Consider the following 115,343-nt stretch of genomic DNA (forward strand, 5'->3'; position numbering starts at 1 on the left):
TACGACAACGTCTTCGAGGACCACAGCACCGCCGCCATCCTCTATATCAGCTATGAACTGATCGACGGTCCAGGGCAAACCGCCGACAAGAAACTGGATCCCTATACCGAAGGGCTGCACATCCACGACAATGTTATCCGCAACTCCGGTTACAGCCTGCCGCCACCGGATCTGGAGGCGGCCGCGAACGGTGATGTCCAGACTCTGTTGCCGATGATGATCGGTCTGAAAAATCTGCCGACCATCAATGATCCTTCCGAACTGCTCGGCAGTCTGGGGAATCTGTTTAATCTTGGCCGTGGCGCGCACATCATTTGGGATGGTCTGCTCGATGACCTGGACACGGACTGTCCCTATCCGGTGGACGCCAACGGTGACCCGGTGCCCGCCGATGCAAACGGCAAACCGATCCACACCAACCAGCATCCCAATCCGTCCTGCCATTACAACGCCTACAAGTTCGACGATCAGGGGCAACGGAAACGGCCAAAATGGGGCTCGTGCATTCATGACAACCAATTCGATGAAGACAGCGTGCCGTACCTGAATTTCCACGGTACCGATGGGCTCGAAGTGGTGATGGCTCTGGCCGGGCAGGATCTGTCTCTCCTTGATCCCGCTGAGCTGCTGGAGGTCATCCAGGGCCTGTTGAATCTGCCCAGCGATCGCAAGCTGGAGGATCACGACTGCCAGGCCCGCTTCGGCAAGCTGCTGGCGCCGCTGCCAAGGGTGATGATCCCGCCGTTCGAGCCCAGCGGCGAACACGATCCGGCGGTGTCCGAGGAATACGTGAAATTCCTTTGCGAGGCGGAAACCGCACAGGATGCCATCAATCGTCCGGCTTTGGCGGTGGACTGTCCGCGTCTGGATCAGTACAACCTGTTCGCCGATCCTGAAAATCCGCGTAGCCTGCCCCATGAAGGGGGCGTGCCCTTTGTCCTTAACACCAAGCTGTTTTCCGACTACGCCACCAAGTATCGGGTGGCCTTTATTCCGCCCGGAGAGCAGGCGGTGTATCAGGACGGTCAGGGCGGAGCCAATCCCAACGGCGCCATTGAGTTCCCGTTGGGGACGGTACTGGCGAAGACCTTCGCCTTCACCGACGAGGAGCAGGGCACCGAAACACTGGTGGAGACCCGTCTGCTGATCAAGCGGGAAAACAGCAGCGGCAATGCCTACTGGGCCGGCTTGCCGTACATCTGGGATGAGGATGGCGTGGCCCGGCTGGCCATGGGCGGCGGCGCCCGGGCGGTAAGCTGGCATTACCGTGACGTGGACAGCGGCGCGGTGATCAGCGGCGACACCGAGCGCTACAACATCCCCAATGCCAACCAGTGCATCACCTGTCACGGCAATGACGATCAGGCCACCGGCAGCCCGCCCATCGGGCCCAAGCCGCGCAATCTGAATCTGGCCTACCGGCCGGAAAGTACCTTCATGGGGGAGCAGGGGCAAGGCGGCTTCCCGCGCGTGAATCAACTGCAGTACTGGGTGGCGCAAGGGCTGCTGGCCGGTGCGCCGCAATTGCAGATCGATAACCGTGGCGTGGCTACCAACGTGCCTCGGTTGCCGCATTGGAACGTGGCTGGCGACGGCGGCGAGGCGGCCCATTCTCCGGCGGATATCGAGCAGCGGCTGCGGGCCTATATGGAAGTCAATTGCCAGCACTGCCACAACGACAAGGGCGCCGCGTCGAACACCGGTTACTATTTGGATCATTTCCGCGATGTCGATGCCGGCTACGGCATTTGCAAGAAACCCACCGCCACCGGCGGCGGCTCCTGCGGCCGACAGCATGTCGTGGTGCCCGGCAACAGCGAGGCTTCCATCGTCACCTGCCGGATGGAAGCGGAACACGATCCGCAACGGATGATGCCTCCGATCGCGCGCAGCGTGGCCGATGACGAAGCGGTGGCCTTGCTGCGGCAGTGGATTGATACCGTGGTGGATGACAGTTATACCAACGCGGGGGCCTGTCAGTAGAGCATCCCTGTTCGCCAGGGAAGGAGAACCGGCGGGCAGCGTTCCAGGGCACCGGAGAAGCACGGTCCTGGAACGCTGCCCGCCGGCTCTCCACGAGTTCTGAAAGCGCCGCTTTCCAATCGAACTAGAGACATAAATTCGAAGGCAGCTACAACGCCGCTGTGGGAAGCTTGCTTGCAAGCGAATCTTGGGGTCCGGAAGCCCATTCGCTTGCAAGCAAGCTTCCCACGGTCGCTTCGTAGCCCCTTCTGTGCCAGCGGTCGACGGTATTGGAGCCCAGGCCCTGCTTGAACCGGGAGTCTTGGGACGTATTCACGGCGTTCCCGGAAGGCCTTCGTACAGACCCGTGCCCTCGATGCAGACACTCGCATCTGGAGTTTATGGGGTGTCAGCGATCCCCTCATACAGAAGTCCTCTCCATACAGAAAAGGACTGCGATCAGGTTCACCGGTTACCGTTCCGTCATATTGAATCTCTATCCTTCCTTCTTCCTGGGTTTTGAGTAAGGGGAAAGAATGAAATGGCTCGACGACATGACGGTGAAGCGCAGTTGGGACTGGGTGCTGCTTGGCTTCAGCGTGATGATTCTGGTGCTTGGCGGGGTGAGTCTGTACGCCTCCCATTTCAGCCGCCAGGCGTTCGGCACCCTGGAGCAGATTCATGTCCGTCAGACCAGTGCCCTGAACCGGACCTACATCGATTTGCTGCAGGCCCAGGTGGCCATGGATCGGGCGGCGGAGTTGATCCGCGTGCCGTCCTTCGATGAGCCGGAGCCGGTGATCGACGAGGCCGAGTCCTTGATGAAGGACGCTCGGCAGGCGTTCCAGCGCTTTTTGGAAATCCCCCCGCAACCGCAACAGCAGGAGGCCATCGATGCGTTGTCCGAGCAGTTATACGCCTTGCTCAATGTTGGCCTGAGTTTGCAATTGACGGTGCTCAAGGAGGGGGACTTCGCCAGTTACCGCTCCGGCCGTGGCCGGGTCAGCGACATGAACTACGCCTTCGCCACCGGCGCGGACGCTTTTCTGGAGGCTTCGGAGGAAAGCGCCCGGCGTCTCACTGAAGGTTTCGAGGGACTGGTGCGGCAGGGCGTGGCGGTGTTGGCGGTGACCGTGGCGGCGGCGCTGCTGCTGGTTTTGCTGGTGCGCTGGGGGGTAACGGTGAACGTGATCCGGCCGCTGCAGCGTTTGCTGACCCATTTCGAGCGCATTGCCGAAGGGGATCTGTCCGCCCGTCTGGAGCGCCGCGGCGGCAATGAAATCGGCCAGTTGTACGCTGGCCTGGGCGCGTTGCAATCGGGGCTGGCCAACATCGTCGGGCGGGTGCGCAAAAGCTGCGAGACGCTGCATCGGGGCAGCGCCGGTATTGCCAACGGCACCGGCAATCTGTCCTCCCGCTTCGAGCAACTGGCCACTTCATTGGAAGAGACCGCCTCCAGCATGGAGCAGCTTACCGCCACGGTGCGGCGCAATGAGGACCACGCCCGCCAGGGGCATGGCTTGGTCCGCGATGCTCACCGGGTGGCGTCCGAGGGTAGTGAGGTAATGGGCGCGGCGGTGGATCGCATGGAGCGCTTGCGGGCCGCCGCCGGGCAGATCGCCGAAACCACCAGCGCGATCCAGGGCATTGCCTTGCAGACCAGTATTCTGGCGCTCAACGCCTCGGTGGAGGCGGCCCGGGCCGGGGAAGAGGGCAGTGGTTTCGCGGTGGTGGCAAAGGAGGTGCGGGATCTGGCGCGGCGCAGCGCCACTCTGGCCAAGGATATCGAAACCCGTATGGAGCAAGCCCTGGTGGAAGTGGACGACGGCGTGGCTTTGGTGGGCAAAGCCGGCGGCACCATGGAGCATATTGTCGAGGCGGTGACCCGGGTCACCACCATCATGGATGACGTGGCCGTGGCCTCCACCGAGCAGGCCCGGGGGATCGAGCAGATCGGCGAAGCGGTGGCGAGGATGGATCAGGTCACCCAGCAGAACGTCTCGGTGGTGGCCCGCGCCGCCGACCACGCGGACCATTTGCGCCGCCAGGCGGATGAGCTGATGGCGGCGGTGGCGTCCTTCACCCTGACATCCGATGGCCCGGCGTCACCCCCGGGCGAGCTGGAGCAGCCGCGCCTCGGTGTCCGCCCAGCCCAGGCAGGCATCGGTGACGGAAACGCCGTAGCGTAGCGATTCGGAAAGGGGCTGGTTGCCGCCGTTGAGGTGGCTCTCCAGCATTACCCCGACCACCGTGCTGTCACCCTGGCGTCGCTGGCGCAGCACCTCTTCCAGCACCAGCGGCTGGCGGGCCGGATCCTTGCCGCTGTTGGCGTGGCTGCAATCGACCACCAGGCGCGGATTGAGGCCGGCGCTTTCAAGGGCGTCACGGGCGGCCAGCACCTGTTCTTCCTGGTAGTTGGGGCCCTGATGGCCGCCGCGCAGCACCAGGTGGGTGTCGGCGTTGCCCGGTGTTTGCACCAGGGCCGGATGGCCATGGAGGTCCAGCCCCAGGTGGGTGTGGCCGTGGGCGGCGGCGCCGATGGCGTCGCGGGCCACGGTGACGCTGCCGTCGGTGCCGTTCTTGAAGCCCACCGGCAGCGGCAGGCCGCTGACCATCTCCCGGTGGATCTGTGATTCGGTGGTGCGTGCGCCGATCGCCGCCCAGGCCAGCAGATCGCTCAGGTAAGAGGCGGCCAGCGGATTCAACAGTTCCGTCGCCAACGGCAGACCGAGCCCGGCCAGGTCACGCAGCAACTCTCGCGACAGTCGCAGCCCGGCGGCCAGATCGTGGCGGCCATCCAGGTGCGGATCGTAGAGCAGCCCTTTCCACCCCACCGTGGTGCGTGGTTTCTCCACGTAAGCGCGCATGACCAGCAGCAACGAATCGCCCACCTGCTCGGCGAGGCCGGCCAGCCGCTGGCCGTATTCAAGGGCGGATTCGGGATCGTGCAAAGAGCAGGGGCCGGTGATCACCAGCAGGCGATCGTCCTCGCCGTTGAGAATGGCGCGGATGGCCTGACGTTGCTGGCGGATGCGGGCTTGTAATGCCGCGTCCAGAGGCAGCGCTTCCCGCAGGGCGACAGGGCTGGGTAGACGTTGGTGGCGGGTTTCCTGGTCCTGGGCTTCGCCGGTTTCGGCCAGGGTGGCGACGGAGGCGTTCATAATCCTTTCCTTGAGCAATCAGGCGCCGATCATCGGCGCAAGGGTGTCGATGGTGGTGTCGAGTCGTGGCGGCGGCCGGCGGTCAGGCCGGCGCCGCTAAATCGCCAGTAGCAAAACAACGCGAAGTCACGGTAATAGCGGGTCATGATGTTTCTCCGTCCTGATCTCAATAAAAGTTCATGAAAATGTCGCGCCCAAAATGAAAAACCCCCGGTTGGGAAGCCAACCGGGGGTTCAGGGGTTCGGCAGGCGTCCCGGATCCGGGCGCCTGGGCGGGAGGGCTCAGGCGCTCGAGCGGCTAAACCAATACCCGTAAAAATAACCGGCGCACGCCATCACCACCGGGCTACCGGCGGTGTACAAAGCGTTGTCAGGACGTGCGATGGTCATGGGAATCTCCAAAACAATGGACGAAGAGTACCCCAGCCACGGTGGGGCCGCAATCCCCGGGGAGATTTCCCCGGGGGGCCGGCTTCCACTCAGGCGTGGATTCAGGCATTGGACTCCGCCGGCTCCAGAGCGGGAGCGCGGGCGCCGAACAGCACCCCGGAGACCACCTGCCAGGCCACCGCCAGGGCGCCGATGATGAACACCACATCGCCGAAGGTGCGCACCCAGCGCAGTGTTTGCAGCAGGTCTTGTTGCATGAACGCTTCGCTGCGGGCATACCACATGCCTTCGCTGACGCTGGCGTGGAACTGGATCAGCCCCACCGGCAGCAGGCTGGTGGCGATCATCAGCACCAGGCCGATATTGAGCAGCCAGAAGCCATTGCGCATCAGACGGTCACTGAATTGCAGCCGCGGCCGGATGTAGCGCAGCACCAGCAGCGTGAAGCCCAGGGCCAGGAAGCCGTAGACGCCGAACAGGGCGGCATGGGCATGCACCGGTGTGGTGTTCAGACCCTGGATGTAATACAGGGAGATCGGCGGGTTGATCATGAAGCCGAACACCCCGGCGCCGAGCATGTTCCAGAACGCCACCGCCACGAAACAGGCCACCGGCCATTTCATCTGCCCCATCCACGGAGCCCGTTCACGCAGTTTGCTGTGTTCCCAGGCCTCGTAGCCGAGCACCACCAGCGGCACCACTTCCAGAGCACTGAATGTCGCCCCCACCGCCATCACCGGTGTGGTGGTCCCGGCGAAGTACAGGTGATGGAAGGTGCCGGGCACGCCGCCGAGCAGGAACAGGGAGGCGGAGGCCAGGCTGGCGCCGGTGGCGACGGTACGGGATACCAGGCCCAGGTTGTAGAAGATGAAAGCCAGGGCAGTGGTGGCGAACACCTCGAAGAAGCCTTCCACCCACAGATGCACGATCCACCAGCGCCAGTACTCCATGATGGAAAGATGAGTGCGCTCGCCATAGAAGAAGCCGGCGCCGTAGAACAGGCCGATGGCGGTCACCGAGGCGGTGAGCAGCACCAGCAGGTGTTTGTCGCCGGGTTTGCGCAGGGCCGGGCCGATACCGCGCAACATCAGCACCAGCCAGAAGGCGACGCCGGTGAATTTGCCGATCTGCCACAGCCGGCCCAGATCGACGTATTCATAGCCCTGATGACCGAGCCAGAAGTTCAGGTTCTCCGGCATGATCTGGGCGATGGCCAGGTAGTTGCCAACGAAGGAACCGACCACCACCACCACCAGCGCCCAGAACAGAACATCGACGCCGAGCTTCTGGAACTTCGGGTCCTTGCCGCCATTAATGATCGGCGCCAGGAACAGACCGGCGGCGAGGAAGCCGGTGGCGATCCAGAACAGCGCACTCTGGATATGCCAGGTGCGAAGCAGTGAGTAGGGGAAGTATTGAGACAACTCGAAGCCGTAGAAATGCTGACCTTCCACGGTGTAGTGCGCCACCCCGCCGCCGAGGAACACCTGGAAGGTGAACAGGGCCACCACCAGGAACAGGTATTTGCCCAATGCTCTTTGTGATGGCGTCAGAGAGACCAGACTGAGCGGATCGCGGGCGGGGGCCGGTGGCTCGCCTTCATCGTGGCGGCGCAGGAAGGCCCAGCCCAGAATCAGGAAGCCGACGCCGGCGATCAGCAGGATGATGCTGATGATCGACCAGACTATGTTCTCGGCGGTGGGCAGGTTATCGATCAGTGGCTCGTGAGGCCAGTTGTTGGTGTAGGTGGCGTCGCCGTCGGGGCGTTCGGTGGCCGCCGCCCAGGCGGTCCAGAAGAAGAATTGAGTGAGCGCCCGCCGGCGGTTCTCACTGGGTAGAGTGCCTTCCTTCATGGCGTAGCTTTGCCGCGTGCCACGCAACTCTGGCGCGTCACCGAACAGCCGGGAGTAATAGTCGGCGGTCAACGCCATGGCTTCGGCACGCCGGTTGCTTACTGTCAGCGTGCCGTCGCTTTCTCCGAAGGTGTTGGTGCGGTAGGCGTCGCGCAGCGCCCGTTGCAGCATCGCCTGATGTTCGTTGTCCAGAGCGTCATAGGGCTGACCGTAGCGTTCCCGGGCCGCCAGATCGAGCCAGTGGATCAACTCCCGGTGCAGCCAGTCGGCGGTCCAGTCCGGCGCTTGATAGGCGCCGTGTCCCCAGATCGATCCCAGTTGCATGCCGCCCACGGATTGCCAGGCGGTTTGGCCGTCGAGAATGTCATCCCGGGTCATCAGTACGGTGCCGTCCTCGGTCACCACCCGATCCGGGATCGGTGGCGCCTTGCGGTAGACCTCGGTACCGAAGTAACCGAGCAACGCGAACGTGACCGCCAGAACGGCGATCAGCGTCCACCAGAGTTTGCGGTAGTGGGCCATGGTCGGGTCCTCCTGTTGATCCATGGGCATGGGGTTGGCGAACAAGTCTTAAAGGTGCATATAAAATATATCTTTAAAGATGCATTCACAATACATGTTAAGGATAATTTTCCATGCTCAGTGGTCTTGCTCTTCCGTGGAGCAGGAGCAGCAGGGTCAGATAGGCGAGACTCCAACAGAGAGAGGCCGCCGGCAGCAGCCATGACGGCGCTATCTCCGCGCCCCAGCGGGCCGCCGTGGCGGCGTTAAGCAATACCATCACCACCATGACCGGGCGGTGCGGCGGAACCCGGCCGCGATGGCGCGGCCCGGCCTGACGGGCCATGACGCCGCAGGAGAGTGAGCCAAGGGCGCCCACGGTGATACCGTGCAGTGGCGTGGTGATGGCATGACCGTTGATCAAGGCAAGCCCCATGCCACTGAGCCCCAGCGCCAACCAGCCGTAGCCCTGGCCGAGCAGCCACAAATCCGGCCGGGGCACTGACCACAAGCGCCAACGCCAGAGGCGCGCCAGCACCAGAGTGCCGAGAGCGCTCAGCAATAACCCGGTGAGTACGGGGTTGCGCCAGGCGCTGCCCCAGGCCAGTCCGAAGGTGACCAGTAACAGGCCCTCCAGACGGGGCTGCACTCGTGCGTGCAACTCCTTTCCCTGTCGTTGCCAGGCCGCCGCGGCCAACGGCGCGATGATGCGTCCGCCCATGTAGGTGAGTAGCGCGGCGAGGGTGAGCACGGCAGGTAAACGAGGCCAGGGTGACGGCAGCCACCACACCAGAAGCGGTGTCAGACACAACCAGGGAACCAGACCCAGGCCAACCCGGTTACGCCATTTTCTGGCGTGACGCAGGCGGGGTAGAAGCAGTGCGGTCAGCAGTACGCCGGTCAACGGATCCCAGCCAGACAGCATAAACGGCGCGTCGGCAAACAGTCGTTGCCAGCGGCCCAGGCCCCAGAGCAGCGTCAGCCCCCATCGCCGTGCTGGCGGCTGCGGGCCGAGCAGATAGCCGGCGATCAACATCGGCGCCAGTCCGAACAGCATCTCCATGCCATGACCGGCACCCAGCAGGCCGGGGGGAGCGCCATTGAGGTAAGCCCAGGTGGAGAGCGGCACCATCACCGCGGCCTCAACGCAGGCGAGAGAAAAGAACAGCCGGGAGCAAGGCCGCCGACGCGGTGGGAAAGAGGCGGGAGTGGACATGGGCTGGTATTTCCTTTAAAGATGCATTTGTAATACATCTAAAATATTGTCATCACCCACTGTCGTGCCGGTGGTATCGAGGAACCTTGTCATGGATCAAACATTGCGATCACCAAGACGGCCATGGGTGGTGTTGTTCGCTTTCCCGTTTCGTATTTTTTTCGTTTCCACGGGTGTTGCCGCGGTACTGTTGTTGCCGCTGTGGCTGTGGTGGCTGCTCGGCGGCGGCGGGCCGGCGATGTCGGCGTTGCTATGGCATCAACATGAGATGACGGTGGGGCTGCTTAACGCGGCCATCGCCGGCTTCCTGCTTACCGCGGTGTGCAACTGGACCGGCACCGCGCCAGTTTCGGGGCGCGCGTTGCTGGTTCTGTGGGGGCTGTGGTTGTCGGCCCGTCTCGGATTGTTATTGGGGGACGCCTGGCAGCTGCTGGCGGTGTTGCTGGATCTGGCTTTCCTGCCCGTGGTGGCGATACTCGTCGCCAGGCGCGTCTGGTCCGCGCGCCAGGCGCGTCAAGCGCCCTTGATCGGAGTGCTGCTCGCCCTGTGGGGATTGGACGTGGCGTTTCACTGGAGCGGAGATCCCCGTTTCCTACATGGGCTGGTGCTGCTGGGCGCGTTGCTGATCCTGATGGTGGGCGGCCGCATTACCCCGGCTTTCACCGCCAACTGGCTGCGTCTGCACGGCGATGATCCGGGGCGGGTCCGGCGTCGGCCGGCGCTGGATATTGCGGGGCTGGTCTGCGGATTGGCCGTGGTGGTGCTGGATTTGACCGCGTGGCGGGGGCTTGCGGTGGCCCTGGTGGGGCTGCTGGCGGCACTGATCACCGCCGCGCGGCTGGCAGGTTGGGCCGGCTGGCGGGTCCGGCGTGAGCCATTGCTGTGGATTCTGCATCTGGGACATCTCTGGGTAGGGCTAGGATACGGGCTCTGGGCGGCGGCCAAGGCTGGCCTGCCGGTGGCTCCCACGGCCTGGGTGCATGCCTTGGGCGCTGGCGCCATCGGCACCATGATCCTGGGTGTGATCACCCGTGTCGCCATGGGGCATACTGGCCGCCCCATGTGCCTGTTGCCGGGCATGCGATGGGGGTTCCTGGCGATACTGGCGGCGGGTCTGGTCCGGGTGCTGGCCGGACTGGGCGTGTTGCCCTGGCTGCCGGGGCTGTGGCTGGCGGCGGGGTTGTGGTTGCTGGCCTGGTTGTTGTTCCTGTGGCTTTATACCCCGGTGCTGGCGGCGCCGAGGGCGGATGGGCGGCCGGGCTGATGCGGATTACCCGCTATACCGACTACGCCCTGCGCGTGCTGATTCAACTGGCGCTGCAACCGCGGCGTCTGACCATAGCCGACATGGCCAGGGCTTACGGCATCTCCCGCCACCACCTGACCAAGGTGGTGCATCAACTGCAGCGTCTGGGTTATGTGGAGACCCAGCGTGGACAAACCGGCGGCGTCCGCTTGGCTTGCCCGGCGGAGGATATCCGGGTGGGCAAGGTGGTGCGGGACATGGAGCCGGACCTGGCTCTGGTGGAGTGCTTCCATGGCGAGGACCGCTGCGCGATCACGCCATACTGTCAGCTGCGGGTGGTGTTCGAGCAGGGGCTGAGATTGTTTCTGGAAACGCTGGACGGTTATACCCTGGAAGACATGGTTCGCGGGGAGCGCCGGCAATTGATCCGGATTCTGGAACCGCCATCCTTCGGTTGACCGGTCGGCTCAGGCGCTCCGCTCGGTGACGGTCGGCAAAAGCCGCTTATGCAGCGCCCGCCGTGGTTCGATGAGATCGGCCAGGGTGTAGCCATCAAGGACGTGCAGGAACGCGTTCAAGGCTTCATTGAGGGCACTGCGCAATACGCAATTGGGAGTAAGGACACAAGCATTCTGGTCCCCGAAGCACTCCACCAGACTCATGTTGGCCTCGGTGTAGCGAATCACCTCGCCCACATTGATGTCTTCGGGGCGATGAGCCAGGCGCAGCCCGCCGTTCTTGCCGCGCAGGGTTTCCACATAGCCCAGTTGGCCGAGCTGATGCACCACCTTGACGATATGGTTGCGGGAAATGCCGTAGCTTTCCGAAATAGCGCTGATGGTGCTCAGCGTCTCTCCCCGCAGGCCAAGATAGATCAGTACGCGCAAGGAGTAGTCACTGTATTGGGTCAGCTTCATGGTCCCGGTTCCAAACGATGAACAATGGATTAGCCGGCAGTATAACGGAGTCTCGCAATGATGTTGGATTACCTGTTGATCAAGCACCTGCACATGACCTTGGCGGCGTTGAGTCTGGGGCTGTTCGTGCTGCGTGCGGGTTGGTCGGTGACGGAGTCGCCGATGTTGCGACGGCGTTGGGTGCGTGTCACCCCTCATCTGGTGGACACGCTGTTGCTGATTCTCGGGGTCACGCTGATGGTTCTGTTGCGGGCCTGGCCTCACCAGACCCCTTGGTTGGCGGCCAAACTGCTGGCACTGGTGGCCTATATCGGTCTGGGCACGATGGCGATAAAGCGAGGAACCACGCCGGCGCGGAGGGCTGGATACGCGCTGGCGGCGGTGTTGATCTTTCTCTATATGGTGGGGGTGGCGGTTCGGCATCATCCCGGGTCCTGGCTGAGCTGAGACGATGATAAATAAGACAATGAAGTTGACATGGGGCGATGGTGTTAGAAAGTGTTTTTTTTGAGGAGAATAATTTTACTCAGGTTGGTCGATAAGACCGGAGATAAAGCTTTTAAAGCCAATAGGAGCTTTTTTATTTTTTGAACCATGCCTTTTTTTATAAACAAAAAATCGACTTTTACCTTTTGTTACTTGAGCTTCCCGATAGCTGATTTAATGATGCCCTCATCTGGGACCTGTCGCGTCTCCAGTTCGTCAGATTGCACGAGGAGCGAAATATGAAAAAGCACTGGATGTTGGTACTGGCTTCCACGGCGGCCCTGAGCAGCCAGGTAGCCGTGGCGGATCTGTCCGCTGGCGTGAATGCCGCGGTAAATGCAGAGGCCGCTGGTGTCAATGCGGCGGTGAAGGCCGACGCCGATGCCAAAGCCGCCGAGAAAGCTCTGCGTGACAAGCGCGACGCCGCCAAGGACAAGGCCGAAGCTACCCTCGAAAAAGCCAAGGCCGAGAAAGACGCCGCCGTGGAAGACGCGGAGTCCAGGAAGGAAGCCGCTAAGAATCGCATGGAAGACGCCAAAGCCGAGGCCAACGCCCGGGCCGAAGCCGGCAAAGCCAAGGCCGAAACCAAACGTGAGGAAGCCATGAAGAAGGTGGACGCCGCTCGGGACAATGCCTCGGTGGAGGCGGAAGCCAACGCCAATGCCAGCGTGAAAGCGGAAGAGAAAGGCAAGCCCTGGTACAAATTCTGGGATTGATAGTGCCTCCGCCGATAAATCACCCCGGTCGCCGTCTTGGGCGCCCGGGGTTTTTTGTGCCCAGCGGGAACGGCCGTCCTCACAGTCGTAAGAAAGTCCGCTTATACGCAACACGCTGATTCGCTGCCAAGGCAGCTTCCCACAGCGACTTCGTAGCCCCCCGTCGTGGGAAGCTGCCTTGGCGGCGAATCGGCGCGTTTTTATATCGCCTGGACCAATAGAGGGCCACGGCCATGGATTCCGCGGTCAAGCGTCAGAATCATCAGAACTTGTGAGGCAGCCGTTGCCTCTGGCGATTTTTTGGGCTTGCCTTATTACACCAATGGGCTATGGTCATGGCTTCCATTGGTGCTGAATCCTGATTAGCTCAACGCAAATGACTCTCTTCTTTCGTTTTACCTCTCTGACCTTTCCGGTTTAAGCCGGACGGCCTCTGGCTGTTCCGGCATCCCTCGTTTTATTTCGACAACTGTCTGTCGTTAACCGACTTTCCATGATGACGTGGAGGCGCGCTGGTGAAGCCTGTTCGTGGTTCATGGCTGGAAAAGCGATTTGTACCCATGGTTCGAAAGTATGCGGTGAGGAACCCGTGTTGCTTCCCTCCTGGTCCCGGAGAAATCAGCGCCGTACTCGGCAAGCTGGAAGCACTGAGGCAGGCTGGGGGAGAGGCCCGGGTTGGCGTCGGTACCGTCGTGCGGATGGAAGATCTGCTCAGTGGTGAGCAGGGGAGCTTTCAATTGGTATGGCCGGACGAAGCGGCCCCGGAACAACGTCGTCTTTCGATTCTATCGCCACTGGGCGCTGCTCTGCTGGGAGCCCATCGCGGTGATGAGGTGACGGTGACCTTGTTCGGATGCCGCTGTGAATTTCGAGTTCTGGCCCTGCGGGAGGCGGAGCCTCGGGAGGGTAGCGCCGTGCGGTTATGAGTGCGCCGGGCGGGATACCGCGAATCGCCGAGCCCTGTTCCGGGGCCCTGTGACCCACCTCCCGTCATTGGCGGCGCGGCGGGGGGACGTCTCGTTCACCATGGGTGAGATCATGAGTAAAGAGAAACCCAAAAAGAAGGCGCAAAAATCCCTCAAGGAAAAACGCCGCGACAAGCGGGAGAAGCGGTAGGGGATGCCTGGCGGGGCCATTATGGCCCCGTTTTCCCTGTTCACATGAAAAACCATTTGAAAGCCGAGAGGGGCGGTGTGGGGCCGGAATTTGAGCTACATCATGATTCTCGGGGGCGCTTCTTGATTCAATAAGGTCCGAGCCGGTCCATTTGCCGGTGGATCGTCAACCATAATCAAAGAAGAGAGGACGATGTCAGCGATCATTGATGTATTGGCGCGGACGGAGCTGTTCTCGACCCTGAAACCAAACGCCTTACGGGCGCTGTGTGAGGGTGGCCGGACCATCAATCTGCCAGATAACGGTCATTTGTTTGAAGTGGGGGAGATGGCGAACGCCTACTACCTGATGACCAGTGGCGTGATGCGTTTGTACCGGCCGGGTCTGGATGGCGAGGACAAAGTATTCCAAGTGGTCGCCGAGGGGGACCTGGTGGCGGAAACCGCCATGTTTTCCGAGCCTTGTATATATCCTTTGTCGGCCGAAGCGGAGAGCGCCAGCACCCTGATCCGCCTGCCTCGACCTGGCTTGCTCGGTCTGGTCCGGGTACAGCCGGATTTCGCCCTGCGCTTACTGGGAGAGATGTCTCACCGGCTTTATCAGGCGGTGAACCGGTTGGACCAGCTCACGGTGACCAATGCCGGACAAAGGGTGGCGATGTATTTGCTGGAGTTGACCGAGTGGCGGCCAGAGCATTGGGTGGTGCTGCCGGTAAGCGCCAAGGTGCTGGCGAGACAGCTGAATGTAACACCGGAAACGCTGTCGCGTCTGCTCACCCGTTTTCGCCAGAGCGGCCTGATCAGCGGGCGCGGACGTCGCTGGATGATCCTTGATCCCACGGAGTTATGCCGGGCCGCCAATCTGCCGTTACCGGACGCTCAGTGCCATTGTGCCGGCTCGCAGTTTTTTCGCTGTTGTAATTTCAGTCACCGATCCTGCTCATAGGCGTATTCGTCGCTTAGTGGTCCAGGGTATTGATCAGGGTGACGACCTGATCGATCACCTGTTCAATGTCCTCCTCACCATAACGCCGCCCGCGTCTTTTTCGCAGTCCGTTCTGATAAAGACGAACGTGGTGGTCCGGTCGTACATCCGCGCGTTTGAGACAGTGCTCGGCGCAGTGCATCTGGCAGCCGTCGATGGCGATGATCACCCGCCCGGAGCGGGCCTTGCGTACCAGACCAGGCACGCCGCCGCCGACGCCGGCGATACAGGACATTTCGGCGTGCCCGGCGTGGTCCAGACGCACCGCCACTTCGTTGGCGAGCTGAGCCACGTCGGAGCAGCCGGAACAGGAATACAACAAGGGCGGTTTGCGTGAACGCTGGCCGGTCATGAATCCTCCTCGAGGCGGAATCCGCGCACGCCGATATCGTTCTCCAGCGCCAGAAGATACTGGTGCAGGGCGCGTCGGCTGGCTTGCTCGAGCAGTTCGTGACGCACGCGTTCATTGACGTGTTCATAGGGCAGGGGGCGCGCTGGCCGCAGCTCTCTGATGTGTACCAGATGCCAACCGTAACGGCTGGCCAGTGGCCTCCCGTGCAGCCCCGCCGGCAGGCGCGCCAGCACTCGGTCCAGCTCGGCGACGGTCTGCCCTGGCCCCAGCCAGCCCAGTTCGCCACCCTGATCCCGCGAGGGGCAGTCGGAGTAACGTTGGGCCAGTTCGGTGAAACGATGTTCCGCCGTCTCCAGTTGGCGAAGCAGTTTCTGTCCCAGACGATACTGTCGGTCCCGCGTCCGGGCGTCGTCCGGCGCGGCGGCCAGCAGGATGTGTTGCAGGTGCCAGCCGGGCGGGGTTTGGAAGCGCTCGGGGTGACTGTGGTAATAACGCCGGCAATCGTCCGGCTGCGGTTCAGGGACCTTCAGTTCCTGCTCCAACAGAGCACTGATAGAGGCTTCCTCGTTGTTCAAATCCAGCCCGCATTGGGCTGCCCGTTGTAGTAGCAGCTGACGAACGACCAGAGCGCGCGCCGCCCGCCGCCGGGCCTGGTTCAGATCAGTGGCGGGATGGTGCTGGGTTTCCCGGGCGATCTCGCTCTCCTCGATGAGGACATCGCCGACCTGAATCACACCGCCGCCGGGGCGTTCCACCATATCGATGCGTTGCATGGCTCAGGCCCGTCTGCGGACGATTTGATAGCGACGGAAAAGATAGCCCAGGGGCAGGCTCCAGACGTGCACCAAACGGCTGAACGGAAACACCAGGAAAATGGTCAGGCCGATGAAAATGTGCACCTTGTAGATCCAGCCCACGCTTTCCAGGTAAGCGGCGGCGCCACCCTGGAAGAAAGCGATGGCCTGGGCCCAGTGCGCCAGCTGCAGCATCAGGCCACCGTCCAGATGCCCGAGGGCCGGGCCGATGGTGGCCAGCCCGAGGGTAACCTGTACCACCAACAGAGCAATGATGAAGGTATCCATGGCACTGGAACTGGCCCGCACGCGTGGATTGAATAGGCGTCGCCACAGCAGCATGACACCGCCAATAAAACAGAGCACGCCGGCGATGCCGCCCACCAGGATCGCCATGATCTGTTTGGCCCCCGCGCTGATAATCCAGGCGTAGGCCCAGTGCGGCGTCAGCAGTCCCACCAGATGGCCGAAGAAAATCACCAGAATGCCGATGTGGAAGCAATTGCTGGCCACACGCATGTGCCGTGACGACAGCATCTGGCTGGAGCCGGTTTTCCAGGTGTACTGGCCGTGATCGAAGCGGATCAGGCTGCCCACCAGAAAGACGCTGACGGCGATATAGGGATAGATGCCGAACAGCAATATGTGCAGATGATGCGACAAGGATTCCATCAGCTCACTCCTTGGCGCGACCGCTGACGGCCGCCGCTGTGGGTGGGACGAAACGGACCGGTTGTTCCTCGGCCCGTTGCCGTTGTCGGGTCCGGTGACGGCCTTGGGCGGATTGCAACTGACAGTCCTGATCGGATTCGGCGGAGAAGCGCACGGCTTCCTCTTCCCACACCGCGTCCAGGGCCTGGGGAGTGTGGTCCGGTGCTTCCCGGGATACCTCGGGCCGATGCGCCTGGATTTCCGATTCCGCGCCGATCAGAGCCAGTAAAGCGGTGATCGCCAGGGCCTGGGGCGCCTGCCGGCTTTCCAGCCGTGCCGCCAGCCGGGCCAGAATGGCACGGACTTCGCCGAGCCAGCGGCCGATTTCCGCTTCCCGGCGGGTCGATAGAAACTCCAGAAACAGGGGCAGGTAGTCGGGTAGCTCCCGGGCTTCCAGTCGGAAGCCGGCCTGTTGATAGTGGTCGAGCAAATCCACCATGGCCTGGCCCCGGTCCCGGGACTCACCATGGACATGCTCGAACAGCAGCAGTGACGTGGCGCGGCCACGGTCGAACAGGGCCACGTATTCGGCTTGCAGGTCCAGCAAATCGGCGGTGGCAATCCGTTCGCACCATTGGCCAAGCCGGTCCCGCATCGACAGGGTCCAACGTCGTTCGGCGTTCAGGGCGGCGGCCAGTTCCGGCACCGCCTGTTGCAAGTCGGCTTCGGGATACTCCAGCAGGCGAGCGAGGGCGCGCAGGCTTCGTTGGGTGATCTCAGTCATGACGCGCCTCCTGCTGACCCGGTTCGAAACGCTGTGGCTTTACCAGGGTGGCGGTTTGTTTGTGCCCGCCGAACAGGCTGGTGTCGTCATCGCCGCCCTGGCAACCATTGCCGAAGGTGAAGCCGCAGCCGCCGCGTTCCGGAAACGCCTCGCGGGCCAGTTCGCGATGGCTGGTGGGGATGACGAAACGGTCCTCGTAGTTGGCGATGGCCAGATAGCGGTACATTTCCATGACCTGGGTTTCGCTGAGACCCGCCTGGTCGAGCACGCTGGTATCGGTTTCGCCATCAATCTGCTTGCCACGCATATACAGGCGCATGGCGAGTAGCCGTTTCAATGCCAGCACCACCGGTTCTTCCTCGCCGGCGGTGAGCATGTTGGCCAGATACTTCACCGGGATACGCAGGGATTCGATTTTCGGCAACATGCCGTCGAATTCCAGATGGCCCGCCTCGGCGGCGGACTGGATCGGCGACAGCGGCGGCACGTACCAGACCATGGGCAAGGTGCGATACTCCGGGTGCAATGGCAGAGCCAACTGCCAGTCCACCGCCAGTTTGTACACCGGCGAGGCCTGGGCGGCGGCGATGACGTTGTCGGGAATGCCATCGGCCCGCGCCTGTTCGATAACGTCCGGGTCATGAGGATCGAGAAAGATGTCCCGCTGGCGGTGGTACAGATCCCGCTCGTCCGGGCTTTCCGCCACTTCCTTGATGCGGTCCGCGTCGTAGAGCAGCACTCCCAGATAACGGATGCGGCCGACACAGGTTTCCGAACACACGGTGGGCTCGCCGGCTTCGATGCGCGGGAAACAGAAAATGCACTTCTCGGATTTGCCGCTTTTCCAGTTGTAATAAACTTTCTTGTACGGACAGCCGGACACACACATACGCCAGCCGCGGCACTTGTCCTGGTCGATCAGGACGATACCGTCCTCCTCGCGTTTATAGATGGCACCGCTGGGACAGGAGGCCACGCAGGTCGGGTTAAGGCAGTGTTCACACAGACGCGGCAAATACATCATGAAGGTGTGCTCGAACTGCCCGTAGATGTCAGCCTGTATCTGGTCGAAGTTGCTGTCCTTGCAGCGCCTGGCGAACTCGGTGCCGAGAATTTCCTCCCAGTTGGGACCCCATTCGATTTTCTTCATGCGCTCGCCGGAAATCAGCGAACGGGGACGTGCCACCGGCTGATGTTTACCGGGTTTGGCCTGGTGCAGATGTTGATAATCGAAGTCGAAGGGTTCGTAGTAATCGTCGATTTCCGGCAGATCCGGATTGGCGAACAGATTGGCCAGCACCCGCCATTTGCCGCCGATGCGGGGCTCGATGCGGCCGTCCTTGCGGCGCAGCCAGCCGCCCTTCCATTTGTTCTGGTTCTCCCATTCCTTGGGGTAGCCAATGCCGGGTTTGGTTTCGACGTTGTTGAACCAGGCGTATTCCACGCCTTCGCGGCTGGTCCAGACGTTCTTGCAGGTCACCGAGCAGGTGTGGCAGCCGATGCATTTGTCCAGATTGAGGACCATGCCGACCTGGGATCGAATAGTCATTTCGCGGCCTCCTGAACGAAGTCCTGGCCTTCACCGTCCAGCCAGTCGACGTGTTTCATGCGCCGGACCATGACGAATTCGTCACGATTGGAACCGACGGTGCCGTAATAGTTGAACCCGTAGGCGAGCTGCGCGTAGCCGCCAATCATATGGGTGGGCTTGGGACACACCCGGGTCACCGAGTTGTGAATGCCGCCCCGGGTGCCGGTGACCTCCGAGCCGGGCACATGCACGTTGCGTTCCTGGGCGTGGTACATCATCGCCATGCCCGGTTTCACCCGCTGGCTGACCACCGCCCGGGCGGCGATGGCGCCGTTGGCGTTGTACAGCTCGATCCAATCGTTGTCGGCCACGCCGAGATCGGCGGCATCGGATTCCGACAGCCACACCACCGGTCCACCCCGGTTCAGCGTCAACATCAGCAGATTGTCGCTGTAGGTGGAATGAATACCCCACTTCTGATGCGGGGTGAGAAAGTTCAACGCTTTGCTGGGATAACCGTTGTCCGCCGGCGGCGTGACGCTGCTGGCGGCACGAGTATCGATGGGTGGACGGTAAACCAGCAGGCTTTCGCCGAAGGCGCGCATCCAGGGGTGGTCCTGATAAAGCTGCTGACGGCCGCTCACCGTGCGCCAGGGAATCAGTTCGTGCACGTTGGTGTAGCCGGCGTTGTAGGACACATGTTCGTCCTCCAGGCCGGACCAGGTGGGGCTGGAAATGATTTTGCGCGGCTGGGCGACGATATCGCGGAAGCGGATTTTCTCCTCTTCCTTGGGCCGAGCCAGATGGCCGTGGTCGCGCCCGGTGAATTTCGACAGCGCCTGCCAGGCCTTGACCGCCACCTGGCCGTTGGTCTCCGGCGCCAGGCTGAGAATCACCTCGGCGGCGTCGATGGCGGTTTCGATGCAGGGGCGATCCTTGGCCGGGCCCGCTGTCTTGCGGCGGTTAAGCTGGCCAAGAAAAGCCACTTCCTTATCCGTGTTCCAACTGATGCCCTTGCCGCCATTGCCGAGTTTCTCCAGGGCCGGGCCCAGGGCGGTGAAGCGTTCGTAGGTGGCTGGATAGTCCCGTCGCACCTCGATCAGCGAGGGCATGGTTGTTCCCGGCACCGGTTCGCATTGGCCTTTTTTCCAGTCCTTCACCCGCGGCTGTGCCAGCTCCGCCGGAGAATCGTGTTGCAGGGGCAGGGTGACCAGATCGGTTTCCTCACCCAGGTGGCCTTCACAGACATGGGAAAACGCTTTGGCGATGCCTTTGTAGATATCCCAGTCACTGCGTGATTCCCAGGCCGGATCGGTGGCGGCGGTGAGCGGATGAATGAACGGGTGCATGTCCGAGGTATTGAGATCGTCTTTCTCATACCAAGTGGCGGTGGGCAGCACCACGTCGGAGTAGAGGCAGGTGGTGGACATACGGAAATCCAGCGTCACCAACAGGTCGAGCTTGCCCTCCGGGGCGTCGTCGCGCCAGGTCACTTCCCTGGGGCGTTCATCACCACTGGCGCCAAGGTCCTTGCCCTGAATACCGTGGCGGGTGCCGAGCAGGTACTTGAGCATGTACTCGTGGCCCTTGCCGGAGCTGCCCAATAAATTAGAGCGCCACACGAACAGATTGCGTGGGAAGTTTCGCGGATCGTCCGGATCTTCAGCGGCGAATTTCAGCGCACCGGATTTCAATTGCGATACCGCGTAGTCCGCGGTGCTCTGTCCGGCCTGCCGCGCGGCTTGGGCCAAACGCAGCGGGTTGGTGTTCAATTGTGGCGCCGAAGGCAGCCAGCCCATGCGTTCGGCGCGCACATTGAAATCAATCAGGCTGCCACCGTAGTCCTCCGTCTTGGCCAGGGGAGAGAGCAGGCTCTTCACGTCCAGTTTTTCGTAACGCCATTGGGAGGAGTGGGCATAGAAAAACGAGGTACCGTTCATTTGGCGTGGCGGCCGCGACCAGTCCAGAGCAAAGGCCAGAGGCAGCCAGCCGGTTTGCGGCCGCAGCTTTTCCTGACCCACGTAATGAGCCCAGCCGCCACCGCTTTGTCCCACGCAGCCGCACATCACCAGCAGGTTGATCAGACCCCGGTAATTCATGTCCATGTGGTACCAGTGGTTCATACCGGCGCCGACGATGATCATGGACCGGCCGCGGGTCTTGTCGGCGTTGCTGGCGAATTCCCGGGCGATACGGAGGCACTGGTCCGCCGGCACGCCGGTGATTTTTTCCTGCCAGGCGGGAGTGTAGGGGCGCAGTTGTTGGTAATCGGTGGCGCCCTGGTCCTCTCCGAGCCCCCGGTCGATGCCGTAGTTGGCGCAGAGTAGATCGAATACCGTTACCGCCAGAATCTCGTCGCCATCGGTGCCGGTGAATACTTTTACCGGCAGGCTGTGGGTGAGAGTGTCATCACCGTCACTTTTCACATGGGGAAAGTGTTCGTGGGGGATGCCGCCGAAATAGGGGAAGGCGACCTTCTCCACCCGGTCGTGATCGCCGGCCAGGCTGAGTCGGGGCCGGATCTCCTGGCCATCGGCGTCAACAGGTTCCAGATTCCATTTGCCCTGTTCGCCCCAGCGGAAGCCGATGGAACCGCGCGGTACCGCCAGCCGCTCTCCGCTCTCATCCCAGACCAGGGTTTTCCAGTCCGGATTGTTGTCCTGGCCCAGGTTGTCGGCGAAGTCGCCGGCGCGCAGCTGCCGGCCGGGCACATAGCGGCCATCGTCACGGCGTTCCAGTGCTACCAAACAGGGCAGGTCGGTATAACGCCGCACGTAGTCAGTGAAGTAGGCGCTGGGGGAATCCAGGTGAAACTCCTTGAGGATCACATGGCCCATGGCCAAAGCGAGGGCGGCATCGGTGCCCTGCCTGGCGCTGACCCACTCATCGGAGAGCTTGGCCACCTCGGCGTAGTCCGGGGTGATCGCCACGGTCTTGGTGCCCTTGTAACGCACTTCGGTGAAGAAGTGGGCATCAGGGGTCCGGGTCTGCGGCACGTTGGAGCCCCAGGCGATGATATAGCCGCTGTTGTACCAGTCCGCGGATTCCGGCACATCGGTCTGCTCGCCCCAGGTTTGCGGCGAGGCCGGCGGCAGGTCGCAGTACCAGTCATAGAAGCTCAGGCAGACACCGCCGATAAGGGAAAGGTAACGGGCGCCAGCGGCGTAGGACACCATGGACATGGCCGGGATGGGCGAGAAACCGATGATGCGATCCGGTCCATACTGTTTGGCGGTGTAGACGTTGGCGGCGGCGATCAGTGTATTCAGTTCATCCCAGTCAGCACGTACGAAACCGCCCATGCCCCGGTTTTTCTTGTATTGGGCGGTCTTGTCCGGATCCTCCACCAGGCTGGCCCAGGCATCCACGGGATCGGTATGCCGGGCCAGCGCCTCGCGCCACAGCCGCCACAACGATTGCCGCACCAGCGGATACTTGAGCCGGTTGGCGCTGTACAGATACCAGGAATAACTGGCGCCACGGGGACAGCCCCGGGGTTCATGATTGGGCAGATCCGGACGGGTACGGGGGTAGTCGGTCTGCTGGGTTTCCCAGGTCACCAGGCCGTTTTTCACGTAGATCTTCCAACTGCAGGAGCCGGTACAGTTCACCCCATGGGTGGACCGCACGATCCTGTCGTGTTGCCAGCGGGCCCGATACCCGTCTTCCCAGTCTCGGTTTTCGTCGCGGGTTTCACCATGGTGGTCGGAAAATTCGGTTGGCTTCTTTCCGAGATACCTCAGGCGATCCAGAAAGTGGCTCATGGTGTTGCTCCTAACAGGGAATCACCGCTTTTCTGCGGGTGTAGTAAAACCAGGTCAGTCCCAGACACAGGACATAGAACAGCAGGAAGCCGTACAGTGCCGGCTCGGCGCCGCCGGTGAGCTCCAGGGCCGTGCCAAAAGCCTTGGGAATAAAGAAGGCACCGTAGGCGGCGATGGCGGACGTGAAGCCGACCACGGCGGCGGCTTCGCGGTCGCTTTCCAGTTGTTGTTGCCGGGCATCCCGATCCGGCATCAGCCGGGCCACTTCGTGGCGGAAGATGGCGGGCACCATTTGGAAGGTGCTGGAGTTGCCCACCCCGGAGACCAGGAACAGCCAGAGGAAACACACGAAGAAGCCGACGAAGGCGCCGGGTTGATCGCGCTGATCGAGGAACCAGAGCAGGCCGATCACGCCGGCGATCATGCCCGCGAACACCCAGAAGGTGACGCGGCCACCGCCGAGCCGGTCCGACACACCACCGGAGAAGGCGCGGCTCAGCGCACCGAGCAGCGGACCGAGGAACGCCAGCTTGAGAGCGTCCACCTCGGGAAACAAATGGGAACTGAGCAACGGGAAGGCGGCGGCGAAGCCGATGAAGCTGCCGAACGTGCCGGTGTACAGCACGCACATCAGCCAGTTGTGTTTACGCCGGAAAATCACCGCCTGATCCTGGAACGAGGATTTGGCGCTGGCGATGTCGTTCATGCCGAACCAGGCCGCCACGGTGGCGGCAACGATGAAGGGCACCCAGACGAAGCCGGCGTTCTGCAGCCATAGGCGTTCGCCGTCGGCGGTGGTCTGCGGATCACCGACCACGAAAGTGAACACACCGGTGGTGATCACCAACGGCACCACGAACTGCATCAGGCTCACGCCAAGATTACCGAGGCCGGCATTGAGTCCCATGGCGGCACCTTTTTCTTTTTTCGGAAAGAAAAAGGATATATTGGCCATACTGGAAGCGAAGTTGCCGCCGCCGAAACCGCACAGCAAAGCGAGCACCAGCATCACCAGATATGGGGTATCCGGGTTGCGTACCGCGAAGCCGATCCACAACGCCGGCAGCAACAGCGACGCGGTGGAAAAAGCAGTCCAGCGGCGGCCACCGAAAATGGGTACCATGAAACTGTAGAACACTCGCAGGGTAGCGCCGGACAGGCCCGGTAACGCCGCCAGCCAGAACAGTTGGTTGGCGCTGTAGTTGAAGCCCACTTGCGGCAGCCGTGCCACCACCACCGACCACACCATCCAGACGGAAAAGGCCAGTACCAGGTTGGGAATGGAAATCCACAGGTTACGGCGGGCGATGGCGCGGCCTTGGTGCTCCCAGAAATCGACGTCCTCCGGCCGCCAGTCCTGTAGCACCAGCTTGCTCGGTGTGGACAGCTCCGGCAGGTCGCCGGTTTCACGCTGTTGCGTCCATTCCACCCGGCTGGCCTTGATAATGGCGTAATGCATCCAGGCCAGCGCCCCGGCCACCAGCACGAACAGCAGCATGAAGCAGCTCTGCCAGATGCCCACCACGTCATTGAGCATGCCGAAAGTCAGCGGCAGGAAGAAACCGCCCAGGCCGCCAACCATGCCCACCACGCCGCCGACGGCGCCCACGTGTTCGGGGTAGTAGGTGGGAATGTGTTTGAAGACCGCCGCCTTGCCCAGAGACATAAAAAAGCCCAGCACCATGATCAGCAGCACGAAGGGCGGCAGGCCCATGTTCAGAGAGAAACGCAGTTCGCCCTCGATGCCCTGGATACGGTATTCGGTGGGGGGATAACTGAGCAGGAAGGTGCAGACCAGACAGGCGATGAAGGTCCAGTACATCACTCGCCGGGCGCCGTACCGGTCGGAGAGCCAGCCGCCGAGAATGCGGAAGAGGGAGCCGGGCAGGGTGAACAAAAGCGTGATCATGCCGGCGGTGGTGAGACTCACCCCGTAGGCTCTCATCAGGTAGTGGGGCAGCCACAGGGCCAGGGCGACGAAGGCGCCGAAGACGAAAAAATAGTAGAGCGAGAAACGCCATACCCGAAGGTCCGCCATGGGCGCGAGACGCTGACCCAGGGTCAGGGACCGGGCCGGGCGTTGCGGGTCCCGTGCGAACACCAGGAAGCCCAGTCCCATCAACGCCAGCACCAGCGCATAGACCTGGGCGGTGCCTTGCCAGCCCAGTGCCACCAGCAGCAGGGGCGCGGCGAAGTTGGTCAGCGAGGAGCCCATGTTGCCGGCGCCGAATACGCCCAGAGCCGTGCCTTGACGGTCACCGCCAAACCAGCGTGAAACGTAGGCGGTACCGACGGCGAAGGCGCCGCCGGCCAGCCCCAGCCCCAGTGCCGCCAACAGCAGCATCGGGTAGCTGCGCGCCAGAGTCAGGAGGTAGACGCAACTGGCGCTGACCAGCAGCAGGACGCCCATTACCGGACGCCCGCCGAAGCGGTCGGTGAGAATGCCGAGAACTGGCCGGCTGACGGAGCCGGTGAGCACCGGCGTGGCGATCAACAGAGCCAGCTCGGTGTCGGTGAGATTGAGTTCTTTGCTGAGCGGGATACCGATGATGGACAACAGCGTCCATACAGCGAAACACAGAGTGAATGCCAGGGTGGAAAGGAACAACGCCTGCCCCGAGCTGGGGTGTGAGACCGGTTCCGTTGATGCCACGGTGCCTCCTTGAGGTATGGGCCGTCCGTGCGTGGCAATCTGTCAGAATCAACTGTCAGGCGTGTTGATGCGGGTCAATATCCCTCCGACCAATGGCATGGAGTATGGAGATCCGGTCATGACAGCCTGGAGACTGCCCAATGTCATTCCCCTTCACGCCGCCCAGGCCACCGTCGCCGCTGGCGGTGTTTCGCCATATCGATGCTCATGCTCCGGTGCCACTGAAGCGTCCTTTTCTGGAACCGCTGATGAATCGTTTGCTGGCGGAACCGTTGGCGGCGGGGGAGTTCGAGCCCTTGCAGGGCCGCTATCTCACGCTTGATCTGGCCGATGGCGCGCCGCGTTTTACCGTGACGCTGCAAGCAAACCGGCTGCGGTTAAGTGAGCGCCCCGGCGAGGCGTGCATTCGTGGTGGTTGGCGTGAGTTCCTGCAGCTTCTTGGCAGAGAGCAGGATCCGGACACCCTGTTTTTCCAACGTCGTTTGTTGGTGGAAGGAGATACCGAATTGGGGTTGTGGGTGAAGAACCTGCTTGATGGCCTGGACCAGAGCGGCTGGCCGGGGCCGGTGCGGGAGGGGGTGCGGTTGTTGGCGTGGGGGCTTCGCTGAATCACCTTTCCGCTTGCACGCAACACGCTGATTCGCTGGCAAGCCAGCTTCCCACAGCGGCTTTGCCGCTTTTTCTGTGGGAAGCGGCCTTGGCCGCGAATCAGCGTGCTGGCGTGTCAGCGCTTTTTGAACATCAGCGCACGCTGAGCGTTTCAAATAACGGTCGCAGTCGGTCCGCCAGGTCGGGCAGGGGATTGGCTATCGGTGACGGTTGCTGGTAGGACGGTGACAGACACTGTTGTGGCCGTGCCCATTGCAGGGCGTAGTGGCGCACGCCTTTAGCGGCCAGCCAGCGTGCCAGCCGTTCCAGGGCGTCCTCATCGAAATCCCGCCAGTGCACGGTGGTGCGGCACTCCAATGCCAGATCGGCGGCCAGCAACTGATCCAGACTATCGCACTGTTGCCGCCACTGCCGGCTGCGTCCGGTGATGCGATCGATCTGGTTCGCATCCCCTTTTACATCCAGGCCCACCCAGTCCAGCTCCGGTATCAGCGTGGCCAGACGCCGGGGGTAACTGCCGGCGGTGTGCAGACCGATGCCGAAACCCCGCTCGCGGGCACGTCGTACCGCCAGCGGCAGGTGCGGATGACGGGTGGGCTCGCCGCCACTGAAGACCACCGCTTCCAACAGGCCGCGCCGTGTGTCGAGAAAGGATTCGACCTCGAGCCATTCCCGTACATGACCGCGTCGGGGCGGAATCATGTGTGGGTTATGGCAATAGCCGCAACGCAGCGGGCAACCCTGCACGAACACGACGCAGGCCAGATAACCTGGATAATCCAGGGTCGTTAGCGGTGTCAGCCCCGCCACGGGCAGGGCCGGACCGGGACCGATATCAGCCATTCAGGCACGCCTGGTCTTCGCGGAAATGACGGCGGTGCCGGTGTTCGGATTGTTTGCCGGGATTGAATTGACTCACCGGCCGGTGGTACCCCATGACCCGGGTCCAGACCTCGCAACGTTGCCGCTCTTCTGCGGGCAGAGTGTCACGGGGATTCAGGGAAAGAGTCGCGTTCATGGTCAGTCTCCTTTTATGGGCTTAATGAGAATCGAAATGCGGGAAAATCAGGCGATGCTTCTGTTGCGTTGCGCCGTCTGGCGTGCCAGCAAGGCGTCGTCGCAGTGCGGGCAGAACTCGTGTTCGCCAGCCAGATAGCCATGTACCGGGCAAATGGAAAAAGTCGGCGTCACGGTGATGTAGGGCAACCGGAACCGGGACAAGGCGGTGCGCACTAACTGACGACAGGCCCGGGCGCTGGAGAGCCGCTCGCGCATGTACAAGTGCAGAACGGTGCCGCCGGTATAACGGGTCTGCAGCGGGTCCTGGTGCATCAGCGCTTCGAACGGGTCCTCGGTGTGGCCCACGGGCAGTTGGCTGGAGTTGGTGTAATAGGGCGCTTCGGGCGTACCCGCCTGGAGGATGTCGGGATAACGACGGGCGTCTTCCTTGGCGAAACGATAAGTCGTGCCTTCCGCGGGCGTGGCTTCCAGATTGTAGAGATGGCCGGTTTCCTCCTGGAATCCCCGCATCCGATCGCGCACGTGTTCAAGCAGGCGCAGCGCCATATCGCGGCCCGCCTGCGTGGCGATGTCCTGCTGGTCGCCGGTGAAATTGCGCACCATCTCATTGAGGCCATTCACCCCCAGCGTGGAAAAATGATTGCGCAGGGTGCCCAGATAGCGGCGGGTATAGGGGTAAAGACCGGCGTCCATCCAGCGCTGAATGCAACCGCGTTTGATTTCCAGGCTGTCGCGGCCCAGTTCCAGCAGCCGGTCCAGTTCCCGATAGAGTCCTCTTTCGTCGCCGGCGAAGCGGTGACCCAGCCGCGCGCAGTTGATCGTCACCACGCCCACGGAGCCGGTTTGCTCGGCGCTGCCGAACAGGCCGTTACCGCGTTTGAGCAGCTCGCGCACGTCCAGCTGCAGGCGGCAGCACATGGAGCGCACCATGTGCGGCTGCAGATCGGAATTGAGGAAGTTCTGGAAGTAGGGCAGACCATACTTGGCGGTCAGCGCGAACAGCCGCTCCGTGTTGGGCGCGTCCCAGTCGAAATCCTCGGTGATGTTGTAAGTGGGGATCGGGAAAGTGAAAACCCGACCGCGTTGGTCACCGGCTTCCATCACTTCCAGATAGGCGCGGTTGATCAGGTCCATCTCCGCCTGCAGCTCGCCATAGGTGAACGGCTGCTCCTCGCCGGCGATCACCGGCACCTGCTCGCGCAGATCCTCCGGGCAGGTCCAGTCGAAGGTCAGGTTGGTGAAGGGCGTCTGGCTACCCCAGCGGGACGGTACGTTCAGGTTATAGATGAACTCCTGGATGGCCTGATGCACCGCCGGATAATCGAGGTTGTCGCGGCGCACATAAGGGGCCAGATAGGTGTCGAAGGAACTGAAGGCCTGAGCGCCGGCCCATTCGTTTTGCAGCGTGCCGAGGAAATTGACCATCTGGCCAAGCGCGCTGGAGAGGTGCCTGGGCGGACCGCTCTCGGCGCGGTCGGCGACGCCGTTGAACCCTTCCATCAGCAGGCTGCGCAGGGACCAGCCGGCGCAGTAGCCGCTCAGCATGTCCAGATCGTGCAGGTGAAGATCGCCTTCCCGGTGAGCCGCGCCGACGTCCGGCGGGTAGACCTGATCAAGCCAGTAGTTGGCGATCAGCTTGCCGGAGATATTGAGAATCAATCCGCCCAGGGAGTAGCCCTGATTGGCGTTGGCGTGCACGCGCCAGTCGGCGCGACTGAGGTATTCCTCGACGGTGGTGCTCACTGCCACCGTGCTGTCCGGGCGGGGTGTGGTCATGGCGCTGATTCCCATATTTGGTATATTTTTCGTGTTCTGGTACAAGATATGGTGGTCAGGGTAAAGGCGGGGTGGAAGGAAAAGGCTGATCTGAGTCAAAGAAAGAGAGAGTGGGAAAAGTTTCAAAGGAAAAGAATCCCGGCCGTGAGCTGCTGCTGTCTCACAAGTTTTGGGCCAGCCCGCTTACACGCAAAAGCGCCGATTCGCTGCCAAGGCCGCTTCCCACAGCGGCTCCGTAGCTCCCTTTGTGGGAAGCTGCCTTGGCAGCGAATGCAGCGCGAATTCATGTATCCAAGGCAACAGACTGACCACGGCCGCGATTAGCGCGCTACCGCCGGTCCATCCCCGGGGCACCGTGCCAGTAGCCGTCACAGCGCGCTTCGTCCACCAGGGCAAGCGGGTCCCGGTGGTCCGGCTGGCCTCGGCGCACTTGATCAAAAGCCGCCACTATCTCCGCCATCGGCTCGTCGGCGACTACCAGGCGCGCGGTGCTTACCCCCATTTCGGCCATCACCGGCAGCTCCCGACGCAGGTCCTGTGGCCAGGCGGAGAGGGTCTGGATGCCGTTGAGCGTGAACAGCCGGCGGCCGTCCTGGCTGAACAAGGGCAGGCCTTGCGGGTCATCCCGGCAGACAAACTGGCAGCGGTCCTTGGGGAGGCCCCGCCGTCGGGCGGTAAAACAACGGGCGGACCAGGCCAGTGCCAGATGACCGTAGGCATGCACCTCGCAAGGCAGCGCCAAACCCTGCCGCCGCAGGGCCGTCATCAGGGTGGTAAGCGCCTGCCGGGACAACTCCAACGGCGCATGCCAGCCCTGCATGCCGGAAGCGGCCAACAGGCGGATGGCTTCCACGTTATAAAGGTTGAGAGAGGCGCCGCCGATAAAGGGAATGCCCGCTTCGCTGAGCAAATGGACGGCGCTCATATCATTGGCTTCCACCGGCAATTCGCCGTTGTCGCAGAGGCGACGCAACGCGCGCAGGTCGGCGCCGGCCTCGATCAGGGTCTGCGAGGACAGCACCACGGCCTTGCCCTGGGCGCGCAGTTCCCGGGCCAGTCCGAGCCAGTGATCCAGTTTCATATCCCGCCGTCGCCCGCACACGGTTTCGCCCAGATAGACCCGTTCCAGCGGCCAGCCCGCGGCCTGGGCGTAGAAGGTCTCATAGTCTTTCTGGTGCCAGTAAAACGGCACCGGTCCCAGGGCCAGATCCAGCATGCCCGTGTCTCCTATTTCCAGCGGCGCTCGTAAGCACCCAGAGTGGTGGTGGAGCCTTCGGACAGGGCGCCCAGAGTGTCTTGCCAGGCCGGGTCGGATCGGAATGCGGACGGTGTCCGGGAGAGATGATCCAGCGCCTGGCGCCATACACGGGTGACCTCCCGTACATAAGCGGGACTGCGTTGCCGGCCTTCGATCTTCACCGCGGCGATGCCGAGGGCCTGCAACTCCGGCAGCAGCTCCAACGTGTTCAGGCTGGTGGGTTCCTCGATGGCGTGATAAAGCTCGTCATCGACCCGGAAGCGGCCTTTGCACAACGTCGGGTAACCGGCCTTTTCGCCGGGGCCGTAACGATCGATGAGCACGCCGTTGAGGCGGGAACTGAGACCGCCGTCCTGTTCTTCCCAACGTACGTGGGCGGCCGGTGAGCAGGCGCCGTGGGTATTGGGAGATTCGCCGGTGAGATAAGAGGAAAGATAACAGCGCCCCTCCACCATGATGCACAGGCTGCCGAAGCCGAACACTTCCAGAGCCACTGGAGACGCGGCAGCCAGTTGTTTGACCTGATCCAGTGACAGCACCCGGGGCAGTACCGCGCGTCGAATATCAAAATGACAATGATAGAACCGCAAGGCTTCGGCACTGGTGGCGGAACCCTGCACGGAAAGATGTCGGGGCAGGTCCGGGTGGCGGCGGCTGGCGTATTCGAGCAGACCCAGGTCCGCCAGAATCAAGGCGTCCACGCCCAGGTCGGCGGCCTGGTCCACGGCCCGGGTCCACAGTGGCCAGCCGTCGTGTTGCGGATAGGTGTTGATGGCGCAGAAGACTTTGCGGTTTCGCTGGTGAGCGTAGTCGATGCCTTCCCGGGCCCGTTCCGGGGTGAAGTTGAGACCGGCGAAACGGCGCGCGTTGGTGATGTCCTTGAAGCCCATGTAAACCGAGTCGGCGCCTTCATCCACCGCGGTTTTCAATGCCGGCAGATTGCCGGCGGGACAGACCAGTTCCGGGGACCCGCTCATCTCTCCTCCCGTGCCAGATGTGTTGGCCGGTCAGGATAAAGCCGCGGGGTCGCATCGGGCTGACCTGGGTCAAGGGGGAAACCGGACGCTGGACGCTTTAGAATGGCGCACCGTCGAACATTGCGAATATAAATGACCGCTTCCAATGCCTGCCGGGGGCAGTCTGCTTACACGCAACACGCAACACGCAACACGCAACACGCCTGTTCGCTGCCAAGGCAGCTTCCCACAAGCGGCGTCACGAAGACGCTGTGGGAAGCTGCCTTGGCAGCGAATACTGCGCGGATTCATGTCACCAAGGTCAATAGATAAACCTTCGCCATGGGGGCAACGCTCAAGCGCTGGAGCAGTCCCAATTTGTTCGGTTGCGGCAGGCCCGGTTTTTCCTTATCGGCGTCAGACCTCAAGAACCAACCGCTTTTCCATCCGTTCGGCGTGGCGTCGGTCATGGGTGACCATGATCAAGACCCGGTCGTTCAGGGTGGCATGGAGAATGTCGAACAACGCGTCGGCGGTGGCCGGCTCCAGACCGGTGAAGGGCTCGTCCAGCAGGACGACCGGACTGTCCCGCAGCAGCACCCGGGCCAGCGATAAACGCCGTCCCTGTCCGCCGGAGAGGTGCATGCCGTTGGTGCCGATCCAGTGATCGAGGCCACCACGTTGCCGTACCAGATCCGCCAGCCGGGCCTGTTCCAGCACCCGCCAGAGTTGTTCGTCGGTGACCTCCGGTCTGGCCAGGCGCAAGTTATCCCTCAGGGTGCCGGTGAACAGCTGCTGTTGCTGCAATAACAGGGCGAAACAGTGACGCCAGGCGTCGCTGTCCGCCCGCGCCTGGCTGACACCGCCGAAACGGATCTCGCCAGCGCTGATCCGTTGCAGGCCCATCAGACAATGCAGCAGGGTGGATTTACCACTGCCGCTTGGGCCGACGATGGCCAGTGGGGCGCCGGCTCGCGCTTGCAGATCAAGACCGCTGAACAAAGCCGGTTGCCCAGGCCAGGCGAAACTCAGTCCGGAGACCATCAAATCACCGTCGGCCCGGGGAATCTCGCTGCCACTGGCGGCTGGCGGCGGGATCGGCGTGCCGGTCAGGGTGTCCAGGCGTGTCACGGTGGCACGGGTGTCCGGCCAGCCCTGCCAGGCCTGGGCCAGGGGCAGGGTCACCTCGGCGGCGGCCAGAACCAGCAACATCAGCGCCAGCGCCATGGGCGCGTCGATCATTTCCTGCCGTACCGGCGCGATCAGGATCAGCAGCATCGCCACCGCCAGCCATTGCATCAGACTCTGGATCAGGGTTTGAGTGATGGCGTGCTGCAGCGCCAGCCGGTGTTCGAGCCCGGCCAGATCGGCCAGCCGGCGGCGCCACTGTTCGAGTAATGACGGCCGCAGACCATAGGCGAGCACATCGGGCAGTCCGTTGAGGGTTTGCACCAAATCCCCACGAAGCTGTTCGCGTTGCCAGGCCCGTTGTTCCAATGGTTCGGCGGAAACTTTCGACAAGTGCCGCAGTAGCAGGAACATCGTGATAAAACCGGCCAGCATGGCCAGGGCCGCCGCCGGTCCGGCGATCCAGAACCCGGCCAGCAGCAATACCAGGGCGGTGGCGGCGGCCACCAGGGCGGGTTGTCCCTGTCCCAGCCAGGCGTTTTCCAACCGTTCCACATCGCCCAGCAGACGTTCCAGTAAATGGCCGCTGCTCAGCGACGACAGAGGGCCGGGGATGCGCGGCAGAATCGCCGCGAACAATCGCGTGCGCAGCCGCTGCATCACGTGGAAGGTGGCGTCATGGCTGACCAGCCGTTCGAAATAGCGGGATACGGTACGGCCCACTGCCAGGGCGCGAATGCCGGAACTGGGTACCAGCATGTTGAACGCCACCGCCGGGCCGCCGGCGGCCATCCCGGCCAGGGCGGCGGCACTGATGAACCAGCCGGACAGCCCCAGTAGCGCCATGGCGGCGAGCGCGGTGATCAGTGCCAGCACCGCGGCGTTGCGCAGCCGCGCGCCTTCTCCTTTGAACTGATGACGAAGCCAGGTGATGTGGTCAGCCATGCGCGGCTCCTTCCATGGACTCGGCTGAAGGGCCGAGCCACAGACTTTGATCGGCCAGGGTGGCGAAAGCCGGGGAATGGGTGGCGATCACCAGGGTGCGTCGTCCCTTGCGGGCTCGCAGCGCTGTGATGATTCGTTGTTCCAGCGCATCGTCCAGTTCCGCGGTGGGTTCATCGAGCAACAATAGCGGCGCCGGGCTCAACAGGGCCCGGGCCAGTGCCAGCCGGCGTCCCTGGCCACCGGAAAGACCGCCGCCGTTCTCATCGAGGCGTGTGTCCAGTCCGGCGGGCAAGTGCTCCAGACCGCACTCGGCCAGTACCTGATGGAGGGCGGCGTCATCGGCGTCCGGGGCGCCCAGGCGCAGATTGTCGGCCACCGTGCCATGGATGAACCACGGATGTTGTCCGGCCCAGGCCAGGTTGCCGGTTGTTTGTGCCAGCAGCGGGGCGGGCCGGCCGTCATGGCGCACCTCGCCGGTGTCCGGCGCCAGCAGACCCGCGATCAGCTTCAAAAGGGTGCTTTTGCCGGTACCGCTGTCCCCTCTGAGCACCAGACAGGTTCCTGCTTGAACGGTCAGATCGCAGTTACTCAGCAGTGTGTCCTCGCTGTCGGGGTAAGCAAACGAGACCTGATCCAGAGTCAGGGCGGTGGCGGTGGTGGAGACGGCGTTGGAGCCGGATACGGATTGACGTTCCTCAAGCAGTGGCGCCAGCGCCTCGGCGGCGGCGTGGGCGGCGGCGCGATCATGATAGCCGGCCGCCAACTGACGCAACGGCTGATAAAACTCCGGTGCCAGCAGAAGGAGCCAGAGCCCGGTGGCGAAATCAAGCCCCGGGCCGGGACCAATGGCAATCAGATTGAGCAGGTGCAAGCCCACATACAACGCCACCAGGGCTACCGATAGCGCGGCGAATAGTTCCAGCACGGCGGAGGTAAGGAAGGCGATCCGCAGAACCTTCATGGTGCGTTTGCGGTATTCGACGTTGACGCGATCCACCGCCTGCTGCTCCGCGGCTTCACGGGCAAACGCGCGCAGCGTCAACACGCCGCGCAGACGATCAAGAAAATAGCCGCCAAGAAAGCGCAGGCTGTCCAGTTGCCGATCCGCCGCCCGCTGCGCGCCACTGCCCACCAGCATCATGAACACCGGGATCAGTGGCGCGGTGCACAGAAAAATCAGGCCGACGACCCAGTCCACGCTGAACGCGGCCAGCAGGAACAGCACCGTGGCCACGCTGGCCACCCGTCGTTGTATCGCGAAACCAGCATGATAGCGCCCCACCGCCCCGGCTTGTTCCAGCAGCGCGGTACTGGCCTCCCCCGCCGTCAAAGTGCCACCGGCGCCACGCAGCAGCGCCTCCGCCACGTCGCGCCGTACCGCCTGGCTGATATCAGCACCGGCGCCGGCGCTGAAGCGGGCACGGGCGGCGCCGGCCAGGGCCCGCAGCGCCAGCGTCAGCACCAGCAGGGCCGCCGGTAACCATAACGAAGGCGCGCCGTTGAGCAGAGCCGCGGCGAGCCAGGCCAACAGTCCCGCCTGAACAATAGCCAGTGGTGTATCCGCCAGCGCGCTCAGGTACAACCAACGCACCATGATCCTGGCGTGATGTCCCTGGCTATTCAGCCAGAGCCGGGGATCGGTCGGGACTTGCGTGGACGACGAGGCGGAATCTTGATGTAAATCAATGGGCATGCCGGTTTTCAACTCTTCTCTGGAGCGCTGACGTGAACGAGGGCAGGGCCGGTGCTATGCTTATAACGGTTTCACAAGCGCGAACAATAATGGGGAACAATGGTAGACCCGATTGCTCAGGCTTTCACCCGCGGCCTTTGCTCGCGGAGGTGGAAGTCGGCTGGCGGATTTTTATCTTGAATCGTTTCTTCGTTGACGCGGAAACGTTTCCCCCATCGTATTCGTGCACTGGTAAATGAGGGCCACGGAAGGTCTTCCGCAGGGAATGGCGTGCCGTCTATGCTCCCGCTGAAACGGAGTGGACCGAATGATCCGGTCTGATTGGCGGCCCGCCAGGGTGTATTCAGGGGAGAAACGCAGATGATCGACGCTACTCTGGTTGAGTTGTCGCGGGCGCAATTTGCCCTGACAGCAATGTACCATTTCCTTTTTGTACCTCTGACTCTGGGACTGTCCTTCATGATCGCCATCATGGAGAGCGTCTATGTCATGACCGGGCGCACCATCTGGCGTGACATGACCAAGTTCTGGGGGTTGCTGTTCGGCATCAACTTCGCCATGGGCGTGGCCACCGGTATCGTCATGGAATTCCAGTTCGGTACCAACTGGGCCTATTACAGTCATTACGTCGGTGACATCTTCGGTGCGCCCCTGGCCATTGAAGGTCTGATGGCGTTCTTCCTGGAAGCTACTCTGGTGGGCCTGTTCTTCTTTGGCTGGGACAAGCTCGGCAAAGTGCAGCACCTGGTGGTGACCTGGCTGGTGGCGCTGGGGTCCAACCTCTCGGCGCTCTGGATTCTGGTGGCCAACGGCTGGATGCAGAATCCGGTGGGATCTTTCTTCAATCCCGACACCATGCGCATGGAGGTCACGGACTTCGCCGCGGTGATCTTCAATCCGGTGGCGCAGGCCAAGTTCGTCCACACCGTCGCCGCCGGCTACGTCACTGGCGCGGTCTTCGTGCTGGCGATCAGCGCTTACTATCTGCTGCGCGGCCGTTACCAGGCGCTGGCCAAACGTTCCTTCACGGTCGCCGCCTCGTTCGGCCTGGCGGCGGCACTGTCGGTGGTGGTACTCGGGGACGAATCCGGTTACGCCATTACCGAAAACCAGAAAATGAAACTGGCGATGATCGAGGGCATGTGGCACACGGAAGAAGCGCCGGCGTCGTTCTCCCTGTTTGGTATCCCTGACCGCGAAGCTCAGGAAACGCACTATGAGCTGAAGATTCCCTGGGTCATGGGGCTGATCGCCACGCGCAGTTTCAGCCAGGAGATTCCCGGCATCATGGAACTGGCGGCACTCTCGGAGATGCATATCCGCGATGGCCTGCTGGCTTACGACGCGTTGGAGACGTTGAAGGTTGACGAGGCCAACGCCGAGGCCCGCGAGGCGTTTGTTCAGAATCAGGAATATCTGGGCTACGCACTGCTGTTGAAAAAGTACGTGGAGGATCCTCGCGAGGCCAGCGATCAGCAGATCGTCATGGCGGTGCAGGATTCGCTGCCGAATGTCTTTGCGTTGTTCTGGTCATTCCGTTTCATGGTGGCGATCGGGTTCTACATGATCGCCTTGTTCGGCCTGGCGTTTTATCTGATATCGCTACGGCGCCGGGTGCCGCGCTGGTTCCTGAGAGTGTCGTTCTACACTTTACCCTTGCCCTGGCTGGCGGCGGAACTGGGTTGGCTGGTGGCGGAATACGGTCGGCAGCCCTGGGTCATCGAAGGCGTATTACCGACTTTCCTCGGAGTCAGTTCCATTGGCATCAGTGACATTCTGATTTCCCTGGGTGGCTTCATGGTGTTGTACACGGTGCTGGCGGTGATCGAGATCCGCCTGATGCTCAAATACATCCGCAAGGGGCCGGAAGAGGAAAGCGGTGACGATCCCGCCAAACTGGACGCCGGCTTGTCACCGGCCTTCGCCAAGCCCCAGGAATGAGGGAGGAAACGCCATGATTTTCGATTACGAAGTGTTGCGTTTGATCTGGTGGGCCTTGCTCGGTGTCCTGCTGGTGGCCTTCGCCGTCACCGATGGCTTCGATATGGGCGTGGCCGCGCTGCTGCCGGCGGTGGCCCGAAGCGACGGCCAGCGCCGCCAGGTGATCAATACCGTGGGACCAGTATGGGAAGGCAATCAGGTCTGGTTCATTCTCGGTGGCGGCGCCATTTTCGCCGCCTGGCCGGCGCTCTACGCAGTCAGCTTTTCCGGGTTTTATCTGGCCATGTTCCTGATTCTGTCGGCGCTGATTATCCGGCCGGTGGCGTTCAAGTTCCGCTCAAAAAGGGACGAGCCGGCCTGGCGTGCGCGCTGGGACGCGGCTTTGTGCTTCAGTGGCGTGGTGCCGGCACTGATTTTCGGCGTTGCCGTTGGCAACGTGCTGCAGGGGGTTCCCTTCCACTTTGACAGCGATCTGCGGCCGTTCTATACCGGGTCCTTCTTCGGGCTGCTGAATCCATTCGCGCTGCTGTGCGGGCTGGTGTCGCTGTCGATGCTGATTCTGCACGGCGCTACCTGGTTGCAGATCAAGGCGGACGGTGAGCCGGCCGAGCGGGCCCGAAAATACGGCATGATCGCCGCCGTGGTGGTGATAGTACTGTTTGCCATCGGCGGTATCTGGATCAGCAATATGGAAGGGTACCGGATCGCAACCGCGCTGGATCCGAACGGCCCCAGTAACCCATTGCGCAAGGAAGTGCTTCAGGAGGCGGGTATCTGGCTGAGCAACTATCGGGCTCAGCCGATTCTGTGGCTGGTGCCGCTGATCGGGTTCGGCGGAGCGTTGCTGGCGTTGTTGGGGCTGTTCTCGCGCATCGGTGCACTCAGCTTCCTTGGATCCAAGTTGTCGGTTGCCGCCATCATCACCACGGTGGGGGTAGCCATGTTCCCGGTCATCCTGCCAAGCAGCTCGGAGCCCGGCCACAGCCTGACGGTCTGGGACAGTTCGTCCAGCCATTACACGCTTGGCATCATGCTGGTGGCGACCGCGATTTTTCTGCCAATCATCCTGCTGTATACCGCCTGGGTGTATAAGGTGCTGTGGGGCAAGGTCAGCGAAAGCGACGTCAACAAGGACATGTACTGAGGAGAATAGAGTATGTGGTACTTCAGTTGGATTCTCGGCGTGGGCCTGGCTTGTACGTTCGCCATCCTCAACGCCATGTGGTTCGAGTTGTCCGAAGTGGATGAGCGGGCCCGTGAGGTCGAAGACAAGGAGTGATCGACGGCAACCGCGGGGCGGCCCTTTTCTGAACAAGAGGGCCGCCACCATGCCCTTCGCTGCCAAGGCAGCTCCCACAGCTGCCTCGCAGCTTTCTCCGTGGGATGCTGCCTTGGCAGCGAAGGGCGTTTAAGTGTGTCTCCCGACAGCGGGGGAACAGCACCAACCCTGGAACCGTGATGTCTTTTCGTGTAAGGGAAATACCGGAAAGGAGAAGCGGAAAGGAAAAATGGAAAGGCGGGAAGAATAAGTGCCGCCGCCGAGCCCCCCAACGACCGGACGGAGCGCGAACCAGGGGACGGGGAGTGGCGACGGCGAGTTCAGGCTACCGGTTCACCGTTTCCGCGGTCTTGACCTGGATCAAGGGAATACCGCTTAGTGCGAGCGGTGCTTTTTCTGCTGTGCTTGCAGATGGTTTTTCAGCGCCACGGCGTTGTTGTGGCGGGTATCTCGGGCCGCGTAGAGCAATGTCAAAGTGTGGTCCGCGCTGGATTGTAGCAGGCCCTCGACGAGCTCGGGGTTGGCATCCAGTTCTTCGTGATAACGTTTCTGGAATTCCTCCCAGCGTTGCGGGTCGTGGTCGAACCATTTGCGCAACGCGGTGGAGGGGGCCAGCTTTCGAAACCAGCCATCGGCAGCCACCTGTTCTTTCTTCATGCCGCGCGGCCAGGCACGGTCCACCAGCGCGCGGTAGCCGTCGTCGTCGTCCCGATCGTCATAGACACGTTTGCATTGAATCCGGGCAGGACCTTGCATGTTGGAACCTCATGGGGCGCTGGTTAACCGGGTCAGGGTTTCGGCGGCCTCCTCGATGATGTGGTTCAGACGTTGCTTCGCGCTCAGCAGTTGCTGAATCTGTCCGCAGGATTGTCCGGCGTACAACGCCATGTCATCGACTTCACCGCGGGCATCGGCCAGTGGCGAGTCGGTGGAGAACAGATAAACCGGCTGCCCGTCCTGCTCCCCGATGATCTCGGAAATCCGCGCATGCCGCAAATCGTCGTATTCCCCCCGGGTAACGCGGCTACGCAGCACCCTTACCGGGGCCGGCTCATGCCAGTTGCGGGTAAAATGGCGGCAGTGCACGGTATCACCGGCTTCCGCGTTGAGCAGTCTTTGTTGATGGTGACGATGGGCATTGGCCTCTTGCGTGGCCAGGAAGGCGCTGCCCAGGCTCGCGCCTTGGGCGCCGAGGGCAAGGGCCGCCACCAGGGACCGGCCATTGGCGATGCCGCCGGACGCCACCACGGGCACCGGACAGAATGGAACGAGTTCGGCCAGCAGGCTCAAGGTACCGATCTGGCCGCGTACGTGACCGCCGGCCTCCCAGCCCTGGGCGATGATGATTTCAGCGCCGGCGTCGATGGCCAGCTCGGCGTCCCAGCGACTGCCGACCTGGTGAATGACACCAATGCCTTCGCTGACCAGGTGGCGTATCAGGGCGCTGTCCACGTCCCAGAACAGCACCACGAACGGCACCTGAAGGTTCAGACAAGTATGCACTTGCTGATGGAGCAGAGCGGGATCGGTAGCCGCGGGGATCAGATTGACCGCGAACGGTTTATCAGTGAGGTGTCGTAACGCCAGGACTTCATCGCGGATTCGTTCCACCGGCTCGCGCACCATGCCCAGCACGCCGAAGCCACCGGCCTGGCAGACCGCCGCGGCCAGCCGGTGCCGGGCGACGCCGCCCATGCCGGCCAGCAAGATCGGGTAAGCGCAGCCCAATTGCTGGCAAAGCGGGGTGCGTAGTGCCGATGGTGCTACCACTGCCATATTTGATCGGCCTGCTGGTACAGATCCACCAGTCCGGTCTGGCTCACCAGTTCCACGCCGGCTTGCAGGGGCAGGTTGGCGAGGCCGCGCTCCTCCAGATCCTCACGTACCACGAAGATGGGAACGCCGCTTTCGGTGAGATCGGTCAGGTCACGCAACAGTTCCGCCGGTTGGCTTTGTTTCCAGTTACCCAGCTCCAGCGGTGGTTGGCGTTGACTCAGCACCGCGTAGTGCACGCCATGGCCGCTGAGCAGCACTTGCAAATCGCCACCGGCGCCGCGCATGGACCGTGTCAGCCAGAGAATGGTGTCGTCCTGTTCTTCCACCGTGGTGCGGAAGGCTTGATCGATAACCTGCAGTACTTTCATGGCGCTTACCTCGTGCCGATGGTCAGGGTATTGAAGGCGTCACTGGCGTAGCGCCACAGGTCCGGCGGGCCGCCCCGGCCGCAGCCGTCGATCACCTCATTGACGCCGCGTTCGTCCACGCACAGACCGCAGTTTATCCACTCGAAGCTCAACGTTTTGGCGGCGGCTTTTTCTTGCAGCGCCCGGATCCATTCCCGGGTCAGCGGATGATCTTCTTCCGCCGCGTCACGGCCGTGCACCGCGTTGCCGTGAGGGGACTGTCTGGCGAAAGCCAGGGCCACGGCCCCCTCATAAGCGAAGACTCGCAGCGAAGCGCCACGCTCCAGAGCGGCATCCAGCAGGCGGAAGAAGGTCACCGTGCGTTCGCTTTCGAAGGGTGGATCCATGAAGGCGAAGGTCAGGGTTTTCGGGTTGTTCATGGGTCCTCCTAGTTCCAGATCACTTTGGCGCCGGCCAGCAGCGCGTCGATGGCATCGCCGACATCGCCCACCGCCACGTCGGCTTTCAAATCCGAGGCTTCGATTTCCCGTTGCTTTAATGAGAAGCCATCGGCGCTGACCGCGACACCGCTGGCGATCAAAGTGTCAAAAGCGCCATCGCGGGCATCCCGGCGGGCGGGCACGACGCCGTTCTGCACCAATAGAACGGCAACTTGATGGCCAGCCTCGCGGAGCTGACGGGCCAATCGGTATTGCGCCGCGCAGCGGACCTCGGTAAACGGGTCCTGGCTTTGGATGAACAGATAGTCGGACATGGACGTCTCCAGGATCAGGAAGAAAGGGAAGTCAGCGGACGTTCTTCCAGCAGCTGCTTGCGCAGCAGGAAGTCACCGAAATGTTCGCCATCACGGCGTTGGCCGGCATAGCGTTCGAACATGGGCGCGAGCAACGCGAGGAAGCGTTCTTCGTCCACGTTGCCGGCGTACAGTTGCGCCAGCCGGTCGCCATGAAAGCTGCCGCCCAGATACAGGTTGTACAGCCCTGGGGCGCGGCCGGTGAGGGCGATCTCGGCCAGATAAGGCCGGGCGCAGCCGTTGGGGCAGCCGGTCAGACGCAGGGTGATGGGTTCCTCGCGCAGTCCGTATTGGCCCTTGAGCCGCTGGAAGCGCTCCAGAAACGTGGGTAAGTAACGTTCCGCCTCGGCCATGGCCAGGCCGCAGGTCGGCAGTGCCACGCAACTGAGGGTATGGGCGGCCTGCGCTTCCGGATCGAGGCGCCAATCCAGTCCCAGGTCTTCAAGGCGCCATTGCACCTGTTCCAGCTCGTGCGTCTCGATATGGGTCAACTGCAGGTTCTGGTTGGTGGTTAGCCGCAGGCGGCCGCCATACTGTTCCAGAAAGCCGCCCAGTTGGGTGCGCAGGGCATCGTCCACGCGGCCGCTTTCCACATAGAGCGTGGCGTGCCAGAGGCCATCGTCGCCCTGCTGCCAGCCAAGTCGATCGCCGTTGTGGTCGAAGTGGACGCCGAGGGCCGGCTCCAGCGGGCGGCCACGACGGCGTTCCAGTTCTTCCAGGAACCAGGGCAGGCCGAGACGATCCAGGGTGTATTTGAAACGGGCCCGGTGGCGATCCTGACGATCACCGAAGTCGCGCTGGATGCTCATCACCAATTCGGCGAAGGCGGGGGCCTCGTCCGCCTCGATAAAACCGATTTCCTCCGCCAGACGGGGATAGCTGTCCTCGCGGTTGTCCAACTGACCCATGCCGCCGCCGACACAGACGTTGAAGCCGATCAGATCGCCTTTGTTCACCACCGCGATATAGCCCAGATCCTGGCCGTGGATGTCGACGTCGTTGACTGGCGGCAGCACGAAGCCGACCTTGAATTTGCGTGGCAGGTACAGCTTGCCATAGACCGGCTCCTCGCCGTCGCTCACCGGCGTTGGCTGTTGATGCCAGATGTCCGCATAGGCGCCGGTTTTCGGAATCAGACGGTCACTGGTGATCCGCGCCAGCTGCTGCACCCGCTCGTGAGCTTTGGACAAGTACGGATTGGCGCCGCACACCACGCCGCGGCTGTCGTCGCCGCAGGCGGCGATGGTGTCCAGCCCTAACGGCCGCAGTCCTTGAATCAGCGAGCGCAGCTGCGATTTGCGCACACCATGCAACTGAACGGTGCCCCGGGTGGTGATGCGCAGGCCCCGTTCGGCGTAGAGACGGGAAAGACGGTCCAGACCCTGCCATTGGCGCTTGTCCAGCACACCGCCGGGAATACGCAGGCGCACCATGAACTGGTAAGCCGGTTCCAGGCGGCGCTGGCGGCGATCGGCGCGGCGGTCGCGGTCGTCCTGCTGATAGATGCCATGGAACTTCATCAGCAGTGGGTCTTCCCCGGGCACCGCGCCGGTGAGCAGGTCGTCGAGCCCCTCGGCGATGGTGCCGCGCAGATGGCGGCTGCGGGCTTTCAGTTGTTCGTTCTCGTGCAGTCGTTCCACCGGCTGACTGAGATCGGGACGGGAATCGCTCATCACGGTCTCCTCAATACAGGTTGCGGTGCAGGCGCTTGTTGCGGCCCAGTTGCTTCCAGGCGCCGTCTCCCTGGCGCTGGTCCAGAGCGGTTTTCAAGCTGTTCTCCAGGTCGCTCAATCGACCCTTGTCGCCACACAGGTAGAGATGCGCGCCTTGTTCGATCCAACTGGCCAGACGATCGATCTGGTTGAGCAGCGGATCGATCAGGCTGGCGCCGGGGCGGTCCTGGTAAAACACCGTATCCACCTGTTCCAGCACGCCATCCGCGTGGGCCTGCTGAATATCCAGCTGATAAAGAAAGTCCTCTTCGAAACGCTGCTCAGCGAACACCAGCCAGCACGGCGGGCGTTGAGGCCGCTGTGACAGCGCTTGCAGGAAAGCGCGATAAGGGGCGATGCCGGTGCCTTCGGCAATCAGGATCAGCGGAGCGTCGTCATCCGGCAGACGGAAACGGGTGTTGCGATGCGGGTACAACCGCACCGGGTCGCCGGGCTGCAAATCCAGCAGATAGCGGGAGGCGATACCCTGTTCGTGCCGTTCCCGGAACGGATAGCGGAACGCCTTGATGGTAAGGTGCAACTCGTCGTCCAGCTCCGCCAGGCTGTTGGCCACGTCATAGAGCCGGGGTTGCAAGGGACGCAGGGCGTTTACCAGAGCCTGGGCCGGCGCATGTGCCGGATACTGGCTGAGCAGATCGAGCAGTTGATGCTGGCGGAGAAAGGCCCGCTGCTCCCGGCTCTCCGCTTCGCACAGCGTTTTCAGCGCCGGGGCATTGCTGTGTTCCGCCCAGAAGGTGAGAAAACCGGTGCCGACGATGGTCAGATCCCGGGATTGGCGCAGGGCCTGCACCAGGGGCTGGGCGTCGCCGTCCAGGGTCACCGGCTGCTCGCCGGACAGCTCGCAGGCGTCCAGCACCGCCGCCACCAGCTCGGGCGGGTTGTCGGCGAGAATACCGACGGCGTCGCCGGGGAGCAGGTCCGGAATTGCTTGATCCAGGGCCAACTCCAGATGGTGTATCGGCTGGCGGCGATCAGCGGCGCTCAGGTTCTGGTTGACCAGCACCTCCACCGTCAACGGATGGTGTTTGTCGTAGCGAAAAGGGCTGGAGGCCGGGGCCGGCGATGGGCCCGGCGCCGCGTCCGTGTTTCCGGTCTTGGGCAATGCTTCCAACAGGCGGGCGATCCAGTCCCGGGCCAGCTGTTCGAAGTCCACGTCACAGTCTTGCCGGGCGATCAGCCGTTCGCCGCCCAGCGCCTCCAGACGCTGATCGAACTCCTGACCGGTGACACAGAAGCGCTCGTAGCTGCTGTCTCCCAGGGCCAATACGGCGAATTTGAGGTTGTCCAGCTTTGGAGCATCGTCGCTCATCAGGCCCTGATAAAACGCCTGGATCGGTTCCGGCGGGTCGCCGTCGCCGTGGGTGGCGGTGATGATCACCAGGTGATCGCGCCGTGCCAGTTGCCGGGGCCGCAACCGGGCCAGATCAATCACTTCCGTGGCGATGCCCGCGGCTCCGCAACGTTCGCTCAACAGCCTGGCCAGTTGCCGGCAGTTATCGGTTTCCGTGCCGTAGCCGATCAGCACCGGATGCGGAGCGTCCGTCCTGGCCGCGGCGGTGTCCGGCGCTGTGCCGGTGGCGGTGAGATAGCCGCTCAGCCACCAGCGTTGCCGCTCGTCCAGGGCGCCCAGTAATTGTCGGACCTGGCGCCATTGAGGGTCGGAAAAAGGGGGCGGTGTGGCGTGCGCCGTCATCTCCGGCTCCGTACTTCAACGTGGACCGACAGTATGGGGACGTATTTTGAATAGAAATAATGAAATAGAATGCGGTTTAAATTCAAAGAAGTTGATATAAATCATGGATATCGATCTGGCCCGAACGTTTCTGGAGATTGTCCGTACCGGCAGTTTCATGGCCGCCGCCGAGCGTCTGCACATCACCCAGACCACGGTGACCGCCCGCATCCATAACCTGGAAGGGCAACTGGGTTGCCGGCTGTTCGTGCGCAATCGGGCCGGGGCCCGGCTCACGCCCCATGGTGAACGCTTCACCCCGCATGCCAGTCAGTTGGTCCGTACTTGGGAAGCCGCGAGGCGGGAGTTGCCGTTGCCGGATGGGGCCGAGGATATGCTGGTGCTGGGTGGTGAAACCAGTCTGTGGAATCCGCTGCTGCTGAACTGGGTTACCCGCTTGCGTCAGCACCACCCGAATGTCGCCACTCGTGCCGAAGTGCACGACGGCGAAGCGTTGCAGGAACGCCTGGAAAGGGGGGTACTGGACGCGGCGCTGGTGCACCGGCCCGCTTACTGGCCGGGGTTGCAGGTGGAGCAACTGCTGGAAGAAAAACTGATCCTGGTGCGGTCGGTCCGCACCGAGGAGCCCTATGTCTACGTGGACTGGGGGGCGGATTTTCGCAAGCAGCACGACGTCGCTTTGCCGGAGCGGGCGCGCTCGCCGGTGTCCGCGAATTTCGGTCCGCTGGCGATTCAGTTTCTGCTGCAGCAAGGGGGCAGCGGCTATTTTCGTACCCGCGTGGCCGAGCCTCATCTGCGCGAGGGGACGCTGGAACGGGTCGCCGATGCGCCGGAATTCACCTATCCGGTGTACCTCGCCCGCGCCCGGGGGAAACACGGCCCGCTGCTGGATCAGGCCTTTCGGGTGTTGCGGGCGGTGGCGGAGGAAAGCGCCGAGTGGTCAGCGTAACCTCCGTGGGAGCGATCCTGGCCGCGAATGGCGTCATGGCACGCGCAATCGCAACGGATCCACCAGCCCGGCGGCCACCGCCATGCCGACCAGATCCGGCAGGCGTTCGGCGCCCATTCGCTTCATCACCCGCGACCGGTACAGATCCACGGTTTTGACGCTGACGTCCAATTGCGCGGCGATCTCGCGGTTGGTGTAGCCCTTGACCAGTGGCAGCAGCACGTCCCGCTCACGGGGTGTGAGAGTGTCCAGTTTTTCATCCACCTGTTGCCGGCCGGTGGCCTGTTTATCCTCTTTGCGTTCACTATTGAGCGCCTGCTGCACGCTGTCCAGCAACAGTTGTTCGTTGTAGGGCTTTTCGATGAAATCCACGGCGCCGGCCTTGAACGCTCGCACCACGATGGGCACGTCGGCATGGCCGCTGACGAAGATGATGGGGTAGTCCAGCCCGCGATCCTTCATCGCCTGCTGTACATGCAGTCCGCCCAGGGTGGGCATGCGGACGTCCAGCAGCACACAGGCGTTGGCTCCCGATACGCAGGCTTCGAGAAAGTCGCCGCCGTTGGTGAACGGGCGGGCGTCCAGACCGACCGACTCCAACAGCCAGACGGTGGACTCCAGCATGCCGGGGTCGTCGTCCACCACGTAAACGATTTGTGTGCCGGTGGTCATGGGGTCTCCTCGTTATGGGCCAGCGGCAGCCGGCAGTACAGCTCCAGTCCGTGTTCGAGCAAACGGGCATTCAATTCACCGCCGAGCCCTTCGATGACTGAACGGCTCATGGACAATCCCAGCCCCAGGCCGTCGGGTTTGCTGGTATAGAACGGCGTGAACATATGCTTGAGTGTCTCGGGGTCGGCACCGGCGCCTTGATCAATGACGCGGATCACCAGGAAGTTGTCGGGTGCGCGCAGGGTGGCGACGGTGATTTCGGAGGGTTGCTCCGGCCAGCGTTCGCGATTGGCGTCGAGCGCGTTACGCAGCAGATTTACCAGCACCTGTTCCAGCAGAATACGGTCCGCGTACAGTGGCGGCAGGTCCACGGCAAACTGTCTGGCGATGGTAATACGATGGCTCTCCGCTTCCCAGGCGCAAAGGTGAATGGCTTGATTCGCCACCGTGTTGATATCGAGCGCTTCCAGGCGCCGCTGACCTTTGCGGAGAAACGCGCGCAGCCGCCGGATCACTTCCGAAGCATGGTGGGCGTGTTCGCTGATACGATTCAAACCCTGGGCGACTTTTTCGATTTTCGGCCCGGCAGCGGACGCCGGGTCGTATTCGGTTGGACTGTCGTGGACAGGTGATTGGAGCGAGCGAAGGTGGCGCAGACTGGCCGCGGCGTAATTATTGATCGCCGCCAGCGGCTGGTTGATTTCATGGGCGATGCCGGAGGCCAGTTCGCCCATGGCGATCAACCGGCTGCTTTGCGCCAGTTCATTCTGATGGCGGCGTTGCTGGGCTTCGCGCAGGGCCCGTTCGGTCATATCCCGGGCAACCAGGGAATAGTACTGGTCGTTGCCCGCGCCGCGATGGGCCAGCAGTACCAGGGATACTGGAAAGGATTCGCCGGAGTCGCCGGCGCGCAGTTGCGCCTCGCTGGTCCACACCCCTTGTTCCCGGGCGCTGTTCCAGCCTTGTTCGCGCAGCCGCCGGATGTCCTCGGCGGCGAATAACTCGGCCAGATCCGGCCACGGATCCGGGCCGATGGCCAGCGCCTCACGAGCGGCACGGTTGGCGTAGGTGAGGCGTTCGTCGAGCCCGACGAACAGCACCAGATCGGTGTTCGCTTCCACTACTTCGGCCAGACGGCGGCGGTTTTCTTCCGCCCGGACCCGGGCGGTAATGTCGCGGGTGACGCTGACCACCTCCACCACCGCGCCGGTATAGGTCTCGCGGATGGCATGGCTGGCGGTCTCGAACCACAGATAGTGGCCGCGCCGGTGGCGGATCTGATAGGTCATGGTGTGATAACCCAACTCCTCCAGCGCCGCCTTGGCCTGTTGTTGCAACCGCTCCCGGTCCTGTTCATGAAACAGCGTCCGCACCGCCGTGCCGCGTAATTGTTCCGGCCAGTAGCCCAACAAGCCCCAGGAGGCTGGCGAAGCGTCAAGGAAAACGCCGTCCGGCGTGTGCCGCGAGATCAAATCAGTGGTGTTCTCGGTGATCAGACGGTACAAGCGGCGGGCGCGGTTGCCGGCCTTTTCGTTCCGTAGCTGTTCGGTGGCGTCACGGCCGCGGGCCAGGATGCGTTGGCCAGGCAGGTCGGGAATAAAGCTCCACAGTAAAATGCGATCACCGAGTCGCGCTTCCACATCAACGATGGCGCGGCCCTGGGAAAGGCAGGCGGTGGCCAGGGCCTGGTGGTTGATTGGCAGGCACGTGCCGGCGTCGATGTGGTGTTCACCGAGCCATTGTTGCAGAGCGTGGTTGGTATCGACGGCCTGGCCGTGATTATCAAGCACCGCCATCAGTTGGGGGTCGTTGCTGAGCAGTGCAAAGGCCCCCTCCCGGTGGGGTAATGGGCGGGCCAGTTGATTGAGCATGGCGGCCAGCGAGAGCAGCCACTGGCTGCCGCAGTGCGGGGACAATTCCAACAGCAGCAGGCCCGGGCTGTCGTCATCCAGCGACAGTGGCAGAATCGCGCCATGGTGCAGAGCGGCGCGTCGAACCCGGCCGGCGAGCCAGCAGGGCAGGACGCGCAACTCGCTCAGTGATAGCGCTGTTTCTCCGGCCAGCCGTTGGTGCAAGGCATGATCCGAAGCCAGGAACGGATCGCCGGGGCCTGGTGGCAGACCGGCCTGGCCTTCCGCGTCGTCGTAAACCCCGGCATCCGCCTGCCAGAACAGGTAGAAAGCCCGCCGCACTTCCGGGGTAGACGCCATCATCCGGCACAAGCCGGCGGCGCGTTGGGAACGGGGCATGCGGTCCTGCTGCAATCGCAGCCAGTTCCGTAGCAACAGGGGAAAGGTATTGTCCTGGTCCATCATGGGCTCAATAGAAATGATCTAGTAAAAATACTATAAGACTCTGGTTTTATTTCCATATTTGTTCTTTATGGTCTATAAATGCGCCTCGTAGTTGCAGGCTTATGCTGGTAACTCTACCCGAAGAATACCGCGAACAACCACGGGACGGTCATTATGTCCATTTATGAGCAGGGCCTTTCGCCCACCGAAGTCAATCATGTTCCCCTGACCCCGCTGAGCTTTATTGAGCGTACCGCGGCGGTGTACCCCGATTATCCGTCGGTGATCCATGGTGATATCCGGCGCACCTGGCGGGAAACCTATCGGCGCTGCCGGCGGCTGGCTTCGGCCCTGGCCGGCCGTGGTATCGGCAAGGGCGATACCGTGGCGGCGATGTTGCCGAACATTCCGGCTATGCTGGAAGCCCACTTCGGCGTACCGATGATCGGCGCCGTTCTCAATACCCTCAATGTCCGTCTGGATGCCGACGCCATCGCCTACATGCTGCGCCATGGCGAAGCCAAGGTATTGATCGTGGATCGCGAATTCCATCAAGTGATCGGTGACGCCGTGGCCAAACTGGAGACGCCACCGCTGCTGATCGATGTGGACGATCCCGAATACGGTGAAGGAGAGCCGGTCAGTGAGCTGGATTACGAGGCCTTCCTGGCCGAGGGGGACCCGGAGTTCCCGTGGCAGTGGCCGGACAACGAGTGGAATGCCATTTCCCTCAACTACACCTCCGGCACCACCGGTGATCCCAAGGGCGTGGTTTACCACCACCGCGGCGCCTACCTGAATTCCCTGGGCAACCAGGCCACCTGGTCCATGGGGCTGCATCCGGTGTATCTGTGGACGCTGCCCATGTTCCACTGCAACGGCTGGTGCTATCCCTGGACCATCACCGCCCAGGCTGGCGTGCATGTGTGTCTGCGCCGGGTTGATCCGCAGCGTATTCTGACGCTGATTCGTCAGCATCAGGTCTCTCATCTGTGCGGTGCGCCGGTTGTGCTCAATGCCCTGATCAACATGCCGGATGAGGCCAAGGCCGCCATTGATCATCCGGTCAACGCCATGACCGCCGGTGCGGCGCCGCCGGCCAAAGTGATCGGAGCGGTGGAGGAAATGGGCATCAACGTCACCCATGTGTACGGCCTGACCGAAGTCTACGGGCCGGTCACCGTCTGTGCCTGGCACGGCCACTGGGATGAGTTGCCGTTGGAGGAGCGCGCCGCGATCAAGTCCCGCCAGGGTGTGCGTTACCCGACTCTGGAAGGGGTGATGGTGGCGGACCCAAAGAGTCTGCGGGCGGTTCCCAAGGATGGTGAAACCATCGGCGAGATCTTCATGCGCGGCAATACCGTGATGAAGGGTTATCTGAAGAACGAAGACGCCACCTGCGAAGCCTTCGAGGGCGGCTGGTTCCATACCGGTGACTTGGCGGTGTGGCATGAGGACGGTTACGTGGAGATCAAGGACCGCCTCAAGGACATCATTATTTCCGGTGGCGAGAACATTTCCACCATCGAGGTGGAGAACACGCTTTACCGCCATCCCTCCGTATTGGAAGCGGCGGTGGTGGCGCGTCCCGATGAAAAATGGGGCGAGACGCCTTGCGCCTTCGTCACCCTCAAGGCCGGGCAGGAGCACACCGCCGTCACCGGGGCGGATGTGATCGGCTTCTGCCGTGAACATCTGGCCGGATTCAAAGTACCCAAGACCGTGGTGTTTCAGGATCTGCCGAAGACTTCCACCGGCAAGATCCAGAAGTATGTACTACGGGAGTGGGCGAGGAACCTGTAGCTTTTGCCTCGCTCCGGCGCACTCAGCAAGCCGCCGGGGCGGGGTTTTTTTGAGTAAGGCCCGATAGCCGGGGCCCGCCCGGCGTTTCCGGTAGCAAGCTTTCCGACAACAACAATGACCCTGCCGGCGCTCGCCGGTCGAGGAGAACCACAATGCAAATGTATCAACGCAAAGACGGCGAGCAGCAACCGTGCTGGCCGTTGGGGCCCTTCCGAATCCGCTTACCGTTCGTTCATTACCGCTGGGAAATGGCGGAAATGATTCAGGCACTGATCATGTTCGTGGTCAGCCTGGCGATGATCCCGTTGCTGCAGAAACACCTGGGATTACCTTATGACGTGGCACTGGCCTATGTGGTGATTTGTGGCATCGGCTTCATGTTGCCGGCGCTGCTGGGCGTGCCGCTGGTGCCGGGTTGGATCACCCCGGCAATCCCGGTGGTGGTGCTGTACCTCGGTCAGTTCGAGCCAGGGCCCGAGGCGATCCAGGGCCTGTTCGCCTTGCAATTCCTGGTGTTCCTGATCTTCCTGATCCTCGGTGTCACCCGCCTGGGCAGTACGCTGGTGCGCATCATTCCCAACTCGATGAAGGCGGGGATTATCATCGGCGCCGGCATCGCCGCTATTACCGGTGAAATCAGCGAGGGCGGTCGGGTCGCCAATACTCCGATTTCGCTAGTGGTGGGCGGGTTGATCTGCCTTTACTTCATGTTCTCGGCGTCGTTTCAGGAGTACGTGAAGCAGTTCCCGCTGGCGCGCAAGATCGTCAATTACGGCATGGTGCCAGGCATGCTGGTGGCCATCGGTGTGGGTATCGCGGTGGGCGAATACAAAATGCCGGAGCTGCAATGGGGGATTACCCGCCCGGCCTTTGCTCAGCTCTGGCAGTATCTGCCGTTCGCTCATGGATTACCGGACGCCAAGGTGTTCCTGTACGCGGTGCCCACGGCGGTGATCGCTTACGTGATCGCTTTTGGCGATATCATCGTCGGGCAATCGCTGATGCAGCGGGCGGATGAATTACGCAGTGACGAAGTGATCGAAATTGATCTGGACCGGGTTCATCTGGTGACCGCCATCCGCAACGCGCTGCATGCTTTCTTCGCTCCCTATCCGGGGCTGGCCGGGCCGCTGTGGACGGCGGTGGGGGCCACCATGGCCGAGCGCTATAAATATGGCCGGGACGCCATGGATTCGATCTACAGCGGTGCCGGGACTTTCTGGATCGCCGGCTTCCTGGCGCTGTTCATGCTGCCGCTGGTCAGTTTTTTCCAGCCGGTACTACCGATCGCCTTGTCGCTGACGCTGATTCTGACCGGTTATATCTGCCTGATGGTAGGTTTCGAGCAGCTCAACAACAACCTGGAGCGGGGCATCGCCGGCACCATGGGCGTGGTGCTGGCGGTCTATGGCGCTGGTTGGGGGTTGGCGGCCGGGGTCATTCTCTACCTGGCGTTGGAGCGGCCGCGTTTGCTGGGCCGCTGGAAGCAGGCCGGCGCCGCCGAGTGAGCAGGCCGGGACGCGCCGCCCCGATCAAGCTATCATGCGAGGCCAATTTTCATCATTCCGCCGGGCCCGGCCCGGCGTGACCGGGAGAGACATTATGCAAGACGTGGTCATCGTCGCCGCCACCCGCACCGCGGTCGGTGCTTTTCAGGGTTCCCTGGCCAATCTGCCCGCCACCGCTTTGGGTGAAGCGGTGGTGCGCAAACTGCTGGCGGATACCGGGGTGGCGCCGGACCGGATCAGCGAAGTGATCCTCGGCCAGGTGCTCACTGCTGGCGCCGGCCAGAACCCGGCGCGTCAGACCGCGATCAACGCCGGCCTGCCGCGGCAGGTGCCGGCGCTTACCATCAACAAGGTGTGCGGTTCCGGTCTCAAGGCGGTGCATTTGGGCAGCCAGGCAATCCGCTGCGGGGAAGCCGATATCATCATCGCCGGCGGCCAGGAAAACATGAGCCTGGCGCCTTATGTGCTGCCCAAGGCCCGCACTGGTCTGCGCATGGGCCACGCCTCGCTGGTGGATTCGATGATCCAGGACGGCCTGTGGGATGCCTTCAACGACTACCACATGGGCATCACCGCCGAGAACCTGGCGGAGAAGTACGGTGTTACCCGGGAGGAGCAGGACGCCTTCGCCGCCGCCAGCCAGGCCAAGGCGCTGGCCGCCATCGAAAGCGGCCGCTTCAAGGATGAGATCACGCCGGTCACGATTCCCCAGCGCAAGGGGGACCCGAAGGTATTCGACACCGACGAGCAACCGCGCGCCGGCACCACCGCGGAGACCCTGGCCGGCTTGCGTCCGGCGTTCAAGAAGGACGGTACGGTGACCGCGGGTAATGCCTCCACACTGAATGACGGTGGTGCGGCGGTAATGCTGATGAGCGAAGCCCGCGCCAGGGAACTGGGGCTGCCGATCCTCGCGCGTCTGGCCGGGCAGGCCAGCGCTGGCGTGGACCCGGCGATCATGGGCATCGCCCCGGTGTCCGCCACCCGCCGTTGTCTGGAACGGGCCGGCTGGACTCTGGATCAGGTGGACTTGATCGAAGCCAATGAAGCGTTCGCCGCCCAGGCGCTGTCGGTGGGCAAGGAACTGGAGTGGGACGCGGAGAAGGTCAACGTGAATGGCGGCGCCATCGCTCTGGGACACCCGATCGGCGCGTCCGGCTGCCGTATCCTGGTCACTCTGCTGCATGAAATGCAGCGCCGCGACGTCAAACGTGGTCTCGCCACGCTGTGCATCGGTGGTGGTCAGGGCGTGGCCCTGGCGGTGGAACGCTGATCGAACGCGAGTGCGGTGGCGGCTATCGGCTACCGCACTCGACGCAAGGAATAATTGTCATTCCTTCCTTTTAACGTTAGCAAGCCTCTCGATTCCCTCCTCGCCCCGGTCAATGTTTTGTATATCCACAAAGCAGATCGGAGGCGAGGGCTCAATCATGGGGGATTGGCCTACACGTTCCCTTCTGACATAGACTCATCCTGGACTCCCAATACCTGTAATAGGAGATTCATGGATACCCCGGACCGGCAACTCCGCTGTTTCGTTCACATCGCGGAACTCAAGTCACTTTCCAAAGCCGCTGAAAAGCTAAATCGAACGCAGTCATGGATCAGTAAGGAGCTGGCGGCGTTGGAGACGGGCCTGGGAAAGTCCCTGTTCACTCGAACCGGCCGTGGTGTGGCGCTGACCGAAGCTGGCGAGAAGCTGTACGGAGTTCTCAAGCTGTCTTATCAACAAATCGATCAGGCCGTGGATGGCATTCGCCAAGAGCACGGCATCACGCGGGGCACCGTGCGCCTGGCAACGGTGCATACGTTGAGCTATTACTTCATGTCGGATGTGGTGGCGAGCTTTGTTAGCAAACACCCCAGTGTCAATTTGTCACTGCTGGGGCGGAGCTCACCCGAAGTCGTGGAGCTGGTGGAAAGCGGAAAAGCGGATTTGGGCTTCGTCTACGACTCCGTTGTGGCGTCCCGTTCCTTGAACTCCCAACCCTTATTCGATGATGACATGTGCTTGATCACTCATCAGAAGTCCGCCCTCGGTGTTGATGGCAGTATCAATCTGAATGATGTGGATCTCAGGCTTGTTGGCTTCCCGTCACATTATGCGCTTCGGCGTATGCTGCAAAGCGGGGGGCTGAAACCGGTATATGTGGCGGAAGCAGAAACTATTGACGCTATGTTGAAGCTGGTTTCGTCGGACGTCGGTGCTTGCATCCTTCCTGGGCGTATTCCGGATGCGCTGCTTGCTGATTACCAGCTTCGAAAAGTCCGGATAGTCAATCCTTTGCTGCGCCGAAAGGTCGTAGCTATCAGTCCGGTAAAACGATCATCCTTGCCTCTGGCGGAGGACCTTCTGCAATGTGCGTTACGCATATGCAGGCAATTGACATAAATCATGGAATAGCTGGTATGACTCTCACTCCATGGCTCTGAAAATATAGTCCTCCGATACTGACTCCTGATTATCAATGTACGAAGGAGTCAGCATGAATTCCTCCCTTAGAGAAAAATCCTATTTCGATCAGCGAGCGACGCAGGAAATGGAGCAGCATCTCCATGGCGTGGAGCGCGATGTTCGAGAAACCATGGCTTATGCTTGCCGCATCCTGGCGATGACCGAACAAGAAGCCGGTTTGGCGGGGCAGATAAGCGTTCGCTCGCAACGTCCAGGTGCATACTGGACACTCAGGTTCGGGCTTGGGTTCGATGAGGCCACTCCCGATGATTTCATAGAGGTCGATCGTGATCTACATACTCTGACGGGAGAGGGAATGGCGAATCCAGCCACCCGATTCCATCTTTGGGTCTACGATGCGCGGCCGGACGTCAACTCTATCGTTCATACCCATTCACCCTGGGCATCGGCCCTTGCCGCGGCGAGGCAGCCGTTGGTGATTTCACAGATGGATATGACACCTTTGCACGATGACTGCGCCTTTTTGGCGGACTGGCCTGGCGTGCCCATCGCTGATCAGGAAGGGGTAATTATTTCCGAAGCCATCCAGGACAAGAAGGCGATTATCCTGGCCCATCACGGCTATTTAACCGCCGGCGTGTCCTGCGAAGAAGCGACTTACCTGTCCGTTTATCTGGAACGGGCCGCCAGAATGCAGGTCAGGGCGCGAGTATTCGGGCCGCTGACTCCAGTGGACGACGAACTTGCCCGTGAAGCCCACGATTACCTACTCAAACCATCGATCGTCAACGCTACTTTTAACTACTGGGCCCGACAGACACACGGCATTCCTCCATTGCCGTCGAAATGAGCTCGGCACTCATTTGAAAACAACAACAACGTATAAAGGACACTAAAATGACTACGCATACGCCGGCGGCGGCTCGCACTCGCCGCCAATATATCACCGCCGGACTGGCCAGCATGATGGGAACAACCATTGAATGGTACGATTTTTTCCTCTATGGCACCGCGGCGGCTTTGATCTTCAATAAAATATTCTTTCCTGAATTTGATCCCCTCATGGGTACTTTAGCCGCGTTTGCCACCTACTCGGTGGGGTTCTTTGCCCGTCCTCTCGGTGGTTTGATATTCGGTCATTTTGGTGATCGGGTCGGGCGCAAATCCATGTTGCTCATTACACTGTTCCTGATGGGTATTCCCACTATTCTCATCGGTCTTATTCCCACCTATGAAGATATCGGCTATTGGGCCGCCGTCCTGTTGGTTCTGATGCGCTTCCTGCAAGGCATCGCCGTGGGAGGCGAGTGGGGCGGGGCCGTACTAATGGCGGTGGAATCCGCACCTCAGGGTAAGAAAGGGTTCTTCGGTAGCTTGCCCCAAGCCGGCGTTGCTCCTGGTCTGATCCTGTCATCGTTCGCCATGGGATTGGTTGCCACCCTGCCAGAAAGCGAGATGTTGAGTTGGGGATGGAGACTGCCATTCCTGGCTAGCGTCGTATTGCTTTTGATTGGGTGGTTCATCAGGGTGAAGGTAGCTGAATCGCCGGATTTCGAAAAAATGGAAGAGAAGGGCAACAAGGTGGACGTGCCGGCATTGGAAGTCCTGCGGCGCTACCCGAAGGAGGTCCTCGTTGTGGTGGGAGGACGCTTGGCGGAGGTTACCTGGTTCTACACGGTAGTTACCTTTGCGCTTACCTATGTTACCAGTACGCTGGGGTTGGAGCGCGGGATTATGTTGGATGCCACTATTTGGGGCGCCTTCGCGGCCTTGGTGTTCATTCCATTATTCGGGATGCTGGGGGATCGGGTAGGCTATAAATGGATCTTCATGGGAGGCTCTGTTGGAATAGCGCTTTTTTCGCCAGTGTTTTTCTCCCTGTTACAAACCCTGGAAGTGACTTACATCACGCTGGCCGTAGTGATCGCAATTGGTGGCGTGTATTCATCTCTGTACGGTCCCGAAGGCGGCTTGTTCTCCGCTCAATTTCCCGCGGAAGTGCGTTATAGCGGTATTTCCATTGCCGTTCAGGTGTCGGGGGCCATTGGCGGTGGGTTGGCTCCCATTATGGCGACGTCTTTACTTGGCCTTGGTGACGGTGACCCTCGTTATATTATTTGGTATCTGAGCGCACTCGGAGCCATCGCCGTAGTCTGCTCGTTCCTGATGCACGGTCCAGGGCGGTTTGTCATACCGGATCGTATAACGGAAGGAGTGGGTGCATGAAAGTCGAGGCCATCGATTACTACTTCTGGATGAACTCGGATTGGGCCTATCTTGGTGCGGATCGTCTGGAAGCTCTGGCAGAGCGGCAAAATATACGGGTGTTATACAAACCAGTTGATTTGCCCAATATTTATTATAGAACAGGAGGGCAGCTCCTGAGTGATCGTTCACCCGAGCGGCGGGCCTATCGTGTATTGGAATTAAAGCGGTGGTGTCGCAAGCTGAAAATATCGATTAACGCGCAACCTGCTTTCATGTGCCCGAATGCTGATCTGGCGTCTTGCATCGTTATTGCCGCCGACCGTCAGGGACTCCCGGTGGGACCACTGTATAAGTCGATTCTCCATGCACAGTGGTGCCAAGACCGGGATATCTCTTCGGAGCGGACATTGCTTGATATCTTGAATGAGAGGGGATTGGACGGTGGTCGTCTGATCTCTCTGGCCAGACAAAGCGATATTGCCGATGTGTATCGTTACTATACCGATGAAGCGGTGAGTGCCGGGGTATTTGGTTCTCCGTCTTACGTTTTTCAGGGAGAACTCTTTTGGGGACAAGATCGCCTGGAGATGCTGGAGGAGGCTGTGGAGGCGGCAATGGGAAGAAGTGAGTAGGAGTACAGCGCGCTAGCGGCGATGCCGCTAGCGCACCCGGTATCCTCTCCAGACAGGGAAAACAGCCGCGTTGCTTAGCGGGTCATGCCCTTGTAGGCCTGATAACGCGCCCCCTTTTCGTACTCTTTCACCCGCTCCCGCGCCAGAGCCTTGAAGCCGTCTGGCTCCCAGGTGTATTCCTTGCGGCCGTCGTCGCGGGGGATGCTCAGCGTTACCGGCTTGCCGGCGATCAGCGCCGCGCTGATGTCATGAGCGGCATCCACGCCTTTGAACGAATAGTGGGTGTGGCCTTCCAGGCAGTTTTCCGAAGAGGGAAATTCCTGACCATTCACCTTCATCAGACGGGACGGGTCGGGGGCTTTCAGGGTCATGGTCTTGCCGTCGCTCTGACCGCAGCTTTCCACGGGCGCATCGAATACGCCGAGGAACTGTTCGGTGCTGCCGATGACGGTTTCGAAGGTGAACACCATTTGCATCTCGCCGTCGGTGGACAGCGCCGCCACGGACAGGCGGTTGTCTTCCTCGGCCTGGGCCACGGTTTTCCAGGTGGTACCTTCGGCCTTGCCCAGGGGATACAGATCCCCGGCCAGGGCGGCCGGGCTGAACAGGGGGAGGGCAATCAGGGGGACGAGTACGCGTTTTTGCACGGGGCTCTCCTTTGCGCGTCAAAAACGCGCAAGTTTAGGCGGCGCGTGCGGCGTCTTCAAAGACACCCTCTGGAACGGTGACCTGCGTCTCAAATGAGCGGATGGCACCCGGTGTCAGCTTACCCGCCGTTGCCGGCCCTCCCAGAAGGGTTTGCGCAACTCGTACTTGAGGATCTTGCCGGCGCCGGACATGGGCAGGGCATCACGGAACTCGATGCTCTTGGGGCATTTGTAGCCGGCGATCAGATCACGGCAGTGAGCGTCGATGCGCTGCTCGTCCAGTTGCTGACCGGGGGCCGTCACCACCACCGCGTGCACGCGCTCCCCCCAGCGCTCATCGGGTACGCCGATCACCGCGCATTGGGCGACCTCAGGCAGTTTCAGCAGGGCGTTTTCCACCTCCGCGGAATAGACGTTCTCGCCGCCGGTGACGATCATGTCCTTGATCCGGTCGACCACGTAGATAAAGCCGTCGTCGTCCATGTAGCCGCCATCGCCGGTGTGCATCCAGCCGCTACGCAGGGCCTCGGCGGTTTGTTCCGGTTTGTTCCAGTAGCCTTCCATGACCATGGGGCCGCGCGCGATGATTTCGCCCACCTGGCCCGGCGGAACGTCGTTATCGTTTTCGTCAACGATGCGGACTTCCGCGTTGGGCAGCGGATAGCCGGCGGACTTCAGCTTGCCGGCGCGGCGTCCCTCGGCGGTGTGGTGCCAGCCGCTGAGGATCGAGATCACCGGCGACAGTTCGGTCATGCCGTAGCTCTGCGAGAATTCCGCGCCGGGCAGGACTTCCATGGCCCGCAGCAGCAGCGCCTCGTCCATGGGGGAGGCACCGTAGCGCAGGTACTTCAGCGCTGAAAGATCGCGCCGGGAGAAGTCCGGATGATCCAGCAACATGCGCAGCATGGTCGGTACCAGAAAGGTTTCTTCCACGCCTTCGCGCTCGATGGTGTCCAGCACCACCGCCGGATCGAAGCCCGGCAGAATTACATGGGTGCCCTGGCGCACCGCGATCTGCACCACCGAGGCCATGCCGGCCACATGAAACAGCGGCGAGGAGTACAGGGCCACCGGGTGATGGCTGCGCTGTACCGCCGCCATCTGCCCCAGAGTGCCGGAGTACAGATTGCGATGGCTGAGCATTACTCCCTTGGGCGCGCCGGTGGTACCGCCAGTGTAGAGAATGGCGGCCAGTTGTTGGTGGCTGGCGATCTGGTCGTCCAGCTCGGGGGCATCGGCGATCCATCTCTCGTAGCCGATGAGGTCCCCCGGTGCATCGTCATCCAGATAGATCACTTCTTCCAGGGCTTCGGACAATTCCCCCAATTGCGGCACCATGCCGAGGAAGTGGCGGTCCACCAGCAATACCCGGGTACCGCAGTCGTCCAGGGAATAGGCGATTTCTCGCGGACTCCAGCGAATGTTCACCGGATTGATCACAGCGCCGCGCCACCAGCAGCCGTAAATGGTTTCCAGGTAACGGTCCGAGCCCAGGGCGAGAATGCCGACGCGGTCGCCGGGCGCCACGCCAAGACCCTGCAGAGCCCCGGCCACCCGGGCTACCCGCGGGACCCATTCGGCGTAGCTGTGGCGCCGACCATCGCAAACGGTGGCGGTGCGCTCGGGACATTGTTGCAGGGCCTTGTGCAGGGATTGCGTCAGGTACATGAGGGCTTTTCTCCAGGAACCGTTACATGAGGTTGGGCAGGAACGTGACCAGATCCGGGAACAGGATCAGGATGGCGACGGTGATGACGTCGAGGACGATGAACCAGGTTACCCCGTGGAAGATCTGGCCGAGACTCACCGATTTGCCCACCACGCCTTTGATGATGAAGCAGTTGATCCCCACCGGTGGCGTGATCATGCCGATTTCCAGATACTTGATCATGATGATGCCGAACCAGATCAGGTCGTATTCCAGGCCTTTGATGATCGGGATCACCACCGGCAGCGTCAGCAGCATGATCTCGATGGAACCCATGAAGGTGCCGAGAAATACATAGAGCAACGTCAACGACAGCAGGATCACCACCGGTGGCAGATCCAGGTTGCCGGCCCAGGAGGTCAGCTCCGAGGCGATGCCGGTGAGGGCGGTGAAGGAGGTCACCATGTAGGCGCCGATCACCGCGGCGAACAGCATCGAGGTGGTCTTGAGGGTTTCATTCAGGGCGCTGCGGGTTTTTTCCCGGTCCAGACGGCGGGTGACGATACACATCAGGAACGCCACCGCGGCGCCCACCGCGCCTGCTTCCGAAGGGGTAAAAATACCGGTGTAGAGGCCGATCACGATCAGCGCGATCAGTGCCAGCATGTTCCAGCTTTTTTTCAGTGCCGCCATCTTCTCGGCCATGTCCACCTTGGGCACCGGTGGTGCCAGTTCCGGATTCATCTTCGAGCGGATCATGACGAAGCCGACATAAATACCGAGGGACAGAATGCCGGGAATGATGCCGGCGATGAACAGTTTGGCGATGGACTGGTCGGTGAACACCGCGTAGAGAATCATCAGAATACTGGGCGGAATCAGTGAGCCGAGGGTGCCGGAGGCGGCCACCACGCCGGTGGCGAGCCGCTTGTCGTAACCGTGCTTGAGCATTTCCGGAATCGCCATGCGGCCCATGGCGGCGGCGGTGGCCAGGCTCGAACCACTGATCGCGGCGAACAGCGCGCAGCCCACCGAGGACGCCACGGCCAGGCCGCCGGGGACCCTTGCCAGCCACAGCCGGGCGGTCTGATAGATATCACGGGTGAAACCGGCTTCGGTGGCCAGGTAGCCCATCAACAGAAACATGGGAATGGTGGTGAAGGTGTATTCCGCGGTGGAGGAATAGGGCAGATCCGAGAGGAACTGATTGGCGGTACTCAACCCGCGTGCCAGATCGAATTCGCCGGTGCGTACCGCCATGACCAGCACCAGGCCGACATAGCCGGTGCTGACCAGAACCACGGCAATGGGAATGCGCAACAATAACAGGGCCACCATTACCACGGTGACCGCAATGCCGATCGTAACCGGATCCATCGGATCTCCTGTTGTTATCGTTCTTCAAGGGGATGGACGCCTGAAATACCGAGAGGACCTGTGCTATCCCGATACTGAAAAGTCAGGCGTCCTCGGACTCGCGCAAGGTGCGTTCCACCTCGGACTCCGGCGGTTCGCGGGTCCAGGGCATCAGCAGTTGAATCAGCATGCGCACGCACCACCAGATCAGGCCCAATGGAATCAGGGCGCGCACCGGCCACTCCGGTAAACCCAGCGTGCTGGCGTAGGCGATTTCTCCCCACTCATAGGATTCCCAGGCCTTGCCGGCGCTGAGCCAGGCCATCCAGGCGAACATGACGATGCCGATGATCAGCCCCAGCGAGACCAGGGTTTCCTGCAACCAGTGGGGCAGGTGATCGGTGAGCACGGTGACTTCGATATGGGCGCGAATGGACTGAACATAGCTCAGTGGCACGAACACGATCGCCACCATCAGCATTTCCGAAAGCAGCAGATCATCAGGGACCGGGCTGCGGAAAAAACTCCGCCCCACCACCGACACAAAGGTGATGCCGACCATGGCGGCGAGCAGTGCCTGGGACAGCCATACCAGGATCTGATCCACCCGGTCCATCACACGAACGGGCCACGGCATTCGAGACATGAATCAGTTCCCGGCGACTTTTTCGGATTGCCAGGGGTAGCCGTTGTCCGCCACTTCTTTCTGCACCGCGCGCAACTCGTTCTGGAAACTTTCGAAAATTTCCAGGGCACGGGGATCACGCTTCGCCAGTTTTTCCGCGTAGGCCCGTTCGACCGGTTCCAGGGCGGCTTGCCAGGCTTTTTGCTGTTCCTGGGTGAGGATATGGAATTCGGTGGGGAATTCTTTATTGGTGCGCATCATCTCGCGCGCATCCCCGGCTTCCTGAAGGCCGGCGCGGGCCATGCGGAGACGGTACTCACCGTTCAGATCGGCAAACACCTGCTGCTGTTCCGGCGTCAGGCTGTTCCAGGTGTTCAGATTCATGTTGACCACCACCATGGACTGGCCGATGCCGGTTTCCACCGCGTATTTCGCTACTTCGTGGTGTTTGTAGGGAGGCATCAGATAGGTGTAGGTCTGGGCGCCATTGATGGTGCCGCGATCCATGGCGGAATAGATATCGGCGAACGCCACTTGCACCGGTGTCACGTTCCAATCGGCTTGTTTGGCTGCCTGCACCGCTCTGGGCGTCATGCGGACCTTGTCGCCCTTGAAATCATCGGGTGTCAGATAGGGGCGGCTGGTGCTGGCGTTGACGCGCGGGCCGCTGGAATAGGCGATCAGATGCACCATGTTGTTTTTCTTCAGTTCCTCGGCCATGGCCGGGTTTTTTTCCAGAACACGGTGCCAGGCTTCGTTGGCGATATAGTTGTCGCCGGAGCCGATTTCGGTCTGTGACAGTGTCCACAGCGGGAAACGGGATTCCACGTACTCCGGATTCATCGGCGAGATATCGGCGAGCCCGGAACTGAGCGCCTGGGCGGAATCATGATATTTCACCAGGCTTTGCAGCCAGTGGACTTCAATCTCGATTTCGCCGTTGGTGCGTTCCTTGACCTCATTGGTCCACCAGCGCAGCACCTCGTTACTGGGACGGTCGGTGGGAGGGGCCGGGGTGGCGTAATGGAGCGTGCGCGTTTCGGCGCCGGCCAGAACACTGGAGAGCGTGAGAGTAACGGCCGCGCCGGCGACCATCAGATTTTTTTTCAGCGACATTTAACAGGGCCTCCACTATTACTATTCTTATTAATGGTTTGATCCATTACATCCGAGGCAGGGGCGGCCAGCGGGCCACCCTATTCGAATTTCAGTCTGTCGCTCCCCTGGTCGGGCAACAATGACCTATCGCGACAAAAGATTTGGCGTAAAGCACCAGTGCGACGGGCGCCGGTTCAGCGATCCGCCACCTCATTCCGTTCCCAGGGATAACCGTCCTCTCTTACCTCCGAGGCCACCTCCTTGAGGCGTTCCTGGAAGCGCTCGAATACTGATACCGCCTGGGGTGAGCGCTTGCTGGTCCGTTCCGCGAAGGCGCGCTCCACTGGCAGGTACCCGGCTTCCCACTGAGCTTGCTGTTCGGCATCAAGAATGTGGTATTCGGTGGGGAACTCGCGGTTGTTCCGGATCATCTTCCGCGCCTGTTCCAGCTCTTCCAGGCCGGCTTCCGCCATCCGCACTTCCAGTTCCCGGTTCACTTCGCTGAACACCCGTTGCTGCTTCGGGGTCAGGCTGTTCCAGGTGTCGAGGTTCATGGCCTCCAGGATCATGGACTGGCCGTTACCGGTTTCGACGATGTGCGTGGCGACCTCGTGGTGTTTGAACAGCGGTACCAGATAAGCGGCGGACTGAGCGCCATTGAGGGTGCCGCGATCCATGGCGGAATAAATATCGGTAAAGGTCAGATTGATCGGCGTCACATCCCAATCCGCCCGCTGCGCGGCCTGAACGCTGCGAGGCGTCAGTCGCACACGGTCACCCTCGAAGTCCGCCGGCGTCAGATAAGGGCGGGTGTTGCTGATCAGGACCCGTGGTCCGGTGGAGTACACCGACATGAACGCCATGTTGTTACGCCGTAGTTCTTCCTGGAGAGCAGGGGTGTTCGCCATCATGCGCCGCCAGGCTTCGGCGGAAATGTAGTGGTCGCCCGGGCCGACTTCGGTTTGTGACAGCGCCCACAGCGGGAAACGGGCGGCGGTGTAATCCGGTGTCATCCCGGCGATATCCGCCAGGCCGGAACTGACAGCCTGGGCGGTATCCGGATACTTCACCAGACTCTGCATCCAGTGAATTTCGATTTCGATCTCGCCGTTGGTGCGTGCCTTGATCTGCTCCGCCCACCAGCGGCGGGCCTGGTTGTTGGGACGATCGGTGGGCGCCACGGCGGTGGCGTAATGCAGGGTCCTCGGCTCGGCCTGGACGGATGGGGAAAGACACCACAGTGACAGTATGGAAAGAACGCACAAAGCACGAGCGAACGGCGTCATGGCATGGCCTCCGGTATTGTTATTGTTCTGATCATTGCGGCTGTATGCCGGCGACGAACAGAGTATGTCGAGAGGCGGACGGCGAGGTTCCCGCTGCAGGCCGGCTTCCAGTCTGAAGGCGCGGGGCGTCGCCACAATGGCCGGCTGCGACAAAGCCATTGGCGAAAACGATCAGGCCCGGTACGGTGTGGCCTGGGCGAACAGAGGGCAACAGCCATGAGCACTGCGGGGGGAAACCGCGTTTACGCTCCTTTGAATCAGTTGAAACCGGTGGCGGATTCGGTCTGGATCGTCGACGGACCGCTGATCCGCTTCGGAGCACCGGGCGTGAAGATGCCGTTTCCGACACGCATGACGCTGGTGCGTTCGGCCGACGGCGGACTGTTCGTGCATTCGCCCACGGTCCTGACCGAGCCGTTACGGCGGCAGGTGCAGGCCCTCGGTGAGCCACGCTGGTTGATTGGTCCCAATCGCATTCACTATTGGTGGCTGCCGCAGTGGCAAGATGCTTTCCCCGCCGCCCGCACGTTCGTGGCGCGGGGAATCAAGGAGAGGGCCCGGGGGCGCATCGATTTCCCCGTGGAGGTACTGGACCGTGACGGGCCCTGGCCCTGGGATGATCTGCTGCGGACCCTGCCGGTGACCAGCCGCTACATGACCGAGGTGGTGTTCTTCCATCCGCACAGCCGCACCCTGATCCTCACCGACCTGATCGAAAACTTCGAAGCGGCGCGTCTGGCGCCGGCCCAGCGCTGGCTGGCTCGCCTGGGTGGCGTGCTGGACCCGGACGGCCAAATGCCCCGGGACATGCGACTCACCTTTCTTGGCCGCCGGGCGGGGTTGCGCGCCGCGGTGCGGACCATGCTCGACTGGGAGCCGGAACGGGTGATTCTGGCGCATGGCCGCTGGTACCAGGAGCGTGGTACGGAGGAACTGCAGCGCTCGTTCCGCTGGCTGCTGTAGCGGGGCCGGTGGTTCGCCGATGGTGGAACAGCGCCGGTGCGGGGTTGTGATTTTTTCTGTTTTTGTTATGTTATAACAAATTGGCGCAATGCCATGGGAAACCGGTTCTTCAGGGCAAGTGCCGGCGGTTTTTCGTATCATGGCACTTTTCCCGGAACCGACAGTTTTCCTATGACCGATACCCTCACACTTTGCCGCCCCGATGATTGGCACCTGCATTTTCGCGACGGTGCCATGCTGGCCGAGACCGTGCCGGTGACCGCACGGGTGTTCCGCCGCGCCATTGTCATGCCCAACCTGACTCCGCCGGTCACCACCGTGGCCCAGGCCGAGGCCTATCGGCAGCGCATCGTGCCCCACATTCCCGCCGGCGTGGCGTTCGAACCGCTGATGGTGCTTTACCTCACCGACGAGACGCCGGTGGAGGAGGTGGCAAGGGCGGCCGCCAGTGGCTTTGTGCATGCCTTCAAACTGTATCCCGCCGGTGCCACCACCAACTCCGACAGCGGCGTTACCGATCCGTCACGGATCGCCCATCTCTATGAGGCGATGGAGAAGCACGATGTACCGTTGCTGGTTCACGGCGAGGTGACCGAGGCGGAGATCGACGTGTTCGATCGGGAGAAGGTCTTCATCGACCGTTATCTCACCGATATTCGCCGCCGTTTCCCAGCTTTGCGCATTGTGTTCGAACACGTCACCACCGGTGAAGCGGTGGATTTCGTCAAGGACTCCGGCGACGCCACCGCCGCCACCGTGACACCGCAGCACCTGATGATGAACCGCAATGATCTGCTGGTGGGCGGCGTGCGCCCGCATAATTACTGCCTGCCGGTGCTCAAGCGCCGCACCCATCAGGAGCGTATTCAACAGGCGGTGCTGGAAGGGCATCCGCGCTTCTTCCTGGGCACTGACTCCGCTCCGCACGCCCGCGACAAGAAAGAAGCCGCCTGCGGTTGCGCCGGCTGTTATTCGGCGCGGGCGGCGCTGCCGTTGTACGCCACTTTCCTGGAGCGTCATGGCGCGCTGGACAAACTGGAAGGCTTCGCCAGTCATTTCGGCGCGGATTTTTATCGCCTTCCCCGCAATCCGGACACCATTACCCTGCGGCGGGAACCCTGGGCGGTACCGCAACAGGTGCAGGCCGCCGGTGAAGAGTTGGTGCCGTTCCTGGCCGGCGAAACGCTGCCCTGGTCGGTCGCGCCGTGACCCCTTTGCCGGTGGTGGTGCTGACCGGCTTTCTCGGCAGCGGCAAAACCACGGTGCTGAATCACTGGCTGTCCGGGCGCGATGATCTGGCGGTGATCATCAATGAGCTGGGGCAGGTGGGCATCGACCAGGCGCTGGTGGGTGAGGCATCGGCGCCGGTAAGTCTGCTGGCCGGCGGTTGCGTCTGCTGCACGGTGCAAGGGTCGTTGCGCACCACCTTGCGCAACCTGTTCATGGCCCGTGCCGCCGGCGACGTGCCGCGCTTTTCCACCGTATTGGTGGAAACCACCGGCGCCGCCGATCCTTTCGGCGTCACCTCGGTGCTGGAACAGGATCCATGGCTGCGGCGTCATTTTCAGCTGCGATCGGTGATCACCACGGTGGACGCCCGATCCGGCATGGCGGGGTTGAGCCGGCATCCCGAGGTGATCGAGCAGGTGCGTGCCGCCGATGTGCTGTTGCTGACCAAGGCGGATCAGGTGGAACTGGAACAACGCGGGCCTCTGGAAGCCGCCCTGGCGGAATTGAACTCCGCCGCCGAACGGCAGTGGAGCGAACAGGGGCGGGTGGAACCGGCGTTGCTGGATCACGCCTTTCCACGCCGTTGCCGGGTCACCGGGCAGCTGAGCGCGGTGGCCGGCGCCGCCAGCCCGCCACTGGTCGTGGCGCCAGAGGCGGGCCGCCACCGGCTGCACGCCGCTGACCTGCGTTGGCGCGGCGCGGTGGACTATTTCGCGCTGCAGCCATTGTGGGCGGACCTGCTGGAGCGGTGTGGCCCGCGTCTGGTGCGGCTCAAGGCGCTGGTGGCGGTGGACAAACTGGATGGGCCCTTGTTGGTCCAAGGCGTGGGTGGCCAGCCATTGGAGGTGTCGCCGCTGCCGTCGTGGCCTGGTGGCGATGAGGGTAGCCGGCTGGTGCTGATTACCGATGGCGACGACCCGGTCTTTCCCGGCCAGTGCCTGGCGGCGTTCCGCGCGGAGCTGGATTCCATACGGCACTGACATTCTGCATATAAAGAGGAGCACCACCATGCGACGGTTGGCGATAGTGATGGCGTTGAGCACGGCGGCGGGGCTGGCCCAGGCGGCGGGCCCCCATGTGCATGGACAGGGCAATCTGGACCTGGCCATGGCCGGCGGCACTCTGCTGGTGGAACTGTCGCTGCCGGCGGCGGATGTGGTGGGGTTTGAACATGCTCCCCGGAACGATGAGCAGACGGCTCTGTTGGAAGATGCCCTGGCCCGGCTTGGCAAGGGCACCAATGTGCTGGAGCCGGCGCCCGACGCCGCCTGCAAGGTCACCCGCGAGAGCGTGCACAGTGGCTTGTCCGGCCCAGAAGGAGGAACCGGAGAGCATGACCATGGCGAAAAAAGCCATGATCCTGATGCCGACCACGACCACGACCACGACCACGACCACGACCACGACCACGGCGGTCATGCGGACTTCGAGGCGCGTTATCGCTGGCACTGCGATCACCCGGGAAAACTGGCGTGGATCGATGTGCCGTTGCTGGAATTCCTTAACGGCGTCACGCTCAAGGTGCAACTGGTCACCGATCAGGGCGCCCGTGCCGATACCCTGAAGGCACCCGACACCCGGTTGTCCATGGACGTGCAATGAGGACGTTGCAATTGAGAGAGGCACAACGCGGGAGGAGTAATGAGCACTGAGGTGCTGCGCTGCCAGGACCTGATTTTCGGCTGGCGCGAGACACCGGTGCTGGTGCTGGAATCGCTTTGCGTGGCCGCCGGGGAGAGGGTGTTTCTGAGTGGTCCCAGCGGTTCCGGCAAGTCCTCGTTACTGGCCCTGATCGCCGGTCTGGTGCTGCCGCGACAGGGCAGCGTCGCGGTGGCCGGGCAGGACCTGGCGGGCCTTTCCGCCGCCGGCCGTGATCGCTGGCGGGCCCGTCACCTGGGCATCATTTTCCAGCAGTTCAACCTGGTGCCGTACCTGAGCGGCCTGGACAACGTGCTGCTGGCCGCGTCGCTCTCCGGTATTGGCCGTGCGCCCGGCAAGGAGCAGGCGCTGGCGCTGGCGCAGCGCCTGGAACTGTCGGAAACACTGCTGGCCCGGAAAGCCACGGAGCTATCGGTCGGGCAGCAGCAGCGGGTGGCCGCGGTGCGGGCGATGATCGCCGAACCGGCGCTGCTGATCGCCGACGAGCCCACCTCGGCACTGGACGATCGCCGCCGGGACCACTTCATGACGCTGTTGCTGCGTGAGAGCGAACGCCAGAACAGCGCGGTATTGTTCGTCAGCCACGATCAACGGCTGGCGGCGCATTTCGACCGCCATCTTGATTTGCCCGCCCTCAACGGAGCGACGCCATGCTCTGGCGATTGACCCTGCGCAGCCTCTGGCATCGCCGCGCCACCCTGGTGCTGGTGGTGCTGGCGATTGCTTTGAGCACCGCCTTGCTGGCGGGCGTGGAGCGGGTCCGCCAGGAAACCCGCGACCGTTTCACCAGTACGGTTTCCGGAGTGGACCTGATCGTCGGCAAACCCAGCGGTGCTCTGAATCTGCTGCTCTATAGTGTGTTCCGCCTGGGTGAGCCGGTGGCGAACCTGGACTGGGGAAGCGTCGAGGCGATCACCAAGCGGCCGGAAGTGGCGTGGGTGGTGCCGATCTCCCTCGGCGACAATCTGCGTGGTTTTCCGGTGGTGGGGACCACCACCGATTATTTCCGTTATTACCGTTATGGTCGCGATGAACCACTGCGTTTCAGTGACGGAGAACCGTTCGATGATGTGTTCGACGCGGTGCTGGGCGCCGGGGTGGCGGCGCGGCTGGGACTGAAAGTAGGCGACGAGGTGGTGCTGGGGCATGGCACCGGCACGGTGTCGGTGCGGCGCCATGACACCATGCCGTTCAAGGTCCGTGGCGTGCTCGCCGCCACCGGCACGCCGGTGGACCAGTCGGTGCATATCTCACTGGCGGCAATGACCGCGATCCACCTGGATTGGGTGGCGGGTACACCGCTGCCGGGCCGCCACACCAGTCCGGATCAAGCGCGTGCCCGTGATCTGCAGCCGGATTCGGTGACCTCGCTGCTGGTGGGACTGAATTCCCGGGTCGCGGTGTTCCAGATGCAGCGCTGGATCAACACCCGGGCGCCGGAACCCTTGCAGGCGGTGATCCCCGGCGTCGCCCTGGGCCAGATGTGGCGCATGCTGGGAATGGTGGAACAGGCGTTAAGGGTGATCTCGGTGGCGGTGCTCGGTGTCGCCCTGTTGGTGATGCTCAGCGCCTTGCTCACCGCGCTCAACGAACGGCGCCGGGAGATGGCGATTCTCCGTGCCCTGGGGGCGCGGCCCTGGCAGATCGGACTGTTGATGGTGGGGGAGAGCGCTTTGCTGTCCCTGGTGGGCGTGGTGGTGGGGGTGCTGCTGTTGCAGGGGGTGGCCGCTTTGGTGATGCCGGTACTGAGCGAGCGACTGGGCATGGCGCTGAGTCTGTGGCGGCCAGCACCACTGGAAGCGCTGTGGTTGCTGGTGGTGCTGGTCAGCGGCATGCTGGTCGGCTTGATTCCGGCCTGGCGGGCCTATCGTCACACCCTCAGTGACGGGCTCACGCCACGCTATTAGAGAGGTCGAGAGAGTATGCGATTCGCTTTGGTGATGGTGTTGGCGATGCTGACGCTGATGGCGCGGGCAACGCCGGTGACACTGGAATGGGACCATCTGATTCCGGAGGACTGGAATCCGGAAAAGGAGGTCAACGAACTGGCGGAGCGTATCAACCGCACCGAGGATGAGGACCCCGAGGCGATGTCGATCATGGATGACATCCAGGCGCTGTGGAACAGCGCGCCCTTACAGGAAAGTCTGGACGACAAGGACATCCGGCTGGTCGGGTTCGGCGTGCCGTTGGAGGGCGATGCCGACCATGTGCGCGAATTTTTGCTGGTGCCGTATTTCGGTGCCTGCATTCATGCGCCACCGCCGCCGCGCAATCAGATCATCCTGGTCCGCGCCAGCGGCAAGGGCGTGCCGCTGGATGCGATCATGGGGGCGCTGCAAGTCACCGGCACCCTGAAAGTGACCCCGGAAGAGACCGAATACGGCCAGGCCGGCTACAGCATGAAAGCCAGCGACGTGAAGATTATCTCCGAGCCGCTGTATTAGGCGCTGAGGCGCGCACGTTATTCGCTGCCAAGGCAGCTTCCCACAGCGGCTTCGTAGTCCTTTCTGTGGGAAGCTGCCTTGGCGGCGAAAACGGCGCATGAAACGCGGCTTCTCGGCAAAACAATGTCTGACGGACGTATAGGAGCAGCGCTATTCATCTAAAGAAAGGCCCGCGATATGCTGTCGTCTGATCTGGAATGATGGAGTCAGCCATGCCGCAACACATGGACAACGCCGAACAGGCGGTGGACCGGGTTCTTGAACTCACCGGCGGCGAGGTGCGCCTGGGGATGCCGCTGGGCCTCGGCAAACCCAACCGTTTCGTCAATGCGTTGTACCAAAGGGTGAAGGCCGACCCCAACCTGTCCCTGGAAATTTATACCGCCCTGTCCCTGGGGCGGCCCGGTGCCGGCAGCGACCTGGAGCGCCGCTTTCTCGAGCCGTTCGCCGACCGCGTGTTCGCTGATTATGAGGAGCTGGACTATCTGCACGCGGTGCGCAAGGACGCCTTGCCGGAGAACATCCGCGTGTTCGAGTTCTTCTTCCAGCCGGGCAGCCTGTTGAACAGTACGGACGCCCAGCGGCATTACATCAGCGTCAACTACACCCACGCCGCCCGCGACATCAATGCCCGGGGCGTCAATGTGGTGGCGCAACTGCTGGCCACGCGGGAACGTGATGGCCGGCGCCAGTACAGCTTTTCCTGCAACCCGGAAGTGACCCTGGAGCTGCTGCCCATGCTCAAGGCGCGCCGCGATGCCGGTGAAACCATCGTCGCGGTGGGGCAGGTGCATCACGATTTGCCGTTCATGGAGAACGATGCGTCCCTGGAGCGCTGGTTGCCGGAAATGGACATTCTTCTGGATGACGAACAGGCGCGGACCCGTTTGTTTTCCACCCCGAACATGCCGGTCAGCCACCAGGACCATTTCATTGGTTTGCACGCCAGCCCCCTGGTTCGTGATGGCGGTACTTTGCAGATTGGTATCGGCGCTCTCGGCGATGCCCTGGTGCATCACACCCTGCGCCGGCAACACCACAACGATGAATACCGTGCCCTGCTGGGGCAATTGCCGATGTCCGACAGCCAGCGACAACTGATCGAACGTGAGGGCGGGGTGGGGCCGTTTCAGCAGGGACTTTACGGCTGCAGCGAAATGATGACCCACGGGCTGCTGACCCTGATCGATGACGGCATTATCCGCCGTGCCGTCTACGACTGGCCGGCGCTGCAACGGCGGGCGCTGGCGGACGCGGCGCTGACGCCGACCCTGGCGTTGCTGGATGATCTGCGCGCCGGTGGTGACCTGCCGGCGCGGCTCGGCGCCGACGATCTGAGCCGGCTGCGCCGCTACGGTATTGTTCAGGAGGAACTGGCGCTGCGGGACGGCGGCGATAACCTGTCGCTGCCCAACGGCGTGGTGGTACCCAATGATCTGGAGCAACGTGCCACCCGCGAGGCGCTCAAGTCGGTGCTGGGCCGCCGGCTGCTGGGCGGCATCGTCATGCACGGCGGTTTCTTCCTGGGGCCGCGGGCGTTCTACCAGCGCCTGCGTGAACTGGACGACGAGACCCGCGCGGCCATCAACATGACGCGGGTGAATTACATCAATGATCTGTTCGGTGAGGAGGCCATTTGCCGTTTGCAGCGGCGCGATGCCCGTTTCATCAACAGCGCTTTTTCCATCACCCTGCTGGGCGCGGCGGTGGCGGATCAGTTGGACGATGGCCGCGTCCTTAGCGGTGTTGGCGGCCAATATAACTTCGTCGCCCAGGCCCATGAGCTGGCCGGCGCCCGCTCCATTCTGATGGTCCGGGCCTGGCGTGAGCGTGGTGGGGAAGCGCAATCCAATGTGGTGTTCTCCTATGCCCACAACACCATTCCCCGGCACTTGCGCGATGTCGTGGTGACCGAATACGGGGTCGCCGATTTACGCGGGCGCAGTGACGAGGAAGTGGTGATGGCGACGCTCAACATCACCGACAGCCGTTTCCAGGCGCAATTGTTGGAACAGGCCCAGGAAGCGGGCAAGTTGCGGCGGGATTATCAGATCCCGGAAGCGCACCGACACAATACCCCGGAAGCGCTGGAGCGTCTGGCGGCCCGGGCCGGTGCCGGGGCTCTGCCGCCGTTCCCGCTGGGCAGTGATTTCACCAGTACCGAGCAGCGCGTTCTGGAAGCCCTGACCTGGCTCAAGGCCAAGGTCAGCCAGAAGGAATACCTCAAGCTGGGCCGCAAGGCGCTGTTCCAGGACCATCACGCGGAACGCCACGGCGAGGCACTGGAGCGGATGGGGCTGGCTGACCCGGACGGCTTGCGCGAGCGGCTGTATCAGCGCCTGCTGCTGACGGCGTTGGAGGCGACCAGGTCTCGCTGGAATTGACGGTTGATAGTGGACCGTTGAGAGCGAAAAGAACCGCTGTGGGAAGCTTGCTTGCAAGCGAATATTGCCAAGCGCCTGAGTGAGCCCCTTCGCTTGCAAGCATGCTTCCCACGGTGGCTAAAGATCAGGCTGTTCCAGGATCTTTTCCTTTCTGCTTCAGCGGTTGTCGTCGTCGTTGCCGTCTTCGCTGTCCTTCTCCTTGCCCGGCCGGCCACGTCCGGACAGCACCCGCCAGAACGGGATGCGGCGGGTCACCGCCACCATTTCATCCACGGTATCACCGATGCCGGAGAGCCGGTCCACGGTATCGCGCAGTCCCACCAACTGGTCGACGTGCTCGGAGATCTTGAACACCACCATGTAGAACTCGAGCAGGGCGCGCAGGGCCGACGCCATGAACAGGAACCCCAGCGGCGCGCCGATGAACAAAAAGAACAGGCCGCGCCAGGTGGAGGTCATGAACGCTTCCACCGTGAGATACAGCAGCCCCAGGGCGATGGCGGCAAGCGCCACGCCGTAGACGCCGGGAATCACCTGGATGATCATGTAGCGGTCGAAGCGAAAACTCACCAGCTCTTTCCAGTACTGCACCATCCAGAACAGAGCGCGGCGCAGCTTTTCATTGAAGGGGTCATGGGCCGGCGGGGATTGAGGCTCGCCGGTTTCGGGCGTGGTGTCGTCGTTGCGCGGATCTACCATTTGGCGTATTGCTCCTCGACAAAGCCGGGCTGGCCGGAAAGGGGCAGGGTGGTGCCATCGGGCAGCGTGAGCTCGCCATGGAACACCCCGAAAAGTTGATGGAAGTTGCTGGCGAACAGCGCCAGATCAAGGCGCTCGCGGTGTTCGCCGCGCGGCTCGAAACTCAGCCGGAGACGGCCGCAGCGGCTGTGCATTTCCCACCGGGCCATGAGATTGTCCCGCTGATAATCAAAGCTGACCCCGTCGAGTTTGATCAAACGGCCATCCAACCACAGGCAGTTTTCGTTGACGCTGGTTTCGTTGACGCCACAGGACACGTTCAGCCCCACCCGGTGACCGTCGATACAGGCGGAGAAACAGGCCCAGTTCCAGAACGTTTCGCGGCGCATGTAACCGGCGGAGAAATCATGATGGCCACCGACATTGCCCAGATCCGCCAGTGACCATTCACGGCCGCGCCAGCGCAACCGGCCGCGCAGCCCGACGCCGGCCACTTTGTTGGCGTAGACCCAGCCATTGATGCCGGTGCGGGTGCACAGGGACATGGGCTGGTAGCCGTCCGGCTCTTCCAGGGTGACATCCAGGTCGAGCCCGGCACCGCGCACGGTCAGGGACTTCTCCCGGTGGCCGCCGCTGGCGCGATAGCCCAGCGTGATGTCGGTGCCGCCGCGACGGAAGCGGCTTTCGCCGTTCACCGGGGAGTCCGACATGCATAAACCGCGCCCCAGCGGTGCCCGCCAGGTGTGCTCTTCCAGGGTGCCGGTGGCGGGTTCGTAAATGTAGAGAAAGGCCACGCCCAGATAAGCGGTGTCCGCCAGGGCGCAGCCGATCAGCAAATCGTCGCTGATCACGCCGAGATACTGGAATTGCTTGTAATGGAAATGACGGGCCCGGCGCGAGGCGGGGGCGCCCATCGGCGTGCGGTAGTCGTAGGCGCGGCCGTTGACGGTGGCGACGGAATCGGGAAACAGGCCGAGCCGGACCTGTCCACACGGGGCCACCAGTGGTTCGGGTAAGGGATCGAAATGCATTAAAAGGGCCAAGTGTCCGGCACCAGAAAACCCGGTGCGTTGTTATCGGTGAGGATCATCACCACGGATTGTTTGCGCTGAACATAGTCGCGCAATTCGGTGGGGGCAACCGGTGCGGTGAAATTGTCCGACAACAACTCGGGAATGGCCCAAAAGGCCCGGGGCACCGGCCGGGCCGGGGTGGACCACTGCGCGGCCCGGCACCAGAAGCCGCGTTGATGTCCCCGAGCCGCTTGCGCTGGTGGCGGGCAGGGCGGCATCGGGTAGAACAAGCGCCCCCGAGTCAGCGCCTGCCGATGGTCGATCGGAGCCATGGGCGGTTCCGCCGCGCTCACATCCAGGCTGCGGGGCAGCTGGCGCTGAAACAGGTGTTCGGCTTTGCTTTGCAGAGTGTCGCGCGGATTGGGGCCGGGCCATCGGCCGTCGTGGCCGAGAAAGAACTTGAGCGCCAGTTCCCAGTGCAGGCGCCGGCCGCTGCCGTGGTCAAACAGCACCATATCCAACTCCCCCAGCGTGCGTCCCTGTCGGCGTAGCGGAACATTGCGTGCCAGCAGTTCAAGGCGCTGGCCATGGGCAAGCAGAGCGGCCACCAGGGCTTCGAACCAGTGGCCGAGACGACCTTGCAGGGGAGGGGCGCCCGCTGCGGCGGCGCGATGGGGCCAATCAGGATCCTCGGCCAGGCATTGGGCCAGCAGAACACCGGCATCCTGGTCGGCGCCCGCTGGTGTGGCGAACAGAGGCGGGGCTTCGATCAGCCATTGAAACAGGCGGATCGCCGGTGGCCCCTCGAACGGGATGGAGGTCTCAGTGTTGATGGCTCAGTGTGTCCTCCAGGACTTCCCGAACTTCCTCGGCCCAGGCCAGCCAGGCCTCCTGGTCGAGAATGCCCCGGCGCAGGGTAAGATGCTGAAAGCGGCTGTTGCCCTCGCTTTGTCGCTCCAGTTTTCTGGCCTCGGCTTCGAAGTTGGCGAGTCGCTCCTTGCGTTGCTGGACCAATTGATCCAGTTCGCCAAGCAGGGTTTCCGGATCGGCCAGGGCGGCTCCGGCGACCTTCACCATGAAGGCGTCCCGGACCCGGGCCGGCGCCGCTGGGCGGCGCAACCATCGCACCAGTTCCTGTCGCCCTTCATCGGTAATGCGGTACAGCTTTTTATCTGGCTTTCCGTCCTGGGGCACATGGCGATAATGCACCATGTTCTGCTCGTTCAATTTTCCCAGTTCCAGATAGATCTGCTGGTGGGTGGCGTTCCACACCAGGCCGATGCTGTTGGCGAACTCCCGCGCGAGGTCGTAGCCGCTGGCTTCTTCGTCTTGTAACAGGACAAGAATGGCATGGCGCAATGACACGGCTGGCTCCTCGTTTTTTGTTTATCGGTCTCTCTACTGCGATAGTAGAGAGCGAAATTGTGCCTGCGCAATCCGTTGTATAAGCAGTTTTGTAAAAACTTAGTGAGGTTATATCCCTGCCTGATACCTAGGTAATACTTTGTTATGAAAGCGTTTTATTGATGAGTACAACGGATACATTCAGTGACGACATGTGCACAATAAGGGGGGATAAACAAGGAAACCGAGCACGAAATCAGAATGTCCTCTGCATGCCACAGTAATAGTGTACGGAGTGGAGCAACTGCTGGCGCTCCAATTTGGGGATGACCTTGCCGATAACGCCGAAGCTGGCGCGGCGAGTGGTATCGATGCCAACGGCGGCCACTTTACGCAAAATGGGGCCAAAATGAAGCAGTGCTATCGGTTTTTCGAAGTACCAGTTCAGAGCGACCTCGGTCATTTCACGCAGATAGGCGACCAGAGCGTCGCGGGCTTCGGCTTCCCTGCCTTCGTTCGCCAGGTGACGTGCCTGGCGGCCTTTTTCCGCCAGAGCCTCGTCGATGGGGAAGGCGACGTACCAGGTGCCGCCGTCCTTCGACTGGAAACGGATGTCATCCATATAGCGGGCGGCGGCCTGATTTTGCTCCAGATCCATCTTCCTGGCGCTGCGGCCCACCACCAGCCCGGTGGCCTTGGCGATGGTGTCGCAGGCCATGCGGATCAGACGCATCTGCCCGCTACCAAGACCGGCCATCGCCGCCGGTTTGAGGAAAAAGGTCCTCAGCGCCTCCTCGACGAAGGTCTTCATGATCGCTTCCATGGTTTCAGGCTCCGCTTTCCGCGCGCCCTCGTTCATGCGGCGAATAAAGCCATCGGTGGTCCGGTGCAGGGTTTCGCTGGAGGGAAAAGCCACGTAGGTCTTTGTTGTCATCGTTTGCTTCCGGTCTTCAAGGAACAGGGACAGAATTAGGGTGAACAGGCCCTGGCATGTTAGCGCTTCCTGACCGGCGCGGGCACGACTGCGGCGTCGGCACACCAGGGCCGGATCGGTAAACGGCGGGCGGATCGGCTCTTTCTTTTGCCCGGCGAATGCCCGATGATGCGCCTCCTGACAAATCGGAGAGACGGATGATAACGGTGGTCACACCCGACGCGGAACAGGTGACGCGTTGGCTGCAGCAGGCAAATATCCAGCACTATATTTGTGATCAGTGCCATGGGTTGCACCTGAGTGAGTTGCAGTCCCGGGAAGGGGTGGTGGACGCGCGCTTGTTCGTCGAGGAAGACGGTCTGTTACTGACCACGGAGCTGGAGATCCGCCCCGGTGCCTTGTTCGCGGTGCAGGCGGAACTGTCGGCTCTGAACATGCAGTATCCGTCCCTGAAACTGTTCCTGGACGTCAATGACGATTCCATGCCGAGGCTGGTGGCCTGCGACCTGCTGCTTGGCCGTCAGGGCGTGACCTTTGATCAGTTCATCTATTTCGTGCAGGCCACCGTGGACGGCACCGTACAACTGCTGGAAGAATGCCAGCAGGCGGGTTGGTTATTCTGGCCCGACGATGAGGGCGCGCCCTCGGAGCCCGGCGCGCTGCACTGAGCGTTTCCACCCGGAGCAATATCCCGGGACGCTTGAGGATGAGCGTCACTAGACGCTTGAGGATTCACCGAGGATCCTTCGCTGGAACCCACAATCAGCCCTTTTGACGCGCAGGCCGGTGAACGGCGGGCGCGGCTCATCGACAGCCTGGTGGCCCGTCATTACGCGGTCATGCCGGGTTATTTTCCCACGCCTTTGATCCGCGCCCTGCGCCGCGAGGCGTTGTTGCGTGATGCCCGTGGCGAATTTCAGGAAGCCGGTATCGGTCGGCGCGAGGATCACCAGCATGACCAGCGCGTGCGCCGTGACCGCACCTGCTGGCTGAACGGCTCGACCCTGGCCCAATGCCGCCTGCAGGAAGAACTGGAGCAGCTGCGGCTGGCGGTGAACCGGGAGCTGTTTCTCGGGCTGTTCGATCTGGAAGCGCACTTCGCCATCTACGATCCCGGCGCTTTTTATCGGCGCCACCTGGATGCCTTTCGCGGCAACTCCGGCCGCGTGTTATCGGTGGTGCTGTACCTGAATCAGAACTGGAGCAGTGACCTGGGCGGCCGCCTGCGCCTGTGGCCGGAACCGCACAGCCGCGTGGTGGATACGGAAGTGGAACCCCTCGGTGGCACGCTGGTGTGCTTCCTGAGCGAGCACATTCCTCATGAGGTGCTGGAGGCCCAGGCCCAACGAATCAGCATCGCCGGCTGGTTTCGCTGCAATAACACCACCGCCGAACGGCTCGATCCGCCACGTTGAAAAGGGATCCGCTGGCACGCAACACGCCAGCACGCTTGCACGCTAAGCAGGGCGGCATCGAGGACCCTGCGTAGTGAGTTCACGAACCCACTTCTGTTGTGACTTCCCAAGCACTCAGGCCTCTCCGTCTGACTTCGGGCTGGCAAGCCTGGCGTGCTGGCGTGTCGCGTGCCAGCGGAAACGGTGTATCCCCCCCTTGAAATCTTTTCGGCCCCCCCCATTTATCTCCCCGTGACCACAGCCGGCTGAAGTGTCACGTCCCAAACAGGCGTTCCGATGAGCGGGATGCCCGGTAAATTGTCCACCCCTTTGCCTGCGGGGAACGGGTGGTATGAATCTGGAGACGACGTGATGAATACTTTGGCACCTCTTTTTCGACACAGTGTGGGTTTTGACCGTTTCGACGAGTGGCTGGACGGCCTGCGTTCCGACCAGTCCGGCGGTTATCCCCCGTACGACATTATCCGTGACGCCGATGGCCGTTATCAGGTGGTGATGGCGGTGGCCGGCTTCCGTGAGGCCGAGCTGACCGTGACGGTGCAGGAGAATGTTCTGCGCATCACCGGCAAACCCGGCGCCGAGGAGCAGCAGGGCCGTACCTGGCTGCATCGCGGCATTGCCCGCCGTGCCTTCGAGCGCACCTTCCGATTGGCCGACCACGTGCAGGTGGACAGCGCCGCGCTGAACGATGGCCTGCTGGTGGTGCATCTGAAACGGGTGGTTCCGGAATCCGAGAAAGCCCGTCAGGTCCCGATCAACAAGGATTGATACCAATATACTCAGGGGCCGGTAACACCGGCTCCTGACATTCCCTTCCGTTATCAGGCTCCCTCCAATATAGCCAACTTGTCTATTCAACGCCCTGACACCGTTGTCGGCGGCGGCGCAGAATCGAAGATACAAGCCCGGAATGCACGCCCCCTGACGGGAGAACGCGTGATTCCGGCTGCGGACAAGGAGGCGGACCCATGAAACGCTTGTACTACGTTACCGGCACTCTCGACAGTGTCCAGAATATCTCCCGGGATCTGGACGTGACCGGGATCGACGAAGGCCGCATGCATGTTCTGGGCAAGGAATCCGGCCCGGTGATCCGGGCCCAGCTGCACGCCACCACCATCTGGGAAGATACCGAGATCATGCATGCTGGTTTTCTCGGCGCTCTGTTCGGCGCGCTCGGCGGTTTCATCATCGGCTCGGCGCTGGTGGCGATGGAGCCCTGGGGGCAGCAACTGGCCTTGAGCGTGGTGATCTTCAGCACCCTTTTCTGCATGTGCTTCGGCGCCTGGCTGGGCGGCATCTACGGTATTTCCAGCCGCAACCATCACCTGGAGCCCTACTGGAAAGACGTGGAGAATGGCAACTACCTGGTGATGGTGGACGCCGATACCGAAGTCCAGGCGCGCCGGGTGGAACGGATGATGGAGCAACGCCACCGCGAGGCCAGGGAAGTGGGTCACGAGGACGATTTCAGTCCGTTCAATTGAACTTGCAATGGCATAAACGTTTGGCCACAATGCGCGCTCGCCTTCACGGGCGCGTTATGGCCGACCTGCCGGTCCCCTCGCAACGATAAATCGCGCAACCCGCCAGGCCCGGAAGGGAGCAACGGACGCGGTGGACTTGTGTGCCGAGGTGCGGCTGGCGGGAAGGCCTCCATCTCCCCCCTTTCTTCGCCGCGCCATCACACCATTCCGTTCCCGTGCTGTTGCAACCCGGCCAGATTCGCTAGCATACGGCATTCGCCAAGCTTATCGCTTTTGCAAAGCCCGCATCCTTTTGGCTGGAGTACCATGAGTTACCAGGTTCTTGCCCGCAAGTATCGCCCGCGCACCTTCGATGAACTGGTGGGCCAGGAACACGTTTCCCGGGCGTTGATGCACGCGCTCGATCAGGATCGCTTGCACCACGCCTACTTGTTCACCGGCACCCGGGGTGTCGGCAAGACCACCATCGCCCGCATCCTGTCCCGCTGCCTCAATTGCGAGGAAGGCGTCAGCAGCCGTCCTTGTGGCGTTTGCCCCACTTGTCAGGAAATTGGCGAGGGTCGCTTCGTTGATCTGATCGAGGTGGATGCCGCCAGCCGCACCAAGGTGGAGGATACCCGCGAGCTGCTGGAAAACGTGCAGTACGCGCCCAGCCGTGGCCGCTACAAGGTCTATCTGATCGACGAAGTGCACATGCTCTCCGCGCACTCGTTCAACGCGCTGCTGAAGACGTTGGAGGAGCCGCCGCCCCATGTGAAGTTCCTGCTCGCCACCACCGATCCGCAGAAACTGCCGGTGACCGTCCTGTCGCGCTGCCTGCAGTTCAGCCTCAAGGCGTTACCGGCGGAACAGATCGCCCGCCACCTCAAGGACCTGCTCGAACGGGAGATGATCCGCTTCGAGGAGCCGGCGCTGCTGGCGCTGGGCAAGGCCGCGCGCGGGTCCATGCGTGACGCCCTCAGCCTCACTGACCAGGCCATTGCTTTCGGTGGTGAGCAACTGACCACCGGCGCCGTCTCCGGCATGCTGGGGACCGTTGATCGCGCTCATGTGCGGACCTTGTTGCGGGCGTTGGCCGAGGATACGCCGGCGGCGGTGCTGAACGCGCTGGCGGCGGTGTCCGAACACGCTCCGGACGAGCTGGCATTGTTGGACGAACTGGTGTCGGCGCTGCACGAGTTGGCGGTGACTCAGGCGCTGGGTGAAAGCGATGACGCCGACATGCAGGCGCTGGCCGGGGAGTTCACCGCCGAGCAGGTGCAACTCTATTACGACGTGGCTCTGCGCGGCCGCCGCGATGTACAGGACGCCCCGGACAGCCGCGCCGCGCTGGAAATGACGCTGCTGCGCATGGTGCTGTTCTCACCCAAGGGCGTGCTCGCGGCGGGGGAGGGCAGCGCCCCGGCAAAAAAGCCCCAGCCAGCCCCTAGCGACGCCCCCGCGGCGTCGGGCCCCGGCGCTATGAAGGCCATGCTGGACGGCGGCACCGCTGGTGCCAACGAGCAACCCGGATCGCAAGCGCGATTGGACGCCACGGTGAGCGCACCGCCGGCTCAACAGGCGGTGGCGGCGGAACCGGCGCCCGAGCCTGCTCTGGCTCCGCAACCTGAAGACCGCTACCCGCCCCGGAATGAACCGGCGCCCCCGCCTGAGACGGCCCCGCGGCCGGAGCCCGGAGCCGCGGCGCTGTCGCGGGCTCTGGAGACCGCGCCAGCGGCACTGGAACCCGAACCGGAACCCCAGTCCGAGCCCGAACCGGAACCCGGGCCGGCGGCCGCCGAGCAGCCGGTACGTCGGCAGCCGGATCCCGAACCCTTGGGGGAGCCCCGGGATGACGGCGAAATGGCTTCCTGGTGGGCGGCGTTGTTGATGCGGTTGCCGCTGGACGGGGCGGTGCGGCACCTGGCCCGCAACGCGGTGCTGGCGGAGCGCGACGAACATCAGTGGACGCTGGAACTCAGCAATGGCCACCAGGTGCTGGTCAATAATGAGCGTCTGGAGGAATTGGGCGGCGCGCTCAGTGATTACTACCATCGCCGTATCCGGGTTCAGGTGCGTTACCATGAAACCGTGGCCGATACCCCGGAGTTGCTGGATCAGCAGCGCCGTCAGGAACGGCTGGAGGAGGCGCGGGCATCACTGCTGGCCGACGACACCGTGCAAACGCTGATGAGCCGTTTCGGCGGCCGCCTCGATGAAGACAGTATCCGCCCCCGCGACTAGGGCCCGAACAGGTAGCAAAACGATGGATTTCGACATGAACGACCTTCTCAAGCAGGCCCAGGCCATGCAGGAGAAGATGAAAAAAATGCAGGAAGACGCCGCCAACGCCGAAGTCACCGGCGAAGCCGGCGCCGGTCTGGTCAAGGTGGTGATGAATGGCCGCCATGACGTCAAGAAAGTGGAGCTTGATCCCAGTGTCATGAGCGAGGATAAGGAATTCCTTGAGGATCTGCTGGCCGCCGCCGTCAATGACGCGGTGCGCCGGGTCGAACGCAGCCAGCAGGATGCCATGAAGAACATGGCGGGTGGCGGGCTAGGTGGTTTCCCGTTCCCGGGCATGTAACGGATCGATGTGATGAAGCATCCGCCCCTGGTGGAAAACCTGATCGACGCCTTTACCTGCCTGCCCGGTGTGGGCCCCCGGTCCGCGCAACGCATGACGTACGCCTTGCTGGAGCGGGGTCGCGAGCAGGGGCGTGAACTGGCTGACGCGCTGCGCGCGGCCATGGATGGTGTCAGCCACTGCGAGCGTTGCCGCAACTATGCCGAGCGGACCAATGCGGAGCAGACCCTGTGCGCCATTTGCCTGGACCCGCGCCGGGATCCGTCGCTGATCTGTATCGTGTCCTCGCCGGCCAATGTGCCGGCGGTGGAACAGTCCGGTGAATTTCGTGGCCATTATTTCGTGCTGATGGGTGAGTTGTCGCCGCTGGACGGTATCGGGCCGCGGGAACTGGGTCTGGATGTGCTCGAGCAACGGCTGCGTGACGGTGAAATTCGCGAGCTGATTCTGGCCACCGGCACCACCGTGGAGGGGGAGGCGACCGCTCACTATGTCCTCGATCTGGCCCGGGAAGCGGGCGTTAGTGTCACCCGCATCGCTCAGGGTGTTCCCATGGGCGGTGATCTGGAGTTCGTCGACGGCGCCACCCTGGCTCAGGCCCTGCGCGCCCGCCGCCCGTTCGAGGATTGAGCGAAAAAGCCGCCGGCACGCTTACACGCAGCGCGCCAGCCCTTGTGCGCGGCCTTGCCGCGCGGTATTCGCTGGCAAGCCAGCTCCCACAGCGTCTTCGTAGCCGAACCTGTGGGAAGCTGGCTTGCCAGCGAACTTAGCGAACTTATTGCACCCCCTCGATCACCATGTAACAGTCTCCTTGGCTCGGCTACACACAGAACAAGGAGAACAGCATGGCCTCGATCATATTGCCCCGTGTGCTGGAGGTGGGCGCCGGCGCCATGGCGCGCCTGCCGGCGGTACTGCAGGGGCTCGGTTGCCGCAATCCGCTGATCGTCACCGACCGGATGATGGCGCGACTGGGGTATCTGGAACGTTTGCGGGGGTTGCTGGCGGAGGCGGGCATGGGCTCTGACGTGTTCGCCGATACGCTGCCGGAGCCCACCGCCGCCTCTCTGGAAGGCGGACTGGCGATGGTACGCGACGGTGATTATGACGCCGTGGTGGCCCTGGGCGGCGGCAGCCCCATCGACAGCGCCAAGGCCATCGCCGTGCTGGGCAGGCATGGCGGCGTAATCAATGATTACCGCTTTCCGCGTCAGGTGGATGAAGCGGGGTTGCCGGTGATCGCCATTCCCACCACCGCCGGCACTGGTTCGGAAGCCACCCGTTTCACCATCATCACCGACGAACGTACCGACGAAAAACTGCTCTGCGTCGGCGCCGCCTTCATGCCGGTGGCGGCACTGGTGGACTACGAGCTGACTGTGTCGGTGCCCCCGCGAACCACCGCGGACACCGGTATCGATGCCATGACTCACGCCATCGAGGCCTACGTCAGCCGCAAGGCCAACGGCTACAGTGACAGCCAGGCTCTGGCGGCGTTGCGGTTGATCGGTCCTCATTTGCGTCGTGCCTACCACGATGGCGAGGACCGGGCGGCGCGGGAAGCGATGATGCTTGGCGCCACGCTGGCCGGAGTGGCCTTCTGCAACAGCTCGGTGGCGCTGGTGCACGGCATGAGCCGTCCCATCGGTGCTTTCTTCCATGTGCCCCACGGCTTGTCCAACGCCATGTTGCTGCCGGCGGTGACCGAATATTCGTTGCCGGCGGCCTCGGCCCGTTACGCGGATTGCGCCCGCGCGCTGGGGTTCGCCGGGCTGGATGATGACGATGCCCGCGCCAACGCCAAGTTGTTGGAGACCCTGGTGGCGATTAATGATGAGTTACAGGTGCCGACGCCGGCGGGCTTCGGCATCGACCGCGACCGCTTTTTCGAGGTCCGTCACACCATGGCGGAACAGGCCCTGGCTTCCGGCTCGCCGGGGAACAATCCCCGGGTGCCGGAGGCCGAGGAGATCGTGCGGCTTTATGAGGCGCTTTGGTGACTGGGACGGTACATGCGCCATGGTGGGATCATTCGCTTTGAATCATGGGCTACGAAGCCGCTGTGGGAAGCTTGCTCGCAAGCGAATATTGTCAAGCGGCTGAGTGAACCCCATTCACTTGCGAGCAAGCTTCCCACAGCGAGGCCCTATCCGTGGGAGTCTTGCTGGCTCCGTGGCCTTTCACTTCGAAGCCGTTGTGGGAGACTGCCTTGGCAGCGAAAAGGCCCTGAGATCGAACTTGCATCGTATTCGCTGGCAAGCCAGCTTCCCACAGCGGAGGAGCTACGAAGCCGCTTTAGCAGCGAATGGCGCGTTGGCGTGCCGCCGTTGACGAATTCGTCCTCCAGATTGCGCGTTCCGGTCTTTGTCCGGCCAGGCGGGGTTTGCTACCTTGTAAACCAAGCAAGCGCTAGGTATGGCTGGTGCCAGGGCGACAATCACAGGAGGTTCCGTGTCCACACTCGATTATTTCAATGACACCCACCGGATGGTGCGAGAAACCGTGAAGGCTTTTGTTGAGCGGGAGATCCGCCCGCACGTGGATGAGTGGGAGGAGGCGGGGACTTTTCCCCGTGAGTTGTACGTCAAGGCTGCTCAGGCGGGACTATTGGGGATTGGCGCGCCGGAGCGCTGGGGCGGCACCGGCGAGGATGTGTTCATGAAAGTGGCGGCCTGTGAGGAGATGGTGCGATGCACCTCCGGAGGTGTTGGCGCCAGTCTCGGCTCCCTGGACATCGGTTTGCCGCCGGTGTGGAAGTGGGGCAGCGACGCGCTGCAGGAACGGGTGGTGCCGGCGGTGCTGGCGGGGGAAAAGATTTCCGCGCTGGCGATCACCGAGCCTGGCGGCGGTTCCGATGTGGCGAACCTGCGTACCCGGGCGGTCAAGGAGGGTGATCATTACCGGGTGAACGGCTCGAAAACCTTCATTACCAGCGGCGTGCGCGCGGATTATTACACCGTGGCGGTACGCACCGGGGATGCGGGATTTGGCGGTATCAGCCTGTTGCTGGTGGAGAAGGGCACCCCCGGTTTCACCGTCGGCAGGCAACTGAAGAAGATGGGCTGGTGGGCATCGGATACCGCCGAGCTGTTCTTCGAGGATTGCCAGGTACCGGTGGAGAATCTCATTGGTCCGGAGAACGGCGGCTTTTACTGCATCATGAGCAATTTCCAGATGGAACGCCTGATCCTGGCCGTCACCGCCAACATGACCGCGCAGGTGGCACTGGAGGAGGCGCTGGCCTATGCCCGTGAGCGTCAGGCGTTCGGGAGGCCGCTGGCCGGCTTCCAGGTGACCCGCCATAAACTGGCGGAAATGGCCACGATGGTGAAAGCGAGTACCGAGTTCACTTATCGGGTGGCGGCTCGTATCGCCGCCGGTGAGGATTGCGTGCTGGATGTGTCCATGGCCAAGAATCAGGCTACCCAGTGCGCGGACCGGGTCACCTGGGATGCGGTGCAGATCTTCGGTGGCAGCGGCTTCATGCGCGGCACCGTGGTGGAACGGCTGTTTCGCGACAACCGCATCCTATCCATCGGTGGTGGCACTTACGAGATCATGAACGAGATCATCGCCAAGCGGCTGGGGCTGTAGGCAAGTCGCATACAACGAGACACCGGCATGCTGACAAACCATTCGCTGCCAAAGCGGAGCGCCGCCCGGCGGCTTCCCACAGCGGCTCCGTGGCACGCCTGTGGGAAGCGAGTTTACTCGCGAATGAAGTGACGTGCCCAATCCGCGAAAATTGATCGGACGGCAGCAATTCACGAACCGTGATATCGCGGTGTTCAGGTACATTCCGCCCGGGTCGGATCCAGCTTGCAGCGAATCCGTTTTTGCAGTGCCAGCATATCGGCGTCGTAGAAGCCCCGCTGCTGTAACTGGGTCCGGCCTTCCTGCATCATGAGTTCGTACTCCTGCTTGTCGCTGTCGGGAATCTGCACCCACCATTTATCGTTGACCGTGGCGGCCTCACGTTGCAGTTGTTCGATGACGCGATCCAGATTGTTGTAAAAATATTCGCGGGATTGCTGTGCGATCCGTTCCGGGAAGCGCGCCTTGTTGGCGACCAGTTGAATGGACAATTGCAGTAGCGGGTAGTCAATGATGCCGCCGTCCGGTGACAGTCCCTTGTACAGTTCCAGAACCTCATAGACCACCAGGGGCGCGGCAATCATATCCACCACGCCATTGTTGAATTTGGTGGAGAAATTGGTGATATCCGAAGAGACCGGCGTGGCGCCCGCCTGAGCCACCATGATCGCCTGGGTTTCATCGAACTCCAGCACCGCCATCTTCTTGCCGGCGGCCTTGGCCAGGGAATCGATGGCCCGGTCATTGACGAAAATATAGGCGGCCCCCGCCGGTGCCAGGCCAATGACTTCATAATCGCCGTGGCTCATTGGCTTGGCGCTGCGTGGATCGGCCAGCACCTGCAACAGGACTTTCATGTGTTCCATGGTTGGCATGGCGCCGATGGCGTCGACGGTGCCAACGTATTTGTTGAACTTGCGGGCGCGCAGGCCGGTGATCAGGGAGGCGTCACAAACGCCGGCCTTGAGATCCTCGGCGGCGATGGCTTCATTGGTGTAAGCCACCAGCTTGGCTTTCAGCCCCCATTGCAGCGCGGCGGTCTGCCAGTCCTTCATGGCGGTCATTACCGGACCGACGTTACCGGCCAGATCGAACACGCAGATACGCCTCTCGATCGGATCGGCGGCCTGGGCCAGGGAAATGGTCAGCGTGGCGCATAAGGCCAGCACAATGCGAAGACTTCTTATCATGGTTATTGTCCTGCTTTTGAGTAAAGTTGGATCGTCCCTTGGAATCTGATAATGGCGGCCGCTGGTATCATCGCTCAATACCGGAGCGACGGCCGGCAACGGCGCCCCGGTCTTCAAAATGACGGGTGTTTCGGCAGGTGCGCAGACCGTATTATCCGTGTCCCGGCCACGCCAGCGATGTGGTGCCCGGCGTGGCCGTTTCGACTCAGAATTGGTAGTTTCGGAGCCGATTGGCGTGCTGACGGTAAAGGGTGACCGGATCGGTACTGAACAGATCACGTAGCCCCAGGACCTGGTTCACCTCATCCAGGTGGTTCATGCGATAGTCATCGCGGATCACCATGCCAAGGTGGCTGGAGCAACTGCTCACCAGTCCATCATTCTTCTCGCCGAGAAAAACGATGGAGGTGGCGCCGAGCAGAACATCGGAAGGGTCGAGGAAATTCGTCAGTGGCTTGGCGCCACTCCAGGAGAAGTAGGAAACGCCGTTGCTGCCTTCCCGGGGCCCCTCACCACAATACTCACTGGGCATGCCTTCCGGATAACGCTGGTTGAAAGCGAGGGTCTCTTCGGTGGTGAGTGCTTTCAAGGCGGCCAGGATGTCCTGTTCGTGGCCGCCACCGGAGAACAGATCGATCAGCCCGGCAAGGGCGTTGCCGAGAAAGCCGATCAGGTCACCGCTGAAAGGCACATCCTCCACCGCGCCTTGCAAGACATCCGCCAGGCGCGCGCCCCAGTTGACGCCACCAACACCAGTGGCGGAGGCCACCATGTCCGGGTAGACCGAGGCCACGTAACGGATGGTGGGGCTGCCGTGACTGTGGCCGATCAGGTTGACCTTCTCGGCGCCACTGATGGCAAGAATATCCTCCACCTGTCGTGCCAGTTGCTCGCCGCGCACCTCGGTGTCCTGGGCCGCGGCAACCTGGGCCACGTAGACTTCGGCGCCGCTTCGCCGCAGTTCCTCGGGGATGCGGTACCAATAGTCCACGCCAACGGCGGTATCGAAGCCGAACAAGCCGTGCACCAGCACGATGGGATAGCGGGTTTCGGTGTAGTCGTCGGCATGGGTGGCGCCGGCCAACCATGCGAACAACAGGATGCCGAGCAGCGCCTTCAGCGCTTTATTTGACGTTTTCATAAGCTTCCCTGTTTATCTGTTGTTTTCGGTATTTTTTGTCGAGCCCGTCGCGGCTGAACCACGGCATCAGCCGCTGCCGCGCTCTTTCTTGCCAATGACCGATTCCATCGGCCACCCTTTATCAGTGGAACCCGGCGGGTTCCGGACTGTTTGCCAACAGCCTGCTATGATCCTAAACAGAGCGGAACAGGCGTTCACTAATAAAAATGTCGTAATCCGACGAGCGGCATCTCCTGTTAGAACGGTGGTGCGAGGGTCGGGAGCGGTTTCCGTCGAGGACTGAACGTGAGCAAAGGACGCATATACACAATTCTGATCGCACTGGTGGCGCTGGCGGTCCTGGGCATCTGGGGATGGGCCGGCGATGGTGAGAGCGAGGTGACAGCGGCGCGCCAAACCCCGCCGCAAACCCCGACAATGCCACCGTTGCATGATTACGCCGAGCGCGGCCGGGCGCTGGCCGATTCACCGCCGCCGTCCTGGCGCGGCACCCGGCCGGATGGGGCGCTGGCCGAGGACGAGAAGGGCAACCTGATCATCAACGAGGCGCTGCGGCGCCGCTTCGACTATGTGTTGTCGGCGTTGGGTGAAGAGGATCTGGACACGCTCAAGGCGCGTCTGGCGGCGGATTTCGAGGCACGATTGTCGCCGTCGGCGGCGGCCCGGGCGTGGGCATTGCTGCAACAGTATCTGGGCTATCGCGAGGCGCTGGCGGAATTGACGCCGCCGGCACAGGAACCGGCCGCGTTACGCCACAGCCTGGAGCAACGCCGGGCTTTGCGGGACCGGTTTTTCGATGCCGCCACCGCCGAGGCGTTTTTTGGCTTCGAGGATCGCTACGCGGACTTCGCCCTGCAGCGGCGCCGGATTCTTGAAGATGAAGAGCTGGGCGAAGCCACCAGGGCAGAGCGCCTGGAAGCATTGGAAGCCACCTTGCCACCGGAGTTGCGCGAACAGGTGCGTGCTTCACGGGAGCCGATGCGGGTGCGTGAGGAAATACAGGCGTTAAGGAATGAAGGCGCGTCGTCCCAGCGGATCGATCAACTGCGCGAACAACGACTGGGGCGGGAGGCGGCGGATCGTCTGGCGGAGCTGGATCAGCGCCGGGCACTCTGGCAGTCCCGTTACGAGGATTACCGGGAACAACGCCGAGTCATTCTGGAAAGCGGGCTGGCGCCGAGCGACCAGCAGGCGGAAATAGAGCGGTTGCGGGAGCGCTTGTTCGAGACGGGAGAGCGGCGCCGGGTGGAAGTCCTGGATCGTATTCCGGCGCCGGATTCCTGAAGCTATCCCCCAGCGGCGGGCGCCACCGGGGGGATAACTGTCAGGCTTTCCCTTGGTTGGCCACCGCTTCCGCGGCCGCGGCGGCGGCTTCGGCGTCACCCAGATAGTAGTTCTTGATCGGCCTCAGATCGTCGTCCAGCTCATACACCATGGGGATGCCGGTGGGGATATTGAGTTTGACGATTTCCTCGTCGGAAATATTGCCCAGGTGCTTGACCAGGGCACGCAGGCTGTTGCCGTGGGCGCAGATCAGCACCTGCTTGCCGGCGCGGATATCCGGTTCGATCGCGCTCTGGAAATAGGGAACGAAGCGGGACACGGTGTCCTTGAGGCTCTCGGACAGCGGGATTTCGGATTCGCTGAGGTTACTATAAACGCGGAAACGGCCGGCGTAGCGCTCATCATCACGCTCCATTGGCGGCGGCGGCGTATCGTAGCTGCGACGCCAGATCAACACCTGCTCGTCACCGTACTTGGCGGCGGTTTCCGCCTTGTTCAGGCCCTGCAGGGCGCCGTAGTGGCGTTCGTTGAGGCGATAATCGCGCACTACCGGAATCCACATCTGATCCATGGTATCGAGGATCGTCCACAGGGTGCGGATAGCGCGCTTGAGCACGGATGTGTAGGCGATATCGAACTCGAAGCCCGCTTCTTTCAGCAGATCGCCGGCGGTTTTCGCTTCCACCCGCCCTTGGTCGGTGAGATCCACGTCCTTCCAGCCGGTGAAACGGTTTTCCTTGTTCCAGACGCTCTGTCCGTGGCGGACCAGTACCAGTTTCGTGCTCATGGTTGATTCCTGTGCGGTTTTCAAGGCGCGCCAAGGTTAGCAGAAAGCGGATAGCGGGCACACCTCCGGGCGCTACAGGCCCGCTAGCAAGGCGCGGCGCCCGCCCTTGGCAGGCGTTTAACACGGCTAACGGGGGCCGCGGTGCCCGCCCTTCGGGGCTTTCGCGGGCGACGCCCACCAGGCCGGCAGCATCGGGGAGTGATTCAGAGGCTCCCGAGCCCGTATAATGCGCCCCATTCGGACGAGCCGGGAGCGGCATGAGTTATATATGGTGTGACACAGACGAACGGATCCAGGACTGGCAACCGGCGGCGGGCCCGCTGTACCTGGATACCGAGTTCATGCGGGAGCGGACCTACTGGCCGCGACTGGCCCTGGTGCAAGCTCACGATGGCGATGCCATCCGTCTCATCGATACCACCCGGGTGACCGCCACGGCGCTGGGCCAGGTGCTGGCGGACCGGTGTCTGGTGATGCATTCCTGTTCCGAGGATCTGGAAGCGCTGCAGTATTTCACCGGCCAGTGCCCGGGGCATATCGAGGATACCCAGATCGCCGCCGCTCTGGTCGGTGAAGATATGCAAATGAGTTACCAGCGGCTGGTGGAACAGCTGCTCGGGGTGGCGCTGCCCAAGGGCGCCACGCGCACCGACTGGCTCAAACGGCCGCTCAGCGCCGAGCAGCTGAGCTACGCCGAGGATGACGTGAAATACCTGCCTGAAGTCACCGGCCGTTTGCGTGAACGTCTCCACGCCCTGGGGCGGGAAGCCTGGTGGCGGGAGGAATGTGATCGGCTGGTGGCGGACGTGCGGCGCCGTGGACAGGGTGGTGAGCCCTGGCATGGGGTCAAGGGCGCCGGCGCCTTGCAGGGCGAGGCACTGGCCGCCCTGGCGGAGCTGGCGCGCTGGCGAGAGGAGACCGCCCGGCAGCGGGACCTGCCGCGCAGTTTCGTGCTCAAGGATCCGGTGATGCTGGAATTGAGCCGTCGCAGCCGCGTTGATCGGAGCGCGCTGCAGTCCCTGGGACTGCATCCCAAGCTGGTTCAGCGGGACGGTGAGCGGATCATCGCCTGTCTGCAACAGGGGCGCCGGCAAGCGCCGCCGGAGCCGTTGCCGGAACCGTTGGACCGGCCGCAGCGGGATCGGGTAAAGCAATTGCGTGACCGGGTGACCGTTCTGGCCGGGGATCTGGGGTTGCAGCCGGAGGTATTGGTGCGGCGCCGCTGGCTGGAAGCGCTGGTGCGCGATCCGGCATCCCTGCCCGAGCCGTTGCGAGGCTGGCGCCGGGAGCCGGTCGCCGAGCCGTTGTTGGAGATGCTATGACACTGCAAGGCAAGTTGTTCTGCTCCATCTACCGGAGCAGCCGCCGCTCCGAGATGTATCTTTTCGTGGCCCGCGCCACTGGCCTGGATGCGGTGCCGAAGGTGTTGCTCGAGCAATGCGGCAAGCTGGTGCACGTTAGCGATATGATCCTGGACCCCAAGCGGCCGCTGGCACGGGCGGAGGTGGGCAAGGTCATGGACGAGGTGCGTGACAAGGGGTTCTATCTGCAAATGCCGCCACCGCCGGACGAGGATCTGTTCCTGGCCGCCGGCCATCCCGACAACCCGCGAGGGAAGCGGCCATGACGTCGAGCCGGCCGCCGCTGCGCGAGCGCTTCTGGACCCTGCCACTGGGGCAGCTCAATAGCCGGGAGTGGGAGGCGCTGTGTGATGGCTGTGGGCGCTGCTGTCTGGTCAAACTGGAGGACGAGGACAGCGGCGAGGTGGTGTTCACGGATCTCAGTTGCCGTTACCTCGATACCCGCCGCTGTCGTTGCCAGGTCTACGCCCAGCGGCGGCGCAAGGTGCCGGGTTGCCTTCAGGTGACCGAAGAGATGGCCGGTTCCGACTGGCTGCCGGCCAGCTGCGCCTATCGATTGCGAGCCGAGGATAAACCGCTGCCTGAGTGGCATCCATTGCTGTCCGGGGAACCGGGCTCGGTGCGGGCCGCCGGTATCAGTGTTGCCGGTCGCGTGGTGCCTGAGAACCGGGTGCCGGAGCGGGACTGGGAAGACCATGTCATCCATTGGGTGGAAAACTGATCCGGTCCAGCCGATAGAGAGGTTGGTCCAGGATGTATAGAATGGCTTGAGAGCGTGAAGGGCTCCAGGGAGTAATTGTGACGACGAACGCCTATATGATGGGATGGCTGGCTTACGTATTGGGAAGTCTGGGAGTGCTGGTGGTGCTGTGGTATCTGACCAGACCTCTGATGTCCTGGCTGAAAACCCTGCTGCGGGGGTTGGCGACCGCCGTGCTGCTGACACCGTGGCCGGTGGCGGCCAATCAGGAAGAATGGGCGCCGGCCTGGGTGGTCAGTCTGTTCGACGGCCTGTTCGCCGGCAACGACAGCGGGCCCTGGCGGGCGGTGGCGCCGTTGGTGGCGGTACTGCTGGTGGCGTTTATCGTTGCCTTGCTGGAGTCCTGGCGCCAGCGCCGTAAAGCGGTGGCCGGGGCCGATGAGGATTATGACGACGACTGACTGTGTTTTCTGCCGGATCCTGAACGGGGATGCCCCCGCCAGTGTGGTGTACCGGGACGAGCGGGCGGTGGTGCTGCTGGATTTGTTTCCGGTACGCGAAGCCCACTGTCTGGTGATTCCGGTGGCCCATCATGCGCTGCTGGAAGAGCTGGAGCCGGATCTGGCGGCCCATCTTTTTGAACTGGCGAGACGCACCATTCGCGCCCAGAAGCGGGCGGGGCTGGATGTCAAAGCCCATAACGTGGTGGTCAACGACGGCCGCGAGGCCAATCAGCATGTGCCCCATGTCCACCTTCATGTGATCCCCCGCCGCGGCGGCGACACCCTGGCCACGGCGCTGACCTGGGGGACCCGCATGATGAACGTGTTCGGGCTGTCCAAACGCCGCCACCGCCTGGATCGGCTTGCCGGGCTGCTGGCTGAGCATTTCCCGAAGAATTGAACGCCGGGCGCCGGGCGCCAGACGCCAGACGCCAGACGCCAGACGCCAGACGCCAGACGCCAGACGCTAAAGTCAAAACCCTGGGCTGCGGGCATTGCGGGAATAAAAAATTGCCGGGAGCAATTTTTAACGTTGCCCGGCGACGGCCCGCAGGGTGATCGCCATGGACGGCGGTCATAAAAAATTGCCGGGAGCAATTTTTAACGTTGCTGTGCGACGGCCCGCAGGGTGACCGCCATGGACGGCGGTCATAAAAAAGGTTCATCGCGGTTTAGCGAGAAGGGTCGCTCCGGCGGGGGCTCCCGTATTACCCGGTTACCTCGAAGACCTCCCTTCAGAGGGGGCTACAGCGCCGCTGTGGGAAGCTTGCTGGCAAGCGAATCGCCAACGGCTCAGGGCATTCACGGCCAAGCGGAGCGCGCCGCCCGGGCCGCTTCCCACAGCGGCTTCGTGGCAGATCCGCGGGAGACCAGCTTGCTGGCGAGTTCCGGCCCTCTGGTGTTGGGATATTCGCTTGCCAGCAAGCTTCCCACAGCGGCTTCGTGGCATGATCCGTGGGAGACCGGCTTGCCGGCGAATGGCGAATAGAGCGGCTTGGTAGCCCCTTCCGTTACAGACCCGTGCCCATGATTGAAGCGCCGTGGCCCGCTAAACCGCGATGAACCTGAAAAAGGCGTTTTAGTGCTTGCCAGGGCATTGGGTCTGGTTTTGCATTATCGGCGTCCGGCGTCCGGCGTCCGGCGTCCGGCGTCCGGCGTCCGGCGTCCGGCGTCCGGCGTCCGGCGTCCGGCGTCCGGCGTCCGGCGTCCGGCGTCCGGCGTCCGGCGTCCGGCGTCCGGCGTCCCTAATATTCCCTGGGCCGGCGGCAGGCGCGGACTCTTAGCGGCCAGCGAACCTTGCGTGTCTTTTCCCCCCACGCCTGCTCCAACTGCGGCAGGAAATCCTGCAACGGGTCCTTGCCGAAGCGGCGTGCTTTCGCCAGAGCCGACCAGGTGTCCAGATAGGCGGCCAGATCACGCCAGTGCCAATGACGTTCGATGCCGAGGTTTTCCGGTACTTTGTGCTCCGGCCAGGGCAGCGTCACATTGCGATAACCACTGACCACGCTCCAGCGTGCCGCCGGCCACCAGGGCGCCAGCACCCGGTCGTGGAAGTCGTCGATCAGATCCGGCAGCCCTTCCACCTGACACAAGCCATAGCTGATGATGGCCAGCAGCGCGTCCTCGCGCAGCACCCGTTCCGCTTCCTTGAAGAACATCGGCAATGGAAACCAGTGCAGTGCCTGGGCCACGGTGATCAGGTCGAAGCTGCCATCGGCGAAGGGCAGGGCGTCGGCACGGGCGGCCAGATAACGGCTGGCACTGGCCGGGGCGCCTTGTAGTTGGGCGAGGCTCAGGTCGGCGCCGATGACCTGTTGGAAATGGCTTTCCAGGGAGCGGCACGCTTGGCCGGTGCCACAGCCCAGGTCCAGCGCCCATTGGTGCTCGAAACATTGATCGCCGAGCCAGCGGAATAAATTTTCCGGGTAGTCCGGCCGGTACAGATGGTATTGCCCGCCCCGTTGAAACAGCGACGGACGGTCAGACATCGGGATCGTCGAACCGGGCCGCCCAGAGGGCACCGTCGGTTCGCTCCAGATCAAGGGCTATGCCCGCGGACCAGCGCTGATCTCCCTCGGCGCACCAGGCGATGGTGCCGAACAGATGCAGGGCCTCACCCTGGTTGGGTAGCTGCAGCCACAGTTCCACGTCGGTATCGGGCCGGATCGAATAGGGCAGTTCCACACCCAGACCGGCGCGGGATATATCCCGGCATGTCAGCGTGAGATCGTCGTCCTCCGTTGGTGGATCCTGGCGCAGACGCATGTTCAGGCCGCTCGGAGCGCGGTGGCGCGAATGACGACGTTGTTCCTTTACGTGCTTCATCGGCTTCACCCATAGATGAGACGGTCCACCAGGGCGGCGGCACCGGCGATGCACAGGGTTACGGCGATCAGGAAGAGCAACAAGAATAGGGCGGGACGAACGGTTTTCGGTAGCGGTTCGGTGGGCCGCTGCCGGTAGTGTTCTTCGCGGGTCTTGTCATTCATAAGCCGGACCTGCTTTTTTCATATTGGGGGCCTGATTATCCGCTATCGGCGCGATGAAGCAAGGCCGATAGCGGAAGCGAGTGGTCACATGGCGATCTGGATTTTCTGGAACAACCACTGATGCAGGCTTTCCGACAGCAGCGGCAGGTAACTCACCAGCAGCAGGGCGGTGAACATCACCGCGATGGGCAGCAGATATTTTTCGTAGCGGCGGAAGAACGAGCCGCCATGAACTCTGGCGCTCTCCACCTCATCGTCGCCCACTACTTGTCGGGTAAGCAGATGGTTCACCGCCACCGGCGGGGTCAGATACCCCAACTCGAAGGCCACCAGGGTGATCATCCAGAAATGCAGCGGATCGATACCGTTGTTGAAGGCGACCTGGGCGACGGTGGCGTTGACCAGCACCACGGCGCCGAAGGGCTCCATGATCATGCCCAGAATCACCATGGTCACCACCAGGATACTGGTGGCGATCCAGATCGAGGAGAAGGACTCCGGCAGCATCTCCACCAGCCCCGAGCGCTCGATCAGCCCGCCGGTACCCACCGACAGCGCCATCAGCATCAGCATGGCGCCGATATGGGTGGTGGTGTCGTTGGTGGCGAAACGGAGCGAGCCTTCCAGTTTTTCAGAGACGCCCTCCTCGGGGGCGTAGTGAGGGTCCATTGCCTCGCTCCTGGTCATGCGTGGCGCGATCAGATAGTGCACCAGCAGAAACCCGGCCAGGAACAGGTTGCGTGAAAACAGCCCCCACAGGTGATTCTCCAGCGTAAGCCGGGTCCAGCCGGTGGGCGGATCGCCGCTTTGAAGGGCCTGGTATCCCTGCCAGAGATCGTTGCAGGAGAGAACGATCATCGGCACCAGAAACAGAGCGAACAGGTGCAGCAGGTGATGGCTCAGTTTCTCGTACAACAATACGGCCAGCAGCATCACCGGCAGAATGATAGGGGCTGAGAACTCATCCAGTTGACGGTCCAGCACGTCGCTGAACAGCACCAGTATCGCGCCGACGACAATGGCGTAGGGCAGCAGCGGCACCAGGCGCTTGAGACTGGCCGGCACGGCTTCGGAGAACGGCGCGATGCGGGCCGGAGAGGTGCGCGCGAACTGACTGTAAACGAAGAACAGCAGCAGACTGAGCATGAACACCTTGAGGCCGGAACTGAACAACTCGGTGGTGGTGACGTTCTTATTGAGCGCGGCGATGATCACCACCAGCAGACAGGGGCGCAGCACCACGCCCATGGAACCGGACATGGCGGTGGTGGCGAGAGCCAGTTGCTTGCGCGCGCCGGCCCGGATCATCTCGTTGTACACCGTGGCCCCGGCGGCGATCACGAAGATGCCGGACGCGCCGGTGTAGGCGGTAGGCACGGCGGTCACCGCCAACACCACGAAGGCCATCAGTTCCGGTGACATACGCCAGGGCCGCAGCACGTCGAACACCAGATGGGTCAGCCGGGTCTGCCTCAGCATCATGCCGATCCAGATATACAGCGCCAGATTGAGAAACATGGTGGACATTTCCATCATGATGCCCAGATACACGGCGATGCCGTGGTAGTACCCCTGGCTGATGAACTGAAAGGACGCCGACAGACACATGAAAGTGTAAAGCGGAATGGTGAGCAGGGCCTTGCCCCAGGAACCGCCGGATTCCAGGCCCTTGGGGAATCGGACCAACTGATACAGTGACGCCGCGGTCAACACGGCGAAACCGGCGATCCAGAACTGATGCAAATAGAAGTGGCCGACCCGAACGCCGGTCTCCATCGCCGCCGCCTCTTCAATGCGATAGACCGTGGCAGAGAACAGCAACAGCGCGTTGGCGATCAGCTGAGCGGTGGTGGAGACGAGGTGATCCTTGATCGTGCGTTGCGGGCGCAGGGCAATATGGTGCCGGCCCAGCGTGGTGCGAGTGGCACAGATCATCAGCAGCAGACAAAGTAACAGACGTTTGTAGTCGCCCAGGGAGGACACCACCCAGGCCACGCCACCTTCCACATTGCGGAACATCACCACCGAAGGGGTGACCCTTTCCTGGATGGTCCGGTAGCGGTCCCATTTGCCCCGACAGTTTTCCCGTGATCGCCGCAGTGACTGGCGGATGGCATCTTCGTTGATGCTCGGCGTGCCCAGCACTCCGGCAAGCGGATCATTGGCGGCCTCGACCTGTCGTCGTTGCAGGGTTTCCCGGGTCAGTCGGCTGATGTTCGGATCGGGGTTGCAGGTTGGCTCGGTCATGACGCCGGCGCCGCGCAGCAGGAAGTAACTTTCCCAGGTGTTTTCCCCGATCTTCAGTAGCTGCGAATGGATGATCTCTCCGGATGAGAGGAATAATGCCAGTAGCAGCACGAACAGGGTTGGTAGTGACGAAAACCATTCCGCCGGCGACCGCCGAAGCCAGTGCCCGCTGCTGCCTGTCACGGTTTTCCCCATGGCTCTTTCTTCCATTGCCCCTTCTCCTTTTTTTATGGGTATGGGTTGTTGTTATTGATGTCGCGGTGTGTCCGGTTTGGCGTCGCTGTTCTCCTGTCCGTTCAGCCACTCCGGCGTTGAATACAAAAGGGGCCCGCGAGAGCCCCTTTTTCCGTGATCACGGAGTTGACTTACACCGGGTGCTTACATGGCCACCTGTATCTTATGGAACAGCCACTGGTGTAGCCCTTCGGACATCAGCGGCAGATAGCTCACCGCCAGCAGGGCCGTGAGCATCACCGCTATGGGCAGCAGGAACTTCTCATAGCGGCGGAAGAAGGAGCCGCTGTGAAGTTTGGCGCTCTCCACTTCGTCGTCACCCACCACCTGTCGCGTCAACAAGTGGTTGAGGGCCACCGGCGGTGTCAGGTAACCCAGCTCGAACGCCACCAGTGTGATCATCCAGAAATGAAGCGGATCGATGCCGTTATTGAAAGCCACCTGGGCAATAGTCGCGTTCACCAGGATCACCGCGCCATAGGGGTCCATGATCATGCCGATAACCACCATGGTCACCACCAGAATGGTCATCGCGATCCAGATCGAGGAAAACGCCTCGGGCAGCATTTCCATCAAACCAGAGCGTTCGATGATGCCGCCGGTGCTCACCGACAGCGCCATCAATATCAGTAGAGCACCGATGTGAGTGGTGGTCTCATTGGTGGAGAAGCGCAGCGAGCCTTCCAGTTTTTCCGAGACACCTTCCTCGGGAGCGTAGTGGGGATCCGTGTCGCCATTGCCTTTCATGCGGGGCGCCACGAGGTAGTGAACGACGATAAAGCCGCCAAGAATCACGTTCCGCCAGAACAGGCCCCAAAGATGATTCTGCAGGGTCACGGTGGTCCAGCCGGTGGGGATCTCCCCGCTCTGCAATGCCTGATAGCCATGCCAGGTGTCCATGAAGGACATCGCCAGCATGGGAATCAACGCCAGCGCGAACAGGTGCAAACAGTGGCGACTTAGCTTTTCGTAGAACAGCACGGCCAGCAGCATTACCGGCAGAATGATCGGAGCGGAGAACTCATCCAGGTGGCGGTTCAGAACATCGCTGAAGAACACCAGGACGGTGCCGACCACGATGCCGTAAGGCAGCAGAGGTATCAGTCGTTTCAGACTGTGCGGCAAAGCCTCGGAGAACGGCGCGATGCGAGCTGGTGAGGTACGTGCGAACTGGCTGTAGATGAAGAACAGCACCAGGCTGAGAATAAAAATCTTGATGCCGGAATTGAACAGTTCGGTGGTGGTTACGCTCTTGTTCAACGCGGCGATGATCACCACCAGAAGGCAAGGACGCAGCACCACGCCCATGGAGCCGGACATGGCGGTGGCGGCCAGCGCCAGTTGCTTGCGCGCCCCGGCACGGATCAGTTCGTTATAGATGGTGGCCCCGGCGGCAATCACGAAGATGCCGGACGCGCCGGTGTAAGCGGTGGGGATGGCCGCCACCGCCAGCACCACGAAGGCCATCAGTTCCGGCGACATCTTCCAGGGCCGCAGTACATCGAATACCAGATGAGCCAGCTTGGTCTGTTTCAGCATCATACCGATCCAGATGTACAGCGCCAGGTTCAGGAACAGCGTGGACATCTCCATCATCATGCCCAGATACACGGCGATGCCATGGTAATAACCCTGACTGAGGAACTGTGCCGAAGCGGTCAAAGCCATGAAACTGTAGAGCGGAATAGTGAGCAGAGCCTTGCTCCAGGAACCGCCGGATTCCAGATCCTTGGGACGGCTCATCAACTGGTACAGGGAGGCGGCGGTGAGAATGGCGAAGCCGGCGATCCAGAACTGATGTAAATAGAAATGGCCGACGCGCACGCCGGACTCCATGGCGGCGACTTCCTCCATACGATAAACGAAAGCGGAGGAAAGCAGCAGCGCATTGGCGATCAACTGTGCCGTGGTGGAAACAAGATAATCCTTGACCGTCCTTTGCGGCCGTAGGGCAATATGATGCCGTCCCAGTGTGGCGGTGGCCGCGCAAATCAATACCAGCAGACACAGCAGCAGGCGTTTGTAGTCGCCAAGCGTGGAGACGATTTTCGCCACGCCGCCCTCGACGGTGCGGAAGGCGATGACACCGGGTGTAACCCTTTCCTCTATGGTCTGGAAACGCTCCCAGCGAGTCCGGCAGTTTTCCCTGGAGCGCTCCAGAGACTGACGAATCGCGCCCTCGTTGATCTCCGACGTGCCGAGCACGTCCGCCAGCGGATCATTAGCGCTTTCCTGTTGGCGCTTGCGGACGATTTCCCGGGTGAGCTGATCGATGTTTGGGTCCGGGTTACAGGTTGGCTGTTGCACCATGCCGGCGCCACGCAGCAGGAAATAACTCTCCCAGGTGTTTTCACCGATCTTCAATAATTGGGAGTGAATAATTTCACCGGAAGAAAGAAAAATCGTCAGCAGGAGGATGATCAGGGTCGGCAGGGAGGATACCCATTCCTTAATGGAACGGTTCGCCACGGTAAAGGTTGGTTTATCCATTTTTCACCCGGTTTTTGTTATGCCAGCAATGAGATCGCCGCGTATGAAAACGACCTTTTCGAGCGAGCATATACTGCACCCCTTCGCGCCGGTATGGCCGAAGCGCCACAAGTGGTGGAGGGAATGGAGAACGGGGCCGGATGCCGGCCCCGCGGTTTCAGATGTTACTCTTGAGGATTGGCGCATTCCGCGCGGGAAGGGTCGTACTTGCAACGCACCTTCAGAAGAAGGTTGGTCAGGTCCTTGCTGTAAATACCGTCCTGGGTCATCTCGATACGAGCCTCACGCAGCATTTCGTCATAGCCACGTTTGTCCTCCTCGGGCAGCTCGATCCACCACTTCTTGTCCACCTCGTTTTCCGCGTTGTTAATGATGGTCATCGCGCGGTCAAACTGACCGAACATGAACTTGCGGGACTGCTTGACGAAATCCTCGGAGAAGCGGTCCTTGCGCAGCACGATCTGATTGGTGAGCTGGCCGAGGGTATAGCGGATGATGCCGCCATCGGGTTGCAGTCCCTTGTACAGCTCGAGCGCGGAATAGGCCACCACCGGAGCGAAGCAGATATCCACGGAATTGTTGTTGAAACGGCCGGCGAAGTTGGTGATGTCCGACAGTACCGGGGACATACCCACCTTGGCGGCCATCTGCGCCTGGGCCGGGTCGTATTCCATCACCGAGATGGATTTGCCGGACAGAGCGTTGACATCGTTGATGCTCTTGTCCTTGACGAACAGATAAGCCGCGCCCATGGGCATCAGGCCGCCAATGGTATAGGGGCCGGAGGTCATCTTTTCGTTGATGGACGGTGTGTCGCTGGACAGCACCTGGATCACGGTACGCAGATGCTCGTAATCGGGAATCGCGCCAATTGCTTCCATGCTGCCGGAGTAGTGGTTGAACTGGCGTACCCGCAAACCGGTCAGTACCGCGCCATCACACTGGCCGGCCTTGAGGGACTCGGCGGCGATTTTCTCGTCGGTGTAGGGCTTGAGGTCGATGTCGGCGCCCCAACCGGCGGCGGCGGTGCGGTAGTCCTTCATCACGTTGTAGACGTCGCCACTGGCACCGATGATGTCAAAGACACACAAGGTCCGTTTCTCGGCGGCATTGGCACCGGCCGCGGCCAGGCCCAGTACGGTCGCCATCACGGCGGTTAACGCTTTCTTGTAGCGCATGAGGTCGTCTCTCCTGGTTTTTTTGATTATCGGGAGGAAGGCCTTCCAACGGGGAAAGGCCCTCCGGTCCCGTTACAGCAGATCGTCGATGTCAACTTTGGAGCCGGAAGAGGGCTGGTCATCCCAGAAGGTGCCCAGGCCGTTCACCGGAGTCCGTTTGCCGGTGGCTTCGGTCCACATGCGATCGGACAGGCCCTGTATCAGGACACCGGCGATGGCGTCGATCATGGCGTAGTCCGGGTCCAGGTTTTCGTCGTTGGCGGCGAAGTCGCGGATCGCTGAGCGCAGACGATCATTGTCGCCCTTGCTGTAAGCGCTCAGCGCCAGGAAAGCGCTGCCCAGACGCACGCCTTTTTCGAAGCCCATCTCGGCGGACTGTTCCAGCTTCGGCCAGGGCTGCGCGCCTTCCGGAGCCAGCTGTGGCAGCAGGTTCCAGATCGTGGCACGCAAACCTTCCGGTGCGCCCCACCAGTTCTCGTTGCTCAGGCAGGACGCGTTGCGGGCGACCTTACCGACAATATCCCGCGGCACGCCGACCACACCGTCGGCGGCGCCGTCGGCCACTAGAGCCTGAGCGCCGGCAATGTTACCCACCAGCCAGACCAGTTGATCCAGTTTTCGATTCAGTTTGGGGCACTCGCCTTCGTCCAGCTTGCCGTATTCCACTTCCAGGCGATCGTAGGCGGTGAGCAGTCGCTCGGCGGCCAGGGCGGACCAGCGTTTTTGCTCGATGCGGGCATCCTGGGCTTCGGCGACCCGGCCTTCCTTCATGGCACGCAGGTAGCGTAGCTCGGATTCCAGCGCAAGCTGTTCGGCGCATACCGCCGAGGTCACGAAGGTCATCACACCCAAGCGTCCCGGATGGGAGCCCACGGTTTCGAAGGACATCAGGAGAGGAGTCTGGGCTTCACCCATGATGCAGCCCATGCGCACATCATCGTAGGCCAGCATATAAGGCATTAATTCCGCCTGGCCGAAGCTGACCAGAATATCCCCGGTGGTTTTATAGATCATGCCACAGCCCTGCAGTGCGAGCAGGGCGCCGCCGGCGATCAGTACACGCGCGGGTCGCAGCATTTTGGTTATTAGAGAACGCATTCCTTTTAGCTCCTTTTTATTGTTCTCGACGTGGAAAATTGACGGTACACAACGCACGCCCGTTGACACAAGCGCCAATTACAAAAATGCATGTAAGCCATTACATATGGACGCCAGCAAGGGGATCATGGATTTGCAAGGGACCAGGGGAAATGACCGTACGTCGGCGCTCTCCTGTCGGAACAGCCAATGAAGTTTGCCTAAACGCTGGGCCTTCCGTGATCTTGGTAATAAAATCAGGCGGTTATCTTTTAACAATTGGATCTTTGAGTGGACACTCGTGAACCCGGATAAAAAAAGGGGACAGAAAGACCGGCTGGTCATAATTAACCTCGAGGTAAAAACCATCGCGGTTTTTATGGTTCCCCTTTTCCGGTAGTTTAGCGGCCCAGGGTGATTCATTTTTAAACAGGGACACAGACGTGATGACACAGCCTTCTTCGGTTACCGGCGCTCGCGCCGATCTGTTGCGTGAGCGCTCCGGCCTGGCGCTGGCAAGGAACACAGCGCGAGGCGCCCTGCGCATCATTGAGACCCTTGGTGTGGTCGGTCGCCAGGGGCTGGGCTGGGCACTTGGTGATCGTGACGCTCTGCCGGAACGGTTGCGTGCTACTTTTGAATCCCTGGGCGCGACGTACATCAAGCTGGGGCAGTTCATCGCCAGCTCGCCATCGCTGTTTCCGGAAGAGTACGTGGAGGCCTTCCAGAAATGTCTGGATCGGACCCCTCCGCTGTCGTTTCACTATATTCGCGGGGTGGTGGAGGAGGAGCTCGGTGGCGGTCTGGAGCAGCACTTCGAGTGGGTGGATCCGCGCCCGCTGGCCAGCGCTTCCATCGCCCAGGTGCACGCAGCGCGGCTGCACAATGGGGCCGAAGTGGTGATCAAGGTGCAGCGCCCTGGGGTGCGCAACGTACTGCTCACCGATTTCAATTTTCTCTACTTTTCCGCCCGGGTCATCGAATCCCTGGCACCGGGCCTGAGCCGCTCGGCGCTGTCCGGGGTGATCGAGGAACTGCAGGCGGGAATGATGGAGGAATGCGATTTTCTTCAGGAAGCCCGTAATCTGGAGCAATTCAACGATTTCCTGGCGCGGACCGGTAACCGGGCCGTGGTGGCGCCGCGCCCGATCCGGTCCCATACCACCACCAGGGTGTTGACCATGGAACGGTTGCACGGCATGCCGATCACGGATCTCGGTGCTCTGCGTGAGTATACCGACGACCCCGCCGGGGTGTTGATCACTGCCTTGAACACCTGGTTTTCCAGCCTGATGTTGTGTGATTTCTTCCACGCCGATCTGCACGCCGGCAACCTGATGGTGCTGGAGGACGGCCGTGTCGGCTTCATCGACTTTGGCATGGTCGGGCGTATTCGCCGGGAGGCCTGGGAGGGCATGTCCAGTTTTCTTGAGGCGATTGGCAATGGCGACGTCCAGACCATGGCCCGGTCCATGGTGATGGTGGGCATGACCCGGGAAGAAGTGGATGTGGATGCGCTGGCGCGGGATATCACCGCTTTGCAGGAGCGCCTCACCCGGGTGGATCCGTCATCGTTGGTGCAGGCCGACCGCAATGATCGTGAGGTCAATCGTTTGCTGATGGATCTGGTGCGCATCGGCGAGGACCACGGTATCCGGTTCCCGCGGGAGTTCGCTCTGCTGCTCAAGCAGTTTCTCTATTTCGACCGCTACGTGCAGGCATTGGCGCCGGAACTGGATCTGTTCAATGATCAGCGCGTGGATATGTTTGGCGCTCTGGAGCAGATACCCACGGAAGATTCCTAGAACCGGTTTACTCCACCGGATTGGCGCACTCGGCGCGGCGTGCGTCCAGCTTGCAACGGATCCGTTGTTGCAGGTTGAGCATGTCGCCGTCGTAGTAGCCCTGCCCGCGCAACTGCAGGCGGGCATCGCGCATCATCACCTCATAGTCCTGTTTGTCCCGGTCCGGAATCGGCACCCACCAATGGTCCTGTACCTGGCGGGATTCCAGATGCACGCGATCCATCATCTTCTGGTACCCCTCGAAGAACAGCTCCCGCGAAATCTGCGCCATATCCGCCGGGAAGCGGTCCTTGTGGCCCACCAGCTGCAGGCTGATCTGCGCCAGCGGATAGTCGATGATACCGCCGTCCGGCGTCATACCCTTGTACAGCTCCATGATCTGATAGGCGGCTAACGGCGCCGCCAGCACATCCACCACGCCGTTGTTGAACTTGTTGGGCGCGCTGACCAGATCCGATGGCACGGGTGACGCGCCCACCTGGGCGACCATCTCCGCCTGCGTCGGGTCGTAATCGAGAACCGCCACTTTCTTGCCGGCGGCCTTGGCCAGGGTATTGATGCGTTTGTCGTTGACGAAAATATAGGCGGCGCCGGCGGGAGCGATGCCGAGGATCACGTAGTCACCTTCCACCATGCGCGGTGCCGATTTCGGATTGGCCAATACCTCCAGCAGGATGCGCATGTGCTCTTCACTGGGCACGCCGCCGATGGAATCGATGGTGCCGGTGTACTTGTTGAAAAGCCGCGCGCGCATGCCGGTCATCAGTGCGGCGTCGCACTGGCGCGCCTTGAGCGCCTCCACCATCACCCGTTCATTGGTGTAGGGCTCAAGATCAATGTCCAATCCGTACTCCAGGAAACGGGCCTTCTGGTCCTGGGCCACGGAGAAAATCGGTCCGTTACGGCCGACCAGATCCCAGATGCAGACGGTCAGATGGCGGCGCTCCTGGAACGCCTTGGTAACCGCGCCGGGGGCGGGTTCGGCCATGGCCGGGACGGCGGGGCCAAACAGCACCAGCAAGAACGCAGTGGCATATCTCCAGCCATGGATCATGGTCAGTGTCTCTCCATCCGTTGCCGGGGGGCTTTGGAAAACGTCATGCCGGACTCGATCCGGCATCTCTACTTACCAAATGGTGTACTCTCCAGAAGGAGATCCCGGGTCACGCCCAGGATGACGGAGCGCTTTTCAGAGATGCCCTAGGAACTGGAGCATTCGCCGCGTGACGGCGTGTATTTGCAGCGAATCCGCTTTTGCAGGTCGAGCATGCGGCCGTCATAGTAACCTTGCTTGCGCAACACATTGCGGGCGTCTTGCATCATGCTTTCATAAACGCGGCGTTCCTTATCCGGGATATGGATCCACCAGCGGTCCGGCACCCGATCCTCCTCGATCTTCACCCGCGCGCGGATGCGGTCGTAGGCCTCGAACGACGCTTCGCGCACCAGTTGGGCGATCTCGTTGGGAAATTTGTCCAGCCGGCCCACCAGCTGCATGCTGATCTGCGCCAGCGGAAAATCGACGATACCGCCGTCCGGCGTCATCCCCTTGTACAGCTCCAGAAGCTCGTAGGCGATCAGCGGGGCGGCCAGAATATCCACCACGCCGTTGTTGAATTTGTTCGGGGCGCTGACGATATCCGAGGGCACCGGCGTGGCGCCGATACCGGCGACCATCTCCGCCTGGGTCTTGTCATAGTCCAGCACCACCACTTTCTTGCCGGCGGCCTTGGCCAGGGAGCTGATCTGCTTGTCATTGACGAAGATATGGGCGGCGCCGCCGGGGTACACGCCCATGATCACGTAGTCGCCATGCACCATTTTGTCCGCCTGGCTGGGGTGGGCGAGTACTTCCAGCAGGGTGCGCATGTGGTCATTGTCTGGCACCCCGCCGATGGAATCGATGGTGCCGGTGTAGACATTGAAATCACGGGCACGAAAGCCGGTCATCAGGGCGGCGTCGCAGCGGCCGGCTTTCAATTCATCCACCATGATCGACTCATTGGTGAACGGGATCATCTCCAGATTGATGCCGTACTCCAGCGCCAGAGCCCGCTGCTCCATGGCGGCGTGAAAGATCGGTCCGTTGCGACCGGCGATATCCCAGATGCAGATCTTGCGCTTGAGCGCGGTGCCCGGCGGCATCTGGTCGATGCCCACCAACTTGCTGATCGCCTTGAGCCGTACCCGCACCGGCATGTCTCGTGAGTAAAAGACGCTGGCCAGTTCCGATACCAGCGAATCGCTGATGGTGACCCCGGGCAGCAGTTTTTCCATTTTCGCTTTTTGTTCCGGCGACAACCTCAGATCCTCGGCGCTGACGTTAACGGCGCCAGAGAGCAGGACAAGGAGTGTGACGGCCCTCATCAATAAGGCGTTCATAAAGGTCCCTTTTTGTTGTTGGTGTGGGCGCTATGACACGAGGACCGCTTTCTCGGGCCCGTGCAAAAAGTAATAGCACAGTTGTTCCGGTTGCCGGGCACCATGACGACGTTTGGCTTTGTCGCTAAGGCCAAGGGGAAATTGCATAGGGGCGCCGGACGCCGGACGCCGGACGCCGGACGCCGGACGCCAGACGCCAGACGCCAGACGCTAAAGTCAAAACCCGGGGCTGTGGGCGTTGCGGAAGTAAATAAGTATTTTAGTTCTTGCCAGGGTGTTGGGGCTGGTTTTGCATTATCAGCGTCCAGCGTCCAGCGTCCAGCGTCCAGCGTCCAGCGTCCAGCGTCCAGCGTCCAGCGTCCAGCGTCCAGCGTCCAGCGTCCAGCGTCCAGCGTCCAGCGTCCAGCGTTATTTCGGCTGTGCGTCCAGAGAAACGCCATTTACGTTGCTGCTATCCGGGCCCAGCAGATACAGATAGACCGGCAACAGCTGTTCCGGGGTTTTCAACGTCATCGGGTCTTCGCCGGGGTAGGCATTGGCGCGCATGGCGGTGCGGGTGGCGCCTGGATTCACCGTGTTGACACGGATCCTGGAGGTGTTTTCCAGTTCCTCGGCGAGTACCTGGGCCAGATTTTCGGTGGCTGCCTTGGACACCGAATAGGCTCCCCAGTAGGCGCGGCCGCGCCGGCCGACACTGGATGAAGTGAACAGGATGCGGGCGTCGTCGCTGTCGCGAAGTAACGGCAACAGCGCCTGGGTCAGGTAGAAGGCGGCGTTGACGTTCACCTGCATGACCGAGTCCCAGGTGTCGGCGCTGTAGCCGTCCATGGGAGTGATGTCGCCAAGCAGCGAGGCGTTGTGGAGCACGCCGTCCAGACGACCGAACTCTTTTTCGAACAGGCTGGCCAGCTCCAGATAATCACTGGGACGGGCGACCGTCATGTTGACCGGCGCCAGGGCCGGTTCGGGGCCGCCGGCGGCTTTGATTTCGTCGTACACCGCTTCCAGCTTCGACTGGGTACGGCCCAGCAGGATCACGGTGGCGCCGTGCCGGGCCAGTCCCAGGGACACGGCCCGGCCGATGCCGTCGCCGGCGCCGGTCACCAGGATGATGCGATCCTTGAAGGCGTTATCCGGACATTGATACGTCACCGCCTGGCTATTCAGGGACTGCAGATCGGTCATGTCAGGCTCCCGCTTGTCAGGGTTTTCAGTAAGGGTAACAGGTCTTCGCCCCGCTCCAGCAGGTGGTCCGCCTGCCAGCCGCGGGGGTCGTCATCGGCGTCGATGTAACCGAACGCGGCCACCGCGGTGGCCATACCGGCGTTTTTGCCAGCCTGAATGTCGCGCAGATGATCACCGACGTAAAGGCAGGCGGCGGGGTTAACACCATCGCGCCTGGCCGCCATCAGCAAACCCTCCGGGTCCGGTTTGCGCTGCCGCACGTGATCCGGGCAGACCACCGCGCCAACCCGTGTCGCCAGACCCAGACCCTCAAGCACCGGCACCGTGAAGCGTTCCGGTTTGTTGGTGACGATACCCCAGGGCAGGCGGTGCCGGTCGAGCCAGTCCAGGGAGTCGGCCATCCCTTCGAACAGCCGGGTGTCCACCGCCAGATGACCGGCGTAGGCGTCGAGCAACTGATTCAGGTAATTGTCGAACGCGTCGTCTTCCGGGCCCAGGCCAAAGCCCAACTCGGTCAGCGCCCGGGCGCCGTTGGATACATTGGCGCGCACCGCCGCATAGCTCACCGCCGGGCGGTCGTGCTCCGCCAACAGGTTATTGAGCACGCTATAAAAGTCCGGCGCGGTGTCGATCAGGGTGCCGTCCAGATCGAAGTAGACGGCCTGCAGAGATGTCATGGAGCCTCGCTAGTGTCAGACCGCTTTAACCGCGTGCATCAGGTAATTGACCGAGACGTCCCGGTTCAATTTGTACACCTGGGTGATCGGGTTGTAGGTCATGCCAGTGGTGTCGCGCACATCCAGGCCGGCATCCCGGGACCAGCCCGCCAGTTCAGACGGGCGGATCAGTTTGGCGTATTCATGGGTGCCGCGCGGCAGCAGGCGCAGCACGTACTCGGCGCCGACAATGGCGAACAGGAATGACTTCGGATTGCGGTTGATGGTGCTGAAGAACACTTGGCCGCCGGGCTTGACCAGCGTGGCGCAGGCGCGGATCACGGAGGACGGGTCCGGGACGTGTTCCAGCATTTCCAGGCAGGTGACCACGTCATACTGGCCGGCCCGCTCGGCGGCGATGTCTTCCGCCGGGGTTTGCAGGTATTCCACTTCCACGCCACTCTGTTCGGCATGTAGCCGTGCCACGGCCAGCGGCGCTTCGCCCATGTCGATGCCGGTGACGGTGGCGCCCCGGCGGGCCATGCCTTCGGAGAGCAGGCCACCGCCGCAGCCGATGTCGATGACGGTTTTGCCGGGCAAATCCACTCGCTCATCGATGTAGTTCAGGCGCAGCGGGTTGATGTCGTGCAACGGCCGGAATTCGGAGTTCGGGTCCCACCAGCGCTCCGCCAGCGCGTTGAATTTGGCGACTTCGCTGTTGTCCACGTTGCGGCGGGTTACTTCGTTCATTGGCTTTCTCCGGCGATTTTCCGTTGCCATTGTTGAGCATTGTGCACCAGTTGGGCCTCGTTGAGGGTGAGCAGGTTCCGCTCTTTTAACAGGGCGCGGCCGGCGACCCAGACATCGGTGACCTGGTCGCGGCCGGCGGCATAGACCAACTGTGCCACCGGGTCGTAAACCGGCTGGGTCTCCAGGCGGGCCAGATTCACCGCCACCAGATCGGCCTGTTTGCCCGCTTGCAGGGAACCGATGCGGTCATCCAGTCCCAGGGCGCGGGCGCCGCCCAGGGTGGCCATTTCCAGAATCTCGGCGGCGGGCAGGGCGTCCGCGCGCAGGCTGACCCCCTTGGCCAGGAGCGCGGCGGCGCGCATTTCTCCGATCATGTCCAGATCGTTGTTGCTGGCGGCGCCGTCGGTGCCCAGGGCGACGTTGACGCCGGCCTGGCGCAGTTTGTAGAGCGGCGAGAAGCCGCTGGCCAGTTTCAGGTTGGACTCCGGGCAATGCACCACATGAGTGCCGGTCTCGGCCAACCACTGGATTTCCTCGTCCAGTAACTGGGTCATGTGCACGGCCAACAGGCGCGGTGTCAGCAGGCCCAGCCGGCGCAGCCGCGCCAGTGGCCGGTCACCGTTGTGCTCCACCGCCTGCTGAATTTCACCGGCGGTTTCGTGCACGTGCATCATGATTTGCAGGTCCAGTTCCTCGGCCAGGGTCAGGGCCTTTTCCAGCGGACCGTCGGACACCGTGTAGGGCGCGTGCGGGCCGAATCCCAACGACAGCCGCGGCTCGTGGCGCCATTGGTCGACGGCGTCGGTGGCCAGTCGCAAATAGTCCTCCGGGCCGGACCCCATGGGCGTGGGGAAGTCCATCAGCGGGCAGAAAATGGCCGCCCGCAGACCGCTTTCCAGGGTGGCTTTGGCTACCGCGTCGGGAAAGAAATACATGTCGGCGAAGCAGGTGGTGCCGGCGCGGATCATCTCCCCCGCCGCCAGCCGGGTGCCCTCGTACACGAACGGGTCACTGACCCAGCGCCCCTCGGCCGGCCAGATGTGCTTTTCCAGCCAGGTCATCAGGGGCAGGTCGTCGGCCAGGCCGCGAAACAGGTTCATGGCGGCGTGGGTGTGAGCGTTGACCAGCCCCGGAATCAGCAGGTGCTGGTCCAGCCGACGCACCTCCGTGGCCCGCCATTGCTGGTCCGCCAGTGCGCTCGGCAGCAGGTCGACGATGGTGTCGCCGCGCACCACCACGGCGTGCTGTTCCAGTAGCGTGGCGTCCGGCGCCACTGGCGCCACCCAGCGGGCGTGCAGGACCAGGTCGGCCTGATTGTCGCTCATTCAAGGCTCCTTGCTTTACCGGGGCCGCCGGACGGTGGCGGCCAAACTGGCGGCGAGTATAGCCTGTCCGGGGAAACCGCTGCACGCTGACACGCAACACGCAACACGCAACACGCAACACGCAACACGCAACACGCAACACGCAACACGCAACACGCAACACGCTTGCTCGCTGCTGTGCCAGGGACTCGCTTCTGTTGTGACTCCCCAGATAAGCAAGCCTTTCCGGCTGACCTCGGGGCCGGCAAGCATGGCGTGCAAGCGTGTTGCGTGTCAGCGTGCAAGCGCACCAACCTCCCAGCCGGAATACTTATTCAGAGCTTCCCAAGCTGTGCTATCATCGTTGACTTTTCCAGGAGCGTCACCCACGCCACCGAGGATACAAAAGGAACGCCATGACGGACCTCGCAAAAGAAGTCACACCCGTCAATATCGAGGACGAACTGAGACAGTCGTACCTGGATTACGCCATGAGCGTGATCGTCGGACGTGCTTTGCCCGACGTGCGCGACGGCCTGAAACCGGTGCACCGGCGTGTGCTGTTCGCCATGCACGAGCTCAACAACCACTGGAACCGACCGTATCTGAAGTCCGCCCGGGTGGTGGGCGACGTCATCGGTAAGTATCACCCCCACGGTGACTCCGCCGTTTACGACACCATCGTACGGATGGCTCAGCCGTTCTCGCTGCGCTACATGCTGGTGGACGGGCAGGGCAACTTCGGTTCCATCGACGGCGACTCCGCCGCGGCCATGCGTTACACCGAGGTGCGCATGGCCAAGATCGCCCACGAGCTGCAGGCCGATCTGGACAAGGAAACGGTGGATTTCGTCGATAACTACGACGGCTCCGAGAAGATTCCGGAAGTGATGCCGACGCGGGTGCCGAACCTGCTGGTCAATGGCTCCTCCGGTATCGCCGTGGGCATGGCCACCAATATTCCGCCGCACAATCTGGGTGAAGTGATCGACGGTTGCCTGGCGCTGATCGATGACGACAGCCTGACTCCGGACGACCTGATGCAGTACATCCAGGGCCCGGATTTCCCCACCGCCGGCATCATCAATGGCCGCGCCGGCATCGTGCAGGCGTATCGCACCGGCCGCGGCCGCATCTACGTGCGCGCCCGCGCCACCGTGGAGGCGGCGGACAAGAGCGGCAAGGAAGCGATCATCGTCACCGAGTTGCCGTACCAGGTGAACAAGGCGCGGCTGATCGAGAAGATCGCCGAGCTGGTCAAAGAGAAGAAAATCGAAGGTATCACCGAGCTGCGCGACGAATCCGACAAGGACGGCATGCGCATCTACATCGAACTGCGCCGTGGCGAGAACGGTGACGTGGTGCTCAACAACCTCTATCAGCAAACGCAGATGGAGTCGGTGTTCGGCATCAACATGGTGGCGCTGGATGACGGTCAACCCAAGACCCTCAATCTGCGCCAGTTGCTGGAGGCGTTCCTGCGTCACCGCCGTGAAGTGGTCACCCGCCGCACCGTCTATGAATTGCGCAAGGCACGTGAAAAGGCCCATTTGCTGGAAGGTCTGGCGGTGGCTCTGGCCAACATCGATCCGGTGATTGAACTGATCAAGGCGTCGCCAAGCGGCGCGGAAGCCCGTGAAAAACTGCTGGCCAAGGGCTGGGAGCCCGGCGATGTGCTGACCATGCTGGAGCGCGCCGGTGGCGAGGACATTGCCCGCCCGGACGGCCTGGACGAGCAGTTCGGTCTGCGCGACGGGCTTTACTACCTGTCTCCGGAACAGGCCCAGGCGATTCTTGATCTGCGCCTGCAAAAGCTGACCGGTCTGGAACGGGAAAAGCTGGTTACCGACTATCAGGAATTGCTGGAGCAGATTCGCGAACTGAGCCTGATCCTGGCCGACCCGGATCGTCTGCTTGAGGTGATTCGCGAGGAGTTGCAGGCGATTCGCGACGAATACGCCGATGATCGCCGTTCCGAGATTCAGACTTCCCGCTCCGATCTGAGCATGGAAGATCTGATCGCCGAGGAAACCGTGGTGGTCACGCTCAGCCATGGCGGTTACGCCAAGATTCAGCCCATCGATACCTATACCGCGCAACGTCGCGGCGGCCGTGGCAAGGCGGCGACGGCGGTGAAGGACGAGGATTACGTCGAGCAGCTGCTGGTGGCGGGCACCCATGACACCCTGCTGTGTTTCACCAGCATCGGCAAGGTGTACTGGCTGCGAGTATTTGAACTGCCGCAGGGCGGCCGCAATTCCCGTGGCAAGCCGATCATCAACCTGATTCCGGCACTGCAGGCGGAGGAACGGATCACCGCCATTCTGCGTCTGGACGCGGAAGTGGTGCGGCAGCAGGGCAACAGCGACGACGAGGATGAGAGTGAGACCGACGGCGCCGACATCATCGAAGACGCCGAGGGTTCGGAAGAGGTGGACACCACCCCCGGTCCGTTCATCTTCATGGCCATTTCCAACGGTGTTGTGAAGCGGACCGAGCTGGCCAAGTTCGCCCGCCCGCGCAGCAATGGTCTGATCGCGGTGAAACTGCAGGAAGGCGAGCATCTGGTGAACGTGGCCATTACCCAGGGCGCGGAGGATGTGGTGCTGGTGGCCGGCAACGGTAAAGTCGTGCGTTTCCAGGAATCCAAGGTCCGGGTCATGGGACGTACCGCGCGGGGCGTTCGCGGCATGAAAGTCGCCGATGGCGAGGAAGTGATCGCGCTGATCGTGCCGCAGGAGGGCGGGCAACTGCTGACCGCCTCCGAACATGGTTACGGCAAGCGCACCGATCTGAGCGAGTTCCCGACCAAAGGGCGGGGCACCCAGGGTGTGATCGGCATGGTGGTCAATGAGCGTAACGGGTCTCTGGTCGGCGCCGCCCAGGTGTTCGGTGAAGAGGACATCATGCTGATTTCCAACCAGGGCACGCTGGTGCGCACCCGGGTCGACGAGGTCAGCCACCTGAGCCGCAATACCCAGGGCGTGCGTCTGATCCGTCTTGGTGAGGGCGAGGCGCTGTCCGGCCTGGCCACCATTCCCGAGCTGGAAGGCGCGGAGGAGGCCATCGACGGCCCGGAAGATGATGCGGAAGAAGAAGGAACCGGAGAAGACTGAGGTTCCGTTTCCCGCTCCCGACATGACCATCCCGGCCCGGTTTGACCGGGCCGTTTTATCGATACGGAGAGACTGAATGTCCCGCGCGTTCAATTTTTGCGCTGGTCCGGCGGCGTTGCCGGAAGCAGTGTTGCGTCAAGCCCAGGAAGAGTTGCTGGATTTTCGCGGCACCGGCATGTCGGTGATGGAAATGAGTCACCGTGATCAGGTGGTGGTGGAACTGGCCCGGCGCGCGGAGCAGGATCTGCGGGATTTGCTGGGCATCTCCGATGACTACGCCGTGTTGTTCCTGCATGGCGGCGCCAGCACCCAGTTCGCCATGGTGCCGCTGAACCTGCTGGGGGACAACGGCAAAGCGGACTACGTGAACACTGGTCAGTGGTCCAGCAAGGCGATCAAGGAAGCGCGCCGTTACGGTGACATCAACGTGGCGGCCAGCAGCGAGGATCGCAACTTCAGCTACGTGCCGCCGCAAGCGGACTGGACGCTGTCCGCCGATGCCGATTACGTGCATTACTGCCCGAACGAAACCATTGGCGGCCTGGAGTTTGACTTCATTCCCGAGGTGGACAAGCCGCTGGTGGCGGACATGAGTTCCACCATCCTGTCCCGGCCCCTGGACGTGAACCGGTTCAGCCTGATCTATGCCGGCGCGCAAAAGAATATCGGCCCGGCCGGCATCACTCTGGTGATCGTGCGCCGCGATTTGCTCGGACGCGCGGGTGCCAGTGTGCCGGCGATGCTGAACTATCAGATCCACGCCGACAACGACTCCATGTACAACACGCCGCCGACCTTTGCCTGGTATCTGGCCGGTCTGGTGTTCCAGTGGCTCAAGGACCAGGGCGGTTTGACCGCAATGGCCGCGATCAATGAGCGCAAGGCGAAGCGCCTGTACGACTTCATCGATGCCAGCGACTTCTACAGCAACCCGGTGGAGAAGGCTGATCGCAGCCGGATGAACGTGCCGTTCGTGCTGGCCGACAGCAGTCTGGACAAGGACTTCCTGGCCGAGGCGGGCGCCGCCGGTCTGCACAATCTGAAGGGACATCGCAGTGTGGGCGGCATGCGTGCCAGCATCTATAACGCAGTGCCGGAAGCCGCGGTGGAGGCGCTGGTGGCGTTCATGGCGGATTTCGAAAAGAGACACGGATAAGCGCCGGTGCGCGAAACGCTGACACGCTTGCACGCAACACGCCTGCACGCCATGTTGGATGGCGTTGGTAAAAGCGGTGAGCGTGGTGGTGCCCGGCAAGACGACAGGAAACAATAGTGGCACAGTCCCAGCCGTACGCTCCCACGCAGCGTGCCAGCGTGATGCGTGCCTGCGTGTAAGCGAGACAGACAATGACCGATTCGTTGGACAGCCTGCGGGATCAAATCGACGCTCTGGACCAGCAGCTCCAGACGTTGCTCAATCGCCGGGCCGAACTGGCTCACGCGGTGGCGGATGTGAAGCGCCGCGAAGACAGCAACCCGGTGTTTTATCGTCCCGAGCGCGAGGCCCAGGTGCTGCAGCGTATCAAGGAGCGCAACCAGGGGCCCATCGACGGAGAAGCGATGGCCCGGCTGTTCCGTGAGGTGATGAGCATTTGCCTGGCGTTGGAACAACCCATGCGGGTGGCGTTCCTGGGGCCGGAGGGCACCTTCACCCAGCAGGCGGCGATCAAGCACTTCGGCCACGCGGTGGAAAGCGTGCCATTGGGCGCCATCGACGAAGTGTTCCGGGAAGTGGAAGCCGGGGCCGCCCATTACGGCGTGGTGCCGGTGGAGAATTCCACCGAGGGCATGGTCAGCCATACCCTGGACACTTTCATGTCCTCCAGCCTGAAAATCTGCGGTGAGGTGGAGCTGCGCATCCACCATCATTTGCTGGCCGGTCCCCATACCCGCCGTGACAAGGTGACCCGCGTCTATTCGCACCAACAGACGCTGGCTCAGTGTCGTCAGTGGCTGGATGCCCACCTGCCCACGGTGGAGCGTATCCCGGTGAGTTCCAATGCCGAGGCCGCGCGGCGGTTGCGCGACGAATGGAACGCCCTGGCCATCGCCGGCGATATGGCGGCCGAGCTGTACAGCCTGGAGCGGGTGCAGAGCAATATCGAGGACCGCCCGGACAACACCACCCGGTTTCTGGTGATCGGCCGCCAGGACACGCCTCCGTCCGGTCGCGACAAAACCAGCATGCTGGTCACCGGCAAGAACCGTCCGGGGCTGCTCTCGGACATGCTGCTGCCGTTCCGGGAACAGGGCGTCAACCTCACCCGTCTGGAAAGCCGCCCGTCACGCACCGCCAACTGGAGCTATGTGTTTTTCATCGACTGTGAAGGGCACAAGGAAGATCCATTGTTGAAAGACGTGCTGGCAAAGCTGGAAGGGGATGGCAACACCATTCGTATTCTGGGCTCGTACCCCAAAGCGGTACTATGAAACCGGCCGGTACGCCGGCATGCACCGCGCCCGGATGCCACGACGGGGCGGGGTTGGCGTGCCGGCGTGCCGGCGTCAAACGTGAGAGCGTTCTGTTATGACCTGCGATTAT

102 protein-coding genes and 1 other RNA gene (2 of these 103 cut by a window edge) are annotated in these 115,343 nt (G+C 62.1%); 49 read left to right on the plus strand and 54 right to left on the minus strand.

What is annotated here, in order from left to right; translation table 11 throughout:
- Together E0L37_RS12385 and E0L37_RS12390 are read left to right on the plus strand one after the other, a co-directional pair.
- Positions 1-1,983, plus strand: the 3' portion of a protein-coding gene (locus E0L37_RS12385; RefSeq protein WP_133492041.1) for a parallel beta-helix domain-containing protein. 1,002 nt of this gene lie to the left of the window's left edge; 1,983 of the gene's 2,985 nt are visible here — the last part of the coding sequence; the start codon falls outside the window, past its left edge; the stop codon is at positions 1,981-1,983.
- 515 nt (positions 1,984-2,498) lie between these two features.
- Positions 2,499-4,151: a methyl-accepting chemotaxis protein gene (locus tag E0L37_RS12390; RefSeq protein WP_133492042.1), complete on the plus strand. Its 1,653-nt coding sequence runs from the start codon at positions 2,499-2,501 to the stop codon at positions 4,149-4,151.
- On the opposite strand, the gene E0L37_RS12395 is transcribed toward E0L37_RS12390, so the two are convergent.
- From E0L37_RS12395 to E0L37_RS12405, 3 genes are all read right to left on the minus strand, one after another.
- On the minus strand, positions 4,068-5,123 hold the full coding sequence (locus E0L37_RS12395; protein WP_133492043.1) for a 3-deoxy-7-phosphoheptulonate synthase: 1,056 nt from the start codon (positions 5,121-5,123) through the stop codon (positions 4,068-4,070). The two genes, E0L37_RS12390 and E0L37_RS12395, sit on opposite strands and share 84 nt — an antisense overlap.
- 491 nt (positions 5,124-5,614) lie before the next feature.
- A complete protein-coding gene (locus tag E0L37_RS12400) occupies positions 5,615-7,888 on the minus strand; it encodes a nitric-oxide reductase large subunit (RefSeq protein ID WP_133492044.1) in 2,274 nt (757 codons plus the stop codon).
- Positions 7,889-7,985: 97 nt separating this feature from the next.
- Entirely contained in the window at positions 7,986-9,083 is a 1,098-nt protein-coding gene (locus E0L37_RS12405; RefSeq protein WP_133492045.1) for an NnrS family protein, read from the minus strand.
- 91 nt (positions 9,084-9,174) lie between these two features.
- Between E0L37_RS12405 and E0L37_RS12410 the strand changes: the two genes are divergently transcribed.
- Both E0L37_RS12410 and E0L37_RS12415 read left to right on the plus strand, forming a co-directional pair.
- Entirely contained in the window at positions 9,175-10,347 is a 1,173-nt protein-coding gene (locus E0L37_RS12410) for an NnrS family protein (RefSeq protein ID WP_133492046.1), read from the plus strand.
- The gene (locus tag E0L37_RS12415; RefSeq protein WP_133492047.1) at positions 10,347-10,787 is read left to right on the plus strand and encodes an Rrf2 family transcriptional regulator; all 441 of its coding nucleotides are present in this window, start codon (positions 10,347-10,349) and stop codon (positions 10,785-10,787) included. Before E0L37_RS12410 ends, E0L37_RS12415 begins: the two co-directional genes overlap by 1 nt.
- Positions 10,788-10,796: 9 nt before the next feature.
- On the opposite strand, the gene E0L37_RS12420 is transcribed toward E0L37_RS12415, so the two are convergent.
- Entirely contained in the window at positions 10,797-11,246 is a 450-nt protein-coding gene (locus tag E0L37_RS12420) for an Rrf2 family transcriptional regulator (RefSeq protein WP_133492048.1), read from the minus strand.
- Positions 11,247-11,306: 60 nt separating this feature from the next.
- On the opposite strand from E0L37_RS12420, the gene E0L37_RS12425 reads away from it, so the two are divergent.
- The 4 genes from E0L37_RS12425 (at position 11,307) to E0L37_RS12440 (ending at position 14,509) form a co-directional block, all read left to right on the plus strand.
- A complete protein-coding gene (locus E0L37_RS12425; RefSeq protein ID WP_133492149.1) occupies positions 11,307-11,693 on the plus strand; it encodes a SirB2 family protein in 387 nt (128 codons plus the stop codon).
- Positions 11,694-11,971: 278 nt separating this feature from the next.
- Positions 11,972-12,448 carry a hypothetical protein gene (locus tag E0L37_RS12430; RefSeq protein ID WP_133492049.1) on the plus strand — a complete coding sequence of 159 codons (477 nt, stop codon included), beginning with the start codon at positions 11,972-11,974 and terminating at the stop codon, positions 12,446-12,448.
- Positions 12,449-13,008: 560 nt separating this feature from the next.
- On the plus strand, positions 13,009-13,374 hold the full coding sequence (locus E0L37_RS12435; protein ID WP_097059095.1) for a GreA/GreB family elongation factor: 366 nt from the start codon (positions 13,009-13,011) through the stop codon (positions 13,372-13,374).
- Positions 13,375-13,756: 382 nt separating this feature from the next.
- Positions 13,757-14,509: a Crp/Fnr family transcriptional regulator gene (locus E0L37_RS12440; RefSeq protein ID WP_133492050.1), complete on the plus strand. Its 753-nt coding sequence runs from the start codon at positions 13,757-13,759 to the stop codon at positions 14,507-14,509.
- Between the two features lie 13 nt (positions 14,510-14,522).
- Here E0L37_RS12440 and E0L37_RS12445 read toward each other — a convergent pair whose 3' ends face one another.
- From E0L37_RS12445 to E0L37_RS12475, 7 genes are read right to left on the minus strand one after another with little or no spacing between them, the layout of a single operon-like run.
- Positions 14,523-14,900 carry a putative zinc-binding protein gene (locus tag E0L37_RS12445; protein WP_133492051.1) on the minus strand — a complete coding sequence of 126 codons (378 nt, stop codon included), beginning with the start codon at positions 14,898-14,900 and terminating at the stop codon, positions 14,523-14,525.
- Positions 14,897-15,673, minus strand: coding sequence for a peptidylprolyl isomerase (locus tag E0L37_RS12450; RefSeq protein WP_133492052.1), 777 nt, complete (start codon positions 15,671-15,673; stop codon positions 14,897-14,899). Before E0L37_RS12450 ends, E0L37_RS12445 begins: the two co-directional genes overlap by 4 nt.
- A gap of 3 nt (positions 15,674-15,676) precedes the next feature.
- Complete coding sequence (gene narI / locus E0L37_RS12455; protein WP_133492053.1) at positions 15,677-16,366, minus strand: respiratory nitrate reductase subunit gamma; 690 nt, start codon at positions 16,364-16,366, stop codon at positions 15,677-15,679.
- 4 nt (positions 16,367-16,370) lie between these two features.
- Positions 16,371-17,129 (minus strand): nitrate reductase molybdenum cofactor assembly chaperone, encoded by a 759-nt coding sequence (narJ, locus tag E0L37_RS12460; protein ID WP_133492054.1) that lies wholly within the window; start codon positions 17,127-17,129, stop codon positions 16,371-16,373.
- Positions 17,122-18,678: a nitrate reductase subunit beta gene (gene narH, locus E0L37_RS12465; RefSeq protein ID WP_133492055.1), complete on the minus strand. Its 1,557-nt coding sequence runs from the start codon at positions 18,676-18,678 to the stop codon at positions 17,122-17,124. Before narH ends, narJ begins: the two co-directional genes overlap by 8 nt.
- Positions 18,675-22,424 (minus strand): nitrate reductase subunit alpha, encoded by a 3,750-nt coding sequence (locus tag E0L37_RS12470; RefSeq protein WP_133492056.1) that lies wholly within the window; start codon positions 22,422-22,424, stop codon positions 18,675-18,677. Before E0L37_RS12470 ends, narH begins: the two co-directional genes overlap by 4 nt.
- Positions 22,425-22,434: 10 nt before the next feature.
- On the minus strand, positions 22,435-25,077 hold the full coding sequence (locus E0L37_RS12475; protein ID WP_133492057.1) for an MFS transporter: 2,643 nt from the start codon (positions 25,075-25,077) through the stop codon (positions 22,435-22,437).
- 140 nt (positions 25,078-25,217) lie between these two features.
- Here E0L37_RS12475 and E0L37_RS12480 point away from each other — a divergent pair, with 140 nt between their 5' ends.
- Positions 25,218-25,685, plus strand: coding sequence for an SCP2 domain-containing protein (locus E0L37_RS12480; RefSeq protein WP_133492058.1), 468 nt, complete (start codon positions 25,218-25,220; stop codon positions 25,683-25,685).
- A gap of 133 nt (positions 25,686-25,818) precedes the next feature.
- On the opposite strand, the gene E0L37_RS12485 is transcribed toward E0L37_RS12480, so the two are convergent.
- The 7 genes from E0L37_RS12485 to cydD form a co-directional block, all read right to left on the minus strand.
- Positions 25,819-26,529, minus strand: a complete 711-nt coding sequence (locus tag E0L37_RS12485; protein ID WP_133492059.1) for an anaerobic ribonucleoside-triphosphate reductase activating protein — start codon at positions 26,527-26,529, stop codon at positions 25,819-25,821.
- Complete coding sequence (nrdD, locus tag E0L37_RS12490) at positions 26,522-26,704, minus strand: anaerobic ribonucleoside-triphosphate reductase (protein ID WP_133492060.1); 183 nt, start codon at positions 26,702-26,704, stop codon at positions 26,522-26,524. Before nrdD ends, E0L37_RS12485 begins: the two co-directional genes overlap by 8 nt.
- A gap of 47 nt (positions 26,705-26,751) precedes the next feature.
- Positions 26,752-28,482 (minus strand): ribonucleoside triphosphate reductase, encoded by a 1,731-nt coding sequence (locus tag E0L37_RS12495; RefSeq protein ID WP_240687469.1) that lies wholly within the window; start codon positions 28,480-28,482, stop codon positions 26,752-26,754.
- 328 nt (positions 28,483-28,810) lie between these two features.
- Positions 28,811-29,698, minus strand: a complete 888-nt coding sequence (locus tag E0L37_RS12500; protein WP_133492062.1) for a U32 family peptidase — start codon at positions 29,696-29,698, stop codon at positions 28,811-28,813.
- An 11-nt stretch (positions 29,699-29,709) separates the two neighbouring features.
- On the minus strand, positions 29,710-30,717 hold the full coding sequence (locus E0L37_RS12505; protein WP_133492063.1) for a peptidase U32 family protein: 1,008 nt from the start codon (positions 30,715-30,717) through the stop codon (positions 29,710-29,712).
- A 396-nt stretch (positions 30,718-31,113) separates the two neighbouring features.
- On the minus strand, positions 31,114-32,769 hold the full coding sequence (cydC, locus tag E0L37_RS12510; RefSeq protein WP_133492064.1) for a thiol reductant ABC exporter subunit CydC: 1,656 nt from the start codon (positions 32,767-32,769) through the stop codon (positions 31,114-31,116).
- Positions 32,762-34,462: a thiol reductant ABC exporter subunit CydD gene (gene cydD, locus E0L37_RS12515; RefSeq protein WP_133492065.1), complete on the minus strand. Its 1,701-nt coding sequence runs from the start codon at positions 34,460-34,462 to the stop codon at positions 32,762-32,764. Before cydD ends, cydC begins: the two co-directional genes overlap by 8 nt.
- A gap of 360 nt (positions 34,463-34,822) precedes the next feature.
- On the opposite strand from cydD, the gene E0L37_RS12520 reads away from it, so the two are divergent.
- Genes E0L37_RS12520 through cydX form a run of 3 tightly spaced genes read left to right on the plus strand, consistent with a single transcriptional unit; the run spans position 34,823 to position 37,682 of the window.
- Positions 34,823-36,403 carry a cytochrome ubiquinol oxidase subunit I gene (locus tag E0L37_RS12520; RefSeq protein ID WP_205655613.1) on the plus strand — a complete coding sequence of 527 codons (1,581 nt, stop codon included), beginning with the start codon at positions 34,823-34,825 and terminating at the stop codon, positions 36,401-36,403.
- Positions 36,404-36,416: 13 nt separating this feature from the next.
- Complete coding sequence (cydB, locus tag E0L37_RS12525; RefSeq protein ID WP_133492066.1) at positions 36,417-37,547, plus strand: cytochrome d ubiquinol oxidase subunit II; 1,131 nt, start codon at positions 36,417-36,419, stop codon at positions 37,545-37,547.
- 12 nt (positions 37,548-37,559) lie between these two features.
- The gene (cydX, locus tag E0L37_RS12530) at positions 37,560-37,682 is read left to right on the plus strand and encodes a cytochrome bd-I oxidase subunit CydX (RefSeq protein WP_133492067.1); all 123 of its coding nucleotides are present in this window, start codon (positions 37,560-37,562) and stop codon (positions 37,680-37,682) included.
- A 375-nt stretch (positions 37,683-38,057) separates the two neighbouring features.
- Here cydX and E0L37_RS12535 read toward each other — a convergent pair whose 3' ends face one another.
- From E0L37_RS12535 to E0L37_RS12565, 7 genes are read right to left on the minus strand one after another with little or no spacing between them, the layout of a single operon-like run.
- Positions 38,058-38,438 (minus strand): DUF488 domain-containing protein, encoded by a 381-nt coding sequence (locus tag E0L37_RS12535; RefSeq protein ID WP_133492068.1) that lies wholly within the window; start codon positions 38,436-38,438, stop codon positions 38,058-38,060.
- Positions 38,439-38,447: 9 nt separating this feature from the next.
- On the minus strand, positions 38,448-39,458 hold the full coding sequence (locus E0L37_RS12540; protein ID WP_133492069.1) for a nitronate monooxygenase family protein: 1,011 nt from the start codon (positions 39,456-39,458) through the stop codon (positions 38,448-38,450).
- Positions 39,446-39,826 carry a DsrE family protein gene (locus E0L37_RS12545; RefSeq protein ID WP_133492070.1) on the minus strand — a complete coding sequence of 127 codons (381 nt, stop codon included), beginning with the start codon at positions 39,824-39,826 and terminating at the stop codon, positions 39,446-39,448. Before E0L37_RS12545 ends, E0L37_RS12540 begins: the two co-directional genes overlap by 13 nt.
- 5 nt (positions 39,827-39,831) lie before the next feature.
- Positions 39,832-40,245, minus strand: a complete 414-nt coding sequence (locus tag E0L37_RS12550; protein WP_133492071.1) for a DsrE/DsrF/TusD sulfur relay family protein — start codon at positions 40,243-40,245, stop codon at positions 39,832-39,834.
- 8 nt (positions 40,246-40,253) lie between these two features.
- Positions 40,254-40,580, minus strand: coding sequence for a DsrE family protein (locus E0L37_RS12555; protein ID WP_133492072.1), 327 nt, complete (start codon positions 40,578-40,580; stop codon positions 40,254-40,256).
- Between the two features lie 14 nt (positions 40,581-40,594).
- Entirely contained in the window at positions 40,595-42,292 is a 1,698-nt protein-coding gene (locus E0L37_RS12560; RefSeq protein WP_133492073.1) for an NADPH-dependent assimilatory sulfite reductase hemoprotein subunit, read from the minus strand.
- 10 nt (positions 42,293-42,302) lie between these two features.
- Positions 42,303-44,045 (minus strand): sulfite reductase flavoprotein subunit alpha, encoded by a 1,743-nt coding sequence (locus E0L37_RS12565; protein WP_133492074.1) that lies wholly within the window; start codon positions 44,043-44,045, stop codon positions 42,303-42,305.
- Between the two features lie 103 nt (positions 44,046-44,148).
- Between E0L37_RS12565 and E0L37_RS12570 the strand changes: the two genes are divergently transcribed.
- Entirely contained in the window at positions 44,149-44,994 is an 846-nt protein-coding gene (locus E0L37_RS12570) for a LysR family transcriptional regulator (protein ID WP_133492075.1), read from the plus strand.
- 33 nt (positions 44,995-45,027) lie between these two features.
- Here the strand turns inward: E0L37_RS12570 and E0L37_RS12575 are convergent, their stop codons facing one another.
- A complete protein-coding gene (locus E0L37_RS12575) occupies positions 45,028-45,666 on the minus strand; it encodes a response regulator transcription factor (protein WP_133492076.1) in 639 nt (212 codons plus the stop codon).
- A complete protein-coding gene (locus E0L37_RS12580; RefSeq protein ID WP_205655614.1) occupies positions 45,663-47,981 on the minus strand; it encodes a PAS domain S-box protein in 2,319 nt (772 codons plus the stop codon). The genes E0L37_RS12575 and E0L37_RS12580 overlap by 4 nt, the downstream gene beginning before the upstream one ends.
- A gap of 153 nt (positions 47,982-48,134) precedes the next feature.
- On the opposite strand from E0L37_RS12580, the gene E0L37_RS12585 reads away from it, so the two are divergent.
- From E0L37_RS12585 to E0L37_RS12615, 7 genes are all read left to right on the plus strand, one after another.
- Entirely contained in the window at positions 48,135-49,763 is a 1,629-nt protein-coding gene (locus E0L37_RS12585) for an acyl-CoA synthetase (RefSeq protein ID WP_133492077.1), read from the plus strand.
- A 152-nt stretch (positions 49,764-49,915) separates the two neighbouring features.
- On the plus strand, positions 49,916-51,271 hold the full coding sequence (locus tag E0L37_RS12590) for a solute carrier family 23 protein (RefSeq protein ID WP_133492078.1): 1,356 nt from the start codon (positions 49,916-49,918) through the stop codon (positions 51,269-51,271).
- 94 nt (positions 51,272-51,365) lie between these two features.
- Entirely contained in the window at positions 51,366-52,544 is a 1,179-nt protein-coding gene (locus E0L37_RS12595; RefSeq protein ID WP_133492079.1) for an acetyl-CoA C-acetyltransferase, read from the plus strand.
- A gap of 231 nt (positions 52,545-52,775) precedes the next feature.
- Positions 52,776-53,663: a LysR family transcriptional regulator gene (locus E0L37_RS12600; RefSeq protein WP_133492080.1), complete on the plus strand. Its 888-nt coding sequence runs from the start codon at positions 52,776-52,778 to the stop codon at positions 53,661-53,663.
- 94 nt (positions 53,664-53,757) lie between these two features.
- Positions 53,758-54,537 carry an aldolase gene (locus tag E0L37_RS12605; protein WP_133492081.1) on the plus strand — a complete coding sequence of 260 codons (780 nt, stop codon included), beginning with the start codon at positions 53,758-53,760 and terminating at the stop codon, positions 54,535-54,537.
- A gap of 47 nt (positions 54,538-54,584) precedes the next feature.
- Entirely contained in the window at positions 54,585-55,913 is a 1,329-nt protein-coding gene (locus E0L37_RS12610; RefSeq protein WP_133492082.1) for an MFS transporter, read from the plus strand.
- Positions 55,910-56,527: a 2-hydroxychromene-2-carboxylate isomerase gene (locus E0L37_RS12615; RefSeq protein WP_133492083.1), complete on the plus strand. Its 618-nt coding sequence runs from the start codon at positions 55,910-55,912 to the stop codon at positions 56,525-56,527. The genes E0L37_RS12610 and E0L37_RS12615 overlap by 4 nt, the downstream gene beginning before the upstream one ends.
- A 74-nt stretch (positions 56,528-56,601) precedes the next feature.
- On the opposite strand, the gene E0L37_RS12620 is transcribed toward E0L37_RS12615, so the two are convergent.
- From E0L37_RS12620 to dctP, 6 genes are all read right to left on the minus strand, one after another.
- Complete coding sequence (locus E0L37_RS12620) at positions 56,602-57,174, minus strand: hypothetical protein (RefSeq protein ID WP_133492084.1); 573 nt, start codon at positions 57,172-57,174, stop codon at positions 56,602-56,604.
- Between the two features lie 114 nt (positions 57,175-57,288).
- A complete protein-coding gene (locus tag E0L37_RS12625) occupies positions 57,289-58,842 on the minus strand; it encodes a long-chain fatty acid--CoA ligase (protein ID WP_133492085.1) in 1,554 nt (517 codons plus the stop codon).
- Between the two features lie 22 nt (positions 58,843-58,864).
- Complete coding sequence (locus E0L37_RS12630; protein WP_133492086.1) at positions 58,865-60,199, minus strand: TRAP transporter large permease; 1,335 nt, start codon at positions 60,197-60,199, stop codon at positions 58,865-58,867.
- A gap of 82 nt (positions 60,200-60,281) precedes the next feature.
- Entirely contained in the window at positions 60,282-60,824 is a 543-nt protein-coding gene (locus E0L37_RS12635; RefSeq protein ID WP_236564012.1) for a TRAP transporter small permease, read from the minus strand.
- Positions 60,825-60,827: 3 nt separating this feature from the next.
- Positions 60,828-61,919 (minus strand): TRAP transporter substrate-binding protein, encoded by a 1,092-nt coding sequence (locus E0L37_RS12640; RefSeq protein ID WP_133492087.1) that lies wholly within the window; start codon positions 61,917-61,919, stop codon positions 60,828-60,830.
- 176 nt (positions 61,920-62,095) lie between these two features.
- On the minus strand, positions 62,096-63,187 hold the full coding sequence (dctP, locus tag E0L37_RS12645) for a TRAP transporter substrate-binding protein DctP (RefSeq protein WP_133492088.1): 1,092 nt from the start codon (positions 63,185-63,187) through the stop codon (positions 62,096-62,098).
- A 216-nt stretch (positions 63,188-63,403) separates the two neighbouring features.
- On the opposite strand from dctP, the gene E0L37_RS12650 reads away from it, so the two are divergent.
- The 8 genes from E0L37_RS12650 (at position 63,404) to E0L37_RS12685 (ending at position 71,870) form a co-directional block, all read left to right on the plus strand.
- On the plus strand, positions 63,404-64,150 hold the full coding sequence (locus tag E0L37_RS12650; protein WP_133492089.1) for a DUF4336 domain-containing protein: 747 nt from the start codon (positions 63,404-63,406) through the stop codon (positions 64,148-64,150).
- Positions 64,151-64,321: 171 nt separating this feature from the next.
- Positions 64,322-65,359: a dihydroorotase gene (gene pyrC, locus E0L37_RS12655; protein ID WP_133492090.1), complete on the plus strand. Its 1,038-nt coding sequence runs from the start codon at positions 64,322-64,324 to the stop codon at positions 65,357-65,359.
- Positions 65,356-66,360: a GTP-binding protein gene (locus E0L37_RS12660; RefSeq protein ID WP_133492091.1), complete on the plus strand. Its 1,005-nt coding sequence runs from the start codon at positions 65,356-65,358 to the stop codon at positions 66,358-66,360. Before pyrC ends, E0L37_RS12660 begins: the two co-directional genes overlap by 4 nt.
- A gap of 28 nt (positions 66,361-66,388) precedes the next feature.
- Positions 66,389-66,982: a DUF2796 domain-containing protein gene (locus tag E0L37_RS12665; protein ID WP_166643062.1), complete on the plus strand. Its 594-nt coding sequence runs from the start codon at positions 66,389-66,391 to the stop codon at positions 66,980-66,982.
- A 39-nt stretch (positions 66,983-67,021) separates the two neighbouring features.
- Positions 67,022-67,705 carry an ABC transporter ATP-binding protein gene (locus tag E0L37_RS12670; protein ID WP_133492093.1) on the plus strand — a complete coding sequence of 228 codons (684 nt, stop codon included), beginning with the start codon at positions 67,022-67,024 and terminating at the stop codon, positions 67,703-67,705.
- Positions 67,690-68,946 (plus strand): ABC transporter permease, encoded by a 1,257-nt coding sequence (locus E0L37_RS12675; RefSeq protein WP_133492094.1) that lies wholly within the window; start codon positions 67,690-67,692, stop codon positions 68,944-68,946. The genes E0L37_RS12670 and E0L37_RS12675 overlap by 16 nt, the downstream gene beginning before the upstream one ends.
- Before the next feature lie 15 nt (positions 68,947-68,961).
- Complete coding sequence (locus E0L37_RS12680) at positions 68,962-69,486, plus strand: DUF3299 domain-containing protein (RefSeq protein ID WP_133492095.1); 525 nt, start codon at positions 68,962-68,964, stop codon at positions 69,484-69,486.
- A gap of 212 nt (positions 69,487-69,698) precedes the next feature.
- Complete coding sequence (locus E0L37_RS12685) at positions 69,699-71,870, plus strand: acetyl-CoA hydrolase/transferase C-terminal domain-containing protein (protein ID WP_133492096.1); 2,172 nt, start codon at positions 69,699-69,701, stop codon at positions 71,868-71,870.
- A 156-nt stretch (positions 71,871-72,026) separates the two neighbouring features.
- On the opposite strand, the gene E0L37_RS12690 is transcribed toward E0L37_RS12685, so the two are convergent.
- The 5 genes from E0L37_RS12690 to E0L37_RS12710 form a co-directional block, all read right to left on the minus strand.
- A complete protein-coding gene (locus E0L37_RS12690) occupies positions 72,027-72,569 on the minus strand; it encodes a DUF4282 domain-containing protein (protein ID WP_133492097.1) in 543 nt (180 codons plus the stop codon).
- Complete coding sequence (locus E0L37_RS12695; protein ID WP_133492098.1) at positions 72,563-73,600, minus strand: DUF2804 domain-containing protein; 1,038 nt, start codon at positions 73,598-73,600, stop codon at positions 72,563-72,565. The genes E0L37_RS12690 and E0L37_RS12695 overlap by 7 nt, the downstream gene beginning before the upstream one ends.
- Entirely contained in the window at positions 73,600-74,415 is an 816-nt protein-coding gene (locus E0L37_RS12700; RefSeq protein WP_133492099.1) for a DUF1853 family protein, read from the minus strand. Before E0L37_RS12700 ends, E0L37_RS12695 begins: the two co-directional genes overlap by 1 nt.
- The gene (locus tag E0L37_RS12705; protein WP_097058181.1) at positions 74,405-74,947 is read right to left on the minus strand and encodes a PadR family transcriptional regulator; all 543 of its coding nucleotides are present in this window, start codon (positions 74,945-74,947) and stop codon (positions 74,405-74,407) included. Before E0L37_RS12705 ends, E0L37_RS12700 begins: the two co-directional genes overlap by 11 nt.
- 235 nt (positions 74,948-75,182) lie before the next feature.
- Positions 75,183-75,860, minus strand: coding sequence for a hypothetical protein (locus tag E0L37_RS12710; protein ID WP_133492100.1), 678 nt, complete (start codon positions 75,858-75,860; stop codon positions 75,183-75,185).
- A gap of 197 nt (positions 75,861-76,057) precedes the next feature.
- Between E0L37_RS12710 and E0L37_RS12715 the strand changes: the two genes are divergently transcribed.
- From E0L37_RS12715 to E0L37_RS12760, 10 genes are all read left to right on the plus strand, one after another.
- Entirely contained in the window at positions 76,058-76,528 is a 471-nt protein-coding gene (locus E0L37_RS12715) for a YbjN domain-containing protein (RefSeq protein ID WP_133492101.1), read from the plus strand.
- Positions 76,529-76,678: 150 nt separating this feature from the next.
- Positions 76,679-77,275, plus strand: a complete 597-nt coding sequence (locus E0L37_RS12720; protein ID WP_342352125.1) for a 2OG-Fe(II) oxygenase — start codon at positions 76,679-76,681, stop codon at positions 77,273-77,275.
- Positions 77,276-77,626: 351 nt separating this feature from the next.
- Positions 77,627-78,043 (plus strand): Hsp20 family protein, encoded by a 417-nt coding sequence (locus E0L37_RS12725; protein WP_080531218.1) that lies wholly within the window; start codon positions 77,627-77,629, stop codon positions 78,041-78,043.
- A 200-nt stretch (positions 78,044-78,243) separates the two neighbouring features.
- A complete protein-coding gene (locus E0L37_RS12730; protein WP_133492102.1) occupies positions 78,244-78,762 on the plus strand; it encodes a hypothetical protein in 519 nt (172 codons plus the stop codon).
- Positions 78,763-78,828: 66 nt separating this feature from the next.
- Positions 78,829-78,925, plus strand: an RNA gene (ffs, locus tag E0L37_RS12735) — signal recognition particle sRNA small type.
- 143 nt (positions 78,926-79,068) lie between these two features.
- Entirely contained in the window at positions 79,069-80,985 is a 1,917-nt protein-coding gene (gene dnaX / locus E0L37_RS12740; protein ID WP_133492103.1) for a DNA polymerase III subunit gamma/tau, read from the plus strand.
- Between the two features lie 22 nt (positions 80,986-81,007).
- Positions 81,008-81,328, plus strand: coding sequence for a YbaB/EbfC family nucleoid-associated protein (locus E0L37_RS12745; protein ID WP_133492104.1), 321 nt, complete (start codon positions 81,008-81,010; stop codon positions 81,326-81,328).
- A 12-nt stretch (positions 81,329-81,340) separates the two neighbouring features.
- Entirely contained in the window at positions 81,341-81,958 is a 618-nt protein-coding gene (recR, locus tag E0L37_RS12750) for a recombination mediator RecR (protein WP_133492105.1), read from the plus strand.
- A gap of 215 nt (positions 81,959-82,173) precedes the next feature.
- Positions 82,174-83,328 (plus strand): iron-containing alcohol dehydrogenase, encoded by a 1,155-nt coding sequence (locus tag E0L37_RS12755; protein ID WP_133492106.1) that lies wholly within the window; start codon positions 82,174-82,176, stop codon positions 83,326-83,328.
- 451 nt (positions 83,329-83,779) lie between these two features.
- Complete coding sequence (locus E0L37_RS12760) at positions 83,780-84,922, plus strand: acyl-CoA dehydrogenase family protein (protein ID WP_133492107.1); 1,143 nt, start codon at positions 83,780-83,782, stop codon at positions 84,920-84,922.
- 194 nt (positions 84,923-85,116) lie between these two features.
- Here E0L37_RS12760 and E0L37_RS12765 read toward each other — a convergent pair whose 3' ends face one another.
- Together E0L37_RS12765 and E0L37_RS12770 are read right to left on the minus strand one after the other, a co-directional pair.
- A complete protein-coding gene (locus E0L37_RS12765; RefSeq protein ID WP_133492108.1) occupies positions 85,117-86,112 on the minus strand; it encodes a putative solute-binding protein in 996 nt (331 codons plus the stop codon).
- A gap of 205 nt (positions 86,113-86,317) precedes the next feature.
- Positions 86,318-87,253 (minus strand): triacylglycerol lipase, encoded by a 936-nt coding sequence (locus tag E0L37_RS12770; RefSeq protein WP_133492109.1) that lies wholly within the window; start codon positions 87,251-87,253, stop codon positions 86,318-86,320.
- Between the two features lie 285 nt (positions 87,254-87,538).
- Here E0L37_RS12770 and E0L37_RS12775 point away from each other — a divergent pair, with 285 nt between their 5' ends.
- Entirely contained in the window at positions 87,539-88,537 is a 999-nt protein-coding gene (locus E0L37_RS12775; RefSeq protein WP_133492110.1) for a lipase secretion chaperone, read from the plus strand.
- Between the two features lie 40 nt (positions 88,538-88,577).
- On the opposite strand, the gene gpmA is transcribed toward E0L37_RS12775, so the two are convergent.
- The gene (gene gpmA, locus E0L37_RS12780; RefSeq protein WP_133492111.1) at positions 88,578-89,324 is read right to left on the minus strand and encodes a 2,3-diphosphoglycerate-dependent phosphoglycerate mutase; all 747 of its coding nucleotides are present in this window, start codon (positions 89,322-89,324) and stop codon (positions 88,578-88,580) included.
- A gap of 257 nt (positions 89,325-89,581) precedes the next feature.
- Between gpmA and rnd the strand changes: the two genes are divergently transcribed.
- The 5 genes from rnd to E0L37_RS12805 all read left to right on the plus strand — a co-directional run bounded on the left by rnd (position 89,582) and on the right by E0L37_RS12805 (position 92,288).
- Complete coding sequence (gene rnd, locus E0L37_RS12785; protein WP_133492112.1) at positions 89,582-90,646, plus strand: ribonuclease D; 1,065 nt, start codon at positions 89,582-89,584, stop codon at positions 90,644-90,646.
- Complete coding sequence (locus E0L37_RS12790) at positions 90,643-90,951, plus strand: YcgL domain-containing protein (protein WP_133492113.1); 309 nt, start codon at positions 90,643-90,645, stop codon at positions 90,949-90,951. Before rnd ends, E0L37_RS12790 begins: the two co-directional genes overlap by 4 nt.
- Entirely contained in the window at positions 90,948-91,406 is a 459-nt protein-coding gene (locus E0L37_RS12795) for a YcgN family cysteine cluster protein (protein WP_201303713.1), read from the plus strand. Before E0L37_RS12790 ends, E0L37_RS12795 begins: the two co-directional genes overlap by 4 nt.
- Before the next feature lie 77 nt (positions 91,407-91,483).
- The gene (locus E0L37_RS12800) at positions 91,484-91,846 is read left to right on the plus strand and encodes a hypothetical protein (RefSeq protein WP_231504719.1); all 363 of its coding nucleotides are present in this window, start codon (positions 91,484-91,486) and stop codon (positions 91,844-91,846) included.
- On the plus strand, positions 91,833-92,288 hold the full coding sequence (locus tag E0L37_RS12805) for an HIT family protein (protein WP_133492114.1): 456 nt from the start codon (positions 91,833-91,835) through the stop codon (positions 92,286-92,288). The genes E0L37_RS12800 and E0L37_RS12805 overlap by 14 nt, the downstream gene beginning before the upstream one ends.
- Before the next feature lie 844 nt (positions 92,289-93,132).
- On the opposite strand, the gene E0L37_RS12820 is transcribed toward E0L37_RS12805, so the two are convergent.
- From E0L37_RS12820 to E0L37_RS12845, 7 genes are all read right to left on the minus strand, one after another.
- Entirely contained in the window at positions 93,133-93,876 is a 744-nt protein-coding gene (locus E0L37_RS12820; protein ID WP_133492115.1) for a class I SAM-dependent methyltransferase, read from the minus strand.
- A complete protein-coding gene (locus E0L37_RS12825; protein WP_133492116.1) occupies positions 93,869-94,213 on the minus strand; it encodes a PilZ domain-containing protein in 345 nt (114 codons plus the stop codon). The genes E0L37_RS12820 and E0L37_RS12825 overlap by 8 nt, the downstream gene beginning before the upstream one ends.
- A 5-nt stretch (positions 94,214-94,218) precedes the next feature.
- Entirely contained in the window at positions 94,219-94,377 is a 159-nt protein-coding gene (locus tag E0L37_RS21535) for a hypothetical protein (RefSeq protein WP_166643063.1), read from the minus strand.
- A gap of 84 nt (positions 94,378-94,461) precedes the next feature.
- A complete protein-coding gene (locus E0L37_RS12830; RefSeq protein ID WP_133492117.1) occupies positions 94,462-96,834 on the minus strand; it encodes a TRAP transporter large permease subunit in 2,373 nt (790 codons plus the stop codon).
- A gap of 168 nt (positions 96,835-97,002) precedes the next feature.
- The gene (locus E0L37_RS12835) at positions 97,003-99,348 is read right to left on the minus strand and encodes a TRAP transporter large permease subunit (protein ID WP_133492118.1); all 2,346 of its coding nucleotides are present in this window, start codon (positions 99,346-99,348) and stop codon (positions 97,003-97,005) included.
- A 164-nt stretch (positions 99,349-99,512) separates the two neighbouring features.
- A complete protein-coding gene (locus E0L37_RS12840) occupies positions 99,513-100,526 on the minus strand; it encodes a putative solute-binding protein (protein WP_133492119.1) in 1,014 nt (337 codons plus the stop codon).
- Between the two features lie 72 nt (positions 100,527-100,598).
- Positions 100,599-101,624: a hypothetical protein gene (locus E0L37_RS12845; RefSeq protein ID WP_133492120.1), complete on the minus strand. Its 1,026-nt coding sequence runs from the start codon at positions 101,622-101,624 to the stop codon at positions 100,599-100,601.
- Between the two features lie 425 nt (positions 101,625-102,049).
- On the opposite strand from E0L37_RS12845, the gene E0L37_RS12850 reads away from it, so the two are divergent.
- Positions 102,050-103,408, plus strand: coding sequence for an AarF/ABC1/UbiB kinase family protein (locus E0L37_RS12850; protein ID WP_201303708.1), 1,359 nt, complete (start codon positions 102,050-102,052; stop codon positions 103,406-103,408).
- 7 nt (positions 103,409-103,415) lie between these two features.
- Here the strand turns inward: E0L37_RS12850 and E0L37_RS12855 are convergent, their stop codons facing one another.
- The 6 genes from E0L37_RS12855 to E0L37_RS12885 form a co-directional block, all read right to left on the minus strand.
- Positions 103,416-104,462 (minus strand): putative solute-binding protein, encoded by a 1,047-nt coding sequence (locus tag E0L37_RS12855; RefSeq protein ID WP_133492121.1) that lies wholly within the window; start codon positions 104,460-104,462, stop codon positions 103,416-103,418.
- Between the two features lie 146 nt (positions 104,463-104,608).
- Positions 104,609-105,790, minus strand: a complete 1,182-nt coding sequence (locus E0L37_RS12860; protein WP_133492122.1) for a putative solute-binding protein — start codon at positions 105,788-105,790, stop codon at positions 104,609-104,611.
- 408 nt (positions 105,791-106,198) lie between these two features.
- Positions 106,199-106,975, minus strand: a complete 777-nt coding sequence (locus E0L37_RS12870) for a YciK family oxidoreductase (protein ID WP_133492123.1) — start codon at positions 106,973-106,975, stop codon at positions 106,199-106,201.
- The gene (locus E0L37_RS12875; protein ID WP_133492124.1) at positions 106,972-107,652 is read right to left on the minus strand and encodes an HAD-IA family hydrolase; all 681 of its coding nucleotides are present in this window, start codon (positions 107,650-107,652) and stop codon (positions 106,972-106,974) included. Before E0L37_RS12875 ends, E0L37_RS12870 begins: the two co-directional genes overlap by 4 nt.
- Before the next feature lie 15 nt (positions 107,653-107,667).
- The gene (ubiG, locus tag E0L37_RS12880; RefSeq protein WP_133492125.1) at positions 107,668-108,381 is read right to left on the minus strand and encodes a bifunctional 2-polyprenyl-6-hydroxyphenol methylase/3-demethylubiquinol 3-O-methyltransferase UbiG; all 714 of its coding nucleotides are present in this window, start codon (positions 108,379-108,381) and stop codon (positions 107,668-107,670) included.
- Positions 108,378-109,706: a TRZ/ATZ family hydrolase gene (locus E0L37_RS12885; protein WP_133492126.1), complete on the minus strand. Its 1,329-nt coding sequence runs from the start codon at positions 109,704-109,706 to the stop codon at positions 108,378-108,380. Before E0L37_RS12885 ends, ubiG begins: the two co-directional genes overlap by 4 nt.
- A gap of 395 nt (positions 109,707-110,101) precedes the next feature.
- On the opposite strand from E0L37_RS12885, the gene gyrA reads away from it, so the two are divergent.
- From gyrA to hisC, 4 genes are all read left to right on the plus strand, one after another.
- A complete protein-coding gene (gene gyrA, locus E0L37_RS12895; protein WP_133492127.1) occupies positions 110,102-112,801 on the plus strand; it encodes a DNA gyrase subunit A in 2,700 nt (899 codons plus the stop codon).
- Between the two features lie 76 nt (positions 112,802-112,877).
- On the plus strand, positions 112,878-113,957 hold the full coding sequence (gene serC / locus E0L37_RS12900) for a 3-phosphoserine/phosphohydroxythreonine transaminase (RefSeq protein ID WP_133492128.1): 1,080 nt from the start codon (positions 112,878-112,880) through the stop codon (positions 113,955-113,957).
- A 191-nt stretch (positions 113,958-114,148) separates the two neighbouring features.
- Complete coding sequence (gene pheA / locus E0L37_RS12905) at positions 114,149-115,231, plus strand: prephenate dehydratase (protein ID WP_133492129.1); 1,083 nt, start codon at positions 114,149-114,151, stop codon at positions 115,229-115,231.
- A 97-nt stretch (positions 115,232-115,328) separates the two neighbouring features.
- Positions 115,329-115,343 carry the 5' portion of a histidinol-phosphate transaminase gene (hisC, locus tag E0L37_RS12910; RefSeq protein WP_133492130.1) on the plus strand. The gene runs 1,107 nt beyond the window's last position, so the window shows 15 of its 1,122 coding nt (coding positions 1-15); its start codon is at positions 115,329-115,331; its stop codon lies off the right edge, out of view.

It is taken from the genome of Alcanivorax sp. 24 (assembly GCF_004360225.1).
GTDB lineage: Bacteria > Pseudomonadota > Gammaproteobacteria > Pseudomonadales > Alcanivoracaceae > Alloalcanivorax > Alloalcanivorax xiamenensis.

Coding starts and splice junctions, on each gene's coding strand:
- E0L37_RS12390 (WP_133492042.1), top strand. CDS start 2,499: ATGAAATGGCTCGACGACATGACGGTGAAGCGCAGTTGGGACTGGGTG.
- E0L37_RS12395 (WP_133492043.1), bottom strand. CDS start 5,123: ATGAACGCCTCCGTCGCCACCCTGGCCGAAACCGGCGAAGCCCAGGAC.
- E0L37_RS12400 (WP_133492044.1), bottom strand. CDS start 7,888: ATGGCCCACTACCGCAAACTCTGGTGGACGCTGATCGCCGTTCTGGCG.
- E0L37_RS12405 (WP_133492045.1), bottom strand. CDS start 9,083: ATGTCCACTCCCGCCTCTTTCCCACCGCGTCGGCGGCCTTGCTCCCGG.
- E0L37_RS12410 (WP_133492046.1), top strand. CDS start 9,175: ATGGATCAAACATTGCGATCACCAAGACGGCCATGGGTGGTGTTGTTC.
- E0L37_RS12415 (WP_133492047.1), top strand. CDS start 10,347: ATGCGGATTACCCGCTATACCGACTACGCCCTGCGCGTGCTGATTCAA.
- E0L37_RS12420 (WP_133492048.1), bottom strand. CDS start 11,246: ATGAAGCTGACCCAATACAGTGACTACTCCTTGCGCGTACTGATCTAT.
- E0L37_RS12425 (WP_133492149.1), top strand. CDS start 11,307: ATGTTGGATTACCTGTTGATCAAGCACCTGCACATGACCTTGGCGGCG.
- E0L37_RS12430 (WP_133492049.1), top strand. CDS start 11,972: ATGAAAAAGCACTGGATGTTGGTACTGGCTTCCACGGCGGCCCTGAGC.
- E0L37_RS12435 (WP_097059095.1), top strand. CDS start 13,009: ATGGTTCGAAAGTATGCGGTGAGGAACCCGTGTTGCTTCCCTCCTGGT.
- E0L37_RS12440 (WP_133492050.1), top strand. CDS start 13,757: ATGTCAGCGATCATTGATGTATTGGCGCGGACGGAGCTGTTCTCGACC.
- E0L37_RS12445 (WP_133492051.1), bottom strand. CDS start 14,900: ATGACCGGCCAGCGTTCACGCAAACCGCCCTTGTTGTATTCCTGTTCC.
- E0L37_RS12450 (WP_133492052.1), bottom strand. CDS start 15,673: ATGCAACGCATCGATATGGTGGAACGCCCCGGCGGCGGTGTGATTCAG.
- narI (WP_133492053.1), bottom strand. CDS start 16,366: ATGGAATCCTTGTCGCATCATCTGCACATATTGCTGTTCGGCATCTAT.
- narJ (WP_133492054.1), bottom strand. CDS start 17,129: ATGACTGAGATCACCCAACGAAGCCTGCGCGCCCTCGCTCGCCTGCTG.
- narH (WP_133492055.1), bottom strand. CDS start 18,678: ATGACTATTCGATCCCAGGTCGGCATGGTCCTCAATCTGGACAAATGC.
- E0L37_RS12470 (WP_133492056.1), bottom strand. CDS start 22,424: ATGAGCCACTTTCTGGATCGCCTGAGGTATCTCGGAAAGAAGCCAACC.
- E0L37_RS12480 (WP_133492058.1), top strand. CDS start 25,218: ATGTCATTCCCCTTCACGCCGCCCAGGCCACCGTCGCCGCTGGCGGTG.
- E0L37_RS12485 (WP_133492059.1), bottom strand. CDS start 26,529: ATGGCTGATATCGGTCCCGGTCCGGCCCTGCCCGTGGCGGGGCTGACA.
- nrdD (WP_133492060.1), bottom strand. CDS start 26,704: ATGAACGCGACTCTTTCCCTGAATCCCCGTGACACTCTGCCCGCAGAA.
- E0L37_RS12495 (WP_240687469.1), bottom strand. CDS start 28,482: ATGACCACACCCCGCCCGGACAGCACGGTGGCAGTGAGCACCACCGTC.
- E0L37_RS12500 (WP_133492062.1), bottom strand. CDS start 29,698: ATGCTGGATCTGGCCCTGGGACCGGTGCCGTTTTACTGGCACCAGAAA.
- E0L37_RS12505 (WP_133492063.1), bottom strand. CDS start 30,717: ATGAGCGGGTCCCCGGAACTGGTCTGTCCCGCCGGCAATCTGCCGGCA.
- cydC (WP_133492064.1), bottom strand. CDS start 32,769: ATGGCTGACCACATCACCTGGCTTCGTCATCAGTTCAAAGGAGAAGGC.
- cydD (WP_133492065.1), bottom strand. CDS start 34,462: ATGCCCATTGATTTACATCAAGATTCCGCCTCGTCGTCCACGCAAGTC.
- E0L37_RS12520 (WP_205655613.1), top strand. CDS start 34,823: ATGATCGACGCTACTCTGGTTGAGTTGTCGCGGGCGCAATTTGCCCTG.
- cydB (WP_133492066.1), top strand. CDS start 36,417: ATGATTTTCGATTACGAAGTGTTGCGTTTGATCTGGTGGGCCTTGCTC.
- cydX (WP_133492067.1), top strand. CDS start 37,560: ATGTGGTACTTCAGTTGGATTCTCGGCGTGGGCCTGGCTTGTACGTTC.
- E0L37_RS12535 (WP_133492068.1), bottom strand. CDS start 38,438: ATGCAAGGTCCTGCCCGGATTCAATGCAAACGTGTCTATGACGATCGG.
- E0L37_RS12540 (WP_133492069.1), bottom strand. CDS start 39,458: ATGGCAGTGGTAGCACCATCGGCACTACGCACCCCGCTTTGCCAGCAA.
- E0L37_RS12545 (WP_133492070.1), bottom strand. CDS start 39,826: ATGAAAGTACTGCAGGTTATCGATCAAGCCTTCCGCACCACGGTGGAA.
- E0L37_RS12550 (WP_133492071.1), bottom strand. CDS start 40,245: ATGAACAACCCGAAAACCCTGACCTTCGCCTTCATGGATCCACCCTTC.
- E0L37_RS12555 (WP_133492072.1), bottom strand. CDS start 40,580: ATGTCCGACTATCTGTTCATCCAAAGCCAGGACCCGTTTACCGAGGTC.
- E0L37_RS12560 (WP_133492073.1), bottom strand. CDS start 42,292: ATGAGCGATTCCCGTCCCGATCTCAGTCAGCCGGTGGAACGACTGCAC.
- E0L37_RS12565 (WP_133492074.1), bottom strand. CDS start 44,045: ATGACGGCGCACGCCACACCGCCCCCTTTTTCCGACCCTCAATGGCGC.
- E0L37_RS12570 (WP_133492075.1), top strand. CDS start 44,149: ATGGATATCGATCTGGCCCGAACGTTTCTGGAGATTGTCCGTACCGGC.
- E0L37_RS12575 (WP_133492076.1), bottom strand. CDS start 45,666: ATGACCACCGGCACACAAATCGTTTACGTGGTGGACGACGACCCCGGC.
- E0L37_RS12580 (WP_205655614.1), bottom strand. CDS start 47,981: ATGATGGACCAGGACAATACCTTTCCCCTGTTGCTACGGAACTGGCTG.
- E0L37_RS12585 (WP_133492077.1), top strand. CDS start 48,135: ATGTCCATTTATGAGCAGGGCCTTTCGCCCACCGAAGTCAATCATGTT.
- E0L37_RS12590 (WP_133492078.1), top strand. CDS start 49,916: ATGCAAATGTATCAACGCAAAGACGGCGAGCAGCAACCGTGCTGGCCG.
- E0L37_RS12595 (WP_133492079.1), top strand. CDS start 51,366: ATGCAAGACGTGGTCATCGTCGCCGCCACCCGCACCGCGGTCGGTGCT.
- E0L37_RS12600 (WP_133492080.1), top strand. CDS start 52,776: ATGGATACCCCGGACCGGCAACTCCGCTGTTTCGTTCACATCGCGGAA.
- E0L37_RS12605 (WP_133492081.1), top strand. CDS start 53,758: ATGAATTCCTCCCTTAGAGAAAAATCCTATTTCGATCAGCGAGCGACG.
- E0L37_RS12610 (WP_133492082.1), top strand. CDS start 54,585: ATGACTACGCATACGCCGGCGGCGGCTCGCACTCGCCGCCAATATATC.
- E0L37_RS12615 (WP_133492083.1), top strand. CDS start 55,910: ATGAAAGTCGAGGCCATCGATTACTACTTCTGGATGAACTCGGATTGG.
- E0L37_RS12625 (WP_133492085.1), bottom strand. CDS start 58,842: ATGTACCTGACGCAATCCCTGCACAAGGCCCTGCAACAATGTCCCGAG.
- E0L37_RS12630 (WP_133492086.1), bottom strand. CDS start 60,199: ATGGATCCGGTTACGATCGGCATTGCGGTCACCGTGGTAATGGTGGCC.
- E0L37_RS12635 (WP_236564012.1), bottom strand. CDS start 60,824: ATGTCTCGAATGCCGTGGCCCGTTCGTGTGATGGACCGGGTGGATCAG.
- E0L37_RS12640 (WP_133492087.1), bottom strand. CDS start 61,919: ATGTCGCTGAAAAAAAATCTGATGGTCGCCGGCGCGGCCGTTACTCTC.
- dctP (WP_133492088.1), bottom strand. CDS start 63,187: ATGACGCCGTTCGCTCGTGCTTTGTGCGTTCTTTCCATACTGTCACTG.
- E0L37_RS12650 (WP_133492089.1), top strand. CDS start 63,404: ATGAGCACTGCGGGGGGAAACCGCGTTTACGCTCCTTTGAATCAGTTG.
- pyrC (WP_133492090.1), top strand. CDS start 64,322: ATGACCGATACCCTCACACTTTGCCGCCCCGATGATTGGCACCTGCAT.
- E0L37_RS12665 (WP_166643062.1), top strand. CDS start 66,389: ATGCGACGGTTGGCGATAGTGATGGCGTTGAGCACGGCGGCGGGGCTG.
- E0L37_RS12670 (WP_133492093.1), top strand. CDS start 67,022: ATGAGCACTGAGGTGCTGCGCTGCCAGGACCTGATTTTCGGCTGGCGC.
- E0L37_RS12675 (WP_133492094.1), top strand. CDS start 67,690: ATGCTCTGGCGATTGACCCTGCGCAGCCTCTGGCATCGCCGCGCCACC.
- E0L37_RS12680 (WP_133492095.1), top strand. CDS start 68,962: ATGCGATTCGCTTTGGTGATGGTGTTGGCGATGCTGACGCTGATGGCG.
- E0L37_RS12685 (WP_133492096.1), top strand. CDS start 69,699: ATGCCGCAACACATGGACAACGCCGAACAGGCGGTGGACCGGGTTCTT.
- E0L37_RS12690 (WP_133492097.1), bottom strand. CDS start 72,569: ATGGTAGATCCGCGCAACGACGACACCACGCCCGAAACCGGCGAGCCT.
- E0L37_RS12695 (WP_133492098.1), bottom strand. CDS start 73,600: ATGCATTTCGATCCCTTACCCGAACCACTGGTGGCCCCGTGTGGACAG.
- E0L37_RS12710 (WP_133492100.1), bottom strand. CDS start 75,860: ATGACAACAAAGACCTACGTGGCTTTTCCCTCCAGCGAAACCCTGCAC.
- E0L37_RS12715 (WP_133492101.1), top strand. CDS start 76,058: ATGATAACGGTGGTCACACCCGACGCGGAACAGGTGACGCGTTGGCTG.
- E0L37_RS12725 (WP_080531218.1), top strand. CDS start 77,627: ATGAATACTTTGGCACCTCTTTTTCGACACAGTGTGGGTTTTGACCGT.
- E0L37_RS12730 (WP_133492102.1), top strand. CDS start 78,244: ATGAAACGCTTGTACTACGTTACCGGCACTCTCGACAGTGTCCAGAAT.
- dnaX (WP_133492103.1), top strand. CDS start 79,069: ATGAGTTACCAGGTTCTTGCCCGCAAGTATCGCCCGCGCACCTTCGAT.
- E0L37_RS12745 (WP_133492104.1), top strand. CDS start 81,008: ATGGATTTCGACATGAACGACCTTCTCAAGCAGGCCCAGGCCATGCAG.
- recR (WP_133492105.1), top strand. CDS start 81,341: ATGAAGCATCCGCCCCTGGTGGAAAACCTGATCGACGCCTTTACCTGC.
- E0L37_RS12755 (WP_133492106.1), top strand. CDS start 82,174: ATGGCCTCGATCATATTGCCCCGTGTGCTGGAGGTGGGCGCCGGCGCC.
- E0L37_RS12765 (WP_133492108.1), bottom strand. CDS start 86,112: ATGATAAGAAGTCTTCGCATTGTGCTGGCCTTATGCGCCACGCTGACC.
- E0L37_RS12770 (WP_133492109.1), bottom strand. CDS start 87,253: ATGAAAACGTCAAATAAAGCGCTGAAGGCGCTGCTCGGCATCCTGTTG.
- gpmA (WP_133492111.1), bottom strand. CDS start 89,324: ATGAGCACGAAACTGGTACTGGTCCGCCACGGACAGAGCGTCTGGAAC.
- rnd (WP_133492112.1), top strand. CDS start 89,582: ATGAGTTATATATGGTGTGACACAGACGAACGGATCCAGGACTGGCAA.
- E0L37_RS12790 (WP_133492113.1), top strand. CDS start 90,643: ATGACACTGCAAGGCAAGTTGTTCTGCTCCATCTACCGGAGCAGCCGC.
- E0L37_RS12795 (WP_201303713.1), top strand. CDS start 90,948: ATGACGTCGAGCCGGCCGCCGCTGCGCGAGCGCTTCTGGACCCTGCCA.
- E0L37_RS12805 (WP_133492114.1), top strand. CDS start 91,833: ATGACGACGACTGACTGTGTTTTCTGCCGGATCCTGAACGGGGATGCC.
- E0L37_RS12820 (WP_133492115.1), bottom strand. CDS start 93,876: ATGTCTGACCGTCCGTCGCTGTTTCAACGGGGCGGGCAATACCATCTG.
- E0L37_RS12825 (WP_133492116.1), bottom strand. CDS start 94,213: ATGAAGCACGTAAAGGAACAACGTCGTCATTCGCGCCACCGCGCTCCG.
- E0L37_RS21535 (WP_166643063.1), bottom strand. CDS start 94,377: ATGAATGACAAGACCCGCGAAGAACACTACCGGCAGCGGCCCACCGAA.
- E0L37_RS12830 (WP_133492117.1), bottom strand. CDS start 96,834: ATGGAAGAAAGAGCCATGGGGAAAACCGTGACAGGCAGCAGCGGGCAC.
- E0L37_RS12835 (WP_133492118.1), bottom strand. CDS start 99,348: ATGGATAAACCAACCTTTACCGTGGCGAACCGTTCCATTAAGGAATGG.
- E0L37_RS12840 (WP_133492119.1), bottom strand. CDS start 100,526: ATGCGCTACAAGAAAGCGTTAACCGCCGTGATGGCGACCGTACTGGGC.
- E0L37_RS12845 (WP_133492120.1), bottom strand. CDS start 101,624: ATGCGTTCTCTAATAACCAAAATGCTGCGACCCGCGCGTGTACTGATC.
- E0L37_RS12850 (WP_201303708.1), top strand. CDS start 102,050: ATGACACAGCCTTCTTCGGTTACCGGCGCTCGCGCCGATCTGTTGCGT.
- E0L37_RS12855 (WP_133492121.1), bottom strand. CDS start 104,462: ATGATCCATGGCTGGAGATATGCCACTGCGTTCTTGCTGGTGCTGTTT.
- E0L37_RS12860 (WP_133492122.1), bottom strand. CDS start 105,790: ATGAACGCCTTATTGATGAGGGCCGTCACACTCCTTGTCCTGCTCTCT.
- E0L37_RS12870 (WP_133492123.1), bottom strand. CDS start 106,975: ATGACCGATCTGCAGTCCCTGAATAGCCAGGCGGTGACGTATCAATGT.
- E0L37_RS12875 (WP_133492124.1), bottom strand. CDS start 107,652: ATGACATCTCTGCAGGCCGTCTACTTCGATCTGGACGGCACCCTGATC.
- ubiG (WP_133492125.1), bottom strand. CDS start 108,381: ATGAACGAAGTAACCCGCCGCAACGTGGACAACAGCGAAGTCGCCAAA.
- E0L37_RS12885 (WP_133492126.1), bottom strand. CDS start 109,706: ATGAGCGACAATCAGGCCGACCTGGTCCTGCACGCCCGCTGGGTGGCG.
- gyrA (WP_133492127.1), top strand. CDS start 110,102: ATGACGGACCTCGCAAAAGAAGTCACACCCGTCAATATCGAGGACGAA.
- serC (WP_133492128.1), top strand. CDS start 112,878: ATGTCCCGCGCGTTCAATTTTTGCGCTGGTCCGGCGGCGTTGCCGGAA.
- pheA (WP_133492129.1), top strand. CDS start 114,149: ATGACCGATTCGTTGGACAGCCTGCGGGATCAAATCGACGCTCTGGAC.